This is a genomic window from Pseudomonas sp. Emmai (genome assembly GCF_055179735.1).
The window spans coordinates 2,615,679-2,727,973 of sequence record NZ_CM143685.1; the positions used below are offsets into that span (position 1 = coordinate 2,615,679).

A 112,295-nucleotide genomic window follows, 5' to 3' on the forward strand; every position below is an offset into this window, starting at 1 on the left:
TAACCATTCAATTGATCGTGGAGGGTGACCTTGAGCCCACTTGGTCGCTGACATCAGCACAAGCCGAGAGCCTTGGCACCAGCCGTCATTTATCCTGGAAGGATAGGGGGCTCGTCGCCCCCACAAGACTAGGAGGATACTCAAACTCCAATCTCTCCTGGACGCGAGGATCGGTGCTGAACAAGCTCACCGACGAGCGTGCAGAGGTGGGGGCTGCATTGATTGAGGCTGCGAGACTCGCGCGATCATCATTTGGAGATCACGCTCAAGATCAATTGGGTGACACACTGAAACTGGTTACCCAGACGGCGACAGGACTCGGCATACCAGTAGGCACTAGCGCGCGTGCACTGCTAGATACTCATGCGACCCCATTCAATGATGGGGCGATCTCGTTGCACAGCCAGCAGGGCATACCACTGCGCAGTCTCGGTACGGGATCATCTCGTCTTCTGGTTGCCGGACTCCAAAAAATGGCAGCCAAATCAGCATCGATTTTATTGGTCGACGAGGTCGAATTCGGATTGGAGCCGCATCGTCTCGTCAGACTGTTGGATTCGTTGGGAGCGAAGGACAAAAACTCCGTACTCCAGGTGTTCCTGACCACCCATTCACCGGTAATCTTGCGCGAGCTTTCTGGTGATCAGTTGTTCATCGTCAGGGGAGGGAACCCGATTCATCTGATATTGCCGGTCGGCAATGATGACGATGTACAGAGCACGATACGTTCAGAACCTGAGGCGTTCCTTTCCCGTTCAGTGATCGTCTGTGAAGGCGCGAGCGAAGTGGGATTGATTCGTGGGTTAGATCTTTACTACGTCGATCAGGGGAAACCCCCACTAGCCTCTGCTGGCGTTTCCTTTGTTGATAGTGGTGGTAGTGATCCAGACCGATGTTTTCACCGAGGCAACGCGCTTCTACGATTGGGATATCGTGTTCTGGTGGTGGTCGACAGTGACAAACCTCCCACCAAAGAGCTTGTGGCCTCGTTTCTCACAGCAGGAGGCACTCTGATCGCTTGGCAGCCCGGACGCGCACTGGAGGATGAGTTGTTCCTAAGTTTGCCGCCTGTGGCAATCGCTAGCTTGCTTGAGATGGCGAACGAGTTCATGGAGGAGGGAAGGGTGGACGAGCATATCAAAACCGCTTCAAGCGGGCGCTACACACTCTCGGGGATTGAAACCGAAGTATTGTTCTCCGGCTACTCACCGGAGGTTCTCGCTGTGCTTGGCCGTGCGTCTCGCACCAGAAAGGCTGGATGGTACAAGTCGATATCCAAGATGCAGAATGTCGGTCGGTATATCGTCGGGCCTCATTTGGGCGGCAGCGCGCAGGCTTTTCAGCTCGCTGTTTCCACTTTGTTCGTGTGGGCCCATGCCGAATCCTGAAATCGATTTGCTGGCTTTTGCTTGTGGCTCAATTACAGCGCCTGCCGGTTGCGGCAAGACACAACTGATTACCGATACACTCAAAATGCATAACTTTGGGAAGACTGTGTTGCTCTTGACCCACACCAATGCGGGAGTTGGGGCGCTGAGGGCACGACTGAAGGCTGCTGGCGTAAATCCGTCCACTTATCGCGTGTCAACGATAGATGGATGGGTGATGAGACTGATAGCAACCTTCCCAATTCGGAGTGGGCACAGTCCCGAGATTCTTAAGCTCAAAAGCAAAACAGATTACGCCAGCATTCGAGACGCCGCATGGGGATTGCTAGCGTCGGGTCATGTATTCGATGCCCTTCAATCCACTTATTCCCGCGTGTTTGTCGATGAGTATCAAGATTGCACGTTGCCGCAACATCAGATCATTGCCTGGTTAGCATCCGCATTACCAACCTGCGTCCTGGGTGATCCCCTGCAAGCCATTTTTGGGTTCAATGAGCCCTTGGTTGACTGGGAGAAGGACGTCCTTGGTTACTTTCCAAGTGCCGGGCAGCTTTCAACCCCTTGGCGCTGGCGTAATGTCCAGAATGAGCCTCTGGGCCAGTGGCTCCTGCAGATTCGTGCGTCCCTGCAAACTCGGCAAGCAATCGACCTTCGCTCCGCACCTGTGCAAGTGCAGTGGATTGCACTCGAAGCCGCAACTGCCCATGAGCAACGACTCGAAGCGGCTAGAGTTAAAACTGCTTCGATAGACCATCATGTGCTGGTCATCGGGGATAGCCAAAATCCGAGGGGGCAACGAAAAATTGCAAGTCAGACGCCAGGCGCAGTGACTGTAGAAGCGGCTGATCTGAAGGATTTGACTGCCTTCGGGCAAGCATTCAATCCAAGCTCGCCTGATGCTCTGAACGTGCTGCTCAACTTTGCCCAAGGGCTGATGACAAATCTTGACGTTGCGGTGTACATCAGGCGATTAGGAAGCATAAGCACGGGCAAAGCTCACAACCCAGCAACGGAAGCCGAGCAATTTGGTATGAGCTTTATGGCGATCCCGAACTTCGAGTCGGCTCTATTGTTGCTGGACGCTCTTCGGGATCAACTGGATGTGCGCGTCTATCGCCCGGAGATTTTGCGCCATTGCAAAAAAGCTCTCAGCCTCGCAGCCGAGGGGTCTACGACATTTGAGGACGCGACTGTCAGCATCCGTGAACAGAATCGGTACGTAGGTCGGCCAATGTCGCGCCGATCCGTTGGCAGTACGCTTTTGCTCAAAGGACTTGAGGCTGATATTGCTGTGATTTTGAATCCTGAGGAGATGGATGCGAACCACCTTTATGTAGCGCTCACGAGAGGGGCACGCCAGGTCGTCGTGTGTTCCAGTACGCCAATCTTGCGGCCCAAAATAAAATAAATAATCTATGAGAAGCCCTTAAGGCTTTGCGGGGTGTTCTTGAAATTGCGTTTAGATCAAGGCAGTCAGCTTGCTGTGTTTCGATCACCACGAATAGATGAGATGCAAACGTATGAGTATGAGACAAGGCTCGACATGGAGGAGATCATGGTCGGGCAAGCAAGACCGCTTGACGATTGAAACATCAGAACCACCAGTGCTTCACGTTCTGAACACGATGTGCCACAACGAAGCCATGCGATCCATGGGGTACAAGCATGAGGAGTTGGTAGTTATCGGGCGGGACAAGCCTTCAGGGACGGATTGAGCCGCTAGAGTGGCGCCGGCACGATCGGGATTGAGTGAGCAGAACGGCTTGCCAAGTCCGCTGAGTCGACGCAAGGCTTGCGCCTGCTCCTAGCTATGAACTCGACACTTGGAATTCTCCATAGATGGCTCACTCTGCACTGCCTAATGGATGTCACAAGTTTGCATCGTAAGCATCCATGGCCTCACTGGCCGTATCGAACCACTCAATCTCGCCAGACGTAATGGCACTTGCCACTCGCTGGCTGACCTTTGCAGCGAGCCCTTCGAAGAGTCTATCCAGAGGCTCCGAAAAAAGGTCAACAGTGGCGACCGCATATAGCCTTGTTGTCAAAGATTCGAGGCATACATAGCGCGCGGAAGCGCTTGAGTTCAGGCGGCGCCAGGTCACGACTTCGACAAAGTCATCCACTCTCGACGTGCATTGCGCCGCGTGTCTCTGGCGGGCGGTCAGAGGAGCGGTGGTGGATTGGTGCGCGTGCGTTGCACGGTTCGACGATGGCTGAACAAGGTGTTTTAGCTCTTTGCGATCAGTCACAACCTGCTCGCGAAGCTCCTCGGGATCCATGGACAATCCACCCCGATCACTGACTGAATAATTCTTGAGCTTGTTGAACGCATCGATGGTCAGGCGGTCTTGTTTCTGCTCTCAAGCCTACCTTTTGTCTTCAAAGAGCCAGGCCCAGAACTGCATGAATAATCCCATTTTTCTTTCACCCTGCCTTGATCCATGGGGAGCATCTTCAGTGAAGCGGGGGGAAATGTCCTGGATTTTTTTGCTGGGCGCAGGACAATGTCGTGGGAGTGGTTTGCCGCCAAAGGCATCCATCATGTACTGCCGAATACTCGGCTGCTAGTTCAAGCGCGATAACGGGTAGCCATAGGCGAGAGCGCTATATCGTACAGAACTTGTCTTTAAATCTCCCCAAGCCAGATGCGTCGAGTTGGCATTCGACTGTCCATCTGCAGCCGTCAAACACGAGCTGATAACTCCAGCAATTTCTCAACGGTTCCCGTACATCGACGACCCGAAATTCACGCATCAAATCTTGCGAGCTAGCGTGGTCTCCATGCTTGATCCGCCAAGCAGCAGCTCTGATGAATTGCCCATGGCTGAAAACTAGGATGTCCTGGGCATCGTGATCCGCAAGCTTGGCCAGCATCGCATCTGCCCGCCCGAGCAGATGATCGAACGACTCAGCGCCAGGCCCATCAATCATCGTCGCGTCACCGCTCTCCCAGTAGCTTTCCGTATGAGGCTTTCGGTCGGCCTGGGTGCTGCCGGTGAATCTGCTTGGGCTCAAATAAGTGAATTCCTCCACGGCCCATAACTCGAAAGGCACGTCGGGGTAGTGCAGGGCGGTGGGTAATGCCGTGGCCTTAGCGCGCGTGAACGGCGAAGATACGATCAGGTCTGGGATTAAGGTAATCGATTGAGGAAGTGCACCGGCTTGGCGCTGGCCTTTCTCCGTCAACGGTATGGAGTCGGGGGTAGCCGTGGCCAAGCCGACGTTCGCGACACTCTCGGCGTGCCTGATCAACCTGATCTGCTTCGGCATTTATTTTCTACCTTTAAATATGTATGTGTGGCCGTCTGGATTGTCTTGTGAATCTCATCGGCGACGGAGTAATGAAGGAGGTCACGGAGACCCATGTTGAGTAGGTAAGGGACTTTTCCCATGCTCCGTCTTCCTAGGGATGCTGAGAAGGGGGGCACGCAGTCGTAGGGAAAGAGCGCTGTCTGCTGAGACGAAGGCGGCGGACAACATCAGGCGCATCTTACTTAACCTGACTCAGCTGACCAGACACTTGCCCAGCTGCGGTTATGCCCCTCAAATGTGAACCGATCCGGACGCCGCGTTAACCCATGCCGCTTGCGCACGTCTGTAAATTTTTCAAGCTGTGTTGGCATCGCGATGCTTGCTACCGGCCCGTTTCACCGGTCTTTCAACCGCTCCTGAAAAAAAGTGTAAAAATAATTTCGTCGGCCCCTTGAAAAGAAAAAACAAAAACGGAGCTGTTATGTTTGTGTACAAAAAAAAGCCAAGATCTCCAATACCCTGCCATTTTTAGGGCTTCGCTGGCTTTAGGGTAATCGATCCGATTACCCGCTGTTGCATCTGAGGCAATCGATTCGATTGCTTCGCTGTTGCTTTCGCTTTTATGAGAAATTCAGGACAAATAAAAACGATACTCAGGGCAGCAGTCTCGCCTTGCACAGCTCTGCTGGGCTTGGGAGGTCGCTTCTTTGCGACGCAGTCGCGGCTATCTCGCTTTTTCGCGACGAATGTCGCGGCTATCTTTTGATTACAAAGCAACTCGGATTGGTTTAAAAATTTTCGTATGAATTAATCTCTTTGCGCCAAACCAAAAGGTGGGGCGTCAATCGAATTGGCGCCGACACATTCGGCGGCTCACAACCCAAGATCCTGCTCAAGCCTCATTCCGCTCATCAAGTTGGCATCTGCGAACATCTCAAGAGCTATTTTTTTTACTTTGTTTGCAATCGCGACTACCGGGGTTCCGTTTGCGATTGCTTCCTGCTGTGCAGTAGTGGCCCGCTCGACGACGCGAAGATAGATGTGTTCACCATGTTTTTCGATTGCCAGGTGAAAAGGGTTTACTGGTACGAGGTTTGATTCGAATTGCTCGGTCATTGTGAGCCTACCCCTGACTTAGAATATTTATGAACACAGGCCCAGTGAACTGCAGGGACAACGGCGTTTGAAAGTGCCTGGGCTTCCTGAAACGCGCAGTGTGCTTTCTTGATTGATAATCGATGAGCTGACCCTGAATGGCGGCGCTTTCAACAAAAACCTGGCACTCGAAATGGTCGCTCAAAAGCCAGGGTTCGCAGATTCAGCTGCAATCACATTAAGTGTGACGCGATAGTCTTAGTGTCCGAAGTCGGTGATGATTGTCCTGCTGTCAAACCTTGCGCTCATGACCATTCTTTGGACGAAGCTGATGTGGCTGTCCCGGCGAAGGTCGGCAAAGATATAACCGTCCGGGTTCAAGTCATCCATAGCGAATTGCAACTTGTTGAAATCCAAGACGCCAAGGTGCGCTTTGCCACAGTTTATGACCCCGGGTTGCGGTTTGCCAAAGCCGAGGTGGAACGCAGCTGCGTAGCTTGCTCTGCTGAGTGTGTAATCGCCCAGGCTGCCACCAAAATAGTTGCCGTACTTCTCAACGCCAACCTTGCTTACTTGGCAGAACGATTCGGCAAAGGCCATATCTCGGCCATCTCCATTGATCATTTCTGCGGGAATGCCGTAGCGCTTCAGCACTTCCAAGTCATCGCCCGTAAATTCCATTCTGATGCCATCCCCAGTGACTCCCGGTCGACGATCAAAAATATAGCCGTTGTCGACTACGTCAAGTTTCAATTTGGCTTTCAGGGGTGTGTTGTAGGTATGCCCATCCTTGTTGGTAACCAGGTAAACATTACCAGTGTAAGTGTCGGCGATAGGGTCTCTAACGAACCCTAAAATCCCTTCCGCACAAATCCAGTAGACAACCAGAAATTTTATCGCGTTTGAAAATTTGGTTTCTTTGATGGCGTTGGACTTGTCGCTATTGAATGGCGGCGCAATTTTTATGAACGCTATCACCGTCGCAATGATACCGATGCCCTGCCAAATCATTTCGCCAGCGAAAGGCAACACAGTGCTGGAAGCCGGAAAGATAGTCGCAAATATCGTGATCGGATACGATAGTAGATCTCCCAAGAATATAGGAAACCAAAACATTGAAAGGTTCCCGCGAACAGACTCAATAGACTGACTGAAACTTAACCCTTCTACGCTCGAAGCAAGAACAAAAGCAGGTGCAACAATTAGGGCCATAAAACCAGCCCAAATTATACGTGAAGTGCTCATCTAACATCCTTATCGGTTGCATTCGCTAAATGCTAAGTTGCGCCATAAAACTTCGTCAATGGTTATTTTCTATGTCGCTACATATCCAATTGTGGTTTTTTTGATTACTCCAAGTGCTTCTGCGGTTCTGAAGATTTCGCACGCCCGTAAGTTGCCGATCCTGCTGTTTTTAGCGAATTCCTTTAGCTTTATCGGCGTCCCAGGCGTTGTGGTTTTCGCCTGATCGACCAGGGTTTTTAGGATTTCTGCATTCGTGTCGAGCAGCGTTTCCAGCGTTTTCGGGGTTTCTGGCCCAGCAATTCCAGATAATGGCAAAGCGCGACTGCTCGAGTCTGCAACTGACGTGGTGGAGCGTCTAGAGCTACGAACTCCAGACAGAATCAATGCAGGAACGACCTCAAGGGACATCGCAAATCCCATGCACAAAAACTGAGCTAGCAGTGCTGGCAAGCTCGAAGCTTTGGACACCGATGACTTGATATGAGCGATTTCAAGGGAACCAGCGTTGATACGAGCAATTGCATCAGCTCGCTGAGACGCGGCACGAGCGGCGACAGACTCTTCTAGCTCCAGGGCCTTAGAAACCATGCCGCGAGCTCTCAAGCCGTTAGCTTGTGTCGTTGCATCAGATATTTCTTTATCCAGTTTGGAGATCAACAGCGAGTCATTCTTAGCCAGCGCGGTAATAGTCTGAACCCGATCCGTCGTCATAACGTCGTGAATGGCTTTACTAATAGTGATAGATGACATGAGGCGATCATACGTAGCCCATCCACTAACAACCGAAAGCATCAATGCGCAGACTATAGTAAGAACTGCTGTAGACCCGCGCAGAACACGAATTGCGACTGGCCAGGCCAGATACTTAAAGATATCTAAGAGCACCGCTGCTGAAGCAAATAGCAGAGCCAGGCGCTTATCATCAATCAGCGAATATATCGCAAGCGCAACGGAAATTGCAGTTACGCTGGACAATAGAAATGCGATTGCGACAAGTAATGCCGACAGCGACCTGCTCATATTAGACCCCGAAATCTCTCTATAAGCCCATTATATAAGGGGTTTCGGGTAGTGCAATAGGTTGGCCAGGCTATTTGACGTCAAACTACCTTTATGTAGATTGCATTTACCTATTGAGTGTGTGAGTCCAATTCAAAATTATGTTTGTATTGGACTGCCAACACGGAAAATAATACGAGCAGAAAGTTTCCATTTTGAATCAATCATGAGCAAGTTTCCAAAGCGCTCATGAAGAGCGACGACTTACATAAAGATGGACGTGCGTGTGGCCTGGAATATGAACATGACTAGGCTCAAGAACTTGAGGGGTTGATTGATCTGACCCTGGACGTGATCGAAGTTTTCGGCGAAGCCGGCTTACGCGCCCTCGTAAACCGTGCAGAGAGACGTGCAGATGAATTGGACATCCAATTTCGAGCAAAGCTGGCTAAAGAGGCCGAGGCGAAAATACTGGCCCAGGCGAGGCTCACAGAATTCGATCAGATCGCTCTGCTAAGCGTCGTGGGAAGGATTGGGGGAGACATGGACGCATATATGACCTGGCGTCCGGCCTGCTGCTCAGAGGCGCTTACACAGCGAGCGAGCTGTGCCGTCTTCCCAAAGCACAGCTGAGAGAGCTACTGATGTAAAAAAGCATCAGCTAAGAGAAAGGCCAGGACTGCGGAGTTTTGGCCTTTTTCGAATGATTTGACGAGGAACGTCTTACCGTCAGACGTCTGAAGCACCAGTCCTTCTTTAGCCAGGCGAGTCCGTACATGTCGCTCAGCGAATAGCCCCAAAGCTGTCTGGTCACCGTCCACTTGGCCAAAGATCCATCCTCCGTGGTCAGCTACGACGCCACTCAGCTCATGATCGCTCGGGCTCATAGATCTCTTGATCATTCTGCCAACGCGCTTTGCACCTTTTGTCATCATGACCGCTAGCCAGACTATCGGCAGCACGGGGATAGAGATGATGATTCCGCCCCAGACGTTTATCTGATGCACAATCCAGCCCAGAAGCGCAAAGAGCGCCCGCAAGGGCACCATCCAATTGACTCTCATACCGCACTTTCTGGACTGTGTAGGAATGCTAGGGCAAACAAGTGATACAAATCATTAATTATAGTTTCTGACTTTTCGTCAATGCTAAGAATCATGTGCTCACATCCTTGAGCGTCTACAATTCCAATGCCGGGTGTATCTAGCCATGCCTTGCAAATATGATTAGTAAGGCGCTTCTCGCCGTCAAATTCAACTCCGTCTATAGCTCCGTATGTGAGACCCTCAATCGAGAGTGTCCCTAGAGAATAAACTACATTCGCATCGTATATCAGGGCGCATCTTGCCATATTTATTCCTTTCTTAGTCCGTCGACGATTATACCTCTTGCAAGGTTTGCCAGCAAACACTAACATCAGAAGTTAGATATAAAGGAATTCCAGGCTATGAAAGGTTTCAGAAGCATCTTGTATGCACAGCAAGTAGCTCAACTATACCTTGAAGACAAGTCAATTGAGCCCATAAGCAAAAGATCAGGCGTGCATAGTGACTTGACAAGGTTTGCATTCGCTTTGGCTCTCCGGGGCGTACATCCCCATAGACTTAGCTTTATTACTGATTTCAGACTGGAAGATCACGTTCGTATCATGTTAGCTGATAAAGCTGTAACAGAAAGCATTAAGGATGATTTCGATAAGTTCAAGGAAGTTTGGCATAGGCTATATGCAAGGGAGCATGAACGACGAGATTCGATGTGGCGGCTGGAGCTAATCGAGCCGGGGTCTAAGTCCGCTGAACCATTTTTAGACTCTCTGTCAGAAATCAGGAAAGCGGACGAAATAGATCCCATCGGCGAAGCTTCTGGGATGAGCGTAGATGAGCTTTTTGAGTTAGTACCCATCACGTCTGTGCCGGGATCAATCGACTACGTTGGGTATGACGATATTCCAGAGCCGTGGTGCGAGCGGTTCTTACAAGCTAGCGCTGGCTCAACTGCTACTATCCGTGGGGGTTATGCAGGTGACTGGAAGAAGTTCATCCGGCTATGGAACGTCGAAATGGAAATGCTTAAAAGGCACCAGGAAGCAGCAAGCGTGTAAGACAGAAAAGCGTCTGAGCTTCCGCATCATGCGTTGCTCGATGCCAGTTTGTTAGTACAAGCGCTATTTCAAATACTCAACTCAATCTCCTCAGGTATCTGGAGTGTCTGACTAGGGATGTATTCTATGTAGCTGCGCTTGAGTCTGCACTCTCTTGGTTTGAACAGCGCATCAAATATAGCGTCGATCAGTTCCAGCAAGTCCTTGATCATCTTTTGAACTTGGTACTCTCGTGCTGTGAACTTAATGTAGATTGGCTTTCTCCTGCGACCATTAACTGGTTTGAACTCGTAGTAGTAGATTCGAGCTCTTTCTTGTTCTTCGCTATCTCGGCGTTCAATTTCGTCCTGAAGTTCTGAAATGGTTTCTGGGTCATACGAAATACCTTCCTGTGTGATTAGTTTGCGCCAAGTGAGCCTGGATCGCTTGAGTTGTCTGCCGCTGATGTGTTTGCCGTCAAATTCGTATGCAATGCCTTTAGGTTGTCCATCTTCGTCCAGGGTTAGGTGGATGTAGACCTTTTGCTGCCTGAGCAACCTCACGAGCGTGAAAATGTCGCCGTCGCAGTCGTTCGTGGCTTCGATAGCTCCGGCGATTTTTGCGACCAGGCGGTGTTTGTGCGGTAACTGGCCGTCACGGATTGATGCCTGGACTTGTGCGTGTGTGAGTGCAATTCCCCAGGTTTCCTTCGGGCGTGGTGCTTTGTACAGACTGAACATATCTTCGATTTCAGAGACGGAGTCCATGCTTTTGTCACGCTCGAAGCCGTCATCGACCATCAGGAAGCCTTCGTCCATGCAGATCCTGTTGGCAACGATATGGACGTGTTGGTGATCCTTGTCTTGGTGCATCACCGCTACAAATTTGTTCGTCTCATTGAAGCCTAAGTCAGACATGTACTTGCGCACGGCTACACGCCACTGTGAAGGCGTCAGAGACTCACCAGGGCGCAAAGACAGCATCGCGTGAAATACCGGCTTGATCTTCTGGTCGTCGTCGATAGACATGCGTCTGAGTTTCTCGACTTGGTCGAACTCTTTGATCATGTCCGTCAGGTCGGCTTCGCTGCCTTTCAAGAGCCGTGGCATCGGGTCATCTGACATGCAATTTAGATCGATGGTCTGCATGCCGTCGATCTCGTGGTCATGCTTTGTGCATCCATAGATGTAGCGCAGGCGCTTCTTGAATGACTTGGATGACTTTTGGAAAATCTTCCCGATCATTTAACACCCCCAGTATTGATTGCTGAGATGTGCTTCACCTTCTTCAAAAGCTCGGGGGCAGGGGCATTTGAGTTGATCATGAATGCGAGGCTCATGAGCTCTCGTGCGATCTGAACGACATCCCCACTAATCTTGGCCCTTGGCTTCGCGCTGGCAACGAAGTCGCGGATAAACGCCCCAGAGGTCTTGTAGCCTGCGTCAGCAATCTTTGCATCCATGGCGTCAAGCTCTGACTTAGTAAGCCTGATTGTTATCCGATGGTCTTTAGTTTCTTTCTCAATCTTTTTCATCTTGTCTCACCTTTTTGTTGTTTTTGATCTGAGTTACAACCGCGCAACACCTGAAGGGCTGTGAGCATCCTTATATGTCTGACAAGGACACAACTGGCTATAAACAAGCTCTAGATCTATTATGCAAAATGAGCTTTAATGGATCTAGTGGGTTTGACTTTTATTTTGATTTATTTGTTTGTATACCTAAACTTTCGCAAGGTGTGAATGCGAAATCGCAGTGTAGGAGTGCGAAATCACAAAGCACTAAAGCGCATTTGCACTTAGTTAGTGTGATTTTCGCAATAGTGAAGTGCGAAATCACAACATGCACTTGCGAATTCGCTGTAGGTGTTTGCGGAAGGTGTGTGGCCGGACAGCTGAGTGATCAGTCTCAGGAATTTAGGCCACTGCACACATCTGTCGAGATGGGAAAAATCGGTAGTGCCAGTCGGTAGTGCCAGGGTTGGCGGCATAGAACCTCAGCGTGGAGTCCAATCGGTCTGTCCAATAATTTCTCTCTCTGGGTACGAAAGCGGTATCGATAGCTGCACACGAAATGCACACGACTACGGTTATGGTAAATGAATACGGGCTTAGGCGATCCGATCCATCATCGGGGCGACGGAGAAGCGGCGGGAGAGTGGGGCGGGTGTGGCGGAGATTGGGGGCATTGGGAATCTGGTTTGGGTGAGGCTGGGAGGACAGGAGTTTATCAGGATTGGGGTTATTGGGCTTGGGCGCGTCTTGGGGGCTGGAGTGTATGTAAATAAATCAGTACTGGGTTTTCGACGCCACTGCTGTTGCCGGCAACGACTCAGTGCCAGCCGCCACCGCCTCCAGCTGCGTGGTTCATGGCGACACAAGAGCAAAAACTAACCCGGCGCATTCTCGACGAATTATCGGCATCACCGATGACGGCGACTGGGGGTTGATTGCGCTCGCGGCCTGTCAGGCCTACGTAAAGGAGGTTTCAAAGAAAAGGTAAGAGCCGACAACAGGCTTAGCGATAATGCCTTCAGCTCTCAAGCGCGGACTACTAGACCGCCGGAAGGAGCTTTTTACCAGTTAGGTCTAATCGAACACTAGAATTGCCGGCGACAGTCCCTGTGAGAGAAATTGTGCCTTTCTCGTAGTCAATCTCCCCAGTGGCTTCGAGAGTGTAGTTATCGATTCCTGTGACGCTAGTAGTTCCATCCTTCCACTTTGAGATCTGAAACGGTCCTGAGAATTTTCCTGAGGTGGCCGGTACGTGACCTTGATAGAGGAAATTATCATCCCCACCGTTAACAGATCCGTCCTTGATTACGACGACACCGGTTCCGTTATCTGGCAGGTTCGTTTTGAACTGTACTGCAAATATTCCGTTCGACATTTCTAAGCTCCTGTGTGATGGCCGCTTGATGCTAGGTCACCCATAGGAATTCGCAATGAAGACCGGAAACTCAATGAAATAACTCGTAAAAAAGAGCGGCCGGTCTGGATGCGTCAACATCCGGACCGACCGCCGTCCCTGCAGATTGGCCCTGCAAGTCCAGCCAAGGCTCTTACTCCGTGCACGAAGCGCGGCGAGCCTGGCACTTGTTTATCCATACAGTAAAGGTCTTGCTTACTATGTCTACACCTATCATCCCTTGGATGGGCGGCAAACGCCGCCTGGCCGACCGCCTCATTCCGCTTCTTCCGCCTCACGAATGCTACGTTGAAGTCTTTGCCGGCGGTGCCGCGCTGTACTTCATGCGACCCCAGGCTGCACCAGTTGAAGTCTTCAACGACATCAATGGCGACCTAGTCACGTTGTACCGCGTCGTGCAGAACCACCTGGAAGAATTCGTGCGTCAGTTCAAATGGGCGCTCAGTTCGCGTCAGGTGTTCGAGTGGCAGAAGGACCCGCCCCGAAACCCTCACCGACATCCAGCGCGCCGCGCGGTTCTTCTACCTGCAGCACCATGCCTTCGCCGGCAAGGTCAGCGGGCAGACGTTCGGTACCGCCACCACCGGCCCAGCGATCAACCTGCTGCGGATCGAGGAGAATCTGTCGGCCGCCTGGCAGCGTCTGTCTGGCACCTACGTCGAAAATCTCCCCTGGCTTGAATGCGCGGAACGGTATGACCGTGCTCATACCTTTCATTACATGGACCCGCCTTACTGGCAGACCGCCGGTTATGGGGTGGACTTTCCGTTTGAGAATTACGAGCGGATGGCCGACTTCATGCGCCGCTGCAAAGGCAAAGTGATGGTTAGCATCAACGACCATCCAGACATCCGCCGTGTGTTCGAGGGCTTCCACTTCGAGACACTGGACATCCGTTACTGCAATACCAATCAGCGCCAGGGCAAAGCCGAAGTTAGTGGCGAACTGGTGATCATGAACTGGGAGCCGGCGGCGCTGGGAGGGCTGTTTTAACGGGGCTCGTTTTGCGATGCGTTGGATCAGGGTGTCGCTTGGTGCGGGTCTAGAGGCATGGGGCTTTGTCGCGGGTGTTAATCGCTCAACAATATCCATCACGAACGTCGGCAATAAACCGCAACGTGTCAGCCTTGCGTTCGGCAGAGCAGTCAGCGCGTTTCACCAGCGTCACACACTTATCATAATCTTCAGCAACAAGAGTACGTAGCACGCTAGCGCAGAACAAAACTTCATCGTCGTAGTTGTCCTGCAGCGTTTGATACTGCGCCTTCAGTTCGGCAAAGCGCGCCTGCAGTTGTTGGTAGGTTTGTTCGGTCTGGCTCATGGCAGGGCCTATCGTTACTTGTGCTTGAGTCGCCCACTTAGCCTAGTCCAGCGGTCAGCGACGCGGGACTTTTTGTTCGATTCACTATGGGCATAGGTGACTATCTGGCTTTCCCCGCCCGTAAGCCATCCCTTGGTGCGTGGAGCTGCTCACCCGCCTTTGAAACCTGGTAAGCCCTGATCAGCACGCCACTCCTTCACAATCTGCGCCACGCCCTCGGGGGAGTTATCTGCTCCGGGCTCCGGATAGTAGATCAAGTCTGACCCCGCTGGGTGCTGGCTGATCTTCTGGAAATGCAGAAGAAGTAGGTCTGCACGATTATCGTTCTCGGCTTCTTCGTCTTCCTTGGCGAGTTCTTCCAGCAGCCCGATAAACTCCGCTTCGGTGTAATCATCAATTCTGCTTTTCACATTCACTCTCGCTCTTTGAATCCCGGCAAGCCATTTGCGGAGCGCCAAACTTTCAGAATCTGTACGATTTCTTCTGCCGTGTTCTCATCTTTATTTTCGGGATAGAAAATCAAGTCCGATCCTGCTGGATGGCCGATGATTTTTTTGAAATTAAAGATCAGTTTGTCTTCTGTGGCTTCGTCGTTAGAGCCGAATTTTATTTCATTAATGAATTCGATGAATTCAGCTTCTGTGTAGTCGGATAGCTTGCTCTTCAATTCCATTTATTTAGTGTAGCGCCACTGTGCCTAGCGCAGCGCCAGCAGCAACAACAACGCCTGATCCCTCCAGCAGACCCAGTGACAGCGATCCACCAAGACGTTTAGCAATTGAGCTACCAGAAGCAGACCCGCCCACCAGTTGCAGTAGGGTGCCTCGGGCGGTAATGGCGGCCCCTGTGGCGAGCACTGCCCACAGTCCATAGTCGGCCAGTTTCTCACCGGGCACGAACCCGGCTGGGTTGTTGTGATTGATTACACCGTCAGGAAGGTTGCAGCTCTTTGCAAACACACAGCCCATGGTTTCGGGGTTGTCTTCTGGCTGCGGTGCAAGGTCTTTGTATTCCGCCCAACGCTGGGCATTGATATCGACAGGCTCTACGCCGCTGTTGTTACTAGTCGAGTTGGGCAACGCTGATTTGGGCACATAACCGGACATGCAGCTTCCTTTCGTCCTTGGAGGTTCCCGGCCTGAGGCAGGGGCAGGGTGACGTTAACGGGAATTACAAGCGCTGGCTGTAGGGCAACTCCTGTTAGCGGTGCTGAATTCCCTGTTCCATGTCATTGCAGAGAGCGGATGGTAACCGCACTAGCATGAGGGTTTGAATGGTGGCCTTTTGCACACCCGCTGCCATCGTTACGAAAGTTGGCTTCTGGCTGATTGTGAGCGTACACACGCTGCTTTCGACCCAAAGCTATCGATCAGCAATGGCAGGATTCGGCCCAGAGTGTGTAAAAACGCCTCCGCGAACCTTTGCTATGATTTCTGAGGATTTCATCGCAAGGATCGCCCATGAAGCGCTTTATCCAAGGTGAACATCGAGGCCAAGGCACCTTACTTCCCGAGAGCCTCGACGACTACGTCAGCGATACCAATCCGGTGCGCGTAGTCGACGTCTTTGTCGACGAACTCGACCTGGTCAATCTGGGTTTTGAAGGTGTCATTCCAGCCGACACTGGCCGACCTGCTTACCATCCCTCGGTCTTGTTGAAGATCTACATCTACGGTTATCTCAACCGCATCCAGTCGAGCCGACGCCTGGAGCGAGAAGCCCAACGCAACGTCGAACTGATGTGGTTGACCGGACGTTTGATGCCGGATTTCAAGACCATCGCCAACTTCCGAAAGGACAACAGCAAGGCCATTCGAGGCGTCTGTCGCCAGTTCGTTGTGCTGTGTCAGCAGTTGGGATTATTCGGAGAAAATCTGGTCGCGATCGATGGCAGTAAGTTCAAAGCCGTCAACAACCGCGACCGCAATTTCACCAGCGCCAAACTGAAACGGCGCATGGAAGAAATTGAATCGAGTATCAATCGTTACCTGGCAGCACTCGATGCTGCCGATCGGCAAGAACCTCCATCTTCCGAGCCCAGTGCCGTGCGGCTGGAAGAGAAAATCGCCAAGCTCAAAACTCAAATGAAGGAGCTTCAGGCGATCGAAATCCAGCTCAATGAATCACCGGATAAACAGGTCTCACTGACCGATCCAGACAGCCGATCCATGATGACGCGCGGCACGGGAATTGTTGGCTATAACGTGCAGACAGCGGTCGACACGCAGCACCATTTGATCGTTGCGCATGAGGTGACCAACGTTGGTTCCGACCGCGATCAACTCAGCTCGATGGCTAAGCAAGCCCGCGAGGCGATGGCGTCAGAAACGTTGTCGGTAGTGGCGGACCGAGGTTACTTCAAAAGCGAACAAATCCTCGCTTGTCACGATGCCGGTATCACCGCCTATGTGCCCAAACCGATGACCTCTGGAGCCAAGGCTGACGGGCGTTTCAATAACGATGCCTTCATCTATGACGCGGCAAAAAACGAATACATTTGCCCGGCTGGCGAGGCGCTGGTCTGGCACTACTCCTACGTTGAAAAAGGCCTGAATTTGCATCGTTACTGGAGTTCGAAATGCCAGGGCTGCGCGTTGAAGTCGCAATGCACCCCGAGCACGGAACGACGAGTGCGACGCTGGGAGCATGAAGCTGTATTGGAGGAAATGCAGCTTCGGCTGAGCAAAGCACCGGAGATGATGCGCGTCCGAAAACGGACTGTTGAGCATCCCTTCGGGACGCTCAAACAATGGATGGGTGCAACGCACTTCCTGACACGAAAGCTGGCTGGGGTGAGCGCGGAGATGAGCTTGAATGTGCTCGCCTACAACTTGAAACGGGTCATGAAAATCATTGGTGCTAACGGTTTAATGAAGGCGCTGTCGGCATAAAAAGGCTGGCTTTGGCCCATCCCAGAGGCTGTAAAAACAGCGTTACGTGTTCTAGGTCGCGACCGATGCGACTCGAAGCATTGACCGTGCGATCGCTCAGCCAACGAACGTCAATGGCTCAAGACGATCAGGTTATGAGCGTTTTTACACACTCTGGGCCAATAGCTGCCGGTTCAGGACGCCGTGCCATCGTCTCTAACCGCAATCTCAAATTTTGCTGGAGCCGTTCACTTACGCGTCTGCTTAGAATGAATGGCGGACGGTCATGAGTATGCGCTTTTGGCTGTTCTCCGTTGGTTGTGACCGGCCACTTCTGGCCGATCGTTGCCTTTCGAAAAGGGCAGCTTTAGGTCGATATCAGCCCTCTGTGAACGTCTGCTTATCACTATTTTGCCTTGAGTGTTGCAACTGAAACTGTTGAGAAACCCCATACGGTTCTCATAGAGCACGAAGGTCAGTCACACCTCGTAATGGGCCTCATTTTAAGGCTTGGAGGTGTCTACGAAACCCGGGGGATTCAGTTTCACAAACTCACACCCGCTTCTTCCCTGTTTGTTCTGCCTGATAAACCTCTGCAAAAATTTCAGTGATTGAGCGCAGTGGTTTTTGCTTTTTTAGTTCTTTCACCCGTTTAGTCAGTCTGACCAAAACATCGCTTGGCTTTGCCCATTGCTCTTCAGGTAGTGGCTCGGACCAATCACGCATGGCTTGCGGCAATGCCTTGCGTCCGACTTTCGCAATGCGGCGAATTTCCCATTCGACGATTCGATTGGGTAACGTCCAGAATGTCATGAGGTGGTAGAGGTACCAGAAAAAGGCATAGACCCACCCAACTTCCTTTTCGCGAATCCGGCGGTGCAGGCGTGCCCGGGCATTGCGGAAAGTATGCATCCCTTCATGGGGTGGATCATCTGGACCTTGCAGGTCCATGGGGTCCTGAATGCTTTTTAGGTCGTGGACTTCGTATTCCATGTAGGCACGCACGGCCTCCCAATGGGCTATGGCAAGTGGCAGACCGCCACAAACGAATTCAACGCTGACCAACTGTCCCTCGTGATGGAACCCCATGCCCATGCCGTACTGTCGCCGAACACCATACTGGGTTGCGCCTTGCGCCTGAACCACCCAGGCGGAGAGCGATTCCCAAGGCACAAAAACCGGAGCTTCTGCGCCCGTGGGCATGAAGCAGACTTCACGGCGCTGACGGTTGAAGCGGGTCGGTGTGACTTGTGTGTACTTTTTATGATTGTAGAGCCACACGGCGAGGCCGATGCCCAGGCCGCCCAAATACATCCAGATAGCTGGTTCGCGAGTAGCTAAAAAGACGCCTTGCATCGCACCCCGAATGTCAGCCCGACCGTAGCCGAAGCTTGCACCAAAGAGTGCGATGATAATCGGGCCACCTAAGACCATTAAGAGCGCAGCGGTAAAAGGACCACCCAGTGTCATCTGCCATGAAAACACTTGTGGTTTGCCGCCGCCGAAATCCAGATACGTATCGTTGAGATCGCTTACATAAGGGCTGTGTGGGGATGCGTCGGTGGGCAGCGGCAATGGTGCCAAAAACGTCGTGTTGCCAGAGGGGAACCGCTCGATGTCTCCTGCACGGTGCAATTGCCTTGCCGCTGGATCTATCGGATCGATATCAAGGTTTTTGGACATGCGAAGCAAATTCCATCATCAGGGGTTCTACCTGGAGCAGAGGCGCTTGAGGGGGAGGTGGGACTCGATCAACTGAAGGGAAGGCGCCAATTCCTCTTGGATCAAGACGGATATAGTGTGTTTTCTGTTGAGGCTCTCCGCTGGAACTGGTGCTTTGAACAGCCACGAAGAAAATAAATCTTTCCCGTTTACCTTCGTTTATCTTGCGCCTGATTCATTTAACGCGATTTCCTGCCAAAGAATGCTAAGAAAACTAAACATGTCCTCTATAGTCTCACTTTAGTCTTCTGTTTACCATTTCATCTCGGCTTCTGAAAATATCGCGCCTGCTGGTAGTAGTGAGCGCAGGGTGTCTAGATATTTATCAAATAGTTCGTTGGGCAGTTTAGCCTCGAACCCAACCATAAATTCAGTCTCTCGCGCTAAGATGATTTTTCGTTTTCTGTCTACTGTTACAAATTTATATCTACTCCATTCGGCTGATGTCTCGATCTGCGGTGTGTTAGTCCACTGTATAAAAAATCTCGCCGCGACTACCGCCATGCCTGTTGGTCCGGCAAGCAATAAAATCAAAGATTGTTCAAATACAGCTAGGCCAATAATAAAAACAAGAAATAATATAGAGATGCTTTTAAATAATGTCCCAGCTGCTTTTGGGAAGTGGAGTTTCGACTCTACGACGCCAAATGAGTCTGAGATGGTGTAGCGGTAAATTGTTTTTTGTCGAACCACTAGTGTCCATAAGTAGATAGACATTAATGTCATTACGGTGCCGAAGCGAAGACTTAGAAATACAGACTGCTCATTTTCAAGCAAGTGTAAAAAATAGTTTTCATAAGCGCCATTGGCAATCGCAATTAATCCAGTCAGCGTCATTATGGATATGCCAATATCCATGCACAAAGTATCGCTAGGTAAGGCTTTTATTGTCCATTCCATTAGTGTTTTTTGATTTTTTTTATCAACGGACTCATGGAGGGTTACATTGTCATCAGTTTTCATTGTTTTTGCGGCTTACGTCATTCGTGAATAGGAAGTACGGCTGCATTTTCACGGCCACCAAGTTCTTGCACCACTAAACTACTTTTGTCCAATGCGCTAATTCGAGTATCTTTTTGATCTTTCACGCCTTCTTCTGAAAGCTCTAACTGATAGCGGTAACCTCTGTTGCCCTCGCCAGTCGCTAGGGTTTCGGTAGGGTACCAGATTTGCACTTCGATATTCTGAGCTTCCTTGGTAAGAGGAACCCAAGTCTGCCATATAAGAGGGCTCATCTTCGGTTGGTAAAGAAGGCGCAGCATTATGGCGAATGTTAGGTTTTTGACGTGTGCTCGGTGTTATTCCGAATGAGCCGGCTTGGACAATTTCTCCATTATTCAAGAGCAGTGACTCTAATTCGTCATTTAATTTTGCCACTGGGAGTATATAAAAAGGTCTATGGCTGGAAACTAAATTCATTCTAACAAGAGATCCTCTTTGTTTTGCGGGGAAGTATATCTGTACCCAGGCGCCGTCTTGAAGGTAATATTCCGTTTGCCCAATGGATGGACTATACCGATATGCTTTGATAAACGTAGGCTTTACAAATAAGGATGGGCTCATTTGAATTTCTAATAAAGACCTGTTTTCTTCATTTTTATCATTTATTTTTTCACTGGGTGTTTTGCTCCAGGTAGATTTGTACAGCCAATTTTCAATTGCATCTCGTTTTAGATAATTTAGTGTAACAGTTGCTAATAGGTACACAATCCCAGCGATTAACGCAGCCGCGGCAAACCACGGATTCATGGCGAGTGCTATTAATTTCGCGCTTCCCAGCAAGCCAGAGATACCTGCAATTAACTGGAATAGGCCGATCACAGCCATAGATGCAACTGCCACCTGTTTTACCACAAGCGTCGCTCGCTCATCGCTATTTGTCGTACCTTCCAGATCGTCTTGTATATCCCAATATTCAAAGCCTGTCGCTAGCAACGAAAATGCACCAAGTCCAATAAGACGTCCGCTGAAACCTCGAATTATTTTTCCCCAGTCTTGCCTCTGCGAAGTGGGGCTTTCCCAAAATAAGAAAGTAAATCTGTCCCGGTTACCTGAAAAAAAGAATTTCCCGGGCTGCAGTTAAGGCTGGTTATGTCCCAGCAAGTTTTACAGTTAGAGCCTCAATCGCAATGATAAATTCAATGTAAGCACCAATTGCACCACCGATGGTTCTCAACTCACCCTTCGCCCGTATGTTTTGCTCTTTACTTTGAAATTCCACATCCACGTTCCAAATCTCAATCAACTACACCCCCGACGGAAAAAATGGCGTGAATTTAGTTTGCTAAAACAATAGATCTGCCCATTTTTTAATCAACGTACTTCACATGATTTGCCATCAGGTTGGTGCGGCTGAAGGTGTCGATAGCATCAATTCGCTTTAGCATTTCCTTAACTTTAATCTTAAAAGTTTCGTCATCCATATCAATCCAATATCGGGGCGCACGACCGATTACCTGATCATGATTAGCTGTTGTTGGATCTAAATGGCGGTGAGACTCATAAAGGGGAAGGTCGGGAAGTGGACGATTAACATCCATGAAGTTTTGAAAGAAATCCCATAAGGCACAGGGGCGTTGTGTTGTGTTGTCGGGTGTAATCAAACTGTTGAAGTTTATGCGGATGTCTCGATAGCGATGTAATAAATAAAGTCCATTCATAGGTAGCCCCTGGCGGTCAGGGCTAGTGAAAATATAAGCATCAAATTCGTGGAACGGAGCAGTTTTTATTTTGGCTGTTTCGTTGTTTTTGAGCTTTTTGTATTCAAATACGGTCACTGTTCCAGTACGTCGATTTAGTTCCCAAAGTGGGCCTTTGGGTGGGCGAAACCAGAAGTGTGGAAAGTAACTGATCACAGTGTTTCCAATAACCCAGCAAAAAAGAGGTATACCTAGAGTCCAAGAAAAAAAACCACTCATGGCTTCTGTGAAAAGTTCCATCCAAGAGCGTTCTAGTGATAGTGCTCCAATAAAAAAAACGAGGACGGTGATAGGGAGCAGGACTATGAAACTCCACTTTCCTCCGGCTTGCATGAATAACCAGAACTGAGAGCGAAACGGTAGCTGAGCGAATCGGAAGCATTCGTGATCATATTTCTGGTGAAGCTCTACTCCTTCAAAGGGAGCGGGCACATAAGAACCTCTCCTTCGTTTTTCTTCTTGTTCTTTTTTTAGGTGTTCGTTGAAACGTAAATCGCTTGGCGTTGGATCTTCCATTATGCTTTCTGGGGCAACATCCTGAGACGCTCCCCAAGGTAAGCGAATTCCCGAAAAAGCATTCATTCCAATTCGCTTTACTGAATCAGCTTGGTTTGGAATCCGATTTGGGCGATAGGCGTCAGGTGCATAATAAGGTTTGATTTCGATAGAGTGGCTCATTATGAGGCACCTTGTGGGTCATGGTCCGCCCAAAAGGGCCGATTAGTTTTATTAAAATCCGCCTTGGAGTAAGTTGGATCATATTGGGTTGGATCTTTAATGGCCGGTGCAGGGAAATAACGGGTTTCACCTTTTCCCTGAAGACTAAATTGCGCTCGAACCGCCCAGCTATATCGACTCGTACTGTAACTCAAGGCAATAGAAGGTGAAAGGGGGGTTGAGAAGTATAACTCAAGAGCATCATTGTACAACCGTTGTGCTCTTGCCTCTGTAGAATTACTGGCTACCTTTGCAACAATACGAGAGGGGCTGCCTTTTATGCTAGTGTAGATTATAAGTTCCGCGAGGCGACACTCAGCTTTAATACTGATACTACCTGTGCTAGCGATCAACCCAGGTAGAAGGCTCTCAAGTCGGACCAATGTGTCAGAGCTACGTACCTCGTATGTTACTTCGTTGTTCACGTCTAAAGTTGCCCCTGGTTGGTAGGCAGGATTACGACAGACTGTGATGTTAATTCCTGCTAGCAGACCGATAAGGCGATAGAAGGCTTCTTTTGGATCTTTTAGATGTTGAGATGCGGTTCCTCCCCCAACACCAAATGGGCCGTTAGTCAGCCAGTCTTCTAGGGGTGTACTACTTAACCATAGCACCAAGCCTGCACCTATCCCAATTAAAAGCAGAGACAACCAACCTAATGGATGCAGATTTAATAACGGAGTCGCTGTCAGTAGGCCGGCGGTAACTCCCGCCAATGCGCCTCCCGCCATAAGTAAATATCCATACATAGCTTGATCATTCCATTGCCAAGCATACCAGGCGTCATAGATGTTTAGGACTGCGAAAACAAGACCTGCGACACTTTGAGTTAGTAGTCGCGTGAACGAGCCCCATGAAAGACAGGACACCGTTTCCCCCTTACGATAAGGGATAGGCAAACGGTTATGTTTATGACTAATAGCAACGACAAGAGTGGGGAGCTTTTGGGGCAGGAGCGGCGGCGCCGCTGGAGCCCAGAGCAAAAGCTGGCCATGGTTCGCGAGAGCCTTGAGCCAGGACAAAGTGTGTCGGTGGTCGCTCGACGCAACGGCATCAATGCCAACCAGTTATTCCTGTGGCGCAAGCTGTATCAGGACGGCAGCCTGTCGGCGGTCAGTGCAGGCGAAGCCGTGGTGCCGGCCTCCGAGCTGAGCGATGCGCTCAAGCAGATCCGTGAACTGCAACGGATGCTGGGCAAGAAAACGATGGAAGCAGAAATTCTCAAAGAGGCCGTGGAGATCGCCCGATCGCGAAAATGGATTGCGCACTCACCCTTGTTGCCGGGGGACGACCAGTGAAGCTGGTCAGCGAATGTCTCGGTGTGGCGCGCTCGCAATTAACGGTTCAAATCAAGCAATCGGTATCGCCCAAAGTACGGCGAAGCAGGCCTGTGGACGATACTGCGCTGGTGGTCGAAATCCAGCAACAGGTCAGCGAGCTGCCCAGCTATGGCTACCGTCGGGTCTGGGGATTGCTGCGTCGTGCACGTGAAAAGCGGTCGCTGCCCGCGATCAACGTGAAGCGGGTTTACCGGGTCATGCGTGATCACAATTTGCTGCTTGAACGCCGGATCAAACAGCCCGGCGTGCCGCGTCGGCACGAAGGCCGTATTGCCGTGGAAACCAGCGATACGCGTTGGTGCTCGGACGGCTTTGAGTTCCGTTGCGAGGACGGCGCCAAACTGAGCGTGACCTTCGCCCTAGACTGCTGTGATCGCGAAGTGATCGGCTGGGTCGCGAGCCCGACCGGGTACAGCGGCGATGACATCCGCGACTTGATGCTGGAAAGTGTGGAGAAGTGCTTCGGTGATCAACGGCCTGCAACGCCGGTGCAGTGGCTCAGCGATAACGGTTCGGCCTACACCGCCGAACAGACGCGCCTGTTTGCTCGACAGATCGGCTTGCAGCCGGTGACCACCCCGGTGCGTAGCCCACAGAGTAATGGCATGGCCGAGAGTTTCGTGAAGACGATCAAGCGTGATTACGTGGCGCACATGCCCAAGCCGGATCGAGAAACGGCGCTGCGTAACTTGGCAATTGCCTTCGAGCACTACAACGAGCAGCATCCACACAGCGCCTTGAACTATCGCTCTCCGAGGGAGTTCAGGCGCTTAGCGGCAGCATCAATTTAACGGGGAGTTGGTGTCCGGTTTTGTAGGGGCAAGTCCACCGACGCAAGACTGACCCAACTCCAATCGGCAGAAATACAGCACAGGAAATGGTTCGCGAGGAATCCGACTGGGTCAGTGGCATCTCGGTAACTGGGTCAATTCAGCATCGGCGCCAACAGATGTAGGCAATGTAGGTATTGATTTTCTCTTGCAGCAACAGCAGGTGTTCACCTTGTTGGACCTTGTCTCCCCATTGGAGGTGGTCACTGATAACCAGAATTACATTTTCGGGTTCCCACTTTGGTGCGGCAATAATATCCACTACTTTCGTTTATAAAATGGACATGTCTGCTTTCTCAGAGGGGTGAGTCAGGTCGAAGGATGAATCGTCCCCGTTTCGTAATCCACTCTTTGCGGTGGCTGCCGGTGGCGTGCTCATGCGTTGTCCTTGGTATGTCCTGCTACTCACCATCAAGCTAATTCTTGAACCGTCTGCGCGGCTAATTCGGCTTCACGTTTTGCGATGGCTTCTTCCAGTTCTGGAGATCTCTTGGCCCACTGCTCGGGCGGCAGTGGTTTGGACCATTCGATGATGTCGGGGTATAGCAGGTCAGGCGGGTAAGACAATTTAAAGTTCTGCAATTTTTCCGCGAAATAGGTCCCCAAAATCGTAATGCAGAATATCCCCCATACAACACCTATCAGGTCACCCTTACGCAGGTCGATGATGAGCGATCCGATTTGCGTTTTCTCGTATGGGGCGATGCCTACTCGGCTATCAGGTACGGCGTTCGGCCCTATTTCCATGTAACTACGTGTGCACTCCCACAACGCCATGGCCGTGGTGCCGCCGCCACAGTTGAAACCGAATGAAAAATGTTTGTTGTCTTCTTTGGCCTGCGGGTCTGGGTTTTCGAAGCCGATAATCAACAAGCCCATGGTGGCTTTACCGGCTTGGCTCACCGAGGATTGTTGCGTGGCTGCTGCCGTGACGCTTTCCCAAGGCACAATCCAGTATTCACCATTCTCTCGCGGCACGCACACTTCACGGCGCTGCCGATTGAAGCGCACGGGTAAGGGGACGTCGCGGAATAGGCCCTGAACAATAAAGAGTGCGGGCACACCAATAATGATTCCCCCTACAATCAAGATCATTGCAGGTTTTGGAGTGATGTACCCCATCAGCGCAAGTACCACTACCATCGGCCATAGCACCATCACAGCCGAACCGATGCTGTAATTACCAATGTCGAGAAAAACATTGTTTTTACGCCAGATGGTGTTAAGCACATCGCAGGGTTTTTCACCGGTGGGGATGGGCAGCGGCGCCAAATAATCGTTGTGCGAAAACAAGCGTTTTTTTGTGGTGCCTGCCGGTGGCGTGCTCATTTCTGTTCCTTGGGTTGCAGGTAAATCGACCCGGGTTGCTGATCGCCGAGCGGATAGCTTGACACACGATCCAGTTCAGGTGTCGGATCGTCCCGCAGGGCAATCACCCCTGCGTTATTGCTCAGTGTAAAGGCCACCCCACGTGTACCACCGACAAAACTATCGCCGCCCAGCATCGCAATCAATGGCGTGCGATACCGCAACCGCAGGGACAGCTTGCTCGGCGGTGTACTGAAGACGTTCGATAGGGACTTGAAGGGACCACTCAGGCGCAAGCCCTGACCCTCCTGGAACGGTATCCACGTGCAGGTGCTGGTTTTCAGCCAGAACGGCGACAGATCGCGCCATGGGCGCGGTGGTTTGTAGGCGGAGTACGGGCTGTTTTGGAGTTCAGACGAGTCTGGGCGCGAAGCGCACGGGTGTAATTAAATAAGTCGCGTTATTTCTATTAGATAAGCCGTTTCCATTGTGTATGCATATTGGCCCGCTCAATCACGATCAAACGCCCCGAATGTTCGGGGCGAGTATGGGAATTGCTAACCGCTATTTTGCGGCTTTCTTACCCGACAGATTAGGTCGCGGCGAAACCGCCTTCACCACATCATCAATGATCGCTTTACCCATCGCCGTCAAATAGTGCGCGGCCCAGGCGTGACGGTCGGTGTCTCTTTCGAAAGCGGCGTCCTGTGCGAGCGCCTTTGCGAGGAACAGCAGGTCAGACGCCTTTGACAATGCTTCATCTACGGGTACGTCAGCGCTGACGTGGAACATTGCTAGGTCTGAGCCAGAGCAGTAAATGCAGGGGGTAAAGCCGAGGGTTTTTGCTTCTGTTGGTTCGGTCATTTGTCACCTCCGGTGAAGGGGAGGCTGTGAGAAAGGTCGAGCGTTGGGTCATTGTGCAATTCGAAGTTGCGTCGAAGGGCAAAGCTGAAGTGATACGGAATTACGCTGTGCATTGGTCGAACTCCTTGACATGAGGAGCTGCCACTTTCGTTTCCAAGCGAATGGGTGGCAGCTGTGCGCAGGTTGGAAAACCGGGAGTCAAGGAGACCGGCACGCCCGAAGGCGTCCCACGCACAACCGCCATAACACAAGTTCGTAGGCGTAAAGCCGCCATGAAGTGTGAAGGGCGAGCTGTTGCGTGACTCGTCGGGTTTCCAAGCCCGGTCGCTGAATATGCAGCGACGTCAGGAGATTATCCCGTCGACGAGATGGCCAACAAGGAGGTCGCCAGCCCAAAAGCACAGCAAACGAACCCGCCTTACGCAACTCTAGGAGTTTGCCTACAACTTCTTCGAGAGTCACCCAGATATTCTGATCACCGTGCAACACAACATCTGAACACCAGGCACGCAAAGGCTACTCAGGTCGCTAGATTAATCCCCCCCAGGCGCCCGCCGGATATTTTGGATTTTCGGCTAGTCAGAGGACTCACCCTTGAGCGTAATGAATTACCAAGGCTACGCCGCTCGAATTGAATACAGCGACGAAGACGGCCTGTTCATTGGCCACATCGCGGGTATCAAAGATGTCGTCGGGTTTCATGGCGAGTCAGTTCGCGAGCTTCGAGAGGCCTTTGAAGAGGCTGTCATCGATTATCTGGACACGTGCGCCAAGCTCGGGCGGGAACCACAGAAGCCCTATTCGGGAAAGCTCAGCCTGCGTTTAGCCCCGGCTCTCCACGCTACGGTCGCCGTAAAAGCTCAGTTGGCCCATAAAAGTATCAACCAGTGGGTTGCTGATGTGCTTGATCGTGAGGCGCACGCCTGACGGCATCGGCACTTTTAATGGAAGCGGTTTCGACCCTGTAACGAAAATGGGCGACCATCAATCGTCGCCCATTTTTCGCATATAGAGAACCTGGCGCTGAGTCTTACTTCTTACTACACCCCTCAACATCCCCCTGCGTCTTCAACTCCGTCTCAATCCCCAACCGATATTTACAATAATCAATAATTAACCCCCGCTGCTCTTCCGTCAGCCGTTCCACTTTTCGAGTGTCACCGTCATTGGCATGAATGTTATGGAACTTGATTTGCAAAGTAGGGTGTTTCTTGATGAAGGGAATGGTTTCTACGTCGGCGTCTTCCAGGGCGTTGTAGTAGCCGATGTTCAGCACGCCCAGCAAAATCAGCAGGGCAACAGCGATCAGTTTTTTCATCCTTGAATCCTTGTGAACATGTTTTTTTGATGTGACATCCAGACCGATGCCGTCATTCGTAGTGATGCTCAACTTCCATTCCGATGCCGACGCCTTCCAGCACCTCTGTCACGCGGGCGATGAAGTATTCCGCTTGTTCTGGGAGTTCGTATTTGGCGATCAGGCGAATGGTGGGGGACTTGCCGAGGGCGCCGGGGATTTCGGTGTAGATTTCGCCGCTTTCGATGAAGGCGACGTACGTATTGATCTTCTCTTGCAGCAGCAACAGATGCTCGCCTTCCTCGGCTTTGTTGCCCCATTCCAGGTGGTCGGTGATGGCCAGCACAACCTGTGGCTTCTCTTTAGGTATTCCCCAGAAATCAATGACGTGGGCATCGGTGATAGACATGCCTGTTCCTTCAGGTGAGTCGTGGGATTTCAGTGGGGGCTTTTAACACAGCGTGAAAAAAGGTGCTCCGTGTGGGCACCTTTTCTTGGTTCGAAGACCGCGAGAATCGACTTGAAACGAGCAACCCAACTCAGCGAGTTGTTTTCGGCCCGGAGGCATCCGCCATCGTTCCACTCCCGCAATTCACAAACGAAGACGTCTTCAGCCAGCGCTGATCCGGGTAATAAGAAAACAACAACTGCCCGTTCTTCATCGAATCAATCAACCGATGGGCAATCGCCGGTCGCACTGCGGGGCATCCGAGGCTGCGACCGATCCGGCCGTTGGCCCGGGCGAGGACGGGGCTGACGTACGGCGCGCCGTGAATCACGATCGCCCGTTCGAAGGCGTTGTCGTTAAACCCGGGTTCCAAGCCTTCCATGCGCAGCGAATAGCCGTTTTGCCCGACATAACTGGCCTGGGTGCGGTATAAGCCAAGGCTGGTGGCGAAGCTTTCGTTCTGGTTGGAGAAGTTGACGGCCATGTTTTCGCCGCTGTTGCGGCCATGGGCGACGAGTTCATGGAACAGCAGTTTGCGCTTCTTTAAATCGAAGACCCACAGGCGTTGTTCGGTCGAAGGCAGCGAGTAATCGATGACGGCGAGCCTCTGGACCGGGGCCGCGCCGCGGGCAATGCTGCACTGGGAGGCGCGTACGGCCAGCCCGATGACTTTGGCGTTAGCGCCAGGGGCCGCTTTGGCGAGGGCGGCCGCGAGAGAATCGGCGTACGCTGCTGGTATGGACGTTAACGTCAGCAGCAGGGCCGAGCATAGAAAGCCAAAGCGGTTTAGCGCCATAGAGATGTCTCATCAAGTTATTTCGAGTTTAGCAGGGCAAACGACAAGTGCTGAACGCACGAGATTAAGGATTATCCATGAGGCAACTATCAAGGTTATTCGTCATAAGCCGCATCTTTTTTATGGGCTTTCTGATCAGCGGCACGGCCTTCGGTGAAACTTCGCCGATTGTGGAGCAAACTTCGCCGATCAGCATGATCGAGGCGATACCCGACGATAACGTCGCCCAAGTGATACACGCGACGCTGGAGCCGATGATATCGGCGTTCCCACCGCTGCAGACCCGGCCGCGTCACCAGCGCATCGACGTCAATCGGGTGGTCCTGGATTTTTATACCCATCGGCAATTCCGTGCGGCCTGGACAAATCCCGACGATGTCACGCAGCTGTTGAAAAACCTCAACGACACACAAGTCGATGGATTGGAACCGACGGATTTTCGCGGTGATGATTTGGCCATGGCTCAGGCATCGATGCAGAACACGACGCCCACACCGGAACAGCAAGCAGCCTTCGATCTCGCGGCCACCCGCACTTACCTCACGGCATTGCTGCAGTTGCGTCGGGGCAAGGTTGATCCGGCGCGTCTGGACATGCATTGGAACTTCGATATTTCCGGCGCTGATCCCCGGGACGACGTGAATAAGTTCTTCATCGCACTGGATACGCATGATGTGGCCAGTGCCTTCGCGCAAGCGCCACCGCAAGAGGCGGTATATGTCGGTTTGCGGCAAGCCTTGGCGCAGTTGCGCACGATTCGTGACAGAGGCGGTTGGCCTAAAGTTTCCGAAGGGCAATCGCTCAAGCCGGGGATGGACGGCCCCGCTGTTGCGCAGTTGCGCGCGCGGTTGGCGGCAGGGGGTTATCTGGACTCCCGACACAGTAAAAATAATGACTACGACGATGCCGTGATGGCCGCCGTGAAGAAGTACCAGATCGAGCAATACCTGGGCGCGGATGGCGTGGCCGGGGCGGCGACCCTTGCTGCGTTGAACGTGCCGGTGCAGGCGCGTATCGATCAGGTGCGGGTCAATATGGAGCGGGCGCGCTGGCTGCTTTATAAGCTGCAAGGCACGTTCGTTATTGTCGATATTGCCGGTTATAAAGTGGCGCTGTACCGCGACGGCCAGCCGATCTGGCGCTCCCGGGTGCAGGTCGGTAAACCGTTTCGCAGTACGCCGATCTTTCAGGCCGAGATTACTTACGTCACGTTCAACCCCACCTGGACCGTACCGCCGACGATTCTGAAAGAAGACATGTTGCCGAAAATTCTCAGTAACCCGAATTACCTCAGCGCCAACCGCATCCGTCCGCTGGATCGGGAAGGCAACATGCTCGATCCGGCGACGATCGACTGGAGTAATCCACGGGGTATCACCTTGCGCCAGGACGCGGGGCCGGAAAACTCCCTGGGCCAGGTGGTCATCCGTTTCCCCAATGACTATGCGATTTACCTGCACGACACGCCGCACCGCGAGCTGTTTGCGAAGAACGTCCGGGCCACCAGTTCGGGCTGTATTCGCGTGGAAAACCCGCTGCAGTTGGTGGAGTTGCTGTTCAACGACCCAGTGCGCTGGAACAGCGCCGGGATTCAAAAGCAACTGGCCAATGGCAAGACCGAAAACATCCGCTTGCCGGTAAAAGTGCCGGTGCTGCTGGCGTACTGGACGGTGGACATGGGCAGCAATGGCCGGGTGGCGTTTAAACCGGATGTGTATGGCTACGACAGTCCGGTGTTGAAGGCACTCAATTCGCCCGGGAAGTTGCCGGCGCTGGATTTGCAGGCGGCGGCGGGGCCGGGCCGGCCTTAATGATCATCCCTGTAGGCCGGGCTCATTGCGTCTTGCCTACAGGGGAGTGCGCGGGGTTTACGTTTGAATAAACGTTATCCGAATCAGCGCGGATAGGCATCTATGTAAGTAACAACATCGCCTACCGTCTCGATTTTTTCAGCTTTGTCATTTGGAATTTGAATACCGAATTCTTCTTCAAAAGCCATCAAAAGTTGTACGTTGTCCAATGAGTGACCGCCAAGATCGCTAATTGCTGTGTCGGGAGTTACATCAGATTCCTTTACCCCTAAAATTTGGATGAGGAGTGTTTTTACTGTTGTAAATGTGTTACTCATTTTGGTTGCCTCGAATTTGAAAAAAACGCGTGTTTTTACGTTTCTACTCTTTTTGGGGGCGGCGTTTTCGCGACTGCCCGGATCAAGTCAAGCGCGGTTGGAAGTGAGCGTTGCTTACTTCTCAATCTTGGATAAAAGCGTTTCACCCTTTGAAATGACGCCCAGCTCCTGAAGGACGTAGTTGACGGCATGCAGCATTTCAATGTCTTCAAAGGTTTGTCTTTTAGTTAAAACTCGTCGCAATGGCAGCAGGATTTTCAGTGCGCCAACGGCGGCATCATCATGAGCGGCATCTTCATTGATGATTATATTGGCCTTGGCGTTTATTTGTTTTTCGATGAGTTTGTTTAACTCGTCCCTGGTTATGGTGTTATTCCTCGAAAAGGGTATCTTGAGGTTTTACGTTAGTATGTTTGGTGTTTCTGATCTACTGTCATGTTTGACAGTTTTTTAGAGATAATCCGAATAGCGAAATTGAATTTTTGACATAACGATAAAAACCGGAAAAAAGAGTAAAGCCGTCTGCTACATGGGCGAGAATCGGGTCGTTAGCTCATGCCCCTTTTTTGAACAAATGAGCAAGTGCCTCCAGCTCTCCTTTCTCCACATCCGAAACCATCACAAACCGCATGTGATTCTCTTCCCACGACACCACGTTAAAACCTCGAATCGACCGCGTCTGCGGCGGTTTATCCGCCTCGGTCGTCGGCAGGATAAACACGTTAATGATGTGTTTAGCCCGCCCATAGCTCAGCGCCGCAGTGGTCTGGTGTTGCAGATAATCCAGCCGCCCACCCAACAACGGAAACCCCTGCGCCGCGTAATCGAATACCGGTGGCGAGAAGTCGAGTTTGCCGGTGAACCAGGGCTTCACGGTGTGCCGGTCGGACGAAACTACATCGTTTAAATGTTCGCCCATCAGCGAGCGGACATGGCTGGAAACTGCTTCGTCCATCAACGGTTGTTCGCTGCCAGGCGTCGCCACGAAAAGCGCCACCGCCAAGGCCAGCGCGGCTGCTGAAAACGCAGGCGCGAACCAGTTTCGCCAGCGTTCGATCATGCTGATCCTGGGCGCAACAGGGGCAAACACACTGGCCGTCAACGACGCCGGCGCCGAGTAATACGGTGCATGCCGCTTCACGCTGACCATCAGCAATCGCGCCTCATCCAGCAACCGCACACACTCGGCGCACGAGGCCAGATGCCCGGCCACTTTCGCCGTCATTGCCGAATCAAGTTCCTTGTCCAGATAACCCTGTATCAGCGTCTGGCAAGCCGTGCAGTCGAGTTCATTCATGATCGTGCAACTTTAATAGTTCGAGTTTGAGCATGGCGCGGGCGCGGGCCAGCCTCGACATGACAGTGCCGATGGGGATGTCGGCTACCAGGGCGATGTCCTTGTAGGGCATGTCTTCGAGTTCCTTCAGAATGATGACCTCGCGAAACGCCGGGGGCAGGGCACTCAGGGCTTGCTGGATCAGCGCCGAGTTTTCCGTGTGGATGGCCAGCAGTTCCGGGGTTTGGCCGTGACTCAACGCGGCGTCGTCTTCGGGGAGTTCATCGCCGATGGCGACCCAGTGGTGGCCAGCCGAAGCCTTGAGCCAGGTGTAGCTTTCGTTGCGCACGATGGTCAGGAACCAGGCCTTGGCGTTGCCATCGGCGAAGCGGTGCAGGAACCGAAAAGCCCGCAGCGCACTTTCCTGCACGACATCGCGCGCGGCGCTGTCGTTGCCGGTGAGCCAGCGCGCGAGGTTGTACGCCGCGTCCATGTGGGGCGCAAACAGTTCCTCAAATCGCTTCATAGTGGTTTCCGCACTTTCCCACCCTATAACTGTGAGGCGCCGGGTTTTATTCCCGGAAAAAAACATATTTTTCGACGTGGAATAAAGATCGGTCCCACAAGGTTGTACCTCGTGTCAGCTACATCACTGTAGTCCGCCAGCGAGGGCATACCGATGGACATTCAAGCAAAACATCAACGCCGCACCGACGGTCCACTGAGCGTCGACCGCCGAACGCTGCTCAAGTGCTCGGCGTGGGCCGGGGCCGGTGTGCTCTGGGCCTTGAGCGGCGGCATTCCGCGAGCCTTTGCACTGGACAGCTCCGGCAATGTCAGCGACCCCAAGGCGTTGGCCAGTACCTTCCACTTTGTGCAGATCAGCGACTCGCACATCGGCTTCAACAAGGAAGCCAACCCGGAACCGGTGAAGACCTTGCAAGTGGCCATCGACAAGGTCATCGCGCTGCCAAAACGGCCGTCGCTGATCCTGCACACCGGCGACATCACCCACCTGTCCAAGGCCGAAGAATTCGACACCGCCGCACAACTGCTCAAGGGCCTGCCGTCGACGATTCATTACGTACCGGGCGAGCACGACACCCTCGACGAGGGCGGCGGCAAGCTCTACCTGGAGCGCTATGGCAAGGGCACCAAAGGCAATGGCTGGTACAGCTTCGACGACCACGGCGTGCATTTCATCGCGTTGGTCAATGTCTTCAATTTCCAGGCCGGGCGAGAAGCGAACCTCGGCGCCGATCAACTGGCCTGGCTGGCCGATGACTTGCGCGCCGTGAGCACCAGCACGCCGATCGTGGTGTTTACCCATATTCCGTTGTGGACGATTTATCAGCCGTGGGGCTGGGGCACCGAAGATGGCGACCAGGCGATTGCGATGCTGCGCAAGTACGGCTCGGTGACGGTGCTGAATGGGCATATCCATCAGGTCATCCAGAAGGTCGAAGGCAACATCACCTTCCACACCGCTCGCGGTACGGCTTATCCACAACCCGCGCCGGGTGCGGCGCCATCACCGGGGCCGATGACGGTGGCGGCGGATCAACTGCGCAATTACCTGGGCCTTACCGATGTGCGTGCGACACAGGGCGAGCATCCGCTGGCGCTGATTGATTCAACTTTGGTTTAGGGGAGGGTGCTCAGATGAAAACGCGACTGTTGGCCGTGGTCTGCCTGCTGCTGTCGATGCCGGTGTGGGCACAGGACGTGAAAATCGATATCAAGGAATTCATGTTCGGCCCCAAGGATTTGACCGTGGCCGTCGGCACCAAAGTGACGTGGGTGAACGATGATCAGATCCCGCACACCGTGGCGGAAACCCACAAGGCGTTTCGCTCGGGCGCGCTGGATACCAATGACAGCTTTTCCTGGGTGTTCAACACGCCGGGGGAGTTCGAGTATTTCTGCGCGCTGCATCCGCAGATGATCGGCAAGATTGTGGTCAGCCAATAAAAAGCCAGGCGCTGAAACCGGTGTGAGCGAGCAAGCTCGCTCGCACCAAGGATTTATAGCTCCAGGCCTTCCTGCACCACCGACAGCAGATTGACCTCAGTCAGCGCCACGGCATCCGGCTGTTGCCCGGACTGCTCGATCGACTGCAGCCACCATTGCGTTTCGCCGTGTTCGCTGACGGTTCGCAGCAGCGGAATCTCTTTGCCCTTGAGGTGGATCTCGACCCGGCCTGCACCGTCAGCGGTGAAGCGCACGATCGGCACGAAGGTGATGTTGTGGTGGTTGCCGTCGATCAGCAATTGGTCGATGGCGTAGGCGTAAGTCGCACCCTCAGGGTGGCGTTCGAACACATGGGTCGGGTTGCGGCGGATGCTCAGGCCAGCCTCAAGCAATGGCTTCAGCCACGTTTCGATCTGGTGATACATTGCGTAAACCTCGCCCGGCCAACTGTCGATTGCCTGATCGGTGCCGGTGGTCGCATCAGCGGCGTGTCGGGTTTCTTTCAGTTTTGCGGCGAGCTCGTCTGCCTTACTCATTTCGATTCCCTGTCGTGATGTAAGTGTGATCGTAGCCCCTTCAAGGTAATGCACGTTTTGCCCTGCGTCATGCGCTTGCAACACAAGCGTGACAAAACCATCCCTTGGCCGATATCCGGCCAGGCACGATCCCCAAGGAGTGGGTATATGAAGAAGCTTTACGCAGTCATCGCTATCCTGGCGATAACGTTCGGCAACATCGGCCTGAGCAGCGCTCGGCAATCGCAGCAAGGCAAGGCCCCGGTCGAGTCAGTGGCGGGGGTGTTCGATTACTACTTGCTGACGCTGTCCTGGTCGCCAACGTTCTGCCTGACTCACAAAGACGACGCGCAATGTTCCGGCAAAGGCTATGGCTTCGTGCTCCACGGCCTCTGGCCGCAATATGCCAAGGGCGGCTGGCCGGAGTCGTGCCCGCCCATGGTGGCGCTGTCACCGGCCGAGCGGACGCAAGGACTGACGTTGTTCCCGACCCCCAAATTGCTCGAACACGAGTGGGCCAAGCACGGCACCTGCAGTGGCCTGGGCGTCACGGGGTATCTGAATGCGGCGGACAAGGCTGTCGGCGCCGTGAAAATCCCGGAGCAACTGCAACCCTTCAGCAGCACCCATTACTTCCAGGCCCAGGAGATCGCGAACCTGTTCCGCCAGAGCAATCCCGGGATTGCAGCGGATGGCATCGCGGTGATCTGCAATGGCCCCGAGTTGTCGGAAGTGCGGGTGTGCATGGGCAAGGACCTAGGGTTCGGCGCATGTGGGAAAGGCGTGAAGACCTCGTGTCGTGATGGGGATATTCGGGTGCCGCCGTCGCGCTGAATCGCTCGGTTAAAACGCTGAAACTGTGGGCGCGGGCAAGCCCGCTCCCACAGGGCTTGCAGCGGTTCGAGTTTTTGAGGGTTCCAGAACCCGGCATTTGATCAAATCCGCCACATCCCTCATCCTTGCGCGCTTCAATGGATTGCCAGAAAAGCCTGCAAGGAGCTTTAGCATGAGCGGAAAACCCGCCGCCCGCCTCACCGACCCCACCGCCTGCCCGCTGCCGGGACACGGCACGAACCCCATCGCCAGCGGTTCGCCCAACGTCAATTTCGATGGCCTCGCTGCGGCGCGCATGACCGACAAATCGGCCTGTGGCAGCCCGATCACCGGGGGCGTCTCAGCCACCGTATTCATCAACGGCTTGAACGCCGCAACCCTCGACAGCGTGGGGGCTCACGGCAATGTGGTCATTGGCGGATCGGGCACGGTGATCATTGGCGACACCGTCGTCACGGCGCCATTCACCGGGCTATTGCCGATGCCGGTCAACTTCACCGACAAATTGAAACTGGTGAACGCGACGACCGGCGAACCGATGCCGAACCACCCGTACATGATTTTGCGTGCGGATGGCCGGCAGGAACACGGGGTGTCTGATGCGGCGGGGTTCACCCACGCGATCAGCTCGCATCTGCCTGAAAGCATCAAGTTGTTTTTGGAGGAGTGAGGCATGAGTGGTGGAACGGTTACTTGTGCCAAAGGTGTTACTTATAAGCAGCAAGGCGAATTTACGCTGACGGATAAGAAGGACGTCAGTGAGAAGAGGGTGCCGATTGAGAGTACCAAGGTAATTGTCTTTTTTGTGGGTGGGGCGGGAGATAAGGAGAAATACTATTTTTCCGGAACGTTTGGAAACGCCCAAGATGCCCAGACTGCATTCGATCCACGAACGCTATGCTTGAAAGAACTAGGTCAGTATCGTTCCGAATGGTTAGGGTATAACGAAGTCAGGGGTAAAAAGGACATTCAGAAATTCGTACTGGATGTTATTCCTTATAAGTCGTGCCCTGTATATATCGTGGGGCATAGTTTGGGCGGGTGGAATGGTGCGCATTTATCCAAAATAATGTCTGATTGGGGGTACAAGATAAAAATGTTGATCACCCTCGACCCAGTGGGTGAAGGCGCATTGGTCTGGCTAGGTTCGGATATCTACCGGGAGACGCCCACCCCGGTAGCTGAGCAATGGATAAATGTAAAAGCAGTGCCTACGAAGAAGGATCAGTCTGACTCGGTTGCAGAATTTGGTGAGAAATGGCGGGTTTCGGGTGGTCCCGCTATTAACGTCACGATGGATACCAATCATTACAATGCAGTCGCAATGCTAACTAGATCCATTGCAGGTGCGAAGTCTGCAGGCGACATCATGTACGAATCCATCATGAAAGAGTTTCCATGATATGAAAAGGATAGTGCTGGTTCTTTTGATTTTGGCCTGCGCATCATGTGCCAAAGATCATAATAAGCCTTCAGCAGATTTGGCGTTTGTATCCGTTGAGCGGGAAGGAGACTTGCCTCTTTATGATGTCAGTTTCAGCGCCAGCGTTAATCTGCAGGACCTTTATGGGCAAGGCGAGGGATTGGGGCAGGCTTCAACTAAGCTTGTCTGCGCGTTGGAAAATGACAGTGATTTCTCTGTCGGCAACATTATCGAACGCTCCGCTTATGGTTTGATTGAAAAAAGTGCTATCGCTCATTCCCCAGGGGCGTTCAATTATGTCACTCGCGCCTTTTTGAGCGAGACACGTAATAAAGGAACTTCCCGAAGAAATCTTTCAGTCAGCGAACTGAACTCGATGTTGGCAAATAAGGCAGATATTCCATGCAAGGTCGTCATTACGGCCTACGGTTACAAGCCTTACTACACCAATACCCTGCACATCCCCACCACCGACCTTCTACGCGAAATCAACAAGCCCAAATCCAACTGACAAAACCCGGAGGCGTGATCTTCAACCCCGCGCCTCCTCACTCAACGCCCCCTTCAAAAACTCAACCAAGGCCCGCTGCATCCCGGTCAACGTGCCCTCGCGACTGACCAACGCCAACTCCGACGCCGGCAGTTCAGGCAAATCGGTACACACCGTGTGCTCCGGCAACACCGCCGACTCCGGCAACACAGAAATCCCCAACCCCGAAGCCACCGCCGCTTGAATCCCGGTCAAGCTATGGCTGCCAAAAGCCACACGCCAGGGCCGTTGGGCCACATCCAGCAATCGGGTCGCCCGCTGCCGGTAAATACAACCCTGGGGAAACAGCGCCAACGGCAACACTCCGTTAGCCGAGTCGACCCCCGCACCTTTGACCCACACCAGCACTTCCGGCCAGGCCGCCCAGCACGGCCCGCTGTCGGGTTCGCGTTTGATCAGGGCGATGTCGATGTCACCGGTGTCGAGTTTCTGCTTGAGGTCCAGGCTCATGCCGCTGATGGTTTCCAGCCGTGCGTGGGGTCGGGCCTGGCTGAAACCGGCGAGGAGTATGGCCATGCGCCGGGCGTCGAAGTCTTCCGGCACGCCGAGGCGCAGGATCTGCAGATCGACGTCGCTGGCCAGGGCCTGTACCGCTTCCGAAGACAGCGCCAGCAAGCGCCGGGCATAGCCGATCAGGCGTTCGCCATGTTCGGTGACTGTGACGTTTTGCCCGGTGCGGTCGCGAATCAGCAGCGGATGCCCGATCAGCTCTTCGAGTTTGCGCAACTGCTGGCTGACCGTGGACTGGGTCCGGTGCACGCGTTCGGCGGCGCGGGTGAAGCTGCCTTCGTCGACCACGCAGACGAAGCTTTTGAGCAATTCAAGATCGAGCATGGCGGCCTCTTGGTTATTCGATTATCAACTGAGATGGCGGTATAGATTTAATTTCACACTATCACCATGCGCTCATAAGCTGAAGCTCTCATCTCAGAGGAAACGCTCATGACGCTGCAGCACACCCCGCGCCCCAAATGGCTGACCTTCGATTGCTACGGCACGCTGATTCAGTGGGATGAAGGCCTGAAAGCCGTGGCCGCCGAGATCTTGCAGGACAAGGGCGAGCACTCGATCGACGTCGATCGCCTGATCGCGGTCTACGACCGGCATGAACATCAATTGGAGCAGACCCCGCCGCACCGTTCGTTTCGCCAATTGAGCACCCTCGGCTTGCAGCGGGCCCTGGAGGAGTTGGGGCTGGCGAGCCTGCCCGAAGACAGTCAGCGCCTGGCCGGGGCGATTCCACGGATGTCGCCGTTTCCCGAGGTGGTCCAGACCCTGGCACGGCTCAAGGCCATGGGCTTCAAGCTGTGCATCGTGTCCAACACCGATGACGACATCATCGCCGGTAACGTCGCGCAACTCGGCGGGCACATCGATCGGGTCATCACCGCGCAACAGGCCGGCGCCTACAAGCCCAATCCACGGTTGTTTGACTACGCTCATCAACAGTTGGGGGTGCGACGTGACCAAGTGGTGCATATCTGCGCCAGCCCGACGCTCGACCACACCGCCGCCCGGGACATGCAGTTTCGTTGCGTGTGGATCGATCGCGGCACCGGTCGGCAATTACTGCCGGACTATCGGCCGGACGCCATCCTCAACACCCTGGACCAGGTCGTTCCCTTGTTCACCTCCCTTGGCTGGTAACACATGGAGTCGTCGCTATGGCACACACCCTTGCAGGCAGTTCCCGCCCCGCGCGCTATGCCGATCTGAACCTGGATTCGGAGGCCGCCCTCATTGCCCGCACGGAATTGGCGGCGTGCTTTCAACTGGCGGCGCTGCACGGTTTGGAGGAGGGCATCTGCAATCACTTTTCGGCCATGGTGCCGGGGCGCGATGATCTGTTTTTCGTGAACCCTTACGGTTATGCGTTCGCCGAGGTCAACGCGGAAAACCTGCTGGTCTGTGACTTCCACGGCAATGTCGTGGCGGGTGACGGGCAGCCAGAGGCGACCGCGTTCTACATCCATGCCCGGCTGCATAAACAGCTGCCACGGGTCAAAGTGGCGTTCCACACGCACATGCCCAACGCCACCGCCTTGTGCTTGCTGCAAGGCCCGCCGCTGCTGTGGCTGGGGCAGACGGCATTGAAGTTTTACGGGCGCACGGCGGTGGATGAGGACTACAACGGCCTGGCCCTGGATGAGTCCGAAGGCGATCGGATTGCCAGTGTGCTGGGCGCTGCCGATGTCCTGTTTTTGAAGAATCACGGGGTAATCGTTTGCGGGCCGACCATCGCCGAGGCCTGGGACGATCTGTATTACCTGGAACGGGCCGCCCAGGTGCAGTTGCTGGCGATGGCGACCCAGCGCGAGTTAAAGCCTGTGCCCCATGACATTGCCCAACGGGCGTATGAGCAGATGCGTTTGGGGGATGCCGAAAGTGCCCGTGCGCATTTGCACAGTGCGATGCGGCGGTTGGCCGGGTGAGTTTTTTTGTGGCGTCGACAGGCCCTCATCGCGGGCGAACTCGCGATGAGGTTTCCGCCATTCAGCCTGCTCGAACCGGCAGCCCCAACGCCAGCAGATCCTCACGCAACTGCGCCGGGTTAACGAACTGAACCCCGTGAAGCCCCACCCGCTGTGCCCCTTCAATATTCGGCTGGTGATCATCAATGAACACCGCACGACTCATATCAACGTCATAGCGTGATGCGAGTAGCTGGAAGATTTCCGGTGACGGTTTGATCACGCCCTCGACGCCCGACACCAGAATTCCTTCGAAGCGCTGCAAGAATTCAAAACGCTCAAGGGCAATCGGGAAGGTTTCAGCGGACCAGTTGGTCAGCGCCAGCAGGCGGATGCCGTTGGCATTCAGTTCATCGAGGATGGCGACGGTGTCTTCGATGGCACCGTCGAGGGTTTCTTCCCAGCGTTCGTGGTAGGCGCGGATCAACGCTTCCTGGGTCGGATGCCGGGTGATGGCTTCCTCGATTGCTGCCTGCCAGGTCCGGCCCCGGTCCTGTTGTTCGTTCCAGGCGGTGTGGCAGACCTCGGCCAGGAAGGTTTCCATGGCCTCTACGTCGTCACCGAACAACTTTTTGTAAAGGTTTCTGGGGTTCCAGCGGATAAGTACATTGCCGAGATCGAACACGGCGGTATTGAAGGCGACCGGGTGAGACTGAGTGCTCATGTTTTCCTCCGTGGATAGACCTGCGGGGCAGGTGCTGAAGCCTTTCATCCTAGCAGAGAGGGTTTTCCCATTGGCCCCGGACAACCCCATCGACTAAGCTCACAAAAAATAAGGGTTTTGGGCCTTTGCCCACGCCGTGCCCTCCAGGAAGCCCCTTTGCCTATCCCCATTCACGACTCGCATCACGCTCCCGGCGCACTGAAACGTTTGCCTCTGCTCAAGGCTTCGGCGTTTTTCATCGCGGCGGTGTGCCTGTGCCTGTGTGGTTTGCTGTACCTGCAACTGGAGCAATCACGGCGCCACGACCTGGCACTGGCCGAAGTCGCGTCGTCGAACCTCACGCGGGCCATGGCGCAGCAGGCCGAAGATACGTTCATGAAGGCCGATCTGGTGTTGACCAGCCTGGCGGACTGGATACAGATGGACGGCTATGACGCCTCCCAGCTGCCGCACCTGCAGAAAACCTTCGCCAGTCGGGTTCAGGCGCTGCATCAATTGCACGGGATTTTCCTGTTCGACCAGCAGGGGCAGTGGGTAATTACCTCGTTCTCTGACCTGCCTCGCGGCTCCGGGGTGTCGGATCGCGAGTACTTCAAGTTCCACCAGCAGAACGTCTCGTCCCTGGCGCACATTGGCCCGGCGATCCGCAGTCGCGAGAACGGCGAGTGGATCATTCCGGTGTCCAAGCGGGTCAATGACAAGAGCGGTAACTTCCAGGGCGTGCTGCTGGCCGGCATCAAAATGGCGTACTTCGATCAGTTCTTCAAAAGCTTCAGCATCGATGACCAGGGCGCGATGTTTCTGGCGCTCACGGACGGCACGCTATTGGCGCGTCGGCCATTCATCGAATCGCAGATCGGCACGTCGGTGGCCCAGGGCGCGATTTTCCAGAAGCACTTGCCCAACGCCAACGCGGGCAACGCGATGATCAACTCGGTGGTCGACAACACGGTTCGCTTGTATGGCTACCGGCAGTTGGAGGCGTATCCGCTGGTGGTGTCGGCGGCGTCCTCGAAGGATGCGATTCTCAAGGACTGGTACGCCACGGCGTTTCAATCCAGCGTCATTGTGGCTTTGGTGGTGCTGGGCGTGGGGCTGTTCGGCTGGGTGTTCATTCATCAGGTGCGTGATGGGGGGCGGATCGAGGCCGATCTGCGCGCGGCCCAGGAAGCGCTGGAGCTGATCGCGACCCACGACAGCCTGACTGGCCTGGCCAATCGGCGCCTGTTCGAGCGGGCGCTGGACATCGAGTTCGGGCGCGGTACCCGGCAGGCGAGCCCGCTGAGTCTGGTGATGCTCGATATCGATTTCTTCAAGCGCTACAACGACACTTATGGCCATGTGGCGGGGGATCATTGCCTGGCCGAAGTGGCGCGAGCGCTGAAGACCTGTTGCCATCGCAAGGCCGATCTGGCGGTGCGCTACGGCGGCGAAGAGTTTGCGGTCTTACTGCCGGACACTGACATTCACGGCGCGATGGTGATTGCCGAGCAAATTCGCCGCAGCGTCATGGACAAAAACATCACCCACAGCGGTTCGCCCACCGGTTACGTGACGGTCAGCCTGGGCTGCTATTCGTTCGTGCCCACCGGACGGGACAGCATCGAAGTGTTTATCCAGCGGGCTGACGCGGCGTTGTACCAAGCCAAACACTCAGGGCGGAACCGTTCGGCAGTGCTGTCCATGGAGGGGGGCGTGGAAGCCTTGCTGCGTTCGGATCGTTGATGAGGTGAACAGGCAGGCCCTGACCCCAGACGTCGAAATCAGAAGCTGCCTTTACGCGTTCAGCTGCCCGTCCCACCACCGGCACCGCCCGTGCCGCCGCCAGCCGCACCGGTGCCACCGCCCGCGCCCGAACCACTGGTCCCGCCATTGCTGCCATTGACGCCCGAACCCGTGCTCGATGAACCGGAACCACTGCTGCCCGAACCGTTGGCACCTGATGGCGCACCGGGGGTGCTGTTGGGCGGCAGCGTCGAACCACTGACGCCGCCGGATTGGGTGCCCGTGCCATCAGCGGCATCGTTGGCGGCATAGGCCACAGAGGCGGTGCACAGCAAACCGGCCAGCAGCAGCGAGGTGATTTTTGTCGTGATCATGGTACGTCTCCAGAATTGAGTCGTTACCTGATATGGGTCCCAGGGCGGCACGGTTGGTGCCGGTTGGATGACGAATGGTTGGTTTTCAGTGGAGCAGAACTCGCGTTGGCGGTACCTCTTCAGCCCTGCACGAGTTGTTTCTGCAACAGCCGGTTTTCATAGGCATTGCCGCCGAATTCGTAGTGAGTGATGCCCACTTCTTCATAGCCTTGAGCCTGGTAAAACCCTCGGGCGCGATGGTTTTCAACCCAGGCAGACAACCACAGGAAGGGCTGTCCGGCCTCACGGGTCAGCGCTTCGGCGTGCTGGAGCAACGCTTGCCCGATCCCTTGTCGATGCGCATGGCGTTGCACGTACAAGCGAACCAGTTCCGTTCCCGCCGATAGCCCGGGCATCGGCCCCTTCGCGTGGGCGACGATCTCGGCGAAACCCTGGAGATGGCCATCGCGTTCGGCCAGTACGAATCGAGTCGCCGGATCATTCAGGCGCGTTTCGAAACGTGTCGGTGCGTAGACCGTGAGGGCTTCTTGCGCGAGGTCGGCGCGCATGCCGTCGGTGGCGTAGGTGTCGAGGAACACCTGGGTGGCGAGGCCGCTGATGCACAGGGCGTCAGCGGGTTGGCCGAGGCGGTAGTGGAGAGGCATGGGGACGACTTCCTTTTCGTTGTGAAGATCCAATGTGGCGTTAGCGAGAAAGTTGTTTTTCCAGGTTATGCCGAACCTGCGGCCACTCATCATCAATGATGCTGAACCGCACCGAGTTGCGCTTGCGTCCGTCCGGCATGATTCGCTCGTGGCGCACGATGCCTTCCTGCTGCGCGCCCAGCCTGAGGATCGCGTTGCGTGATGCCTGGTTGTTTTCGTCAGTGGTGAATTGCACCCGCACGCAATCGAGCGTTTCGAAGGCATGGCGCAGCATCAGGTATTTGGCTTCGGTGTTGACGAAGGTTTTCTGCCAACTGGCGCTGATCCAGCTGCTGCCGATTTCCAGCTTGCGGTTGAGCCGGTCGACTTTCCAGAACCGGGTCGAGCCAATGACGTTGCCCGTGTCTTTGAGCACGATGACGAACGGCAGGACGCTACCGGCATCGCGGCCATCGAGGGCTCTTTTCAGGTAGCTGTCGACGGTGGTCGAGGAGGGCACCACGGTGACGCTCAGGTTCCACAGTTCGCCGTCTTCGGCCGCGCGCACCAGCGCCTCGGCATCGGCGTATTGCAGGGGGCGCAGGATGATTCTGTTGCCTTCGAGGGGGGTGTCCATGACGTCGGTGTTCTCGGCAGATCAGGCGGGGCATTGGGCGCCTATTACGCCGCACATTGCTTTGCCGGCGCAACCACCAGAACCGACTGCTGTCACACCCTAGACACCTCTTCACCAGGAGCCGTGGCCGATGAAGCCTTTGCGAATCGCGACGTTCAATGTCAACGGCCTGCGGGCCCGTTTGCCGAATCTGCTGGCCTGGCTGGCACGAGAGCAACCGGACATCGTCTGCCTGCAAGAGCTCAAGTCCCTCGACAGCGCGTTCCCGGCCGCGGAGCTGGAGGCGGTCGGCTATGGCGCGATCTGGCAGGGTCAGTCCTCGTGGAACGGCGTCGCGATCCTGGCCCGGGATGCGCAGCCATTGGAGAGTCGTCGCGGCTTGCCCGGTGACGACGCCGACACCCAGAGCCGCTACCTGGAAGCGGCGGTTCACGGGGTTCTGGTGGGGTGTCTGTACTTGCCCAACGGCAACCCGCAACCGGGGCCGAAGTTCGATTACAAACTGGCCTGGTTCGAGCGGCTGATCAACTATGCACAAGCCCTTCAAGCCAGTGACCACCCGGTGGTGCTGGCCGGCGACTACAACGTGGTGCCCACCGACCTGGACATCTACAACCCGCGCTCCTGGCTCAAGGATGCGCTGCTGCAACCCGAGAGTCGCGAGTGTTATCAGCGGCTGCTGGACCAGGGCTGGACCGATTCCCTGCGACACCTTTACCCGGAAGATCGCCTGTACACGTTCTGGGATTATTTCCGACAGCACTGGCAGAAAAACTCCGGGTTGCGTATCGATCATCTGCTGCTGAATCCGGCGCTGAGTCCCTATCTGCAAGAGGCCGGCGTCGATGCCTGGGTGCGCAACGAGCCCCATGCCAGCGACCATGCGCCAACGTGGATTCGGCTGGGGACGCGCAAGCGGCGGTGATTCTGCGCGGGTGGCGATTGGCGAAATCTATTGTCGGTCAAACCGGGTTATCCCTTATAAATGGCGCCCATCGGCGCAGTGACCTGCGGCCCCGTGCATAAGGATTGAGCAATGAGCGAGCCCCGCCTGACGAATCTGGATCTGTATCTGCAACGCCTGGGTTACAGCGCTGCCCCGGCGCCCACCCTGGACACCCTGCGGCAACTTCAGCTGCGGCATACCGGCGCGTTCCCATTCGAAAACCTCACCACGTTATCGGGCGAACCGGTCCTGATCGACTTGCCGTCCGTGGAGCAGAAAATCCTCCATCAAGGGCGCGGTGGCTACTGTTATGAACTGAACAACAGCTTCCTGGCCCTGCTTCAGGCGCTGGGTTTTGAGGCTCGCGGCATCAGCGGTCGGGTGGTGATGGGTCAGCCGGAAGGCGCCTGGACCGCTCGCACTCACCGCTTGAGCCTGGTGACCCTGGACGGCGTGCGCTACATCAGTGATGTCGGCTTCGGCGGCATGGTGCCCACCGCACCGCTGATGCTCGATTCCTGCGCCGAACAGCCCACGCCTCACGAGGCTTATCGCATTGAACACCATGAAGATGGCTACACCCTTCGCGCGAAGGTCGCGGATGAGTGGCGGGCGATGTACATCTTCGATCTGCAGCGTCAGGAGGACATCGATTACGCCGTCGGCAACTGGTATGTCTCGACCTATCCGGACTCGTCGTTCGCCAAGCAATTGATGGTGGCGCGGACCGGGGAAGGCTGGCGGCGGACGCTGAACAACGGCAGTTTTGCAATCCATCGGATCGGCAGCGAGAGCGAACGGCGCCAGGTGACGGATGTCGATGAATTGCTGGGGCTGCTGGAAAGCGAATTCGGGCTTCGGGTGCCGGTGAATGCGCGGTTGAGGCAGGTGCTTGAGCGCTTGATTGAGCCCGCCGAACAGGGCTGATCGACGCTCGTCCTAACGAATATCGCGCCGCCATTGCCCGCGCTTGGCATTAAAGCGCCTGCACGCGAGCCCCAGTCGAGGATAGATCCAGGGCACGCCGTAGGGGCGAATGGTGAAATAAAACCGGTAATCGGGGTAGTCGTGGAAGGTCGCGTAGAAATGCGCATCATCCAGCCAGAAGACCTCGTTGAGTAAAAACGAGTTGTACATCTGGCCGACGGTGCGTTCGCTCAGCACTGTTTTAAGGTCTTTGCTGATCAGTACAAAACAAACAGCCTCTTCGAAGGGACAGTCGAAGTCGGTTACCAGCAGATAACCGGCTGCCGTTTCGTATTGGCGCAATAGATTGAAGCCCGAGATCGCCAACGACGAGACACTGCCATCGATGATGACGAGGGTTTTCTTTGGCCAGTCTTCATAGGGGCCGTGATGCTGCACCAGGGCGAATCGCTCAATCACATTCATGGCTATGGTTCTGCATGGGGTTCGACGCTAGCGCCGTGGTTCCGTTGCTCCGAAGAACGACAGCGTTGTTGCCTAGGGGCGGACATCCGGTTCCATCACCCGACGGATTTCGCTGAGCGCGTCTGCGAGTTTCTTCTCGAGGCTTTTCAGGTCGGTGGCGGTCACGCCTGTTTTGAGGTGGCCTGTCGTGGCGCTACCGTGTTGATCGGACTTCGCGACTTGCCCAATGTCGCTGAGCAACGCCTGACGCAACGTGTTGTTGATCACCGTCTGATAACCAAACCCTTCGTTTTCCGCGAGCGCGCGAGCCGCCTCGATCACGGCGTCGTCCAGCATGATGGTAATGCGGGTCTTGCCTTTGCTGGAGGCAACCGCCCCGCGCTTGGCCTTACTGAAGTCGTACTCGTCTTTCATGGTCATGCCTCCTTGTATTGGCGACGCTCGTTTTTGGTCGCGACACGCGCCGAAATGATTCGAACAAGATTCGGATCGCGCCAGGTGTAGGCCACCACCAGAACACGACCCTTGGCGTCCTGCCCCACGATAATCCAGCGCTGCTCGTCGTGATCGCGGTCTTGTAGGGTCAAGGCGCGTTCGTCGTCGAACACTGGCTCGGTTTCTGCAAGGCTGATGCCTCGGTGCTTGAGTTTGTTGGCTGCATTTTTTGCTTTGTCGTACTGAATTTCGAATGGCTTCATTATGCATACTTTATATGTATAAAAAAGAGGGCCTCCGTGCCGGCGGTCGCCATGAACGAAAAAGATTAGCGGGAGAAAGGAGGAGGGCCGGGATGGATGTATTGCAAGGTTTTAGAGGGATGGGATGCGCAGTGCGACGGTCTGGATGAACAGATGTCCATAATCTGACCGACCAGTTGTATACAACTCTATAGACATTTGTCCTGAGTCTTGCATACAGTGTGCGCATAACAAAAACCAGGGAACCCCCCAACCATGAAAACGCCCCATGTTTCACACCAACGGCCTGAAGACGAAAATCTCGGGATCGGCGCGAATATGGCTTACGGCCTGCAACACGTTCTGACCATGTACGGCGGCATCGTCGCGGTGCCCTTGATCATCGGCCAGGCGGCCGGGCTCTCGCCGGCGGACATCGGTTTGTTGATTGCTGCTTCATTGTTTGCGGGGGGCTTGGCGACATTGCTGCAGACCCTCGGGTTACCGTTTTTCGGTTGTCAGTTGCCGCTGGTGCAGGGCGTGTCGTTTTCCGGCGTCGCGACCATGGTGGCGATTGTCAGCAGCGGCGGGGAGGGTGGCTTCCAGTCGATCCTGGGGGCGGTGATTGCCGCGTCGTTGATCGGTTTGCTGATCACCCCGGTGTTTTCGCGAATCACCAAATTCTTCCCGCCGCTGGTCACCGGCATCGTCATCACCACCATCGGCCTGACGCTGATGCCAGTGGCTGCGCGCTGGGCCATGGGCGGCAACAGCCATGCCCCGGACTTCGGCAGCATGGCCAATATCGGTCTGGCGGCCGTGACCCTGGTGCTGGTGCTACTGCTGAGCAAGATTGGCAGCGCGACCATTTCCCGCCTGTCGATCCTGCTGGCCATGGTCATCGGCACAGTGATTGCGGTGTTCCTCGGCATGGCGGACTTCTCCTCCGTGACCCAAGGCCCGATGTTTGGCTTCCCGACCCCGTTCCACTTCGGCATGCCGACCTTCCACTTCGCTGCGATCCTGTCCATGTGCATCGTGATCATGGTGACCCTGGTGGAGACCTCGGCGGACATCCTGGCGGTGGGCGAAATCATTGGCACCAAGGTCGATTCCAAACGCCTGGGCAATGGCCTGCGGGCTGACATGCTGTCGAGCATGATCGCGCCGATCTTCGGTTCCTTCACCCAAAGCGCCTTTGCCCAGAACGTCGGGCTGGTGGCCGTGACGGGGATCAAGAGCCGCTTTGTGGTCGCCACCGGCGGCATCTTCCTGGTGATCCTCGGCCTGCTGCCGTTCATGGGCCGGGTGATTGCGGCGGTGCCGACGTCAGTCCTTGGCGGCGCCGGCATCGTGCTGTTCGGCACCGTGGCGGCCAGCGGCATTCGTACGCTGTCCAAGGTCGACTACCGCAACAACGTCAACCTGATCATCGTCGCCACCTCCATCGGCTTCGGCATGATCCCCATCGCCGCACCGAACTTCTACGACCACTTCCCGAGCTGGTTCGCGACGATCTTCCACTCCGGCATCAGCTCCTCGGCGATCATGGCCATCGTCCTGAACCTGACCTTCAACCACTTCACCACCGGCAACTCGGATCAACAGTCGGTGTTCGCGGCCGGCACCGAACGCGTCCTGCGCTACCAGGACCTGGCGGCATTGCGCGAAGGCGATTACTTCAGCGAAGGCAAACTGCATGACTGCGACGGCAAGGAGATCCCGGTGGTCGAGGCGGAGCATGGGCATGCAGAGCTGCGAGCGGCACATGCGAAAAGTGGGGAACATGTTTGACGTTAGTCGTTCGCTAAAAGGGCTGTAGATCAAAAGATCGCAGCCTTCGGCAGCTCGCGCCTGTGGGCGCTGCCGAAGGCTGCGATCTTTTGACTTTATGGCCACCCACAAAAAAGCCCCTGAACCTTTCGATTCAGGGGCTTTTCGGTACTTCTGTCTGGCTCCACGACCTGGACTCGAACCAGGGACCCAGTGATTAACAGTCACTTGCTCTACCAACTGAGCTATCGCGGAATGGCGTGTATGTTACTGATTCAAAAAGAGAAGTCAAGCATCCATTGCTAACTTGACGGATTCTATGGCGCCAACGGTGTTTTAACGCTCATTGGCGGTTACCAGAACCGTAGCAGAGGTCTACCATAGCCGCCCGGAAGTGGTGACACGCGCTACCGGCCATTCGCCGAAAAGGTAAGCGCCATGAATCATCCAGTACTCACATCGCCAAACAACGGGGTGTTCGCATGAGCATCGCCCAGATCAGCTTGCCCAAGGGTGTCGGCCCTCACGCCGAGAAACTGTTCGACGCGATCACTCAGGCCAGCACCGCTGACGAATTGAACCGTGCCGGTGGCAAGGCTGAAGGTTTCGTCCTGGGGCTGGAAAGCGCCAAGGCGATCAAGAGCCAGGTCGCCGAGTCGCTTTACGTCGCCTATGACGACGCCGCCAGCCAGCGCGCGACCGAACTGGCTTAACCGCCGAAGGTAAAGGTGCCGAGCATCAGCTTGGCATACAGCACTGTAGCGCCCAGTTGCACCAGCCACAGGGCCAGGCCGCCGAGAAACACACCGGCCGCCACTTGCAGCACCAGGTTGTTGCCGCGTTTGGCCGGGGTGCGGGGCACGAAATGGTCCAGCTCGTCCCGGTCAGCGCGTAGATCATCGTTTTTCATGTGGGTTCTCGTCAGAATTCCAGGGTGTGCCTAAACCCTGTAGGAGCGAGGCTTGCCCGCGAAGCTTTTAGCGCCAGTGATGACGCCTTCGCGGGCAAGCCTCGCTCCTACAAGTGCATAATTGTGTGCAGTTTAGAGGGCGCAGATAGCGCTTTGACACTTATCTGCGACAAATAAAAAACGGGAAGCCCATCGGCTTCCCGTTTTTCGTACCGCGCGAGACTCAGATCACCGCGACGATGGCCTTGGTCACCGCATCGATGTTGCTCTGGTTCAGCGCAGCCACGCAGATGCGGCCGGTGTCCAGGGCGTAGATACCGAACTCGCTGCGCAGACGGGTGACTTGCTCAACCGTCAGGCCGGAGTAGGAGAACATGCCGCGCTGGCGGCCGACAAAGCTGAAGTCGCGTTGTGGCGCTTGCTTGGCCAATGCTTCGACCATCTGCACGCGCATGCCGCGAATCCGCAGGCGCATTTCGGCCAATTCCTCTTCCCACTGGGCGCGCAGAACCGGACTGTTCAGCACGGCGGCGACGATGCTTGCACCGTGGGTCGGCGGGTTGGAGTAGTTGGTGCGGATCACGCGTTTGACTTGCGACAGCACGCGCGCGCTTTCTTCTTTCGATTCGCTGACGATCGACAGGGCGCCCACGCGCTCGCCGTACAGCGAGAACGATTTGGAGAACGAGCTGGAGACGAAGAAGGTCAGGCCCGACTCCGCGAACAGACGCACAGCCGCTGCGTCTTCGTCGATACCGTCGCCAAAGCCCTGGTAGGCCATGTCGAGGAACGGCACGTGACCCTTGGCTTTCACCACGTCCAGCACGTTGTTCCAGTCCGCCGGGCTCAGGTCGACGCCGGTCGGGTTGTGGCAGCAGGCGTGCAGCACAACGATCGAGCCGTTCGGCAGGGCGTTCAGGTCTTCGAGCAGGCCGGCGCGGTTAACGTCGTGGGTCGCGGCGTCGTAGTAGCGATAGTTCTGCACCGGGAAACCGGCGGTTTCGAACAATGCGCGGTGGTTTTCCCAGCTCGGGTCGCTGATCGCCACGACAGCGTTCGGCAGCAGTTGCTTGAGGAAGTCGGCACCGATTTTCAGTGCGCCAGTACCGCCAACGGCTTGAGTGGTGAGCACACGGCCGGAAGCGATCAGCGGCGAGTCATTGCCGAACAGCAGTTTTTGCACGGCCTGGTCGTAGGCGGCAATACCGTCGATGGGCAAGTAGCCACGGGAAGCGTGTTGAGCGACGCGAATCGTCTCGGCTTCGACAACGGCGCGCAGGAGTGGAATTCGCCCCTCCTCGTTGCAGTAAACACCGACCCCCAGGTTGACCTTGTTGGTACGGGTATCGGCGTTGAATGCTTCGTTGAGGCCCAGGATTGGATCGCGTGGTGCCATTTCGACAGCGGAGAACAGGCTCATTTTTGCGGCGGCTCTGAATGGAGTGTGGAGGGACGTGTCGCGCTCCAGCCGAATGCACTAGAGCGGTGCACAAACGGGGAGCTAGTATAGAGGCCATCTGCGATGGCTGGCGACAGACGATTCGGCTTTTACCGTAAGTTTTTCCGATTATTTTTCGACCGTTAGTCGATTGGCATCGTCAAAGACTTCGAGGGATGTAGGACGTTTGCCTTGAAAGCGCGGGCAATCGGCTCCACATTGAGCACAATCCAGTTTTTTCCTCGGGCGACGTACGTCGTTTGCGGTCTTTCTCGTTGCTGCGCGGTTTAACCGTACAGGCGCGAACCCAGAGGTTTTTTCATGTCTGAATTCCAGCTAGTCACCCGCTTCGAGCCCGCCGGCGATCAGCCGGAAGCCATCCGCCTGATGGTCGAGGGCATCGAAGCCGGGCTGGCGCACCAGACGTTGCTCGGTGTGACCGGCTCGGGCAAGACCTTCAGCATCGCCAACGTAATCGCCCAGGTGCAGCGCCCGACCCTGGTGCTGGCGCCGAACAAGACCCTGGCCGCGCAGTTGTACGGCGAGTTCAAGGCGTTCTTCCCCAACAACGCCGTCGAATACTTCGTTTCCTACTACGATTACTACCAGCCCGAAGCCTATGTGCCGTCGTCGGACACCTTCATCGAGAAGGATGCGTCGATCAACGACCACATCGAACAGATGCGACTCTCGGCGACCAAAGCGCTGTTGGAGCGCAAGGACGCCATCATCGTCACCACGGTGTCCTGCATCTACGGTCTGGGCAGCCCGGAAACCTACCTGAAAATGGTCTTGCACGTGGATCGCGGCGACAAGCTCGATCAACGTGCATTGCTGCGCCGACTCGCCGATCTGCAGTACACCCGCAACGACATGGATTTCGCCCGGGCGACCTTCCGGGTGCGCGGCGATGTGATCGATATCCACCCGGCGGAATCCGATTTCGAAGCGATCCGCATTGAGCTGTTCGACGATGAAGTGGAGAAGATTTCCGCCTTCGACCCGTTGACCGGCGAAGTCACCCGGCAATTGCCGCGCTTCACCTTCTATCCTAAAAGCCACTACGTGACGCCACGGGAAACCCTGCTCGGCGCCATCGAAGGGATCAAGGTCGAGCTTCAGGAGCGCCTGGACTACCTGCGCACCAACAACAAACTGGTGGAAGCCCAGCGTCTGGAGCAGCGCACCCGGTTTGACCTGGAGATGATCCTCGAGCTGGGTTACTGCAACGGCATCGAAAACTACTCGCGCTACCTGTCGGGTCGTGAATCCGGCCAGGCGCCACCGACCTTGTTCGACTACCTGCCGGCCGACGCCTTGCTGGTGATCGACGAATCCCACGTCAGCGTGCCGCAGGTCGGCGCGATGTATAAGGGCGACCGCTCGCGTAAAGAAACCCTGGTGGAATACGGTTTCCGCCTGCCGTCGGCGCTGGATAACCGGCCGATGCGTTTCGACGAGTTCGAAAACATCAGCCCGCAAACGATTTTTGTCTCGGCCACGCCGGGTAACTACGAGGCCGAACACGCCGGTCGCGTGGTCGAGCAACTGGTGCGCCCGACCGGTCTGGTGGACCCGCAAATCGAAATCCGTCCGGCGCTGACCCAGGTCGACGATCTGCTCTCGGAAATCGGCAAGCGCGTGGCGCTGGAAGAGCGGGTGCTGGTGACCACGCTGACCAAGCGCATGTCCGAAGACTTGACCGATTACCTGGCCGACCACGGCGTGCGCGTGCGTTATCTGCACTCGGACATCGACACCGTGGAACGAGTCGAAATCATCCGCGACCTGCGCCTCGGCACCTTCGATGTGCTGGTGGGGATCAACCTGCTGCGTGAAGGCCTGGACATGCCGGAAGTGTCGCTGGTGGCGATTCTCGATGCGGACAAGGAAGGCTTCCTGCGTTCGGAGCGCTCGCTGATCCAGACCATTGGCCGCGCGGCGCGCAACCTCAATGGTCGGGCGATTTTGTACGCCGACCGCATCACCGGTTCCATGGAGCGGGCGATCGGCGAGACCGAGCGTCGTCGCGACAAGCAAATCGCTTTCAACCTGGCCAATGGCATCACGCCCAAAGGTGTGTTCAAGGATGTCGCCGACATCATGGAAGGTGCCACCGTGCCGGGCTCGCGCAGCAAGAAGCGCAAAGGCATGGCCAAGGCCGCCGAGGAAAGCGCCAAGTACGAAGCCGAATTGCGCTCGCCGGGTGAAATCGCCAAACGCATCAAAGCGCTGGAAGAGAAGATGTATGCGTTGGCTCGCGACCTGGAGTTTGAAGCCGCGGCGCAGATGCGCGATGAGATTGGCAAATTGCGGGATCGGTTGATCACCGTTTGAGTTCAGGATCGTTCCCACGCTGAGCATGGGAACGATCTGTGGCAGCTAGTGCGCCTCCCCAGCCTTCAACCCCGCCGGCAACGCCTTGGTCAACAACACCGCCAACATGCTGATCCCCAGCGCAATCCCGACAAAGTGAAACGCATCGTTGTAGGCCATGATCGAGGCCTGCTGATGCACGATTTCACTCATCTTGCCCAGCGCCGCCGTATCGCTGCCAAACCTATCCGTCATCGACGCCATGCGCTCGGCCACCTGCGGATTGCTCGGCACAATCGACTCACGCAAGTAATCAAAGTAAGTCTTGGTCCGCGCATCCAGTAACGTGGCGAGGAGGGCGATGCCAATCGCGCCGCCGAGGTTGCGCAGGATGTTGAACAGGCTCGATGCTGACCCCGCGTCCTGGGGCAGGATGTACGCGGTGGCGATCAGCGAGATGGTCACCATGATCAGCGGTTGGCCCAGGGCGCGGATAATCTGGATCTGATTGAATTGCGGTCCGGCGAAGTCCGGGTTCAGCACTCCCGAGGAAAAACTCGCCAGGCCAAACAGCCCGAAACCAATGGTGCACAGCCATTTCGGCGGGATGAACTTCATCAGCTTCGGCACCAGCGGAATCAGGAACAGCTGTGGCACGCCCATCCACATGATCACTTCGCCGATCTGCAGGGCGTTGTAGTTCTGGATTTGTGCAAGGTACAGCGGCAACAGATAGATCGAGCCGTACAACCCGACGCCCATGCCCAGGCTGGAAATACTCGACAGCCCAAAGTTGCGGTTGCCGAGGATGCGCAGGTTGATCAGCGGGTTGGGCTTGGAGAATTGCACGATCACAAAGGTGATCAGGCTCAACAGCGCGATGCTGCCCAGGCTTACGATCAGGTTCGATTCCAGCCAGTCCTTGCGATGGCCTTCTTCAAGAAACACCTGCAAGCAACCGAGGCCGACACCGAGGGTGAGGATGCCGGTGTAGTCGGTGCTTTTAAGCAGCTCCCAATGGGCTTCTTTCTTCTCCAGGCCATACATCAGGCCGGCGATCATGATCAGGCCGGGCGGAATGTTGATGTAGAAAATGTACTCCCAGCCCCAGTTCTCCGTGAGCCAGCCGCCGATGGTCGGGCCGATCGAGGGCGCAAACGTTGCGGTCATGGCGAACATGGCCATGCCTTTGGCGCGGTGGTGTTCCGGGAGTTTGATCAGCGTGAGGGTGAACGCCAGCGGGATCAGCGCGCCGCCGGTGAAGCCCTGCAGGGCGCGGAAGATGATCATGCTCTCCAGGCTCCAGGCCATCGAGCACAGCAGCGAGGCACCGAGAAAACCCAGCGACACCCACACCGCCAGGCGTCGCGCCGACAGCAACTGCACCAGCCACGCGGTCAGCGGGATCATGATGATTTCCGCCACCAGGTACGAGGTGGAAATCCACGAGCCTTCTTCCAGGGTCGCCGACAGTGCGCCCTGAATGTCCTTGAGCGAAGAGTTGGTGATCTGGATGTCCAGCACTGCCATGAAGGCGCCGAGCATCACACTCATCACCGCAATCCAGTCCCGCCGGGTCGGCTCGCCGGCCGGGCGGAGCAGTTGATCACCGGCCATCGTCAGGGGTGTCTTTGATGTTCACTTTGACGGTGACCGACATCCCCGGGCGGATCTTGCCGTGCAGCGGATTGTCCGCGGCGAAGGTCAGTTTGACCGGAATCCGTTGTACGACTTTGGTGAAGTTGCCCGTGGCATTGTCCGGCGGCAGCAGGCTGAACTGCGCCCCGGAGGCGGCGAACAGGCTGTCGACCCGCGCCTCAATCGGCGTGTCGCTGTAGGCGTCAAACGTCAGTTCGGCTTTCTGCCCGGGCTGCATGTGGCCGATCTGGGTTTCCTTGAAATTGGCCTGAATCCAGATGTCCTGGTCCGGGACGATCGACAGCAGGTAGGCGCCGGCCTGCACGTACTGGCCGTTGCGCGCGGCGCGCTGGCCGATCAAGCCGCTGATGGGCGCGTGGATTTCGCTGCGGGTCAGGTTCAGTTGCGCCTGGGCCAGATCGGTCTTGGCGTTGGCGATCATCGCGTCGAGGCGCTTGATCTCGGCGCTCAGGGCATTGACTTGCTGGCGCTGACTTTGCGCATCGGCCTGGGCCTTGGTCACTTGCGAGCGGGCGATGTGGTTGTCGGCAGAGAGGGTGGTCACCCGTTCCTCCGAGACGTAACCGGGTTTGCGCAGGGCTTCAGCCCGGGACAGGTCAATTTGCGAGCGGCCGAGGCTGGCCTGGCTGGCCACCACTTGCGCATCGCTGGCGGCGATCAGGCTGGCTTGCTGGGTCAGTTTGCTCTGGGCTTGCAGGCGCTCGGCTTCGCGGGTGGCGAGGGCGGCGTTGGCGCGGTCGACGGCGAGGTGGAAGTCATCGCCTTCGAGCTTGACCAGCAACTGGCCTTTTTCGACGTGCTGGTTGTCCTGCACCAGGACTTCGTCGATGCGCGCGCCCAATTGGCTGGAGACGCGAGTGATCTCGCCCTGGACATACGCGTTGTCGGTGCTTTCATAAAAACGTCCCTTGAAAAACCAGTGGGCAAAGAAGCCCCCGGCAATCAGCAGGACGATCAGCAGGAAAATGAACAGGCGACGCTTGAGTTGGGCAGGCATGGGGCAGACTGTAGTCGAGAATTGTAAGGAAAGTTATCAGCAGGCGAATCTGGCATACAGCCGATAAACGGTAAATGCCATCCGCTGATATTCGGCCATTCACCACGGAATACGGGCGTTGTAGACGCAACCTTGGCTTAAATGCCCTGCTGACTGGAGCCGGGCGGGTGTCGCCTGTTACCATTCGCCCTTTGTTTTATCTTCATTCGAGACTTGCCATGACCACCGTCCGCACGCGCATCGCGCCATCGCCTACCGGGGACCCCCACGTAGGTACCGCTTACATCGCATTGTTCAACTACTGCTTTGCCAAGCAGCACGGCGGTGAGTTCATCCTGCGGATCGAAGACACCGATCAATTGCGTTCGACCCGCGAGTCCGAACAGCAGATTTTCGACGCCCTGCGCTGGTTGGGCATCGACTGGAGCGAAGGCCCGGACGTCGGCGGCCCGCACGGTCCTTACCGTCAGAGCGAGCGCGGCGACATCTATCAGAAGTACTGCCAGCAACTGGTTGAAATGGGCCATGCCTTCCCGTGCTTCTGCACCGCCGAAGAGCTGGACCAGATGCGCGCCGAGCAAATGGCTCGCGGCGAAACCCCACGCTACGACGGCCGTGCGCTGTTGCTGTCCAAGGAAGAAGTGGCCCGTCGCCTGGCCGCTGGCGAACCCCACGTGATCCGCATGAAAGTGCCGAGCGAAGGCGTGTGCGTGGTGCCGGACATGCTGCGTGGCGATGTCGAGATCCCGTGGGATCGCATGGACATGCAAGTGTTGATGAAGACCGACGGCCTGCCGACGTACTTCCTGGCCAACGTGGTCGACGACCATTTGATGGGCATCACCCACGTCCTGCGCGGTGAAGAATGGCTGCCATCGGCGCCGAAACTGATCCTGCTGTACGAGTACTTCGGCTGGGAACAACCGCAGCTGTGCTACATGCCGCTGCTGCGTAACCCGGACAAGAGCAAGCTGTCCAAGCGCAAGAACCCGACCTCGGTGACGTTCTACGAGCGCATGGGCTTTATGCCGGAAGCGATGCTCAACTACCTGGGCCGCATGGGCTGGTCGATGCCGGACGAGCGCGAGAAGTTCTCGTTGCAGGAAATGGTCGACAACTTCGACCTGAGCCGCGTCTCCCTCGGTGGGCCGATTTTCGATATCGAGAAACTGTCGTGGCTCAACGGCCAGTGGCTGCGTGACTTGCCGGTGGAAGAGTTCGCTTCGCGCTTGCAGACCTGGGCGCTGAACCCTGAATACATGATGAAAATCGCCCCGCACGTGCAGGGCCGGGTTGAAACCTTCAGCCAGGTTGCGCCGCTGGCCGGGTTCTTCTTCGCCGGTGGCGTGAACCCGGACGCGAAACTGTTCGAATCCAAGAAGCTCTCGGGCGATCAGGTTCGTCAGTTGATGCAGTTGATCCTGTGGAAGCTGGAAAGCCTGCGTCAGTGGGAGAAGGACAGCATCACCGCAACGATTCAAGCGGTGGTCGAATCCCTGGAGTTGAAGCTGCGTGATGCCATGCCGCTGATGTTTGCCGCGATCACTGGCCAGGCCAGTTCGGTGTCGGTGCTCGATGCGATGGAAATCCTCGGCCCGGACCTGACCCGTTTCCGTCTGCGCCAGGCCCTCGACCTGCTCGGTGGCGTGTCGAAGAAGGAAAACAAGGAGTGGGAAAAACTGTTGGGCAATATCGCCTGAACAGCGTTTGATGCCGTGTAGGAGCTGCCGAAGGCTGCGATCTTTTGATCTCGCACTTCGGCGTTCCCCAAAAGATCGCAGGCTTCGCCAGCTCCTACGGGCCTGCGTTCTTTCCCAAGCCCCCGGTTTTTCGGGGGGAGGGCGGTAAGTGATTGTTATGTCGGCAAAAAACTTTGAAATATTTTAAAAATAAGTTTGACAGCCTTCCGATGCGCCATTAAGATTCGCCCCGTCCTCAGCGATGAGGGGCTATAGCTCAGCTGGGAGAGCGCTTGCATGGCATGCAAGAGGTCGACGGTTCGATCCCGTCTAGCTCCACCAATTTACACTTCAAGGTCTGGCCACACCGGCCTTGAAGCGATCAACACTCAGCGTTGATCAGTTGTATAGAAGGGTTTGCGTCCCCTTCGTCTAGTGGCCTAGGACACCGCCCTTTCACGGCGGTAACAGGGGTTCGAGTCCCCTAGGGGACGCCAGTTTTACAGAAGCAGTGTCGCAAGATGCTGCTCCGCCGCCAGGCGATAAATCGGGGCTATAGCTCAGCTGGGAGAGCGCTTGCATGGCATGCAAGAGGTCAACGGTTCGATCCCGTTTAGCTCCACCAATTTTACAGTTCAAGGTCTGGCCACACCGGCCTTGAATCGATCAGCGCTCAGCGCTGGCCAGTGTATAGAAGGGTTTGTGTCCCCTTCGTCTAGTGGCCTAGGACACCGCCCTTTCACGGCGGTAACAGGGGTTCGAGTCCCCTAGGGGACGCCACGATTACCCGCTCTGCGGGATTTATAAGGGTCATTCAATTATTGAATGGCCCTTTTGTTTGTCTGGCGTTTGGCCAATTCTCCTTTTTCTTCAAAACTGTTCTTCAGACCAGCGGTCACAGCCATGACTTGCGCAAATTTATTATGCGAATAATATTCTAGTCGTAATATTCGGAGGCAACGATGAACGATAAAAAAGCTCAAACCCGCGAACGCATCCTCAAGGCTGCCAGTGCAGCGCTGATCCAGCGTGGCCCGGCCGAGCCGAGTGTGGGCGAAGTGATGGGCGCGGCCGGTCTGACGGTCGGCGGCTTCTACGCACACTTCGAAAGCAAGGACGCGATGATGCTGGAAGCGTTCAAGCAGCTGCTCGGCCACCGCCGTGAGCTGATTGCCGACATGGATGCCGAGTTGACCGGTGAAGAGCGCCGCGCCTTGGTGGCGGCGTTTTACCTGTCGCGCAAACACCGTGATTCCTCAGGCTCGGCGTGCCCGATCCCGGCTTCGATCGGTGAGCTGGGGCGTCTGCCGGAAGAATTCCGTGTGGCGTTGAATGAGCATGTGGAACTGATGGTCGCGCAGTTGGCGGCCAGCCCGGAAGACACCGACAAAGCCTTGGCCGACATGGCCTTGATGGTCGGTGGTTTGGCCCTGGCCCGGGCGTTGGGGCCAGGCGAGTTGTCCGATCGATTGCTGCGCGCCGCCAAATCAGCGGTGCTATGACCTGAAGGCAAAATGGCCTGAGGAGTGGAGCGATGAGCACGTTAAAGTGGGTTCGTGGCGTTAATGGCACCTTGGGTTGGGTCGCACCGCACATGGTCGCGAGCAAAATGCGCCTGGCATTCATGACGCCGCGCACGTTCGCACCCCGTGACTGGGAGTTGCCGCTGCTGGCAAAATCCGAGCGCATCACCTTGCGCTTCGGCCTCTCGGCGTTGCGCTGGGGGCAGGGCCCGACGGTCTTGCTGATGCACGGTTGGGAAGGTCGGCCGACCCAGTTCGCCAGCCTGATCACCGCGCTGGTGGACGCCGGTTACACCGTCGTGGCGCTGGATGGCCCGGCCCACGGTCGCTCACCGGGTCGCGAGGCCAATGTGGTGCTGTTCGCCCGGGCCATGCTCGAAGCGGCAGCCGAATTGCCGCCACTGCAAGCGGTCATTGGCCACTCCATGGGCGGCGCCAGTGCCATGCTCGCCGTACAGTTGGGATTGCGCACTGAAACCCTGGTCACGATTGCTGCGCCGGCGCGGATTCTCGGCGTGCTGCGTGGGTTCGCCCGTTATGTGCGACTGCCGCCCAAAGCCCGTTCGGCGTTCATCCGTCAGGTCGAGAAAGACGTCGGCATGCGCGCGGCCACCCTGGATGTTGCGCACTATCAACTCGATATGCCGGGGCTGATCGTCCACGCCGAAAACGATTGCTATGTGCAAGCCAAAGAGTCCCAGCTGATCCACGAAGCCTGGTTCGACAGCCGTCTGCTGCGCCTGGAAGAGGGCGGCCATCAGCGTGTGCTCGCAGACCCTCGGGTGATTGATGGGGTGCTATCACTGCTGTCAGGGCGCAGCCTTCAAGCACGGCAATCGGCCTGAGCATCCGTTACACTGCGCCGGTCGAATTTATCTGACCGGGAGTGGGGCATGGGCTGGGATCGGGCAACGCCATTTATCATTGATCTGGAAGTCGGCGCCGAGGACATCGACGGGCTGGGCCACGCGAACAACGCGGTGTACGTGACCTGGCTCGAACGCTGCGCCTGGCGCCACTCGCAACGGCTCGGCCTGGACCTGGTCGAGTACCGTCGGCTGGATCGGGCGATGGCCGTGGTGCGCCACGAGATCGATTACCTCGCCGCTGCCTATGAAGGCGATGAGTTGCAATTGGCGACCTGGATCGTCGATTGGGACCAGCGCCTGAAAATGACCCGCCACTTCCAGCTCAAGCGCCCCAGTGACAACACCACGCTGCTGCGCGCCCAGACCACCTTCGTCTGCATCGAACTGTCCACCGGCAAGCCCAAACGCATGCCGGCGGAATTTATCGAAGGTTATGGCCCGGCGTTGCCAATCCCTTCGTAGGTTGTCTGGGCGGGCCTCTTCGCGGGCAAGCCTCGCTCCTACAGATGTGTGTCGTACGCCCAATTTGCATACGCCGCAAAACCTGTAGGAGCAAGGCTTGCCCGCGAAGGCGTCATCACAATCGCCACCGCCCCGTCTGACGAAATACCTTCTGCGCGCCGAAACCAGTAAACTGCCGCACGTTTTTCGTTGAGTGTGTTTTCCATGCAAATTGCTTTGGCGCCCATGGAGGGGTTGGTCGACAACATCCTGCGGGACGTGCTGACCCGCGTCGGCGGTATCGATTGGTGCGTGACCGAATTCATTCGGATCAACGATCAACTGCTCACGCCGGCCTATTACCACAAGTTTGGCCCTGAGCTTCTGACCGGTGCCCGCACCGCGTCCGGCGTACCGCTGCGCGTGCAGTTGCTCGGTTCCGATCCGGTGTGCCTGGCGGAAAACGCTGCGCTGGCCTGCGAGTTGGGTTCCGAAGTCATCGACCTGAACTTCGGCTGCCCGGCCAAGACCGTCAACAAGTCCCGTGGCGGCGCGGTGTTGCTCAAAGAACCTGAGCTGCTCAACCAAATCGTCGAAACCGTGCGTCGCGCGGTGCCTGCGCATATCCCGGTCACCGCCAAGATGCGCCTCGGTTTCGACAGCCCGGACGGCGCGCTGGTCTGCGCCACGGCCCTGGCCGAAGGCGGCGCGGCGCACATCGTGGTGCACGCGCGGACCAAGACCGACGGCTACAAACCGCCCGCCCACTGGGAATGGATTCCGCGGGTGCAGGACGTGGTCAAGGTGCCGGTATTCGCCAACGGCGACATCTGGAGTGTCGAAGACTGGCGCCGCTGCCGCGAGATCAGCGGTGTCGAAGACATCATGCTTGGTCGTGGCCTGGTGTCGCGCCCGGACCTGGCCCGGCAAATCGCCGCCGCGCGCGCCGGTGAAGAAGTGGTCGAGATGACCTGGGCCGAGCTGCTGCCGTTGATTCAGGACTTCTGGCTGCAGGCCAAGGCGCAGATGACGCCGCGCCAATCGCCGGGTCGCCTGAAGCAATGGCTGGCAATGCTGACTCGCAATTATCCGGAAGCGGTCGAGCTGTTTACCGTGCTGCGGCGTGAAACTGAGCTGGATCAGGTCTCCCGTTTATTGGGTCTGCAAGTCGCCGAAGCTGCCTGAAAAAAATCTGCAAAAAGTCTCTTGAAATGCAATCAGCGGTCCCTATCTAAGGGTTACGCGATGCCGAATCCGGGTCGCGGAGACAAAAAAACTTGCTGATATGTTTTCAGGAGATTTGAATCATGACGACTGCATTTTCCATGGCACCACTGTTCCGTTCCTCGGTAGGTTTCGATCGTTTCAACGACCTGTTCGAAACCGCCTTGCGCAACGAGCCAGGCAGCACCTATCCACCTTACAACGTGGAAAAACACGGCGATGACCAATACCGCATTGTTGTAGCGGCCGCCGGGTTCCAGGAAGAAGACCTGGAACTGCAAGTGGAAAAAGGTGTGCTGACCATCAGTGGCGGTAAACGTGACGCGACCGAAGACGTCACCTATCTGTACCAAGGCATCGCACAGCGTGCCTTCAAACTGTCTTTCCGTCTGGCGGACCATATCGAAATCAAGGCTGCCGGCCTGAGCAACGGTTTGTTGAGCATCGACCTGTTGCGGGTTATTCCGGAAGAGGCGAAAGCCAAACGCATCCCGATCAACGGGACGCAAAAACCAGCGCTGCAGCACTGAGTCATTCGAAGACACACATTCGTCTGAATCGGCTGTAACCCGCTGAATGAAGGCCCCGACCTGTCGGGGCCTTTTTGTATCCGGGAAAAAAACAGCCCTGTAGGCTTTGCCGCCTTGCGACGGTTTCTCTACAATCCGCGCCAGTTTGCCGACTCCCATTCTGCCTGGTCGGCCCGGAGCTTTTTTTCATGGACGAGCTACAACAGCGCTGGCTGTGCGGTCTTTCCGCGCCAATGGTCGCCCTCAATCCGCGTGCCGGATACGACGAGCCCGCGTTCTATTCCGGCCCGGAATATATCGACCTGCAATGCAGCTGGGGCATTGATGACCGGCCGCAATTGTTGGGCATGCTCGAAAGAATGACCGATGACGGTCACGCCACACGCCTCAAAGCGGCGTATCGCTCATGGCAACGCTGTTTGCCCGGCGAGTGGCAGGCGTTGCTCCAGACGCTGGAACCCCGCGAGCGCATCTTGCATGAGTTTGCCAGCCGTACCTTCGAGGGCTGCGGCTCGGGGGGTATCCAGGCGTGGGATCTGGGGCGCATGGGGTTTCTGTTGCGGTGTGGCGTGCGCAACCAGTGGATCGATCTCGCCGAAAGTCTCTGGCTGCATTGGCGCCTGGCCGTGAGGGCGCAATATCACTACGACGACTGGTATTCCTATTTCAACGGATTTCTCACCGGTCGCGCCTTCTGGGGCTGCCTGAGCAGCAGCGACGATACCCTGGCTTACGAACTGGACCGACAAGGTGAGTTTTCGAGCAGTCTGCGTATCGCTCGCGGCCTGGGCCGGAACATGCCCGCTTTCCTGGCCGACTTGCCTTGGCATCTGGAGCTTGATCCGCCGCAGCGCCCGGCATCCTTAGGGGAGTTCGACTGGTCATGAGTTGCTGGATTCGTCTGGGCATAGAGCCCACCAAAGACCAGGCACTGATTCGGGAAGCCTACCGCGCGCGTCTGCCGCAGCATCACCCGGAAAGTGATCCCGAAGGCTTCCAGGCATTGCGTGAAGCCTATGAAAGCGCCAACCGTTTCGCCCGGCAGGAAGAGGACGAAACGGAAGAGGAGGCTGGCGCCCCTGAGATGCCGCAAACCATCGTGGATTTCTACGCGCTGCTCGAAGACCCGGCGCGGCGTTTCAATCCGCAGGCCTGGCAAGCCTTCGTCAAAGCTTTGGATCAATTGCCGCTGGACGCCCTCGATGACCTCAGTTGGGGTCTGTTCCACCCATTGGTCAACGCCGGTCCGCTGTCCTACCGCTGCGCGAATCTGTTGGCACAACGGCTGGCCTGGGAACAGCAGTTGATGGAACTGGAGTTCGACCAGGCGAAAGAAGTCGAAGCGTTCCTGCAACGCATCAAGGGCCCGGACCCGTTCGACACGACGCTGATGGACGATTGGCCCGAGCCTGCGCAGCTGGAAACCCTCTGGTATGCCCGCAGCCTCGACTACATCTTCCAGCATCGTCCTCTGCGTGAGTTCGTAGACTTTGCCAGCCACCACACCTGTTTGCCGCTGCCGGCCGATGACGCATTTATCCAGCGCCTGCTGGTGCAGTTCACTCAGGCGGGTATCGGCGGTCCCGGTCTGCGGCAATGGTGCGTCGAACAGCAGGCACAAGCCCCGGACGATGCCGACTGGCTGTATTTATTGGCGTGCCAGAACAGCTTGGCGGGCCTGGAAGATCAGGCGTTGCCTGGCTGGATCCGGCTCTGGCAGGAACATCGCCACCCCAAGGCCGAAAGCCGTTTGCTGGAGCTGTGCGCCAAGCGTCAGCCGGACTTTGTGGCACTGCTGATCCAGGCTTTTGACCGTCTGGAGCATTTCCGCGACTGGCCTGTTGACCTCGCCGATGTCAGCCAAACCTATGGCAGCCCTTCACAACGTCCCGAGACGCTGGCGCGCTGGCTTGGGGTCGGGCAACTCGACCTGCAAGGCTTTACGGCCGCTTTTGTCGATTGGCGGATGACCGGGGATGAACTGCCGCTGCTGGCCTTGCTGCTGGGCGATGCTGCGGATTCCCGTCTGCAACAGCTGTACCGGCATGCCTGGGCGTTGCACCGTGGCGATGTGGGGTTGCTGCAACAGATACTCGATGAACCGCAGCCGCTCGATGCCCTCGAAAGCCTGGTGTTGAGCGGGTTCAAGTATCAGGCCGAACAGCAACTGTGCTGGCTGAATCAGGCGCCCATCCCGTTGGCGATGAAGGCCTTCCTCGGCAGCCGTTCGGTTCAGCCGCAATTGGCCGAAGAATTGAAAAAGGACGAACCGCACGACATTTGCCGCCTCTGGCTGCGCAGGCTGCGGCCTTACGATACGTCCGCTCTGGTGCGGATCGATCAGGCATTTGATCTGCAAGACGCGCAAGCGGACGTGGACCTGCGCGGTGTGAGCCTGCTGGCCCAGTTGGAGCAGCGCGAAATGCTATTGCCGCCGATTGGCCAAGGCGAGGCGGTGTGGCAATGGCACGCGCAAACCATGTTCCTGCTGGCGTTGCTCGATCAGCCGGAACGTTGGCTGGCGTTGATCGATTCAAGCTGCCTGGAGCGGCTCGACGTCAACCCGGCGCATCCCCTGAGTCGGCTCCAACCGCTGCTGCGGCGTTTGCAACGCGAGCAAGGCAGTTGCAGCGGTTTGCTGGGCTGGTTGCAAGCCAGCGATCCGGTGCATGGCTTGCTCGTGCAGAAGCTGTTCAATGTGCAACAGGCCCTCGACAGCGCGACGCTGCCGGGTAATGCGCAACTCTACACCTGCATCGAAAGTGATCCTGATGCCTGCGGCGAAGAGGTGTTGGGCCTGATGCTGCTCTGGGGCGTGCTGTACCAGGATCCGAGCCTGAACGCCGAGCAGCACCGCGCGCTGTTGCAATCCATCGCTGCCGTCAGTTGCGAAGATGACTGGTTCGAAGGGTTCCGCAATGGCTTGATCAAGGGCGAGCCGGTGTGGCCGCCTGAGAAAGTGTTGGAGGATTTCGGTGTCGAGAAACTGGTGGTTTATTCACTCCTCGATACGCTGAAAAGCCTGGTCCGTTATGGCGCGGCGGGCGTGCCGCGGACCAAGGTGCTGACAATCCTGCAGTACGGCAAGGACAACACCGAGAACAGCGTGGGCCTGCGCCTGGCGCTCACGGCCCTGTTGTCCTGGACCGAACGCGTGCTGCTGGCCCACAGCGACACTCGCCCGGTGCCGGCCACGGCGTTCTGGCGCCTCGGTTCCCGACTGGGGCGCAAGGCGTTTATCTGGCAAGTGCTGGGGTGTGTGCTGATCACCCCGTACCTGGCGTTGATGAGCGGCACGGCGCTCTCTGGTTTTGGCGTGTTGCTGCTGGGCACCGCGTTGTTGCTCGGCGCGATCCTGCGTCGACTGCATGACATGGGGCGCGGGATCCCCACACTGCTGATTTTTGGCTGCCTGTCGCCGGTGCTGCCGTTTATGCCGTTGCTGTTGTTCGGCTTTCCCGGCGACAAACTGCCCAACCGCTACGGCGTGCCGCCGGACAGCGGCGGTGCAGACACCTTGTCCGGCGGTTTGCAGATGGCTTTGCGGCGGCTTAACAACTAAAGGCGCAGTTCATCCAGGGCTTTATTGAGCTGTGAACGATGGCTGGCAATCTGCACCGATTGCTGGCCACCGAGCACGGCGGTAAAGGTATCCAGCCAATCGGCAATTTGCTCGCGCTCGTCCCCCAGGCTTTGCGCCCAGGCCCGCTCCAGGCGTGCCAGCAAGGTGCGGTTGGGCAGGGCGTCGCGCGGGTGGATTTTCAGGGCGCTGAGCCGTTCATGGCTGTTTTGCCGCGACTGCGGGTCGAGGCCGGTGGGGCTGCGGTCGATGCTGTGGCTGTGGCGTTCGCCGCTGGCCAGCAGCGTGACGTCGACTTCGAGCAAGCCGTTGATGTCGTAGCTGAAGCGCACATCCAGGGCCTGGGTCTGCTCACTGGGTGTCAGCGCGACGTCGAAGGCATCGATGTAAATATTGTCCCGCACCCACGGCCGCTCGCCCTGATAGACCTCAATGCGGATCTGGGTTTGCTGGGGATGAGTCGTGTAGAAACGCTTGACCCTGGACGTCGGGATCACCGTATTGCGCTCGATGATCGGCGAGAAAGCGCCGCTGACGTCTTCACCGCGATTGGTCGAGATGCCCAGGGTGTAGGGGCAGACGTCGGTCAGGATCAGTTCTTCGATGGCGCTGTCGCGAGCCTTGCACGCGGCCTGGGTGGCGGCGCCCAGCGCGACAATCGTGTCCGGGTCGAGATGACGATAGGGCAGGCGCCCGAACAGCGTGGCGACCATTTGCTGCACGGCCGGCATCCGCGTGGCGCCGCCGACCATCACCAGGCTGTCGAGGTCCCGGGGCTTGAGCCGCGCATCGCGCAGCGCTTGCTCGATGGGCGCGCGTAACCGGGCCAGCAGTGGCTCCCAGATTTTCAACGCCCCGGCTTCATCCAGCGACCATTCGCGCAATGCGCCAGCGCCGTTCCAGCTCAGGTGCTGAGTGCCTTCGTTGAGCTTGCATTTGAGTTGTTCCAGGGCATCGCCGAGGCTGGCCAGGCCTTGGCCATCGAGCATGGACGGGGTGAGTTGCCAGTCTTTCAGGCAGGCCTGCAACAACGCCGCCGTGAAGTCTTCGCCACCGAGGAAGTTGTCGCCGGTGGAGGCATGTACCTCGATCAACGGCAGGGCGTATTCCAGCACCGTGACGTCGAAGGTGCCTCCGCCCAGGTCGAAAATCAGCGTGCGCTCGAACTTCTGCTCATGCAGCCCGTACGCCATGGCGGCGGCAGTCGGTTCGTTGATCAGCCGCGACACTGTCAGGCCGGCCAATTCGGCGGCAAACAGCGTGCGCTTGCGTTGCTCGTCGCTGAAATACGCCGGTACCGAAATCACCGCCTCGTGCACCGGGTGGCCGAGCCAGGCTTCGGCGTCTTGCTTGAGCGAACCGATCACCAGTGCCGAGAGTTCTTCCGGGCTGAACGGGCGCCCGCCCAGTTCAAATTGCTTGTCGCTGCCCATGAAACGCTTGAACGCCGCCACCGTACGTTCCGGGTGGGTGGTCAGGCGCGCGCGGGCAGCCTTGCCCACCAGAATGCTGTCGTCTTCATCGAGGCTGACCACGGACGGGGTGAGGACATCGCCGAGGGCGTTGGGAATCAACTGCGCCCGACCGTCCTGCCAGACGGCGATCAGGCTGTTGGTGGTCCCAAGGTCGATACCCAGCAAGGCCGGGCGGGGGAGGGTTGCATCCTGCATGGTTGATCTCTTTGAGGCGGCGCAAAAAACGCGACCCTACAGGCTGAGAGAAAAACTGGCAATTCCCGGGATTTATTTGAGCAACGTCTGAAACGCCTCCACCGGTAATGGCCGGCTGTGCAGGTAGCCTTGATACAAATGGCAACCCAATCCCTGCAGAAATTCCAGTTGATCCGGCGTCTCCACCCCTTCGGCAATCACTTCCAGTGCCAGGCTGCGGGCCATGGCGACGATGGCGCGGATGATTTCCGCGTCGTTGGGGTCGGTGGTCGCGTCGCGGATGAAGGACTGGTCGATTTTCAGCGTGTCCACCGGCAGGCGCTTGAGGTAGGTCAGCGATGAATAACCGGTGCCGAAGTCGTCCATGGCAAAGCTCACACCGAGTTTTTTCAGGCGGCGCATTTTATTGATGGTGTCTTCCAGGTTCTGGATGACGATGCCTTCGGTGATTTCCAGTTTCAACAGCGAGCAGGGCAGGCCATGGCTGCTGAGGCTGCGCTCGATGCGTTCGACAAAGTCGTTCTGCCGGAATTGTCGCGGGCTGATGTTCACGCACAAGCTGAAGTTGAGCGGGTCGATCAGTTGTTTGGCGATCAGGTGCTTGAAGGCCGCGCAGGCTTCGTCGAGGATCCAGGTCCCGACCTCCAGAATCAGCCCGCTGTCTTCCAGCACCTTGATGAACTCGGTGGGCGATTGCGCACCGAGTTCCGGGTGGTTCCAGCGCACCAGGGCTTCGGCGCCGATGATGCGGTTGTCCTGGGCATCGACTTGCGGTTGGTAATGCACACTGAATTCGCCCCGGGACAGGGCCAGGCGCAGGTCGGTTTCCATGCGCAACCGTTCGCTGGCGGCCTTCTGCATGGTGTTGTGGTACATCTGCGTGGTGTTGCGCCCCGAATCCTTGGCGCGGTACAGGGCGATGTCTGCACGCTTGAGCAAATCGGTCGGGGTCGAGCCGTGATCGGGAATCAGCGCGATGCCAATGCTCGGCGTGACTTGCAGGCGCTGGCCGTCGAGGAACATCGGTTCCGAGAGCAATTCGCGCAGGGTGTCTGCCAGGTCCCGCACCTGCTCGCTGACCTCGCTGCGCGAACCTTCCAGGCCGCTGAGCAGCACCACGAATTCATCACCGCCGAGCCGCGCCACGGTGTCTTCCATGCGCACACTGGCTTCGAGTCGCGCAGTGATGATCTTCAGCACCGTGTCGCCCACCGGGTGCCCGAGGGAGTCGTTGATGTGCTTGAAGTGGTCGAGGTCGAGGAACATCAAGGCGCCACGCAGGTTGTGGCGTTTGAGCAGGGCGATCTGCTGGCTCAGGCGATCCATCAGCAGTGCGCGGTTGGGCAGGTTGGTCAGCGGGTCGTGGTAGGCCAGATGCCGGATTTGCGCCTCGGCGTTCTTCAACAGGCTGACATCCCGGGCAGTCAGCAGCAGGCATGCGGTCTCGTTGAGGGTGATCGGTTCCACCGAGACTTCGACGGTGAGCAGATCCCCGCGTTTGTTGCGCCCGAGCATTTCCTGGTGGTGCACACGGCCCTTGATTTGCAGCTCCGCCAGCAGCGATGAGCGCTGTTTCTCTTCAGCCCAGATGCCGACCTGATACACGGTCTTGCCCACCACTTCATCGGCGCGGTAACCGGTCAGGCGGCAGAAACCGTCGTTGACCTCCAGATAACGCCCGGTGTCGCGCTCGGTGATGGTGATGGCATCGGGGCTGGAGTGGAACGCCTTGGCGAATTTCTCTTCGCTGGCCTTGAGCGCCGCTTCCGAGCGTTGTTGCTGGGTGATGTCGCGCAGGGTGGTGACGATGCAGGGCTGCTCGCCGACGCTGATCTGGCGGCTGGAAATCACGCAGGTCAGGGATTGCCCGTCCTTGTGCTGGACGATGATCGCCACGTTGTTCAGGCCCTGTTCGCGGATCACCTGTTCAATGCGTTGCAAGCTCTTTGCCGACGCGTCCCACAGGCCGATTTCATCGGCGCTGCGGCCAATCACGTCGGCGGCGGTCCAGCCGAAAATCTGGGTGAAGCTGGAGTTGATCTCGATGAACTGGCCGCTATCCTGGCGCGTGACGCAGATCGGGTCCGGGCTGACCTGGAACAGCGTGGCGAATTTCTCCTCTGAGGCCACCAATAGCTGCTCGCGCTCGACCTGATCGGTGATGTCCAGCAAGGTGCCGGCCATCCGCAGCGGCACGCCGTTTTCATCGCGATAGAGCCGGGCGCGGCTTTCCAGGAAGCGCGAACTGCCGTCGGGCAATTGCACGCGATACGTCAACTGATAATTGCCGGCCGGGCCTTCGCGCAGGCTGCGGTAGGCATTGCGCATGCTGTCCCGTTCTTCGCCGGGCACGCCTTCGAAAAATTCATCGAAGGCTTCGTGAAACGGCTTGGGCTCCATGCCGTGCAACTGGGCCGCCCGCGCCGAGCCGTAGAGCATGCCGCTGGGAATGTGCCAGTCCCAGGTGCCGAGTTGCGCCGAATCCAGGGCCAGGTCGAGGCGTTCCTGGCTGTCCTTGAGCGCATGTTCGGCGGCCTTGCGTTCGGTGGTGTCGAGGAAGGTGCTCAGCAAGTACGGTTGGCCTTCGAGCTCGACCTTTTGCGCGCTGAGGATGCCATCGTGAACCTGGCCATTACTGGCGCGGAACTGCACTTCCATGCTGATCAGTTCGCCCTTGGCCTTGGTCGCCTTGACCAGCACCGCCCGTTGCTCGGGATGCACCCACAGGCCCAGTTCCAGGGTGGTACGGCCAATCACGCTTTGCACCGGCCAGCCGAACAGGCTTTCGAAATATTGATTGGCCTCGCTGATCAGGCCATCTTCCTGGCGGGTCAGCAACACCATGTTCGGGCACAGGTGGAACAGCGTGGCGAAACGCTTTTCGGAGCTGCTCAGGGCTTGTTCGCGTTGGCGCTGGTGGGTGATTTCCCGGATCACCCCGATCATCCGCGGCCGACCGTGTTTGTCCGGCAACAGGCTGCCGTTGATCTCCAGCCAGTGCAGGCTGCCGTCGGGCCAGCGGATGCGGTGGTGCATCGCCTGTTCCAGCGGCGCGCCGGCAATCACCTGATGAAATGCGCGGATGGTTTTCGCCCGGTCTTCCGGGGGCAGCAGGTCGAGGTATTCCAGATCCGCCGGCAAAGGTTGCTTGGGATCGAAGCCGAACAGCGCCTGGGTGCCCCGGGACCAACTGATCTGCCCGCGTTCGATGTCCCAATACCAGGCGCCCAAGCGCGCACCGTTGAGCGCGGCCAGTAACTGCGGCGCGCTTTCCCAGCTCTGCTCGGACCGCTGCGGGTCAATGGCCTGAATACGCGGCATCGGCGGAATACGGTCAACAGATTTGGGCATTGGCAGCAGGCCTTGGGCTGAATGGGGCGTTAGGCACGGGGTTTTGCAGCTCTATAGGAGTAGCACAAGTTAGCCGTGGGTCCCTGGCAGATCAATTTGTGCATCCAGCAGGGCCATAAAGGCGCGTGCCGCATTCGAAAGCGTCCTTTCCGTGTGCAGGATATAGCCTAGCTCGCGAGTGAGTTGTATGCCCGGCAAAGGTATGCGCGCCACCTGTTCATCAAGCATGGTGCGTGGCAAAACGCTCCAGGCCAGGCCGATCGAGACCATCATCTTGATCGTTTCCAGATAATTTGTGCTCATGGCGATGTTCGGCGTCAGGCCCTGGGCCTCGAACAGGCGCTGCACGATGTGATGAGTAAACGTGTTGCCGCCGGGGAACACCGCCGGGTGCAGGGCGATGTCCGCGAGGGTGACCGGGCCGTTGCTGATCAACGAATGCTCCGGGGCCACCACGAAATCCAGCGGGTCGTCCCACACCGGCGTGGCCTTGACCAGCGCGTGGGGCTCGGGGGCAAGCGTGATGACTGCCAGTTCCGCACGGCCATGGAGGATTTCTTCGTAGGCCACTTCCGAATCGAGGAACTGAATATCCAGCGCCACTTGTGGGTAACGCCGGGTGAATTCCCTTAATAAGGGCGGCAAGCGGTGCAGGCCGATGTGGTGACTGGTGGCCAGGGTCAGGCGGCCGCTGACTTCGCCGGTGAGGTTGGTCAGGGCGCGACGGGTGTCGTCCAGCACGTTGAGAATCTGATAGGCCCGGGGCAGCAGGGCGCGACCGGCCTCGGTCAGGCCGACTTCACGACCCAGGCGATCAAACAATCGCACCTTCAGTTGCTGTTCCAGCCCGGCAATTCGCTTGCTGATCGCCGGTTGGGTCAGGTGCAGCCGCTCGCCAGCGCCGGAGAAGCTGCCGGTCTCGGCAATCGCGATAAAAGCGTTGAGGTTGGCCAGATCCATTGTGGTATTCCAGTTGGTTATCCAAAGCATAAAAAATATGAATTTGAGTTATTTAATGTAACCCCCTAGGATCGACCTCACAAGCCAAGGGGTTATTGAACCGCTGCACAACCCAAGGCATAGAAAATAGAAGCACGCTGATGAGGACCGTCTGATGGCCGGCAAAACGCTTTACGACAAGCTCTGGGATTCCCATGAAGTGAAACGGCGCGACGATGGGTCGTCGCTGATCTACATCGATCGCCACATCATCCATGAAGTGACCTCGCCCCAAGCTTTCGAAGGCCTGCGCCTGGCCGGGCGCAAGCCTTGGCGTGTCGACTCGATCATCGCCACCCCGGACCACAACGTGCCGACCACCCCGGATCGCAAGGGCGGGATCGAAGCGATCACCGACCAGGTCTCGCGTTTGCAGGTTCAGACCCTCGATGACTATTGCGACGAATACGGCATCACCGAGTTCAAAATGAACGACGTGCGCCAGGGCATCGTTCACGTGATCGGCCCGGAGCAGGGCGCGACCTTGCCGGGCATGACCGTGGTCTGCGGCGACTCGCACACTTCGACCCACGGCGCGTTTGGCGCCTTGGCTCACGGCATCGGCACTTCCGAGGTGGAGCATGTGTTTGCCACCCAGTGCCTGGTCGCCAAGAAAATGAAAAACATGCTCGTCTCGGTCGAAGGCAAGTTGCCGTTCGGCGTGACTGCCAAGGACATCGTCCTCGCGGTGATCGGCAAGATCGGCACCGCCGGCGGTAACGGCCACGCCATCGAGTTCGCTGGCAGCGCGATTCGCGACTTGTCCATCGAAGGCCGCATGACCATTTGCAACATGTCCATCGAAGCCGGTGCGCGTGTTGGCTTGGTAGCCGCCGACGAAAAAACCGTGGAATACGTCAAGGGCCGTCCATTCGCCCCGAAAGGCGCGGAATGGGACATGGCGGTTGAGGCGTGGAAAGACCTGGTTTCCGACGCTGATGCGGTGTTCGACACCGTGGTTGAACTTGACGCGACCCAGATCAAGCCGCAAGTCAGCTGGGGCACTTCGCCCGAGATGGTGTTGGCGGTTGATCAGAACGTGCCGGACCCGGCGAAGGAAATGGACCTGGTCAAACGCGGCTCCATCGAACGCGCCCTGAAATACATGGGTTTGAGCGCCAATCAGGCGATCACCGATATTCAGCTGGATCGCGTGTTCATCGGCTCCTGCACCAACTCGCGGATCGAAGACCTGCGCGCGGCGGCGGTGATTGCCAAGGGCCGCAAAGTCGCTTCGACCATCAAGCAAGCCATCGTGGTGCCGGGCTCGGGCCTGGTGAAGGCGCAAGCCGAGGCCGAAGGCCTGGACAAGATTTTCCTCGAAGCCGGTTTCGAGTGGCGTGAACCGGGCTGCTCGATGTGCCTGGCGATGAACCCGGACCGCCTGGAGTCGGGCGAGCACTGCGCCTCGACCTCCAACCGCAACTTCGAAGGGCGTCAGGGCGCCGGTGGCCGTACGCACCTGGTCAGCCCGGCGATGGCCGCTGCCGCTGCCGTCAACGGTCGTTTCATCGACGTTCGCGAACTGATCTGAGGAACCGCACATGAGAGCTTTTACCCAACACACCGGTTTGGTCGCGCCATTGGACCGGGCCAACGTCGACACCGACCAGATCATTCCGAAGCAGTTCCTGAAGTCGATCAAGCGCACCGGTTTTGGTCCGAACCTGTTTGACGAGTGGCGTTACCTGGACGTGGGCTATGCCTACCAGGACAACTCCAAGCGGCCGCTGAACAAGGATTTCGTGCTCAACGCCGAACGTTACCAAGGCGCGAGCGTGTTGCTGGCCCGCGAGAACTTCGGCTGCGGTTCCAGCCGCGAACACGCGCCGTGGGCCCTGGAAGAGTACGGTTTCCGCAGCATCATCGCGCCGAGCTACGCCGACATTTTCTACAACAACAGCTTCAAGAACGGCTTGCTGCCGATCATCTTGAGCGACGCGGAAGTGGATGAGCTGTTCCAGCAGGTTGAAGCGAATCCTGGCTACCAGTTGACGGTCGACCTGCAAGCCCAGACCGTGACCCGGCCGGATGGCAAGGTCTATCACTTTGAGCTGGATGAATTCCGCAAGCATTGCCTGGTGAATGGTCTGGACGATATCGGCCTGACCTTGATGGATCACGAGGCGATTGCGTCGTTTGAGAGCAAGCACCGGGCGAGTCAGCCGTGGTTGTTTCGCGATGTTTGATTTTGTGTAAGGCCGGATGACGCCTTCGCGGGCAAGCCTCGCTCCTACAGTTGAAATGCATTCCCCTGTAGGAGCGAGGCTTGCCCGCGAAGAGGCCCGCCCAGACACCACAAGACTAAACCCCAAAAAGGAAGTCCCCATGACCCAGCACAGCCAAGTCGTACAAAAGCAATTCGGTGAACAGGCCTCGGCCTACTTGAGCAGCGCCGTTCACGCTCAAGGCACCGAATTCGCACTGCTACAGGCTGAACTGGCCGGGCAGGGTGACGCCCGCGTGCTGGACCTGGGTTGCGGCGCCGGTCACGTGAGTTTTCACGTGGCTTCGCTGGTCAAGGAAGTGGTGGCTTACGACCTGTCCCAGCAGATGCTCGACGTGGTGGCCGCCGCGGCGACTGATCGTGGTTTCAGTAATATCACCACGGTCAACGGTGCCGCCGAGCGCCTGCCGTTCGCCGATGGCGAGTTCGACTTCGTGTTCAGCCGTTATTCGGCGCACCATTGGAGCGATCTTGGTTTGGCCCTGCGGGAAGTGCGCCGGGTGCTGAAGCCGGGCGGGGTAGCGGCGTTTGTCGATGTGTTGTCGCCGGGCAGTCCGTTGTTCGACACCTACCTGCAAAGCGTCGAAGTGCTGCGCGACACCAGCCATGTGCGTGATTATTCCGCCGGCGAGTGGTTGCGTCAGGTCAGCGAAGCGGGGTTGCATACCCGCAGCACCACCCGTCAGCGACTGCGTCTGGAGTACACCTCGTGGGTGGAACGCATGCGCACGCCCGACGTGATGCGCGGGGCGATCCGCGTGTTGCAGCAGTCGATGGGCAATGAAGTGCGCGAATATTTTGAGATTGAAGCCGATGGTTCGTTTAGTACCGATGTACTGGTGCTGATGGCAGAACGATAGAATTTTTCCGGGCGCGCCCAAGGCGCACCGACTGATGACATGAGGAAAGCATGAGCAAGCAGATTCTGATTCTCCCAGGTGACGGTATTGGCCCGGAAATCATGGCCGAAGCAGTCAAGGTGCTGGAACTGGCCAATACCCAGTACAACCTGGGCTTCGAGCTGAGCCACGACGTGATCGGCGGCGCTGCCATCGACAAGCACGGCGTGCCACTGGCCGACGAAACCCTGGATCGCGCCCGCGCGGCCGACGCCGTATTGTTGGGCGCCGTGGGCGGCCCGAAATGGGACACCATCGAGCGTGACATCCGCCCTGAGCGCGGTCTGCTGAAGATTCGCGCGCAACTGGGCCTGTTCGGCAACCTGCGCCCGGCGATCCTGTATCCGCAACTGGCCGAGGCTTCCAGCCTGAAGCCGGAAATCGTCGCGGGCCTGGACATCCTGATCGTCCGTGAACTGACCGGCGGCATCTACTTCGGCGCGCCACGTGGCACCCGCGTCCTGGAAAACGGCGAGCGTCAGGCCTACGACACCCTGCCTTACAGCGAAAGCGAGATTCGCCGTATTGCCCGGGTCGGTTTCGACATGGCCATGGTGCGCAGCAAAAAGCTCTGCTCCGTGGACAAGGCCAACGTGCTGGCGTCGAGCCAACTGTGGCGTGAAATCGTCGAGCAAGTGGCCAAGGATTACCCGGAAGTCGAACTGAGCCACATGTACGTCGACAACGCCGCCATGCAACTGGTGCGGGCACCGAAGCAGTTCGACGTGATCGTCACCGACAACCTGTTCGGCGACATTCTGTCCGACCAGGCGTCGATGCTCACCGGTTCCATCGGCATGCTGCCGTCGGCGTCGCTGGATACCAACAACAAGGGCATGTACGAGCCGTGCCACGGTTCGGCGCCGGACATCGCCGGCAAAGGCATAGCCAACCCGTTGGCGACTATCCTGTCCGTGTCGATGATGCTGCGTTACAGCTTCAACCAGCAGGAGGCGGCCAATGCCATCGAGAAGGCCGTGAGCCTGGTATTGGATCAAGGCCTGCGCACCGGCGACATCTGGTCGAACGGTTGCACCAAGGTCGGTACGCAGGAAATGGGCGACGCAGTAGTCGCCGCGCTGCGGAATCTGTAATCTCTCGGGCCCGCTGCCACTTTCAACTTCGAAAGCAGCGGCCCACTTTTTAAAGAAGGTGTAGTTGCGATGAAACGTGTAGGTCTGATCGGTTGGCGCGGTATGGTCGGTTCCGTGCTCATGCAGCGGATGCTGGAAGAGCAGGATTTCGATCTTATCGAGCCGGTGTTTTTCACCACTTCCAATGTCGGTGGCCAAGGCCCGTCCGTGGGCAAGGACATTGCTCCGCTCAAGGACGCTTACAGCATTGAAGAGCTGAAAACCCTCGACGTGATTCTGACCTGCCAGGGTGGCGACTACACCAGTGAAGTCTTCCCGAAACTGCGCGAAGCCGGCTGGCAGGGTTACTGGATCGACGCCGCTTCGAGCCTGCGCATGCAGGACGACGCGGTGATCGTGCTGGACCCGGTGAACCGCAAGGTCATCGACCAGCAGCTCGACGCGGGCACCAAGAACTACATCGGCGGTAACTGCACCGTCAGCCTGATGCTGATGGGCCTGGGCGGCTTGTTCGAAGCCGGTCTGGTGGAGTGGATGAGCGCCATGACCTATCAGGCGGCCTCCGGTGCCGGCGCGCAGAACATGCGTGAACTGATCAAGCAAATGGGCGCGACCCACGCCGCTGTCGCCGATCAACTGGCCGACCCGGCCAGCGCGATCCTCGACATCGACCGCCGTGTGGCCGAAGCCATGCGCAGCGACGCGTACCCGACCGAAAACTTCGGCGTACCGCTGGCCGGCAGCCTGATCCCGTGGATCGACAAGGAGCTGCCGAACGGTCAGAGCCGCGAAGAGTGGAAGGCCCAGGCCGAGACCAACAAGATCCTCGGTCGCTTCAAGAGCCCGATTCCAGTCGACGGCATCTGCGTGCGCATCGGCGCCATGCGCTGCCACAGCCAGGCGCTGACCATCAAGCTGAACAAAGACGTGCCGATCGCCGACATCGAAGGGCTGATCAGCCAGCACAACCCTTGGGTCAAACTGGTGCCGAACAGCCGCGAAGCCAGCATTCAGGAACTGAGCCCGACGAAAGTCACCGGCACCCTGAACGTACCGGTGGGCCGTCTGCGCAAGCTGAACATGGGCACGCAGTATCTGGGCGCGTTCACCGTTGGCGACCAACTGCTGTGGGGCGCGGCTGAACCGCTGCGTCGCATGCTGCGGATCCTGCTTGAGCGTTGATCGTTTGAAGTTGTGAAAGCACCCGCGCCTTGAAAGAGGTGCGGGTTTTTTATGCCCACCGATCATTCCCACGCTCCGCGTGGGAATGATCGGGGTGGGCCGAATTGCCTGTGAGCCACCCACCCGGTAAAGTGCCGCTCCCCCCGTTTCGCCAGAGGTAGAACCATGAGCCAGTCCTTTGATATTGCCGTGATCGGCGCCACCGGAACTGTCGGCGAAACGCTGGTGCAGATTCTCGAAGAACGGGATTTCCCGGTCGGCAACCTGCACCTGCTGGCCAGCAGCGAGTCCGCCGGGCATTCGGTGCCGTTCCGCGGCAAGAACGTGCGGGTGCGGGAAGTCGATGAGTTTGATTTCAACAAGGTGCAACTGGTGTTCTTCGCCGCCGGCCCGGCCGTGACCCTGAGTTTTGCATCCCGCGCCCGCGCCGCCGGTTGCTCGCTGATCGACCTTTCCGGTGCCTTGCCAGCGGATGAAGCGCCGCAAGTGGTGCCGGAAGCCAACGCCCAGGTGCTGGCCGGTCTGAAAAAGCCGTTCCAGGTCAGCAGCCCGAGCCCGTCGGCCACCACGTTGGCCGTGGTCCTTGCGCCGTTGCTCGACGTGATCGACCTGCAACGCATCAACGTCACCGCCAGCCTTGCCGTGTCCGCCCAGGGCCGCGAAGCCGTCACCGAGCTGGCGCGCCAGACGGCCGAATTGCTCAACGTGCGTCCGCTGGAACCGACTTTCTTTGATCGGCAGATGGCTTTTAACCTGCTGGCCCAGGTCGGCAAGCCGGATGAGCAAGGCCATACGCTGCTGGAAAAACGCCTGGTGCGCGAGCTGCGCCAGGTCATGTCGCTGCCTTTATTAAAGATTTCCGCAACTTGCATTCAAGCCCCGGTGTTTTTTGGCGATAGCTTTAGCGTGACCTTGCAGTCATCAAGCGCTGTCGACCTGGCCAAAGTGAACGCTGCCCTGGAAGACGCGCCGGGCATCGAGCTGGTGGAAGCCGGCGATTACCCGACGGCAGTAGGTGACGCGGTAGGGCAGGATGTGGTCTACGTTGGTCGGGTTCGCAGCGGTGTCGACGACCTGTCGGAACTAAATCTGTGGCTGACGTCAGATAACGTACGCAAAGGCGCCGCGCTCAATGCTGTGCAGGTGGCTGAATTGTTGATAAAAGACCTGCTGTAAAAGATACTTGGCAACAATTTGTCGAATGATTCTAACCGAGCGCTATGCTTGGCCGGAGTGCTTGCCGGCGAGTCACCCTGTGGGGCTTCCCGGGCAGCAAAGAAATGATCGCGCGCGACGACCCTTCGCCGCCGCGCGCAATGCCTTACGGCAGCGACTTTCAACACCTTCTCGCTGGCCGAGGAATGTTCAAACAAAGGATGAGGCTATGGTTCAAGTTCGCAAACTGGTGTTAGCAATAGCGGCCGCCTCGGCGCTGTCCTCCGGTATGGCGCATGCCCTCGGGCTCGGGGAACTGACCCTGAAGTCCACGCTGAACCAGCCACTGGTGGCCGAAATCGAGCTGCTCGACGTCAAGGACCTCACCGCTGCCGAAGTGGTGCCGAGCCTGGCCTCGCCGGACGATTTCGCTAAGGCCGGGGTTGATCGCCAGGCATTCCTCAATGACCTGACCTTTACCCCGGTGCTCAACGCCAGCGGCAAAAGCATCCTGCGCGTGACGTCCAGCAAACCGCTCTCCGAGCCGATGGTGAAATTCCTCGTGCAGGTGATGTGGCCTAACGGTCGCTTGCTGCGCGACTACAGCGTGCTGCTCGATCCGTCCAAATTCTCGCCGCAAACCGCCGATGCGGCCGCGCAATCTGCGCCGTCCCAAGCGGTCTCCGCACCCGCGACCGGCGCCACCAAGCCGTCGACCTACACCACTACGCCGCGCGATACCCTGTGGGAAATCGCGGCCAAGGCGCGCAATGGCGGTTCAGTGCAGCAAACCATGCTGGCCATCCAGGCGTTGAACCCGGATGCCTTCATCAATGGCAACATCAACTTGCTGAAAACCGGCCAGGTCCTGCGCATGCCGGATCAGGTGCAAAGCACCAGCTTGCCGCAGCCTAAAGCCATCGCTGAAGTCGCCGCGCAGAACACCGCGTGGCGTCAGGGTCGCCGTTATGTGGCCAAGCCTGGCACTGGCCAGCAGCAACTCGATGCGACCAAGCGTGGCAGTGCTGATGCCGGTTCCGCCCAGGCCGCGAAAGACAAGCTGAGCCTGGTGTCTGCTGAATCTGGCAAGGGCCGTAAAGGTGCCGCTGGCGACGCGAAGAATCTGAGCAACAAACTGGCGGTGACCCAGGAAAGCCTCGACACGACCCGTCGTGACAACGCCGAACTGAAAAGCCGCATGACCGACCTGCAAAGTCAGCTGGACAAGCTGCAACGCCTGATCGAGCTGAAAAACAATCAACTGGCCAAGCTGCAAGCTGAGGGCGCTGCTCCGGCTGCGCCAGCAGTGGCGGCTGCTCCGGCAATATCGGCCGAGCTGACGCCGGCACCGGTGCCGGCGGCAACCCCGACGGAAGCGGCACCGGCAACCCCTGCGCCGGTGGTGACGGCGCCTGAGGTCACACCGGCCCCGGCCGAAACGCCTGTCGAGCCGACTCCTGCGGCTGCCGACGACCAGAAATTCAACGACCTGCTGACCAACCCGGTCCTGTTGGGTCTGGTGGGTGGCGGCGCCATCGTCCTGCTGCTGTTGCTGTTGCTGCTGGCCCGTCGCCGCAAAGCCCAGCAAGAAGCCGAAAAGCACCTGCGCATGGCGCGTGCCCTGGCTGAAGAGCAGGAGTTTTCCCCCGAGCAAGACTTGCCGGAAAGCAGCTTCGAAGGCCTTGAAGTGCCGCCGCCAGCCGTGAAGCTGGCCAAGACGCCTGCACCTGCGCCGACGCCTGCACCTGCGCCGACGCCTGCACCCGCGCCGGCTCCGATCATTGAGCCCGTCGTGGTCGCCCCCGTGATTGCCGCGCCGCTGGTTTCCCCGGCCGCCGAACGCAATGACGACGTCCTGACTCACGCTCAGTCGCACATCACTGCCGGTCGCCTGAATCAGGCGGCAGCCTTGCTCGAAGACGGTATCAAGCAAGAGCCGCAACGCAGCGACCTGCGCCTGAAGCTGATGGAAGTCTACGGTCAGCAAGGCGATCGTGATGCGTTCGTGGCCCAGGAGCGTCAGTTGGTGGCCAATGGCGAAAACTTCGCCCAGGTCGAACAACTGAAAAGCCGTTTCCCGGCCATGGCGCTTGCCGCAGCCGGCGGTATCGCTGCCGCGGCCATTGCCGCCGAGCTGGACGCGCAATACGTCAAGGACCTGTTGCTGGATGAGCCTGAAGTTCCGGCAGCGGATCCGGCCGCCGATGATCTCGACAGCGCATTCGACTTGAGCCTGGATGACCTGGAAAACGTTTCTCCGGCAGATGTTGCTCCGGCAGCGGAGCCGGAAGCCTTGGCGGAACTGGACGAATTCCCGCTGGACGACGATCTGAGCTTTGAATCGGTGCTGCAGCAGCAGACCGACATCAAGGAAAACCTCGACGACCTGTCGGACTTCGATCTGGACCTGGACCTCGGTGGCGACGCTTCGCCTGCGACCCTGGCCGAAGACGATTTCCTGCTGGACCTGGACGAAGGCGTCAAGGACTTGCCGCCTGTCGAACCGCCGGCCGTGACCGAAGCGGCGCTGGACGACCTGGAACTGCCGGCGGATTTCGACCTGTCCCTGGCGGACGAAATGGACGTGCCTGAGCCGAAGGATGCATTTGCGGCTGAACTGGATGACGTCAACGCCGAGCTGGATCGTTTGTCCCAGAGCATGGGTGAGCCAACCTTCACCGCCGAAGACGCGGCCGCTTCCGTGGCCGACGAGCCGGATTTCGACTTCCTCTCCGGCACTGACGAAGTCGCCACCAAACTCGACCTGGCCCAGGCCTACATCGACATGGGCGACAACGATGGCGCCCGGGACATCCTCAATGAAGTCGTGACCGAGGGTGATGCAGGGCAGAAGAGCGAAGCCAAGGAAATGCTTTCGCGTCTGGCTTGATCCGGAATCGGTAGTAAACAAAGCGGCAGCCCATTGAGGCTGCCGTTTTTTGTTTGGTAAAGCAAAAGATCGCAGCCTTCGCTCTTAACTCAACAAATCCTCATAAAACGCCCCGAACGGCCGGGTAGGGTGGGCAATCTGGATTTCCAGAATCCACAGCCCTACATTCGGGCAGTCCTCGAAATTGCCCAGGTCTCCGGCGCGATAGATCGCATGCGGGAAATCACTGACCCGGTGCCCCTTGATCTCCAGGTTCAACTTCCAGCCCATCGCTGTCGCCTGTTCGTCGGCGTAGCGATACAGCTGCGGACCGGCCACCTGCTGGGTGCGCCAGTAATCGTGGACCAGATCGAACAGGGTTTTCGCCGCCACGGCGCACGCCTGCATCTCGGGATCGTTGCCGACGGTGAACGTCGCGCCCGAGTCGCCTTCATGGCGATCCCAGACCACGCCGAGGTCGATAAAGAAAATATCGTTTTCAGCCAGCACCGGATCGCCGTCGGAACGCTGCTTGAAGGTCTTCAGGGTGTTTTCGCCGAAGCGAATTTTCGACGGATGCCAGATGCGGTCCATGCCCAGTTCGTTCAGCACTTCGAGGCTCATTGTCTGGGCTTCTGACTCGAGCATGCCGGGTTTGATGCGGCGGGCCATTGCGTCGATGGCTTCCCAGGTTTTGCGTTTGGCGTGCAGCATGCCTTCCAGGCTATACGCCTGGCCGACAGCTTCCTTGTTCAATGTGGCGGTCATCATCAGGTCTCGGTTTTTGTGTTTTCGTTGTGTAGTTGTCTATATAGCGAAGTCGGCGGGCGTGATGCAATGGCACACAGCTCTGGCGTCCCGGACCTGCGGCCTTATAATGCCCGCCTTTGCGTACATCAGCAGGCTGTCACCCCTTGGCAAATATAGATAATCCGGCCGCTGAAATGGCGGCCGACGGCTTTTTCCGCATCGCGCTGGGCGTGGAATACAAAGGCTCGCGCTATCGCGGCTGGCAGCGCCAGGCCTCTGGCGTGCTGACCGTGCAGGAAACCCTGGAAAACGCCTTGTCCAAAGTCGCCGATTCACCGGTGTCGCTGCATTGCGCCGGGCGTACCGATGCGGGCGTGCATGCCTGCGGCCAGGTGGTGCATTTCGATACCCAGGTTGAGCGTTCGCTCAAGGCCTGGGTCATGGGCGCCAACATCAATTTGCCCCACGATGTCAGCGTCAGTTGGGCCCAGGTCATGCCGCCGGATTTTCATGCGCGGTTCAAGGCCATCGCCCGGCGCTATCGCTATGTGATCTACAACGATCAGATCCGCCCGGCGCACCTGAACGAAGAAATCACCTGGAACCACCGCCCGCTGGACGTCGAGCGCATGGCCGAGGCTGCCCAGTATCTGGTCGGCACCCATGACTTCAGCGCGTTTCGGGCCGGGCAATGCCAGGCCAAGTCGCCGGTCAAGAAACTGCATCATCTGCGGGTCACCCGTCACGGCAAGATGATCGTGATCGATATTCGTGCCGGCTCCTTCCTGCATCACATGGTGCGCAACATCGCCGGGGTGCTGATGACCATCGGTACGGGCGAGCGTCCGGTGGAGTGGATGAAGGAAGTGCTGGAGAGCCGCGTTCGCCGTTCCGGCGGTGTCACGGCGCACCCCTTCGGCCTGTATCTGGTGCAGGTGGAGTACCACGACGAGTTCCAGTTGCCTGAGCGTTACATCGGGCCGCACTTCCTCACCGGTTTCACCGAACTTGACGGCTGACGCCCTCGAACGCATTTGTTACCATCCGGGACTTTCTCGGATTTGCCTTGGGGTTCTATCGACATGTCAGCCGTTCGCAGCAAGATTTGCGGGATTACCCGCATAGAAGATGCGTTGGCGGCAGTCGAGGCCGGGGCCGATGCCATCGGCTTTGTGTTTTACGCCAAAAGCCCACGGGCGGTGACGTTTGCGCAGGCGAGGGCGATTATCAAGGCCTTGCCGCCGTTCGTGACCACCGTGGGTTTGTTCGTCAACGCCAGTCGCTGCGAGTTGGGAGAAATCCTCGACGCCGTGCCGCTGGATCTGTTGCAGTTTCACGGCGACGAAGACGCTGGCGAATGCGAAAGCTGGAATCGTCCTTACATCAAGGCCCTGCGGGTCAAGGCCGGGGATGACATTGGTGCGGCATGCGATGCGTTTGCAGGTGCCAGCGGTATCCTGCTTGACGCTTACGTCGAAGGCGTACCCGGCGGAACCGGCGAAGCGTTCGACTGGTCACTGATACCGCAAGGCTTGAGCAAACCGATTATCCTTGCCGGCGGTTTGACCCCGGACAACGTCGCCGAGGCGATTGCGCGGGTCCGGCCTTACGCGGTGGACGTCAGCGGCGGGGTAGAGGCGAGCAAGGGCATCAAGGATCACGCGAAGATCCAGGCATTCATCAAAGCGGTACGTGATGTGACGGCTGGCTAACTGCCGCCGTCCACAGCTCTGTAGAAAAGAGGCTGAGGGTTTTCGGGTTGTACGCAGGTCAGTTTTTCTGACCCGGCCATCCGGCGATCATCGCCACACACATGAATTTAGCTCAAGGGCATACGCGGGGCTGCGAACCAAAGCGTTCGGGCCGCCGGTACTGGAGAAAGAAAGCATGAGCAACTGGTTAGTAGACAAACTGATCCCTTCGATCATGCGTTCCGAGGTCAAGAAGAGCTCGGTGCCGGAAGGTCTGTGGCACAAATGCCCGTCTTGCGAGGCTGTGCTGTATCGTCCGGAGCTGGAAAAGACCCTGGACGTTTGCCCCAAGTGCAACCACCACATGCGTATCGGCGCCCGCGCCCGCATCGACATTTTCCTCGACGCCGAAGGCCGTGCCGAACTGGGCGCGGACCTGGAGCCGGTTGACCGTCTGAAATTCCGCGACGGCAAGAAGTACAAGGATCGCCTGACCGCCGCGCAAAAAGCCACCGGCGAGAAAGATGCCCTGATCTCCATGAGCGGCACCCTGCTGGGCATGCCGGTGGTGGTGTCGGCGTTCGAGTTCTCCTTCATGGGCGGTTCGATGGGCGCCATCGTCGGTGAGCGCTTCGTGCGCGCCGCCAACTACGCACTGGAAAACAAGTGCCCGATGATCTGCTTCGCCGCCTCCGGTGGTGCGCGGATGCAGGAAGCCCTGATCTCCCTGATGCAAATGGCCAAGACCTCGGCGGTCCTGGCGCGTCTGCGTGAAGAAGGCATCCCGTTCATCTCGGTGCTGACCGATCCGGTCTACGGCGGTGTTTCCGCCAGTCTGGCCATGCTGGGCGACGTGATCGTCGGCGAGCCAAAAGCCCTGATCGGCTTCGCCGGTCCGCGCGTAATCGAGCAAACCGTGCGTGAAAAACTGCCGGAAGGTTTCCAGCGCAGCGAGTTCCTGCTGGAACACGGCGCGATCGACATGATCATCCACCGCCAGGAACTGCGTCCGCGTCTGGGCAACCTGCTGGCACAAATGATGGGCCTGCCGACGCCGAAATTCGTCGCCGCCCCTATCGAGCCGATCGTGGTTCCACCGGTACCTGCGAACATATGACCCAACGTACCCTTGGCGAATGGCTCGCCTACCTTGAGCAGTTGCACCCTTCGGCCATCGACATGGGCCTGGAGCGCTCGCAACAGGTAGCGTCCCGCATGGGACTGGGCAAGCCGGCGCCTCGGGTGATCACGGTCACCGGCACCAACGGCAAGGGTTCTACCTGTGCGTTCGTGGCTTCATTGCTGCGGGCTCAGGGCCTGAATGTGGGTGTCTACAATTCTCCACACCTGCTGCGTTACAACGAGCGGGTGCAGGTCAATGGCGTCGAAGCCACTGACGCCGAGCTGTGCGAAGCGTTTGCGGCGGTCGAAGCCGGGCGTGGCGAGACGTCCCTGACGTACTTCGAAATGGGCACCCTGGCTGCGTTCTGGCTGTTTCAACAGGCCAGTCTTGATGCGGTGGTGCTGGAAGTCGGCCTCGGCGGGCGTCTGGACACGGTCAACGTGGTCGATGCAGACATCGCACTCGTCACCAGTATTGGCGTGGATCACGCCGATTACCTGGGCGATACCCGCGAGTCCGTGGCCTTCGAGAAGGCCGGCATCTTCCGTCAGGGCGCGCCTGCGCTCTGTGGCGATCTGAATCCTCCCCAACCCCTGCTGGACAAGGCGCGCGAGCTGGCTTGCCCGTTTTTCCTGCGTGGGCGCGATTTCGATCTGGGCATTACCGATCACAACTGGCAATGGCGCGGCCTCGATGCTCAAGGGCATGTGGTTGAACTGCATGACCTGCCGTTGCTCGATCTGCCGATGGAAAACGCGGCTTTGGCGTTGCAGGCTTATTTGCTGACCGGTTTGCCGTGGGTCGATGCACAGATTGTTGAAGCGTTGAAAGCCACGCGGATCGTTGGTCGACTTGATCGTCGGCAGTTCAACTGGCAAGGCAAGCGCCTGAATTTGTTACTGGATGTGGGGCACAATCCCCATGCAGCGGAGTATCTGGCCCGGCGCCTGGCCAGTCGTCCGCCGGTCGGCAAGCGCCTGGCGGTGTTCGGTTTGCTGGCGGACAAGGATCTGGATGGTGTCGTTGGCGAATTGAATGCTAGTGTCCAGTCATGGGCTGTGGCGCCGCTGGATTCGCCGCGGTCGCGTCCGGTCGAGGAATTACACGCGGCGTTGCAGAACCTTGGCGCGTCGGTAACGTCCTATGGCAGTGTGACGGCCGCCCTGGAAGGGCAGTGCGCACTGGCGACGAGCGACGACGAGATTCTGTTGTTCGGATCATTTTATTGTGTTGCCGAGGCCCTTGAATGGCTGGCCCGGCGCTCCACGGAGGAAGCGGCAAATGGCTTTGCTGGATAAGGCGTACAAACAGCGCATGGTCGGTGCCCTGGTATTGGTGGCGCTGGCGGTGATTTTCTTGCCGATGCTGTTTTCCCGTCAGGACGAACAGCGTCAGGTCACGGTGCAGGCGCCGTCTGCGCCGCAGGCCCCTGCGGTACCGCAAGTGCAGGTCGAACCGGTGGTGGTGCCTGAGCCGCAAGCCTTGCCTCAGGAACCAGTACCGAGCGACGACGAAATCGCCGATCAGCAAGCACCGACGATGTCGATTGCACCGGCTGCTCCAGTCGCTTCGGCTCCGGCTCCTGCTGCCAAACCGGTGACGCCGCCGCCTGCTCCGGTCGCCAAGCCGGCACCGTCCCAGCCAATTGCCGCCGCACCGGCGAAACCGGACACCACCCAGAGCCGCGTCGATGCCAATGGCCTGTCGGTCAGTTGGTCGGTGCAACTGGCCAGCCTGTCGAGCCGCGCCAGTGCCGAAAGCCTGCAGAAATCCCTGCGCAGCCAGGGCTACAACGCTTACATCCGTACCGCCGATGGCAAGAACCGGGTGTTTGTCGGGCCTCTGATCGAGCGCGCAGAAGCCGATCGCCTGCGTGACTTGTTGGGCCGCCAGCAGAACCTGAAAGGTTTTGTCGTACGTTTCCAGCCTGAGCGTGGCTAACACTATCGCCCCGATTTGAAATGCACTGACAATCGCAGCTTACCGATAAGCATGGGCTCTGCTAAAATGCGCCGCCTTATCCGTCTGTAGGCTGCACTGTGCCATTTACCTGGGTTGACTGGGCGATCGTTGCAATCGTCGCCATCTCCGCATTGATCAGTCTGAGCCGCGGCTTCGTCAAAGAAGCGTTATCGCTGGTGACCTGGATCATCGCAGGAGCTGTTGCCTGGATGTTCGGTGGTTCATTGTCCGAGTACCTCGCCGGATACATCGAAACGCCATCGGCCCGTGTGATCACGGGCTGCGCCATCATGTTTATCGCCACGTTAATCGTCGGCGCAATGATCAATTATCTTATCGGCGAATTGGTTCGTGTGACCGGGTTGTCCGGAACCGATCGATTCCTCGGCATGGCCTTCGGCGCCGCGCGTGGCGTGTTGCTGGTGGTCGTGGCGGTCGGGCTGTTGAGCCTGGGGCCGGTACAGCAGGACAGCTGGTGGAAAGAATCACAGCTCGTGCCAAAATTTTTATTGGTCGCAGATTGGTCCAAAAACCTGATTCTCGGGTGGAGCAGTCAGTGGCTTGCCAGCGGTATCAGCGTACCCGCTGAATTACCGTTCAAGGAACACCTCTTGCCGACGGCCAAAACGCCTCAGTGAGTGGTGCTCAGTTCAGATCCATTAAGTAGGGGTTGCGTCGCATGTGTGGCATCGTCGGTATCGTCGGTAAGTCGAACGTCAATCAGGCGCTGTATGACGCGCTAACCGTGCTCCAGCACCGCGGCCAGGACGCTGCCGGTATCGTGACCAGCCATGATGGCCGGTTATTCCTGCGCAAGGACAATGGCCTGGTGCGTGACGTGTTCCATCAGCGTCACATGCAGCGCCTGGTCGGTCACATGGGCATTGGCCATGTGCGTTACCCGACCGCAGGCAGCTCGACCTCGGCTGAAGCTCAACCGTTTTACGTCAACTCGCCTTACGGCATCACCCTGGCGCACAACGGTAACCTGACCAACGTTGAACAGCTGGCCAAGGAGATTTACGAATCTGACTTGCGCCACGTCAACACCAACTCCGATTCGGAAGTGCTGCTCAACGTGTTCGCACACGAACTGGCCCAGCGCGGCAAGTTGCAGCCAACCGAAGAAGACGTATTCGCCGCCGTGACTGACGTGCACAACCGTTGCGTCGGTGGCTACGCGGTCGTGGCGATGGTCACCGGTTACGGTATCGTCGGTTTCCGCGACCCGCACGGCATCCGCCCGATCGTCTTCGGCCAGCGTCACACCGACGAAGGCGTCGAGTACATGATCGCCTCCGAAAGCGTGTCCCTGGACGTGCTCGGCTTCACCCTGATTCGCGACCTGGCACCGGGCGAAGCGGTCTACATCACTGAAGACGGCAAGCTGCACACCCGTCAGTGCGCGACCAACCCGTCCCTGACCCCGTGCATCTTCGAACACGTCTACCTGGCGCGTCCGGACTCGATCATCGACGGCGTCTCGGTCTACAAGGCCCGCCTGCGCATGGGCGAGAAGCTCGCCGACAAGATCCTGCGCGAGCGTCCTGAGCACGACATCGACGTGGTCATCCCGATCCCGGACACCAGTCGTACCGCGGCCCTGGAGCTGGCGAACCACTTGGGCGTCAAGTTCCGCGAAGGCTTCGTGAAGAACCGCTACATCGGCCGGACCTTCATCATGCCGGGCCAGGCTGCACGGAAAAAATCCGTACGCCAGAAGCTCAATGCCATCGAACTGGAATTCCGCGGCAAGAACGTGATGCTGGTGGACGATTCCATCGTTCGCGGCACCACCTGCAAGCAGATCATCCAGATGGCCCGTGAAGCCGGCGCGAAAAACGTCTACTTCTGCTCCGCCGCGCCAGCCGTTCGCTACCCGAACGTCTATGGCATCGACATGCCGAGCGCCCACGAGCTGATCGCCCACAACCGTTCGACCCAGGACGTGGCTGACCTGATCGGCGCCGACTGGCTGATCTATCAGGACTTGCCTGACTTGATCGAAGCGGTCGGCGGCGGCAAGATCAAGATCGAGAAGTTCGATTGCGCGGTGTTCGACGGCCAGTACGTGACCGGCGACGTCGACGAGGCTTACCTGAACAAGATCGAGCAGGCACGTAACGATGCCTCCAAGGTCAAGACCCAGGCAGTCAGTGCGATCATTGATCTGTATAACAACTGAGTAACTACCGGCCTGTATCTGTAGGAGCGAGGCTTGCCCGCGAAGGCGGTGTCACAGGCAACAGTGATGTTGAATGTGGCGGCCCCTTCGCGGGCAAGCCTCGCTCCTACAATAACGGGTGTCCCCCTCCAGGCCGGTTTTGTATCTACTACCGAGCAAGGCAAGGAGTGACAGCATGAGTCAGGATTGGGATGCCGGTCGGCTGGACAGCGACCTCGATGGCGTAGCGTTCGATACCCTGGCCGTACGCGCCGGTCAGCACCGTACGCCGGAAGGCGAACACGGTGATCCGATGTTCTTCACTTCCAGCTATGTATTCCGTACCGCTGCCGACGCGGCGGCGCGTTTTTCCGGTGAAGTGCCGGGCAACGTTTACTCGCGCTATACCAACCCGACCGTGCGTGCGTTCGAAGAGCGTATCGCCGCGCTGGAAAGCGCTGAGCAAGCGGTGGCCACGGCCACCGGCATGGCCGCGATCATGGCGGTGGTGATGAGCCTGTGCAGCGCCGGTGACCACGTGCTCGTTTCGCGCAGTGTGTTCGGTTCGACCATCAGCCTGTTCGAGAAGTACTTCAAGCGCTTTGGCATTGAAGTCGATTACGTGCCTCTGGCGGACTTGTCCGGCTGGGATGCGGCGATCAAGGCCAACACTAAATTGCTGTTCGTCGAATCGCCATCCAACCCGCTGGCCGAGTTGGTGGACATCGCCGAACTGTCGAACATCGCTCACGCCAAGGGCGCGATGCTGGTGGTCGACAACTGCTTCTGCACCCCGGCCCTGCAACAACCGTTGAAGTTGGGCGCGGACATCGTCGTGCACTCGGCGACCAAGTTCATCGACGGCCAGGGCCGTTGCATGGGCGGCGTGGTCGCGGGTCGTAGCGAACAGATGAAAGAAATCGTCGGTTTCCTGCGCACCGCCGGGCCGACCCTCAGCCCGTTCAATGCCTGGATCTTCCTCAAGGGCCTCGAAACCCTGAACCTGCGGATGAAGGCGCACTGCGCCAACGCCCAGCAACTGGCCGAGTGGCTGGAGCAGCAGGACGGCATCGAGAAAGTCCATTACGCCGGTCTCAAGAGCCATCCGCAGCACGAACTGGCCTTGCGTCAGCAGAAAGGCTTCGGCGCGGTCGTGAGTTTTGAAGTCAAGGGTGGCAAAGAGGGCGCCTGGCGCTTTATCGATGCGACCCGTTTGATTTCCATCACCGCCAACCTCGGTGACACCAAGACCACCATCACCCACCCGAGCACCACCTCCCACGGCCGTCTGGCGCCGCAAGAGCGTGAAGCCGCGGGGATCCGTGACAGCCTGATCCGCATTGCGGTCGGCCTGGAAGACGTGGCCGACCTGCAAGCCGATCTGGCGCGCGGTTTGGCTGCCTTGTGATCGAGTTGTCGACGCCGAGTACAGGCACCCATGGCCGCGTTGCGCTGGTCACCGGTGCCGCGCGGGGCATTGGCCTGGGCATCGCGGCCTGGCTGATCAGCGAAGGCTGGCAGGTGGTGCTGACGGACCTGGATCGCGTGCGCGGTTCGAAAGTGGCGAAGGTGCTGGGCGACAACGCCTGGTTCATCGCCATGGACGTGTCGAACGAAGGGCAGGTGGCATTGGGCGTCGCAGAGGTCTTGGGGCAGTTCGGGCGCCTGGATGCGCTGGTGTGCAATGCGGCGGTCGCCGACCCGCACAACATCACTCTTGAAAGCCTCGACCTGGCGTACTGGAACCGTGTATTGGCGGTCAACCTCAGTGGGCCGATGTTGCTGGCCAAGCACTGTGCGCCGTACCTGCGCGCCCACAACGGTGCGATCGTCAACCTGGCCTCGACCCGCGCCGGGCAGTCGGAACCGGACACCGAGGCTTACGCGGCGAGCAAGGGCGGACTGTTGGCCCTGACTCACGCGTTGGCGATCAGCCTGGGGCCGGAGATCCGCGTCAATGCGGTCAGCCCAGGCTGGATCGATGCCCGGGACCCGGCTGCACGGCGTGCAGATCCCCTGACCGATGCCGACCATGCCCAGCATCCGGCGGGCAGGGTAGGGACGGTCGAGGACGTGGCGGCGATGGTGGCGTGGCTGTTATCGCGCAACGCCGGTTTCGTCACGGGCCAGGAGTTCGTGGTCGATGGCGGCATGACCAAGAAGATGGTCTACGCGTAGAGAGCTATAAGTTTCTAGCGGCAAGCTGCAAGTAAAGGCGACCACGTGCAGGCTTGAATACGCAATCCTGCTTTTACTTATCGCTTGTAGCTTGCGACTTGAAGCTGCCTTCTTGCAGCTATTTTGAAAAAACTTCAATCCTGCTATTGACTTAGGTTCGCTACCTGCGTAAATTTCGCGGCCTCGGAGATGCAAACCGGGTGATTAGCTCAGCTGGGAGAGCGTCTGCCTTACAAGCAGAATGTCGGCGGTTCGATCCCGTCATCACCCACCACTTCCGAGAGTCTTGCGAAAGCAAGATGGAAGCTTTTAAAAGCCTCCACCGACGCGCAGCGGTAGTTCAGTCGGTTAGAATACCGGCCTGTCACGCCGGGGGTCGCGGGTTCGAGTCCCGTCCGCTGCGCCATATTTGCGAAGCAGGTTTTACCTGGTTCGAGATTGAAAGCCTCGAAGCTTTCAGTCAGACGAGTTACTTGAGCGAAAGCTCAAAGCGATACGCAGCGGTAGTTCAGTCGGTTAGAATACCGGCCTGTCACGCCGGGGGTCGCGGGTTCGAGTCCCGTCCGCTGCGCCATATCTGCCTCAAGGCCCACTGAACGCCTTGGAGCTACGAAGAAAAGCCGCTGGCTGACTTCGAGTCGATAGCAAAGACCCTGGTCGAAAGACCGGGGTTTTTTGTGTCTGCGATTTGGCTTTTCCTTCCTTTGCCCTGGCCTTCAGGGATTCGCATCCGCCGACCCAGCGCGGATCAGCAATGAATTCTGACGTTTCGTGATAATTCCCCTCAATGGCCCGCAGCCCTGACCAACCGGTGCTTACGCGCCGTAATCCCCCTCTGTCAGTCACTTATTCAAGTATTTACTGGGTGCAAACCGCACAAAGCGCTTTATTTGAAGTCCCATCACTAATTAGAATGAGTCGCATTTAAAATATTTCTTCGCGCAGGGTTCCTTTAGATGAGTGATGCAGCGATGCCGACGGGGCAAACCTTCCACGACCTGTACCGCGACCACCGTGGCTGGCTGGAAAGCTGGTTGAGTCGACGCATGGGCAATGGCTGTGATGCGGCAGACCTCAGTCAGGATACGTTCGTGCGCTTGCTCGCCAGCTCCCAGCGCATCGCAGACCTGCAAGAACCCCGCGCCTACCTGGCCACAGTCGGCAAGCGACTGCTGACCAACTTCTACAAGCGCCGCAGCCTCGAACAAGCCTACCTCAATACCTTGGCGTTGCTGCCGGAGGACTGCGTGCCGTCCCCGGAACAGCGCTGGATCCTCCTAGAAACCCTGCAAGCCCTGGACGAATTGCTCGATGGCTTGCCGAGCCCGGTGCGACGGGCGTTTCTCTGGAGCCAGCTGGAAGGCCTGGGCTACTCGGAAATCGCCGAACGCCTGCAAGTCTCCGAGCGCACGATCAAGCGCTACATGGCTCAGGCCTACGAACATTGCCTGCTGGTGGAGCTGTGATCGGTTCGCCACCGTCAGCCGAAGCCCGCCAGGTTGTGCGGGCCGCCGCGCAGTGGCTGGCGCTGATGGAGTCCGGTAGCGCCAACGAACGGGATCGCGCCAACCTGCAGAGCTGGCGCGATAGCCATTCCAGCCACGAGCAGGCCTGGCAGAAAGCGCAAATGCTGCGCCAACGCTTTGCCGATTTGCCGCCGGCACTGGCCATGGCCAGTCTGGATCGCCCACAAGCCAGTCGGCGCACGGTGCTCAAGCGCGCCGTCGGCGCCGTGGCGCTGGTGCCGACCGCCTGGCTGATCAGTCGGCAGTTGCCCCTGGACGTCTGGCGCGCCGACCTGCGCACCGCGACCGGGGAGGGCAAGAAAGTCCAATTGGCCGATGGCAGCTCGTTGCAGCTGAATACGGCCACCGCCGTCGACATCGACCTGAAAAACCGCCTGCTGAAACTCGTAGAGGGTGAAATCGCGCTGAAGGTGCCTGGGACCTCGCCGCTGAGGATCCAGACGCGCTTCGGGCAAGTGCTCGTCAGTCAGAGCGAAGTGTGCGTGCATCAGGGCCAGACGGGCTGCAAGGTGTCGGTACTCAAAGGTTCTGTGCAGTTGCAGCCGTTGCGCGGGCCGGTGTTCTCGTTGCGCGGTGGCCAGCAAGTCAGTCTTCAAGCGACGGGCGCCGGCAATGTGGAGCCATTCGATGTGCTCGCCCCAGGCTGGCGCGACGGCGTGCTGATGGCGCAGAACCAGCCGCTGGGGGATTTTTTGCGCGAACTCAGCACCTATCGCCCAGGCGTGTTGCGCTGGGAACCTGAGCTGGAATCCCTGCGCGTCACCGGCAGTTTCCGCTTGGCAGACACTGATCGCATCCTTGCATTGTTAGCGGCCAGCCTGCCGCTGGAGGTGCATTCGCGTACGCGTTATTGGGTAACGCTGCTGCCGCGCAAAAATATTGTTTAAGGCGTGTCCCCTTTTTTTGCGTCGCTTGTCATTCAAGGCAAGTGAAACGAAATCAGAGAGATTCTCAATGCCCGCAGTGATGCCTTGCAGTACGCGTCTGACTCCCTCCAGGCTGCGCCCGTTGTTGCACTTGAGTCTGTTGTTGAGCCTGAGTGCCTGTCCGTTGTTCATCACTGCCGGTTGGGCCGCAGATGCGTCCAAACGCAGCTACCAGGTGCCAGCCGGCAGCCTCAGCGCCGCACTGACCCGCTTCGCCGGGTTGGCCGGGGTCAATCTGTCGGTGGACCCGGCGCTGGTCAGCGGGCGCAACAGCCCGGGGCTGTCCGGTGACTTCGCGGTCGAGGAGGGCTTTGCCCGGTTGTTGCAGGGTTCCGGTCTGCAATTGCAGCCGGTGGGGGATCAGGCCTACATCCTGACCCCGGCACCAGACGCCGGCAGCCTGCAACTGGCGCCGACTTCGATTCTGGGTGCCACAGGCGGGTCGGAAGCCGAGGTCTATGCCGGTGGCCAGGTCGCGCGTAAAGGCTCACAAGGCTTGCTCGGCTCCAAAGACTTCATGGAAACGCCGTTCAGCATGACCACCTACACCGCCGAAGCGGTGAAGAACCAGCAGGCGAGGACCTTGGGCGACCTGGTGGCCAGCGATCCATCGGTTCGCGCGACCAACCCGGCGGGTGGGCGTTATGAGCAGTTCACCATTCGCGGGCTCAGCCTGTTCAACAGCGATGTTTCCTACAACGGCCTCTACGGCGTGCTGCCGACCTACACGATCGACATGGAAATGGCTGATCGCGTCGACATTCTCAAAGGCCCGAGCCAACTCATCAACGGCATTTCTCCACGGGGCAGCGTCGGTGGCGGGATCAACGTGGTGCCCAAGCGCGCCACCGACAAGCCGATCACCTCGTTCACCGGCAGCTACGCCTCCAATAACCAACTCGGTGGCGCGGTGGATATCGGCCGGCGCTTTGGTGAAGACGACAAGTTCGGCATTCGTTTCAACGGCGTGAAGCAGTCCGGCGACACCGAATGGGATCACCAGAGTGTCGACCGCGACATGGCCGTGCTGGGCCTGGATTTTCGCGGCGAACGCTTGCGCCTCTCGACGGACGTCGGCCACACCGAGCGTGATACCGATGCGCCGCAGGAACGTGTCATCGTCGGTGCCAACGCCCAGGTTCCCCATGCCAGCGAAGTGCGCAACAACTATGCGCAGCCCTGGAGCAAGGCGCGGACCAAGGACACCTTCGGCACGTTCAGTGGTGAGTTCGATGTCAGCGACTCGGTCATGCTGTACGGCGGCGTGGGCGCACGTAAAAGTAATCATGACTTTCTGCGTCACGCCGTTTCCGTCACCAACGACGCGGGCGATTTCAGCGTCCAGCCCCGTGACTTCACCCGTGACGAGAATGTCCGCACAGGCAATTTTGGCGTACGCAACTGGTTCCATACCGGTCCGGTAAGCCATGAAATCAACCTGGCGGCCAGCTACTACTACATGGACTTCGAAAACGGCGGCGCCCGTTATGCCTCCGCCCCCAGCAACCTCTACAACCCGGTAGAAACCCCGACGCCCAACAGACCTACGCGACAGGATCCGAAGGTCTACACCGAGAACCGCTCCACCGGCGTGGCGCTGTCCGACACCCTGGGCTTCTTCGATGACCGCGTGTTGCTGACCCTCGGCGCCCGCTGGCAGCGCGTGAAGGTTGACGACTGGACCGATAACGTCAGAGGCGACACCGCCTACGATGAAGAAAAGGTTTCGCCGTCGGGCGGCATTCTGTTCAAGGCCACCGACAAGCTGTCGCTGTATGCCAACTACATGGAAGGCTTGAGCCAGGGCAAGATCGCACCGTCGACCTCGGTCAACGAAGACGAAATCTTCCCGCCGTTCATCAGCCGCTCGGTCGAGGTTGGCGCCAAGTACGATGCGGGTCCGTTCGCCGTGACCGCCGCCGTGTTCCGCATCAAGCAACCGGCCTACGAGACCAACGCCAACACGCGGGTGTTCGGCCCGAACGGCAAACGCGAAAACACCGGTGTGGAAGTGAGCATGTTCGGCGAACCGCTCGATGGCTTCCGCCTGCTCGGTGGCGTCATGTACATCGACAGTGAGTTGAAAAAGACCACCGATGGCCTCTTCGACGGCAACCGCGCCCCAGCCACGCCGAAATACAACGTCAACCTCGGCGCCGAATATGACGTGCGCAGTGTGCAAGGCCTGACCCTGACCAGCCGCGCCATCTATTCCAGCTCGCAGTACCTGGACCAGTCCAACGTCAAGGAAATCGACGCCTGGACGCGCATGGACGTCGGCGCTCGCTATGCGTTCAAGGTCGACGACAAGAACATCACCCTGCGCGGCAATATCGAGAACGTGGCGAACAAGCGCTACTGGAGTTCCGCCGGGGCTTCGGATGACAGCGAGCCAGGCTTGACGCTGTCGACACCACGAACCTATCTGCTGTCGGCGACTGTCGACTTCTAAATCGATGCAACCGTGCGCTGCGCCACAAGGAAGGGCGCCGTCGGTTGTTTCATCCGTTTATTCCTGCAGAGGAAACATCCTATGTCCATCTTCACTTGATGATCTATCGCGATACTTTTCTATAAGTTAGTGCCTGTTCGAAGGTAATAACAAAGTTGTCAGATTTATAACAAGAACATGGCCGGATAATGGCACTGATGATCGCTTGAACAAGTTACCATAACTTGTGGTTTTGTGTGCGTGAACGGTTTTAATAACCGATTATCGAGTTGTGTAAATATTCCCAGAAAGAGCGATCAAACAGTTGCGTCATTTTGTAAATGGGAATAGTTTTCATATCGAAACTTATCGAGGATAAACCGATGTTGAATGATGGCGTATTGCACTCTAATCCATTGCAAAAAACCAATGCCGACTATCTGGCTCGACAAAGCAAGTTCGAATCCAATGTACGCAGTTATCCACGCAAGTTACCACTGGCAATCGCCAAGGCCCACGGAGTATGGGTCACCGACGTCGAAGGCAATAGTTACCTCGACTGCCTCGCCGGCGCTGGCACCTTAGCCTTGGGCCACAATCACCCGGCCATCATGGCCAGCCTCGACAGTTTCCTCGCCTCGGGCCTGCCGATGCACACGCTGGACCTGACCACCGTGGTCAAGGACGCCTTCAGCGAAACCCTGCTCAGCCTGTTGCCGAACCGGGGCCGCGATTACTGCCTGCAATTCTGCGGGCCGTCCGGGGCGGATGCGGTGGAGGCGGCGCTGAAACTGGCCAAGACCTATACCGGGCGCAACAACATCATCAGTTTCTCCGGCGCCTACCATGGCATGACCCACGGCGCCCTGGCCCTGACCGGCAATACTGCGCCGAAAAATGCCATCGCCAGCCTGATGCCCGGGGTGCAGTTCATGCCATTCCCCCACGAATACCGTTGCCCGCTGGGGATTGGCGGTGAGGCCGGGGTCGAGGCGCTGACCCACTATTTCACCCAGTTCATTGAAGACGTCGAAAGCGGCGTGTCACTGCCGGCAGCGGTCATTCTTGAGGCCGTGCAAGGCGAGGGCGGCGTCAACTGTGCCCCGGCGAGCTGGCTGCGGGCGATTCGCGAGGTAACGCACAAGCACGGCATCCTGCTGATTCTCGACGAAGTGCAGACCGGTTTCGGTCGCACCGGCAAGATGTTTGCCTTCGAACACGCTGAAATCGAACCCGACCTGATCGTCATGTCCAAAGCCGTCGGTGGCGGTTTGCCGATGGCAGTGCTGGGCATCCGTCGCGAGTTCGACGCCTGGGAGCCCGGCAACCACGCCGGCACTTTCCGCGGCAACCAGATGGCCATGGCCGCCGGGCTCGCGACATTGCAGGTGCTGCAACAGCAAAACCTCGCTGGCCAGGCCGAACGCCGTGGCCAGTGGCTCAAGGACCGACTGGTGGAGTTGCAAGCGCATTACCCGGCGCTTGGCCAGGTGCGCGGTCGCGGCCTGATGCTGGGCATCGAGATCGTCGATGAACGTGAGCCGGCGGATCGCCACGGGCATTTCCCGATGGACCCGGCACTGGCCGTGGCCATTCAGCAACAGTGCTTTAAACAAGGTCTGCTGCTGGAACGCGGCGGACGCAAGGGCAATATCATCCGCTTGTTGCCGCCCTTGATTATCGATGATGAACAATGCCAGCAAGTGATCCAGCGTTTTGATAACGCCATGGCCGCCGCTTTATTGCAATTGCGTCCTTGAGTATTTAATCGAAGTGTTTAACACATCGCCAAGTTGCAGTTTGATGACGCTGGCGCGCATCACTTTGGTCATCGTCTGATTGTTTAAAAGGTTCAGTGAAGTGAAGTCGTTACGTGGGGTTTCGTCGGCCGTTGAAACGGCCGATCAGCAACTAATTTTTTCGCCATATAACGTGTCCAGTGGCCTCGCGGGCTACGGTGGAGCACCCATGAATCATCCAAATCGCAGTGTTTTACCGAATATGGTCAGCGAGCTGGCGACAACGTGCGCGTTGCTTAATTGTTTAATTAAAGAGTTCGCCTTGCCGGAAAACTGCCTCAGTTACAGTTGGCCGACACAGATGCAAGGCATCGCCCCGGGCAGTTACCTCGAAGGCCTGGAATGGAAGGGCATTCCCCTGACCATCAACCTGCCCAACCAGCAGCAGTTCTTTGTGATGGTGGACCGTCGTGATGGGCTGGGCAGTCACCGTTACCTGTCGGACGTCTACGCCCGGCGCGGTGAAGGCGACTGGTCGAGCCTGCGGTTTGCCGAGTTCGTCGAGCAGTTGCTCGCCGCGTGCGAACACATGACCCGCGCCAGCAACGACGAGTTGCTGGATCAGGTGTTGCAGAGCCAGTTGCTGACCGCCGCTATCGTCGGCCACAACACGCCGATGGACGCCGACCCGCTCAGCGGTTACCTGGCCAGCGAGCAGGGCTTGTGGTTTGGTCATCCGAACCACCCGGCGCCCAAGGCGCGGCTGTGGCCGGCGCATCTGGCCCAGGAAACCTACGCCCCGGAATTCCAGGCGCGCACCGCGATGCACTTGTTCGAGGTGCCGATGGAAGGGTTGAACGTGGGTGCCAATGGCTTGAGCAAAGCCCAGGTGCTGGCCGGTTTTGCCGATCAGTCCCAGGCCCGGCCGGGGCACGCGGTGATCTGCATGCACCCGGTGCAGGCGCAACTGTTTATGCAGGACGGTCGGGTGCAACGTCTGTTGAAAGACAAAGACATCGTCGACCTGGGCGCCACGGGTCTGATGGCCAATCCCACGGCGTCGATCCGCACCTGGTACATCGAAGGTCATGAGTTCTTTATCAAGGGCTCGCTGAACGTGCGCATCACCAATTGCGTCAGGAAAAACGCCTGGTACGAGTTGGAAAGCGCGCTGATGATCGACCGTATTTTCCGCAACCTGCAACTGACCCAGCCCGAGACCCTCGGCGGGTTGTCGGTAGTGGCCGAACCGGGCCTGCTGAGCTGGGCGCCGCACAGCGCCAGCGAAGCCGATAACCATTGGTTCCGCGAACAGACCGGGGCGATCCTGCGCGAGAACTTCTGCCTCGACACCGGCACCGACTGCAGCATCATGGCCGGTACGCTGTTCGCCCGGGGCCTGCATTTGCGGCCGTTGGTCCACGAATTCCTCACCCGCTTCAACGGCAACGACATCGACGATCAGCAGTTGTTGAGCTGGTTCGACGACTATCAAGCGCTGTTGCTGCGCCCGGTGCTGGCGCTGTTCTTCAACCATGGCATCGTCATGGAACCGCACCTGCAAAACAGCGTGCTGGTGCACGACAACGGTCGCCCGCAACGCTTGCTGCTGCGGGATTTCGAAGGGGTGAAACTGACCGAGGAACTGGGTGCGTCGAAGGTCGACACCGACGTTCATCCACGGGTCCGCGAGTCGCTGCTCTATTCCCGCCAGCAGGGCTGGAACCGCATCGTCTATTGCCTGTTCGTCAACAACCTGTCCGAGGCCGTGCTGGCCCTGAGCTGGGAGCGCCCGCACCTGGCGCCGCTGATGTGGCAACGGGTGGAACAGCAGTTGATCAGCATCCGCGCCGAATTGAGCCGCGCGGCACCGGAGCTGGATGCGCTGATCGCCGGCCAGCCGATTGCCTGCAAAACCAACCTCAAAGTGCGGCTGGCGGCCAAAGCGGATCGTCAGGCCGGCTACGTCACGCTGGTGTCCCCATGGGGCAAGGAGGCTCAGCATGGATAAGCTGCCCGCCACGGTATTGGCCGCCATCGACGAAGCCCGCACACAACAGGAAGATCCGTTGGCGCTGTTCATCTATGACCTGGACGCGTTGAAGCAACACGTGACCCGGGTGATGGCGGCGCTGCCCAAAGGCGTCGAGCTGTACTACGCGATCAAGGCCAACAGCGAACCGCAGATCCTCGCCACCGTCGCGCCGTTGGTGCACGGGCTTGAGATCTCCTCTGGCGGCGAGATCGATCGCGTCCAGGCCTGCCCAACGCCCAAGCCCTTCATCTTCTCCGGCCCCGGCAAACTGGATTCCGATCTGCGCTCGGCCTTGCAGCATCAGGTCGAAGCGATCCACATCGAAAGCCTGAATGAAATCGTCCGCCTGCAACGACTGGCGCTGGAAGCGGGGCGGGTGCAGGACGTGTTGCTGCGGATTAACCCGGAACTGCCAGCGCCGCTGTCGAGCAAACTGGCGATGGCCGGCACTGCGACGCCGTTCGGCATTGATGAGTCAGAACTGGCCCAGGCCGTTAGCTGGGTGGATAACGCCAGTCATCTGCGGCTCAAGGGCTTTCATGTGCATGCGATGTCCCATCAGTCGCTGGTGGAACGCCACGAACAACTGCTCGACCTGTACCTGGAACGCTGGCCGCAATGGAAGGCGTTGTCGGCCAGTCCGGCGACGATTACCCACCTCAATGTCGGCGGCGGCATCGGCGTGAACTACCTCGGCGCGGAGCAGTTTGATTGGCAGCGCTTGTGCGCGCACCTGGGCGAGTCCCTGGCGGCATGTGCCGATGCGCCGATTGTGCGTTTCGAGCCCGGTCGATTCATCAGTGCGTATTGCGGCTACTACGCCATTGAAGTGCTGGATAGTAAAACCAGTCACGGCAAGCACTTCCTGGTCTGTCGTGGCGGCACTCACCACTTCCGTTTGCCGGTGGCTCAGGGGCACGATCACCCGGTCATTCATCTGCCCCAAAACCCTGTAACGCCGGGCGCGGTGGCGCAGAAGTGGACCGTGGTCGGGCAACTCTGCACGCCCAAGGATGTGCTGAGTCGCGATTGCCTGCTGACCGGCGTCGAGGTCGGCGACATGCTGGTGCTGCCGCTGGCCGGTGCCTACGGCTACAACATCTCCCACGCCGATTTCCTCTGCCATCCACGACCGCCGCAGCTGTTTGCAGGAGGCGCCTCTTGGGTTTGACGGTGGCCGCTCCGCGCTGGCTGGTGGTGGTCAATGTGCTGTTGGGCACCTTGACCGTCAGCCTCAACAACAGCTCGCTCAACCCGGCGTTGCCGGCGTTCATGACCGCTTTCGATATCGGCCCGGTGCTGGCGACGTGGATCGTCGCGGCGTTCATGGTGAGCATGGGCATGACCATGCCGCTCACCAGTTTTCTCAGCCAGCGGGTAGGGCGCAGGCGCCTGTACCTGTGGGGCGTGGCGTTGTTTGTCTGCGGCTCACTGATGGGCGCTTTCGCCAACTCGATCGCGTTGGTGATCACCGCTCGCGTGGTGCAAGGGATTGCCAGCGGACTGATGATTCCGTTGTCGCTGGCGATCATCTTTTCGGTGTATGCCAAGGGCGAGCGCGGCCGGGTCACCGGTTTGTGGGGTGCAGCGGTGATGCTGGCGCCGGCATTGGGGCCGTTGTGCGGCAGCCTGATGCTGGAGTGGTTCAGCTGGCGTTCGTTGTTCCTGATGAATGTGCCGATCGGCATTGTCGCGCTGATGCTTGGCGTGGCGGTGCTGCCGGTGTCGGAAGCGTCCGAGCGCAAACCGTTCGACCTGGCGGGTTACCTGCTGATTGCGGCGGGCATTGGCCTGTTGATGATTGCGGTCGGTCGTTTGCGCCACGCTGATGCTCTGACGGATCCGCTCAACCTCGGCATGTTGCTGGCGGCCATCGTCTGTCTGGTCGCTTTCGTGAAGCTGGAACTGAACCGCACCTCGCCGCTGCTCAATCTGCGCATCTTCGCCCTGCGGGGTTATCGCCTGAGCGTGATCATCGCCGTGGTGCAGTCGGTGGGCATGTTCGAGTGTCTGGTGTTGTTGCCGCTGCTGGTGCAAGTGGTGATGGGCTACAGCGCGATCTGGACCGGTTTGTCGCTGCTGTGCACGGCGGCGTTTGCCAGCCTGTTCGGCAACCTTGGCGGTCGCTGGCTGGATCGATACGGGCCACGGGGCGTGGTGCTTTGGGGCTTGCTGATGACCGGCGCCGCGACGCTCGGCCTGGGCCTGCTCGGCGCTGGGTCCTCCATCGCCACGGTGTTCTTCCTGATGATGGTGCGCGGCGCCGGACTCGGGCTGTCGTACATCCCGATCACCACCGCCGGGCTCAACGCCTTGCCCGAACCGATGGTCACCCAGGGCGCGGCGATGAACAACATTTCCCGGCGCCTTGTGTCATCGCTGGCCATCGTCATCGCTTCGCTGTGGCTCGAGTTTCGCCTGGGGGAGGGGCTTGATTCCGCCGCCACGCCGGGAGCGATCAGCGAAGTGTTCATGGCCACCGGCCTCCTGGTTTTGCTGGCGCTGCCCTGCGCCTGGCGTTTTCCCGAACATGAACCCGACGAGCCGGCCGAGGCATTGCCCTCGGCCCTCGAACACCGTTAATTCTTTAATCGATAGGTATGATCATGGCGACCTCTTCTCAGGCAACACCTCAGGCTCCAGGCGTCTGGCTGGCGACCACCGACACCCAGCGCTACCAACAAGTGGAGCAGCGGGTGGTCGGGCAACTGCTGCAAACCCTGTTGTATGAAAACGTGCTGCCGTACCGCCATTCACCGCTGAGTGGCAGCCAATACCGGTTTGTCGTCAGCGGCATCGATGCCCAGCAACAGCCCGTGGAGTACCACTGCACCGGTTTGCTCAGAGCCAGTTTCGAATTGATCCGCCTCGATTACTCAAGTCTTGAGCGCGTGGATGCCAACGGCAAACACAGCCCACCGCATCTGCATCAGGCGCTGGCCGAACTGCTGAGCGAGCTTCAGGACAGTCCGCACCTGCCGCGCTTCACCCATGAACTGGAACAGACCCTGCTCAAGGACCTGCAATCGCGCAGCCAGGGTTATCAAGCGGCCATGCCAAGCCATCAACTGGACGTCGATGCGCTGGAACAGCACTTCATGGACGCCCACAGCTATCACCCTTGCTACAAGTCGCGCATCGGTTTTTCGCTGAAAGACAACGCCAATTACGGGCCAGAGTTCGCCACACCGGTGGCCATCGTCTGGCTCGCCGTGGCGAAAACCTGCGGGGCGATGAACATCTCCCAGCACCTCAATTACAACGACTTCATCCAGCAGGAATTCGGCCTTCAACGCTGGCAGGCACTGGCTGAAAGCCTCACCGACCAAGGCAAGTCCATGGGCGATTACTGGCTGATGCCGGTGCATCCATGGCAGTGGGAAAACGTCGTCGTCCCGGTGTTCTACCCGGAACTGGTCAGCGGTGAAATCATCCACCTGGGCACCACGGATGATCGCTACAAAGCGCAGCAATCGATCCGCACCCTGGCTAACGTCACGGACAAACAGCGGCCCTACGTCAAGCTCGCGCTGAGCATGACCAACACCTCCAGCACGCGCATCCTGGCGCGGCACACGGTGATGAACGGCCCGATCATCACCGACTGGCTGCACCAGTTGATCCGCAGCGACAGCACCGCCCGCGACCTCGGTTTTGTGATTCTCGGCGAAGTGGTCGGCGTCAGTTTCGATTACGACCATTTGCCCGCCACGCGCATGTCCCAAGCCTACGGCACCCTGGGCACCCTGTGGCGCGAAAGCATTCATCAATACCTGGAAGCCGACGAGCAAGCGGTACCGTTCAACGGTTTGAGCTCGGTGGACAATCGCTACGGCGACGGTGAACAGACGCCGTTTATCGATGCCTGGATCCAGCAATACGGCCTGCACGCCTGGACCCGTCAACTGGTACAGGTCGCGGCATCGCCGATCATTCACATGCTCTACGCCGAAGGCATCGGCATGGAATCCCACGGCCAGAACATCGTCCTCATCGTCAAGCAGGGGTGGCCGCAACGCATCGCCCTGAAAGACTTCCACGACGGCGTGCGTTATTCGCCGCAGCACCTCGGCCGTCCCGACCTGGCCCCGAGCCTGGTGCCGCTGCCCGCCAGCCACGCCAAGCTCAACCGCAACTCGTTCATCCTTACCGACGACGTGGATGCGGTGCGCGACTTCTCCTGTGATTCGTTCTTCTTCATCGCCATGGCCGAGATGGCGATCTTCCTGCACCAACACTATCAACTGGCGGAAAGCGAGTTCTGGCAGATGACGGCCGAGGTCGTCACCGGTTACCAGGAAGCACACCCGCAACACCGCGCGCGTTATGAAGCATTTGATGTGTTCGCGCCGTTCTATGAGGTCGAGGAACTGACCAAGCGTCGTCTGTTGGGCGATGGCGAACGTCGGTTCAAAAAGGTGCCGAACCCGCTGCACGCCTTCCGGCCGCAATCATGCTGAGGACCAATCTGCTCAAGCAGAAACTCCAGAACGGTGAGTCGGCCTACGGGCTGATCAGCTCGATTCCGTCGCCGGCATCCATCGAGTTGATTGCCGAAGCCGGGTTCGATTTCGTGATCATCGACATGGAGCACGTGCTGATCAACCCGGAAACCGTGGAGCACATGATCCGCACCGCCGAGAGCTACGCGCTCACGCCGCTGGTGCGGGTCGCGGACCTCAACCCGAAGACCCTGCTGCGCCTGCTCGATGGCGGCGCCCAGGGCATCGTGTTGCCGATGATCGAAAGTCCCGAGCCTTTGGCCGAAAGCATCCGCGCCTGCAAATACCACCCGCTGGGCGGCCGCAGTCTGAATGCCGGGCGTCCCGGTGCGTTTGGCAAGCACAGCCTCGCGGAATACATCGGCCTGGCCAATGAGCAAATCATGATCGTGGCGATGATCGAGAGCGCCGAAGGTGTGCGGCGCGCGGCGGAAATTGCCGCCGTGCCGGGGCTGGACATGATCCTCGAAGGGGCGGCGGATTTGTCGCAATCGATGGGCCTGCCGTGGCAGATCGACCGCCCCGAAGTGCAAGCGGCGTTGCTCAGTGCCTGGCAAGCCGCTAACGCGGCGGGCGTGCCGTACTGCGCGATTCCACGCCAGCCGGGTGACCACGAACGCTGGTTGACTCGCGGCGTTAACAGTTTTGTTTTGGGTGACGAGCGTGGCATCGCTTTTCGTGCCCTCCAGGCCAAGTTGGCCGCCACTTCAGCAGAAGGGAAATAACCCGATGAACTTCACCACAATGGCCGCCGACAGGGTGATGCAGGATCTGGTCGATTGTTTGCTGGCCGAACACTTTTTCGGGACCGAACCGCTGAACCTGACGGCGCCCGCTGCCGATCAGCCGTTTACCGGGTTGAGTGCCGAACAGCGCATCTGGGAATGGCGCGGTTCAATCCTCGTCGCCCTGCGCCCCGGCATCACTCAGGTCTGGGAGAAAGTACCGGGCACGCCGGTGTTGGGTCGTGAAAATGGTCAACTGACCGAACTGTCGCCCGAAGCCTTCATGACCCAAGTGCTGGCCGGGATGACCGACCGCTATCAGGACAATGAAAAGGGCTTTGCGCTGTTCCTCGATGTGCTACGCACCAGCGTGCGCCAGACCGAGTTATCCCTGGCCCATCGGGTCAACAGCGAGCACTTGCTGGAAAAGAGCAACGCCGACTTTTTCCTGACCATGGAGCAATGGGCGTCGCTGCGTGATCGTCCTTACCATCCGCTGGCCAAAGCCAAACAGGGGTTGAACGACGCGGAATATCAGCACTACCAAGCCGAATTTGCCCGGCCAGTGGCGCTGAATTGGGTCGCCATCGACCGCACCTTGCTGCAATGCGGCGACGGCGTGACCGACCTGGCGCAACAAAGTCCCGCCGACTACTTGTTGCCATTCGCGCTGCACGCCGGCCTGCAACACGAGATGCAGCAACGGGGCATTTACGAGAGCCATATCGCGCTGCCGGTGCATCCGTGGCAGTTCGATCATGTGCTGGAAGCGCAACTCGGCGACGCCTTCGCCAAAGGTGACTGCCAGCGTCTGGACTTCACCGACGGTGACTTCTTCGCCACCTCGTCGTTGCGTTCGATGACCCCGTGCTTCAACAGCGCCGACTACCTCAAATTGCCGATGGCGATCTATTCCCTGGGTGCTTCGCGTTACCTGCCGGCAGTAAAAATGATCAACGGCGGCTTGAGTGAAAAGCTGCTGCGTCAAGGCTTGGACAAAGACGAAACCCTGCAACAGAAACTGCACCTGTGCGATGAAACCAAGTGGTGGGCGTTCATGCCGCCGGACGCGACCCTGTTCGACGAAGCGCCGCGTCATCTGGCGGCGATGGTCCGTGGCTATCCGCCGGCGCTGTTGGAAGATAAAGACACCCGACTGATCCCCATGGCCGCCCTTGGTACGCCGCTGCCGGGCAGCAACCAGCACTTCTTCGATGACTGGATGAGCTACCGCCAACTGCCGGACAATGCCGCGTCGGTGATGACCCTGTTCCGCGAGCTGGCTCACAGCTTCTTCGACATCAACCTGCGGATGTTCCGCATCGGCATGCTCGGCGAGATCCACGGGCAAAACGCGGTGCTGGTGTGGAAGGCCGGTCATGCCCAAGGCTTGCTGCTGCGCGATCACGATTCGCTGCGTATCTTCGTGCCATGGCTGGAACGCAACGGCCTCGCCGACCCGGCGTACCGACTGAAGAAGGGCCACGCCAACACGCTGTATCACGAGCGCCCTGAAGACCTGTTGTTCTGGTTGCAGACCCTGGGCATCCAGGTCAACTTCCGCTCCATCATCGAAACCCTGGCGCTGGTATACGCCTTGCCGGAACGCGGTTTGTGGACCGCGATGGGCGAAGTGTTGAACGAGTTGATTGACACCATCGACTTCGACCCCGAAGCTCGCGCGATGATTAAACAGCAATTGTTCGAAGCACCCCACTGGCCGCAAAAACTGCTGCTCACCCCAATGATCGAGCGTGCGGGCGGCCCCGGCAGCATGCCGTTCGGCAAAGGCCATGTGGTGAACCCCTTCCACCGGTTGAATAATGAAGCCTGAACCACGATGTCAGCCCACCAGGCGCACGCTGTTGCGCCTGTCCTTGGGCGTGCTTGCACTCCGGTATTCGCTACCGGCATGGGCGCAAACCGACGCCGCGCCGCTGCGGGTGATCACCTTGTTTCAAGGGGCCACCGACAGCGCCGTGGCGTTGGGCGTTACGCCGTGCGGCATTGTTGATTCCTGGAGCGAAAAACCGACCTACCACTATTTGCGTTGGGCGTTGGAGCAGGTGCCCCATGTCGGGCTGGAAACCCAGCCGAGCCTTGAAGACATCGTGCTGCTGAAGCCGGACGTGATCGTCGCCTCGCGCTTTCGCCATGAACGCATCGCCCCGTTGCTCAAGCAGATCGCCCCGGTGGTGATGCTGGACGAGGTCTTCGAGTTCAAGAAGACCTTGGCGCTGATGGGCATCGCCCTGTACCGCCAGCAGCAAGCCAATGAGTTGCTCGGCCAATGGCAACAGCGTGTGGCGCAACTGCGCCTGCAATTGCAGCAGACGTTCGCCGGGCGCTGGCCGCCGACGGTGTCGATTCTGGATGTGCGCGAAGACCACATCCGCAGCTATTTGCCGGCGAGTTTTCCGGGCTCGGTCATCACCGAGTTGGGCTTTGACTGGAGCGAAGCGAGCAGGGCGGCGAGCGGGGTGTCGATCAAACTCACCAGCAAGGAAAGCCTGGCGGTGGTGAATGCCGATATTTTCTTCATCTTCTTGCGCGCGGAGAAAGCGGCAGTGCAGCGAAACTACGAAAGCCTGGTGCAGCACCCGCTGTGGCAGCAAATGCGCGCGCCGCAGCAAGGGCAGGTGTGGCGGGTCGACGGCGTGGCCTGGAGCCTGTCCGGCGGCATGCTCGGCGCGAACCTGATGCTCGATGACGTGGCGCGTCTGGTCGCGGCCTTATGAGCAACGGGTTAAAGATGTGGAGCGCGGGCGTGGTGTTGCTGTTGAGTTGCGTACTGAGCTTGGCGGTCGGCGCGACGTGGATTCCGTTGTCGCAGATTTTCGCCGCGTTTGTGCATCCCGATCCATTGAGCGTCAGCCATGTACTGGTGACCACCACGCGCCTGTCGCGAACCTTGATGGCCATGGCGGTGGGCGCGAGTCTGGCGGTGGCCGGCGCCTTGATGCAGGCCTTGACGCGCAATCCCCTGGCGTCCCCCGGCCTGTTCGGGATCAACGCCGGGGCGACGTTTTTTATCATCCTCGGTTCCTCGCTGTTCGCCCTGGCGTCCCCGGATGCGTGGCTGTGGTGCGCGTTTCTCGGTGCGGCGGTGGCGGGCACTCTGGTGTGGCTGATCGGCAACATGGGGCAGGGCAGCCTCAGCCCATTGCGCATCGTGCTCGCGGGCGCGGCGATGGCGGCGCTGTTTTCCGCGTTCAGCCAGGCGTTGCTGGTGGTGAATCAGGATGGGCTGGACACGGTACTGTTTTGGCTCGCGGGGTCGCTGACCGAACGCAGCTTGTCGGTCGCTGCACCGTTGCTGCTGTGCGGCGTGCTCGGCTTGTTCGGGTCGATGTTGCTCGCGGGGCAGGTCAATGTGCTGAACGCGGGCGAAGAGATTGCCACTGGCCTCGGACAGCGCACGGGTTTGATCCGCTTGATGATGGCGGTGCTGGTGGTGTGTCTGGCGGGCAGTGCGGTGGCGTTGGCCGGCAGTATCGGGTTTATCGGTTTGCTGGTGCCGCACATGGTGCGCAAGGGCTTTTCCATCGACCATCGCTGGATGTTGCCGGGATGTGCGCTGCTCGGCGCGATTGTTTTGCTGCTGGCGGACACCTTGTCGCGGGTATTGATCCTGCCGCAAGAGGTGCCGGTGGGCGTCATGACCGCGCTGTTCGGCGCGCCGTTTTTCATTCTGTTGGCGCGGCGTGGAGGTCGTTATGGATAAGGTCCTGACCTGGCGTCGTAGCGGGTTTTCCCGGCGCATCAATGTCGCGACGTTGTGGCGTTTACTTGCGGCGCTGGTGGTGACGGCGCTGATCATGCTCGGCTCGCTGTCCCTGGGCAAAGTCATGCTCTCGCCCCTGGAAGTGCTGCGGATCTTGCTGTCGAGCCAGGACGCGAGCCTGACGTTTATCGTCGAGCAACTGCGCTTTCCGCGCCTGCTGCTGGCGGCGCTGGTGGGGGCGGCGTTGTCGGTGTCCGGGCTGATCCTGCAAAGCATTATTCGCAACCCGTTGGCCTCGCCGGACTTGCTCGGTATCACCAGCGGCGCCAGTGCGGCGGCGGTGTTGTACCTGTCGTTCTTCTCGGTGGCGCTGGGTCAGCAGTATCTGCCGCTGGCGGCGATGCTCGGCGCCGGGCTGGCGGCATTGGCGATCTATCTGTTGGCCTGGAAACAAGGGACTTCACCGCTGCGGCTGGTGTTGATCGGCGTCGGCATCTCCGCGATGTTGACCGCCGCCACCACCTTCATTCTGGTGTTCAGTCCCTTGACCACGACCCTGTCCGCCTATGTCTGGCTGACCGGCAGCGTGTACGGGGCCAGTTGGCCGGAACCGTTGGCATTGGGTTCGTGGTTGCTGGGCATTTGTCCGCTGCTGGTGTTCCTCGCCCGGCAGGTGATGGTGCAACAACTGGATGACAGCCTCGCCCAGGGCATCGGTGTACGCGTGCAATGGCTGCGCGCCGGTTTGTTGCTGGTCAGCGTGGCGTTGGCCGGGGCGGCGATTGCCTGGGGCGGGGCGATTGCGTTTGTCGGGCTGATAGCGCCGCACATTGCCAAGCGCCTGGTGGCGCCAGGTTTTGGTGGTCAAGCGGTGATGGCCGCGTTGGTCGGGGCGAATCTGGTGGTGCTGGCGGATCTGGCCGGGCGCACGCTGTTTTTGCCGCTGGATTTGCCTGCCGGGATCTTTGTCGCCGTGCTCGGCACACCCTTTTTTCTCTATCTGTTGATTAAACAACGTCATTAAGGAATTTCACGTATGACGTCGATTGCAAGTCGCGGCCTGACCCTGAGTTATCAGCGCCAGGTGATTATTGACGCGCTGGACATGCAACTGCCCCAGGGCAAGATTTCGGTATTGATCGGCAGCAATGGCTGCGGCAAAAGCACACTGCTCAAATCCTTCGCCCGACTGCTGAAACCGCAGCAGGGTTCGGTGATTCTCAACGGGGTGGATATCCAGCAGAAATCCACGGCGGCGGTGGCCCGGGAACTGGCGATCCTGCCCCAGACCCCGAGTGCGCCGGAGGGCATCACTGTTCGCCAGTTAGTGGCGCTGGGTCGATATCCGTATCAGAGCTGGATGCAACAGTGGTCGGCGGAAGACGAAGCCATGGTCAACCGCGCCCTGGCGCAGACCAGTTTGCTGACCCTGGCGGATCGCCCGGTGGACGCATTGTCCGGTGGCCAGCGCCAACGGGCGTGGATCGCCATGACCCTGGCCCAGGACACCGGCATCGTGCTGCTCGATGAGCCGACCACGTTCCTCGATCTGGCGCACCAGATCGAAGTGCTAGACCTGCTGCGCGACCTCAACCGCCTCGAAAACAAAACCATCATCATGGTGCTCCACGACCTCAATCTGGCCTGCCGTTACGCCGACCACATGGTCGCCGTGCACAACCAGACCGCGTTCGCCCAGGGCCGGCCCGATGAGGTGTTGACCGAAGCGTTGGTCAAAACCGTGTTCGACCTCAATTGCCGGATCATCCCCGATCCGTTTTTCGGCACGCCGTTGTGCATTCCATTTGGCCGGGAACTGCCGCAATGAATCTGGCGGGGCATTTCACCGAGACGGAATGGGCGGTGCTGTCCGGCGGGTTGCGGCTCAAGGACAGCAACGAGCGCGACCCGTTGCGGGCGCTGATGGCTCGGGAGTTGTTGCAAGAGGACGTCTGCGTGCAATTGCTGGATGCGTTAGGCCCGGTGATCGGCTCGCCAACCCGGGCGATTACTGCCTCGCTGTTGGGCAAGCGTTTGTCGTTCCTGGCGACCGGCGCGTGTTTGTATGCGATGTCGGTGTATGACAAAGGGCTGCTGCTGACCCTCGACAACACGGTGGTCGAATACGGCCACGATGATGGGTTGTGGACGTCGTCGTTTCCTTTGCTTCACGGTCAGCCGCTAACCTATGGCGCCAACGAGCGCGAGGCCTGGCGGGAAGCTTTGGTGCAAGGACTGTTCGCCGGATTGCTGAAACCGTTGTGGCAGACCTTCAACAAAGTCACGGGTGTGTCCCGGCGCATCCTCTGGGAAAACACGGCAGTGCGCGTGTATTCGCTGTATGAAAAACGCATGGCGAAAATCGACGATCCGGTGATTCGCGAACGTTGTGAAGCGGACTTTCAGTGGCTGCTGACCCAGGCCGAGCCGGCGTTGTTTGGTCTCGATTACAACCCGTTGAGCCATTTCCGCCGACCGCCGACGTTGGTGGACGATGGGCAACGCAGCATTCGTTTTCGTCGCACCTGTTGTTTTTATTACCTGGCCACCGAGCCTGCGGAATATTGCTCGACTTGCCCACTGCTGCGCCCGGGGAAAAAGTGCCGATGAGTTATCAGATCAACCCTCGCCAGCAACATTTCGATGCGCTGTTGCTCGAAAAATACCGATCGATTCCGGCCTCCACCCTCGGTCACTTTTCCGACCAAGGCTTCCTGCGCGGGATCAAACCGTTGTTCAACAACATCCGCATGGTCGGCAACGTGGTCACGGTCAAAGTCTTCCCGCCAGATGGCAGCGTTTTGCGTGAGGCGTTGTTGCTGAGTGAGCCGGGAGATGTGCTGGTGATTGAATGTGTGGGCGATCAAGAGTGCGGTTGTTGGGGCGAGTTGCGGACGTTGGCCGGGTTGATCAAGGGGTTGGCCGGGGTGGTGGTGTCCGGGGCGGTCACGGATGTCAGTGCCTTGCGCCTGCATGGATTGCCGGTGTTTTGTCGCGATGTCAGTGCGTTCACCACCCGGGGCATTG

At 58.1% G+C, this 112,295-nt stretch carries 106 protein-coding genes, 8 tRNA genes and 4 pseudogenes (2 of these 118 cut by a window edge); 71 read left to right on the forward strand and 47 right to left on the reverse strand.

What is annotated here, in order from left to right:
• Positions 1–1,388, forward strand: the 3' portion of a protein-coding gene (locus ACY4LX_RS11875) for an ATP-dependent nuclease (protein ID WP_463259995.1). The gene continues 343 nt to the left of window position 1, outside the view; 1,388 of the gene's 1,731 nt are visible here — the last part of the coding sequence; the start codon falls outside the window, past its left edge; it ends in the stop codon at positions 1,386–1,388.
• Positions 1,375–2,796 carry a UvrD-helicase domain-containing protein gene (locus ACY4LX_RS11880; protein ID WP_463259996.1) on the forward strand — a complete coding sequence of 474 codons (1,422 nt, stop codon included), beginning with the start codon at positions 1,375–1,377 and terminating at the stop codon, positions 2,794–2,796. The genes ACY4LX_RS11875 and ACY4LX_RS11880 overlap by 14 nt, the downstream gene beginning before the upstream one ends.
• Before the next feature lie 460 nt (positions 2,797–3,256).
• On the opposite strand, the gene ACY4LX_RS11885 is transcribed toward ACY4LX_RS11880, so the two are convergent.
• The 5 genes from ACY4LX_RS11885 to ACY4LX_RS11905 form a co-directional block, all read right to left on the reverse strand.
• Positions 3,257–3,670, reverse strand: coding sequence for a hypothetical protein (locus ACY4LX_RS11885; protein WP_463259997.1), 414 nt, complete (start codon positions 3,668–3,670; stop codon positions 3,257–3,259).
• Between the two features lie 325 nt (positions 3,671–3,995).
• On the reverse strand, positions 3,996–4,661 hold the full coding sequence (locus ACY4LX_RS11890) for a histidine phosphatase family protein (protein WP_463259998.1): 666 nt from the start codon (positions 4,659–4,661) through the stop codon (positions 3,996–3,998).
• An 855-nt stretch (positions 4,662–5,516) separates the two neighbouring features.
• Complete coding sequence (locus ACY4LX_RS11895; protein ID WP_463259999.1) at positions 5,517–5,759, reverse strand: hypothetical protein; 243 nt, start codon at positions 5,757–5,759, stop codon at positions 5,517–5,519.
• 237 nt (positions 5,760–5,996) lie between these two features.
• Complete coding sequence (locus ACY4LX_RS11900; RefSeq protein WP_463260000.1) at positions 5,997–6,983, reverse strand: hypothetical protein; 987 nt, start codon at positions 6,981–6,983, stop codon at positions 5,997–5,999.
• A gap of 69 nt (positions 6,984–7,052) precedes the next feature.
• A complete protein-coding gene (locus tag ACY4LX_RS11905) occupies positions 7,053–8,003 on the reverse strand; it encodes a hypothetical protein (protein WP_463260001.1) in 951 nt (316 codons plus the stop codon).
• A gap of 309 nt (positions 8,004–8,312) precedes the next feature.
• Between ACY4LX_RS11905 and ACY4LX_RS11910 the strand changes: the two genes are divergently transcribed.
• Positions 8,313–8,615, forward strand: coding sequence for a hypothetical protein (locus ACY4LX_RS11910; protein WP_463260002.1), 303 nt, complete (start codon positions 8,313–8,315; stop codon positions 8,613–8,615).
• A 5-nt stretch (positions 8,616–8,620) separates the two neighbouring features.
• Here ACY4LX_RS11910 and ACY4LX_RS11915 read toward each other — a convergent pair whose 3' ends face one another.
• Positions 8,621–9,046 carry a hypothetical protein gene (locus ACY4LX_RS11915; RefSeq protein WP_463260003.1) on the reverse strand — a complete coding sequence of 142 codons (426 nt, stop codon included), beginning with the start codon at positions 9,044–9,046 and terminating at the stop codon, positions 8,621–8,623.
• A gap of 383 nt (positions 9,047–9,429) precedes the next feature.
• Here ACY4LX_RS11915 and ACY4LX_RS11920 point away from each other — a divergent pair, with 383 nt between their 5' ends.
• Positions 9,430–10,083, forward strand: coding sequence for a hypothetical protein (locus ACY4LX_RS11920; RefSeq protein WP_463260004.1), 654 nt, complete (start codon positions 9,430–9,432; stop codon positions 10,081–10,083).
• Positions 10,084–10,151: 68 nt separating this feature from the next.
• Here ACY4LX_RS11920 and ACY4LX_RS11925 read toward each other — a convergent pair whose 3' ends face one another.
• Positions 10,152–11,306, reverse strand: coding sequence for a relaxase/mobilization nuclease domain-containing protein (locus ACY4LX_RS11925; RefSeq protein ID WP_463260005.1), 1,155 nt, complete (start codon positions 11,304–11,306; stop codon positions 10,152–10,154).
• On the reverse strand, positions 11,303–11,596 hold the full coding sequence (locus tag ACY4LX_RS11930; RefSeq protein WP_463260006.1) for a plasmid mobilization protein: 294 nt from the start codon (positions 11,594–11,596) through the stop codon (positions 11,303–11,305). The genes ACY4LX_RS11925 and ACY4LX_RS11930 overlap by 4 nt, the downstream gene beginning before the upstream one ends.
• A gap of 763 nt (positions 11,597–12,359) precedes the next feature.
• On the opposite strand from ACY4LX_RS11930, the pseudogene ACY4LX_RS11935 reads away from it, so the two are divergent.
• Positions 12,360–12,563 (forward strand): annotated as a pseudogene (locus ACY4LX_RS11935) (lysis protein); the annotation flags it as partial.
• Between the two features lie 51 nt (positions 12,564–12,614).
• On the opposite strand, the gene ACY4LX_RS11940 reads toward ACY4LX_RS11935, so the two are convergent.
• Positions 12,615–12,950, reverse strand: a complete 336-nt coding sequence (locus ACY4LX_RS11940) for a GrlR family regulatory protein (protein ID WP_463260007.1) — start codon at positions 12,948–12,950, stop codon at positions 12,615–12,617.
• Positions 12,951–13,189: 239 nt separating this feature from the next.
• Between ACY4LX_RS11940 and ACY4LX_RS11945 the strand changes: the two are divergent.
• Positions 13,190–13,982, forward strand: a pseudogene (locus ACY4LX_RS11945) (DNA adenine methylase).
• Between the two features lie 85 nt (positions 13,983–14,067).
• Here the strand turns inward: ACY4LX_RS11945 and ACY4LX_RS11950 are convergent.
• From ACY4LX_RS11950 to ACY4LX_RS11965, 4 genes and pseudogenes are all read right to left on the reverse strand, one after another.
• A complete protein-coding gene (locus ACY4LX_RS11950; RefSeq protein ID WP_463260008.1) occupies positions 14,068–14,310 on the reverse strand; it encodes a hypothetical protein in 243 nt (80 codons plus the stop codon).
• Positions 14,311–14,459: 149 nt separating this feature from the next.
• Complete coding sequence (locus ACY4LX_RS11955) at positions 14,460–14,720, reverse strand: bacteriocin immunity protein (protein WP_463260584.1); 261 nt, start codon at positions 14,718–14,720, stop codon at positions 14,460–14,462.
• 2 nt (positions 14,721–14,722) lie between these two features.
• Positions 14,723–14,983: a bacteriocin immunity protein gene (locus ACY4LX_RS11960; RefSeq protein WP_463260009.1), complete on the reverse strand. Its 261-nt coding sequence runs from the start codon at positions 14,981–14,983 to the stop codon at positions 14,723–14,725.
• Positions 14,984–14,993: 10 nt separating this feature from the next.
• Positions 14,994–15,416 (reverse strand): annotated as a pseudogene (locus ACY4LX_RS11965) (S-type pyocin domain-containing protein); the annotation flags it as partial.
• A 354-nt stretch (positions 15,417–15,770) separates the two neighbouring features.
• Between ACY4LX_RS11965 and ACY4LX_RS11970 the strand changes: the two are divergent.
• Positions 15,771–17,201, forward strand: a complete 1,431-nt coding sequence (locus ACY4LX_RS11970; RefSeq protein ID WP_463260010.1) for an IS1182 family transposase — start codon at positions 15,771–15,773, stop codon at positions 17,199–17,201.
• Between the two features lie 531 nt (positions 17,202–17,732).
• Here the strand turns inward: ACY4LX_RS11970 and ACY4LX_RS11975 are convergent.
• From ACY4LX_RS11975 to ACY4LX_RS12000, 6 genes are all read right to left on the reverse strand, one after another.
• Complete coding sequence (locus ACY4LX_RS11975; protein WP_463260011.1) at positions 17,733–18,863, reverse strand: hypothetical protein; 1,131 nt, start codon at positions 18,861–18,863, stop codon at positions 17,733–17,735.
• 291 nt (positions 18,864–19,154) lie between these two features.
• Positions 19,155–19,865, reverse strand: a complete 711-nt coding sequence (locus ACY4LX_RS11980) for a hypothetical protein (protein ID WP_463260012.1) — start codon at positions 19,863–19,865, stop codon at positions 19,155–19,157.
• Between the two features lie 96 nt (positions 19,866–19,961).
• Positions 19,962–20,837: a hypothetical protein gene (locus ACY4LX_RS11985; RefSeq protein ID WP_463260013.1), complete on the reverse strand. Its 876-nt coding sequence runs from the start codon at positions 20,835–20,837 to the stop codon at positions 19,962–19,964.
• 154 nt (positions 20,838–20,991) lie between these two features.
• Positions 20,992–21,123: a hypothetical protein gene (locus tag ACY4LX_RS11990; protein WP_256672256.1), complete on the reverse strand. Its 132-nt coding sequence runs from the start codon at positions 21,121–21,123 to the stop codon at positions 20,992–20,994.
• Between the two features lie 88 nt (positions 21,124–21,211).
• Entirely contained in the window at positions 21,212–22,117 is a 906-nt protein-coding gene (locus ACY4LX_RS11995) for a hypothetical protein (RefSeq protein ID WP_463260585.1), read from the reverse strand.
• Between the two features lie 161 nt (positions 22,118–22,278).
• Entirely contained in the window at positions 22,279–23,067 is a 789-nt protein-coding gene (locus tag ACY4LX_RS12000) for a hypothetical protein (RefSeq protein WP_463260014.1), read from the reverse strand.
• A gap of 162 nt (positions 23,068–23,229) precedes the next feature.
• Here ACY4LX_RS12000 and ACY4LX_RS12005 point away from each other — a divergent pair.
• Positions 23,230–24,449 (forward strand): IS3 family transposase gene (locus ACY4LX_RS12005; RefSeq protein ID WP_463260015.1). Its coding sequence is split into 2 segments (ribosomal slippage): positions 23,230–23,575 and positions 23,575–24,449, totalling 1,221 coding nucleotides; the frame shifts between segments, so codons are not numbered across the junction.
• 157 nt (positions 24,450–24,606) lie between these two features.
• Here the strand turns inward: ACY4LX_RS12005 and ACY4LX_RS12010 are convergent.
• The 4 genes and pseudogenes from ACY4LX_RS12010 to ACY4LX_RS12025 all read right to left on the reverse strand — a co-directional run.
• A pseudogene (locus ACY4LX_RS12010) lies at positions 24,607–24,750 on the reverse strand (DUF6572 domain-containing protein); the annotation flags it as partial.
• A gap of 149 nt (positions 24,751–24,899) precedes the next feature.
• The gene (locus tag ACY4LX_RS12015) at positions 24,900–25,817 is read right to left on the reverse strand and encodes a hypothetical protein (protein WP_463260016.1); all 918 of its coding nucleotides are present in this window, start codon (positions 25,815–25,817) and stop codon (positions 24,900–24,902) included.
• Positions 25,814–26,092, reverse strand: coding sequence for a hypothetical protein (locus ACY4LX_RS12020; protein ID WP_463260017.1), 279 nt, complete (start codon positions 26,090–26,092; stop codon positions 25,814–25,816). Before ACY4LX_RS12020 ends, ACY4LX_RS12015 begins: the two co-directional genes overlap by 4 nt.
• Positions 26,093–26,360: 268 nt before the next feature.
• Positions 26,361–26,660: a DUF3077 domain-containing protein gene (locus tag ACY4LX_RS12025; RefSeq protein WP_463260018.1), complete on the reverse strand. Its 300-nt coding sequence runs from the start codon at positions 26,658–26,660 to the stop codon at positions 26,361–26,363.
• 594 nt (positions 26,661–27,254) lie between these two features.
• Between ACY4LX_RS12025 and ACY4LX_RS12030 the strand changes: the two genes are divergently transcribed.
• The gene (locus ACY4LX_RS12030) at positions 27,255–27,587 is read left to right on the forward strand and encodes a type II toxin-antitoxin system HicB family antitoxin (RefSeq protein ID WP_463260019.1); all 333 of its coding nucleotides are present in this window, start codon (positions 27,255–27,257) and stop codon (positions 27,585–27,587) included.
• Positions 27,588–27,690: 103 nt separating this feature from the next.
• Here the strand turns inward: ACY4LX_RS12030 and ACY4LX_RS12035 are convergent, their stop codons facing one another.
• From ACY4LX_RS12035 to ACY4LX_RS12045, 3 genes are all read right to left on the reverse strand, one after another.
• The gene (locus ACY4LX_RS12035; protein ID WP_463260020.1) at positions 27,691–27,978 is read right to left on the reverse strand and encodes a hypothetical protein; all 288 of its coding nucleotides are present in this window, start codon (positions 27,976–27,978) and stop codon (positions 27,691–27,693) included.
• A gap of 52 nt (positions 27,979–28,030) precedes the next feature.
• The gene (locus ACY4LX_RS12040; protein ID WP_463260021.1) at positions 28,031–28,366 is read right to left on the reverse strand and encodes a DUF6572 domain-containing protein; all 336 of its coding nucleotides are present in this window, start codon (positions 28,364–28,366) and stop codon (positions 28,031–28,033) included.
• A gap of 130 nt (positions 28,367–28,496) precedes the next feature.
• Positions 28,497–29,201, reverse strand: coding sequence for a murein L,D-transpeptidase catalytic domain family protein (locus ACY4LX_RS12045; RefSeq protein WP_463260022.1), 705 nt, complete (start codon positions 29,199–29,201; stop codon positions 28,497–28,499).
• A gap of 77 nt (positions 29,202–29,278) precedes the next feature.
• On the opposite strand from ACY4LX_RS12045, the gene ACY4LX_RS12050 reads away from it, so the two are divergent.
• Positions 29,279–31,012: a L,D-transpeptidase family protein gene (locus ACY4LX_RS12050; protein WP_463260023.1), complete on the forward strand. Its 1,734-nt coding sequence runs from the start codon at positions 29,279–29,281 to the stop codon at positions 31,010–31,012.
• An 83-nt stretch (positions 31,013–31,095) separates the two neighbouring features.
• Here ACY4LX_RS12050 and acpP read toward each other — a convergent pair whose 3' ends face one another.
• The 3 genes from acpP to ACY4LX_RS12065 all read right to left on the reverse strand — a co-directional run bounded on the left by acpP (position 31,096) and on the right by ACY4LX_RS12065 (position 33,131).
• Positions 31,096–31,329, reverse strand: a complete 234-nt coding sequence (gene acpP / locus ACY4LX_RS12055; protein WP_463260024.1) for an acyl carrier protein — start codon at positions 31,327–31,329, stop codon at positions 31,096–31,098.
• 553 nt (positions 31,330–31,882) lie between these two features.
• On the reverse strand, positions 31,883–32,626 hold the full coding sequence (locus ACY4LX_RS12060) for an anti-sigma factor family protein (RefSeq protein ID WP_463260025.1): 744 nt from the start codon (positions 32,624–32,626) through the stop codon (positions 31,883–31,885).
• Positions 32,619–33,131, reverse strand: a complete 513-nt coding sequence (locus ACY4LX_RS12065) for a sigma-70 family RNA polymerase sigma factor (RefSeq protein WP_149658935.1) — start codon at positions 33,129–33,131, stop codon at positions 32,619–32,621. The genes ACY4LX_RS12060 and ACY4LX_RS12065 overlap by 8 nt, the downstream gene beginning before the upstream one ends.
• A 153-nt stretch (positions 33,132–33,284) precedes the next feature.
• Here ACY4LX_RS12065 and ACY4LX_RS12070 point away from each other — a divergent pair, with 153 nt between their 5' ends.
• On the forward strand, positions 33,285–34,253 hold the full coding sequence (locus ACY4LX_RS12070) for a metallophosphoesterase family protein (RefSeq protein WP_463260026.1): 969 nt from the start codon (positions 33,285–33,287) through the stop codon (positions 34,251–34,253).
• Between the two features lie 14 nt (positions 34,254–34,267).
• The gene (locus tag ACY4LX_RS12075; protein WP_149658933.1) at positions 34,268–34,576 is read left to right on the forward strand and encodes a cupredoxin domain-containing protein; all 309 of its coding nucleotides are present in this window, start codon (positions 34,268–34,270) and stop codon (positions 34,574–34,576) included.
• Positions 34,577–34,629: 53 nt separating this feature from the next.
• Here ACY4LX_RS12075 and ACY4LX_RS12080 read toward each other — a convergent pair whose 3' ends face one another.
• Positions 34,630–35,112 (reverse strand): hypothetical protein, encoded by a 483-nt coding sequence (locus ACY4LX_RS12080; protein ID WP_149658932.1) that lies wholly within the window; start codon positions 35,110–35,112, stop codon positions 34,630–34,632.
• A 147-nt stretch (positions 35,113–35,259) separates the two neighbouring features.
• On the opposite strand from ACY4LX_RS12080, the gene ACY4LX_RS12085 reads away from it, so the two are divergent.
• From ACY4LX_RS12085 to ACY4LX_RS12100, 4 genes are all read left to right on the forward strand, one after another.
• On the forward strand, positions 35,260–35,925 hold the full coding sequence (locus ACY4LX_RS12085; RefSeq protein ID WP_463260027.1) for a ribonuclease T2 family protein: 666 nt from the start codon (positions 35,260–35,262) through the stop codon (positions 35,923–35,925).
• A gap of 172 nt (positions 35,926–36,097) precedes the next feature.
• Positions 36,098–36,595, forward strand: coding sequence for a PAAR domain-containing protein (locus ACY4LX_RS12090; RefSeq protein WP_169370699.1), 498 nt, complete (start codon positions 36,098–36,100; stop codon positions 36,593–36,595).
• Between the two features lie 3 nt (positions 36,596–36,598).
• Positions 36,599–37,327 carry an alpha/beta fold hydrolase gene (locus ACY4LX_RS12095; protein ID WP_463260028.1) on the forward strand — a complete coding sequence of 243 codons (729 nt, stop codon included), beginning with the start codon at positions 36,599–36,601 and terminating at the stop codon, positions 37,325–37,327.
• 1 nt (position 37,328) lies between these two features.
• Positions 37,329–37,859: a hypothetical protein gene (locus tag ACY4LX_RS12100; RefSeq protein ID WP_463260029.1), complete on the forward strand. Its 531-nt coding sequence runs from the start codon at positions 37,329–37,331 to the stop codon at positions 37,857–37,859.
• A gap of 21 nt (positions 37,860–37,880) precedes the next feature.
• On the opposite strand, the gene ACY4LX_RS12105 is transcribed toward ACY4LX_RS12100, so the two are convergent.
• A complete protein-coding gene (locus ACY4LX_RS12105) occupies positions 37,881–38,732 on the reverse strand; it encodes a LysR substrate-binding domain-containing protein (protein ID WP_463260030.1) in 852 nt (283 codons plus the stop codon).
• Between the two features lie 108 nt (positions 38,733–38,840).
• Here ACY4LX_RS12105 and ACY4LX_RS12110 point away from each other — a divergent pair, with 108 nt between their 5' ends.
• Positions 38,841–39,545: a haloacid dehalogenase type II gene (locus ACY4LX_RS12110; RefSeq protein ID WP_463260031.1), complete on the forward strand. Its 705-nt coding sequence runs from the start codon at positions 38,841–38,843 to the stop codon at positions 39,543–39,545.
• Between the two features lie 17 nt (positions 39,546–39,562).
• Positions 39,563–40,330, forward strand: coding sequence for an aldolase (locus ACY4LX_RS12115; RefSeq protein WP_463260032.1), 768 nt, complete (start codon positions 39,563–39,565; stop codon positions 40,328–40,330).
• Positions 40,331–40,391: 61 nt separating this feature from the next.
• Here the strand turns inward: ACY4LX_RS12115 and ACY4LX_RS12120 are convergent, their stop codons facing one another.
• Positions 40,392–41,033: an HAD family hydrolase gene (locus ACY4LX_RS12120; RefSeq protein ID WP_463260033.1), complete on the reverse strand. Its 642-nt coding sequence runs from the start codon at positions 41,031–41,033 to the stop codon at positions 40,392–40,394.
• 156 nt (positions 41,034–41,189) lie between these two features.
• Between ACY4LX_RS12120 and ACY4LX_RS12125 the strand changes: the two genes are divergently transcribed.
• Positions 41,190–42,758 carry a sensor domain-containing diguanylate cyclase gene (locus ACY4LX_RS12125; protein ID WP_463260034.1) on the forward strand — a complete coding sequence of 523 codons (1,569 nt, stop codon included), beginning with the start codon at positions 41,190–41,192 and terminating at the stop codon, positions 42,756–42,758.
• A gap of 59 nt (positions 42,759–42,817) precedes the next feature.
• Here the strand turns inward: ACY4LX_RS12125 and ACY4LX_RS12130 are convergent, their stop codons facing one another.
• From ACY4LX_RS12130 to ACY4LX_RS12140, 3 genes are all read right to left on the reverse strand, one after another.
• Entirely contained in the window at positions 42,818–43,132 is a 315-nt protein-coding gene (locus ACY4LX_RS12130; RefSeq protein ID WP_463260035.1) for a hypothetical protein, read from the reverse strand.
• 119 nt (positions 43,133–43,251) lie between these two features.
• Positions 43,252–43,776, reverse strand: coding sequence for an N-acetyltransferase family protein (locus ACY4LX_RS12135; RefSeq protein ID WP_463260036.1), 525 nt, complete (start codon positions 43,774–43,776; stop codon positions 43,252–43,254).
• A 40-nt stretch (positions 43,777–43,816) separates the two neighbouring features.
• Positions 43,817–44,392, reverse strand: coding sequence for a GNAT family N-acetyltransferase (locus ACY4LX_RS12140; protein WP_463260037.1), 576 nt, complete (start codon positions 44,390–44,392; stop codon positions 43,817–43,819).
• Between the two features lie 130 nt (positions 44,393–44,522).
• On the opposite strand from ACY4LX_RS12140, the gene xth reads away from it, so the two are divergent.
• Complete coding sequence (xth, locus tag ACY4LX_RS12145; RefSeq protein ID WP_463260038.1) at positions 44,523–45,317, forward strand: exodeoxyribonuclease III; 795 nt, start codon at positions 44,523–44,525, stop codon at positions 45,315–45,317.
• 111 nt (positions 45,318–45,428) lie between these two features.
• Positions 45,429–46,265, forward strand: coding sequence for an arylamine N-acetyltransferase family protein (locus tag ACY4LX_RS12150; protein ID WP_463260039.1), 837 nt, complete (start codon positions 45,429–45,431; stop codon positions 46,263–46,265).
• Positions 46,266–46,277: 12 nt separating this feature from the next.
• On the opposite strand, the gene ACY4LX_RS12155 is transcribed toward ACY4LX_RS12150, so the two are convergent.
• From ACY4LX_RS12155 to ACY4LX_RS12165, 3 genes are all read right to left on the reverse strand, one after another.
• Positions 46,278–46,730: a hypothetical protein gene (locus ACY4LX_RS12155; protein WP_463260040.1), complete on the reverse strand. Its 453-nt coding sequence runs from the start codon at positions 46,728–46,730 to the stop codon at positions 46,278–46,280.
• A 72-nt stretch (positions 46,731–46,802) separates the two neighbouring features.
• A complete protein-coding gene (locus tag ACY4LX_RS12160; protein ID WP_463260041.1) occupies positions 46,803–47,144 on the reverse strand; it encodes a BrnA antitoxin family protein in 342 nt (113 codons plus the stop codon).
• 2 nt (positions 47,145–47,146) lie between these two features.
• Positions 47,147–47,428, reverse strand: a complete 282-nt coding sequence (locus tag ACY4LX_RS12165; RefSeq protein WP_463260042.1) for a BrnT family toxin — start codon at positions 47,426–47,428, stop codon at positions 47,147–47,149.
• A gap of 255 nt (positions 47,429–47,683) precedes the next feature.
• On the opposite strand from ACY4LX_RS12165, the gene ACY4LX_RS12170 reads away from it, so the two are divergent.
• Positions 47,684–49,201 (forward strand): nucleobase:cation symporter-2 family protein, encoded by a 1,518-nt coding sequence (locus ACY4LX_RS12170; RefSeq protein ID WP_463260043.1) that lies wholly within the window; start codon positions 47,684–47,686, stop codon positions 49,199–49,201.
• 158 nt (positions 49,202–49,359) lie between these two features.
• Here the strand turns inward: ACY4LX_RS12170 and ACY4LX_RS12175 are convergent.
• A tRNA-Asn gene (locus tag ACY4LX_RS12175) sits at positions 49,360–49,435 on the reverse strand.
• A gap of 227 nt (positions 49,436–49,662) precedes the next feature.
• Between ACY4LX_RS12175 and ACY4LX_RS12180 the strand changes: the two genes are divergently transcribed.
• Positions 49,663–49,893, forward strand: a complete 231-nt coding sequence (locus tag ACY4LX_RS12180) for a hypothetical protein (RefSeq protein WP_033061947.1) — start codon at positions 49,663–49,665, stop codon at positions 49,891–49,893.
• Here the strand turns inward: ACY4LX_RS12180 and ACY4LX_RS12185 are convergent.
• Positions 49,890–50,090, reverse strand: a complete 201-nt coding sequence (locus ACY4LX_RS12185; RefSeq protein ID WP_149658914.1) for a hypothetical protein — start codon at positions 50,088–50,090, stop codon at positions 49,890–49,892. The two genes, ACY4LX_RS12180 and ACY4LX_RS12185, sit on opposite strands and share 4 nt — an antisense overlap.
• Before the next feature lie 223 nt (positions 50,091–50,313).
• Positions 50,314–51,510 (reverse strand): amino acid aminotransferase, encoded by a 1,197-nt coding sequence (locus ACY4LX_RS12190; protein WP_463260044.1) that lies wholly within the window; start codon positions 51,508–51,510, stop codon positions 50,314–50,316.
• 339 nt (positions 51,511–51,849) lie between these two features.
• On the opposite strand from ACY4LX_RS12190, the gene uvrB reads away from it, so the two are divergent.
• Positions 51,850–53,865, forward strand: a complete 2,016-nt coding sequence (uvrB, locus tag ACY4LX_RS12195; protein ID WP_123403549.1) for an excinuclease ABC subunit UvrB — start codon at positions 51,850–51,852, stop codon at positions 53,863–53,865.
• Between the two features lie 45 nt (positions 53,866–53,910).
• Here uvrB and ACY4LX_RS12200 read toward each other — a convergent pair whose 3' ends face one another.
• Positions 53,911–55,461: an MDR family MFS transporter gene (locus ACY4LX_RS12200; RefSeq protein WP_463260045.1), complete on the reverse strand. Its 1,551-nt coding sequence runs from the start codon at positions 55,459–55,461 to the stop codon at positions 53,911–53,913.
• Positions 55,451–56,500, reverse strand: coding sequence for an HlyD family secretion protein (locus ACY4LX_RS12205; protein WP_463260046.1), 1,050 nt, complete (start codon positions 56,498–56,500; stop codon positions 55,451–55,453). The genes ACY4LX_RS12200 and ACY4LX_RS12205 overlap by 11 nt, the downstream gene beginning before the upstream one ends.
• A 218-nt stretch (positions 56,501–56,718) precedes the next feature.
• Between ACY4LX_RS12205 and gltX the strand changes: the two genes are divergently transcribed.
• The 12 genes from gltX to ACY4LX_RS12265 all read left to right on the forward strand — a co-directional run bounded on the left by gltX (position 56,719) and on the right by ACY4LX_RS12265 (position 66,328).
• On the forward strand, positions 56,719–58,200 hold the full coding sequence (gene gltX / locus ACY4LX_RS12210; protein ID WP_149658909.1) for a glutamate--tRNA ligase: 1,482 nt from the start codon (positions 56,719–56,721) through the stop codon (positions 58,198–58,200).
• A gap of 245 nt (positions 58,201–58,445) precedes the next feature.
• Positions 58,446–58,521: transfer RNA gene (locus ACY4LX_RS12215), tRNA-Ala, on the forward strand.
• 79 nt (positions 58,522–58,600) lie between these two features.
• Positions 58,601–58,676 (forward strand) — tRNA-Glu (locus tag ACY4LX_RS12220).
• Between the two features lie 52 nt (positions 58,677–58,728).
• Positions 58,729–58,804: transfer RNA gene (locus ACY4LX_RS12225), tRNA-Ala, on the forward strand.
• A gap of 79 nt (positions 58,805–58,883) precedes the next feature.
• Positions 58,884–58,959 (forward strand) — tRNA-Glu (locus tag ACY4LX_RS12230).
• 182 nt (positions 58,960–59,141) lie between these two features.
• Positions 59,142–59,681, forward strand: a complete 540-nt coding sequence (locus ACY4LX_RS12235; RefSeq protein ID WP_463260047.1) for a TetR/AcrR family transcriptional regulator — start codon at positions 59,142–59,144, stop codon at positions 59,679–59,681.
• Positions 59,682–59,713: 32 nt separating this feature from the next.
• Complete coding sequence (locus ACY4LX_RS12240) at positions 59,714–60,547, forward strand: alpha/beta fold hydrolase (protein ID WP_463260048.1); 834 nt, start codon at positions 59,714–59,716, stop codon at positions 60,545–60,547.
• Positions 60,548–60,595: 48 nt separating this feature from the next.
• Positions 60,596–61,033 carry an acyl-CoA thioesterase gene (locus ACY4LX_RS12245; protein WP_149658906.1) on the forward strand — a complete coding sequence of 146 codons (438 nt, stop codon included), beginning with the start codon at positions 60,596–60,598 and terminating at the stop codon, positions 61,031–61,033.
• A 204-nt stretch (positions 61,034–61,237) separates the two neighbouring features.
• Positions 61,238–62,197 carry a tRNA dihydrouridine synthase gene (locus ACY4LX_RS12250; protein WP_149658905.1) on the forward strand — a complete coding sequence of 320 codons (960 nt, stop codon included), beginning with the start codon at positions 61,238–61,240 and terminating at the stop codon, positions 62,195–62,197.
• Positions 62,198–62,319: 122 nt separating this feature from the next.
• Positions 62,320–62,766, forward strand: coding sequence for an Hsp20 family protein (locus ACY4LX_RS12255; protein ID WP_123403565.1), 447 nt, complete (start codon positions 62,320–62,322; stop codon positions 62,764–62,766).
• A gap of 188 nt (positions 62,767–62,954) precedes the next feature.
• Positions 62,955–63,653: a DUF1266 domain-containing protein gene (locus ACY4LX_RS12260; protein ID WP_463260049.1), complete on the forward strand. Its 699-nt coding sequence runs from the start codon at positions 62,955–62,957 to the stop codon at positions 63,651–63,653.
• Entirely contained in the window at positions 63,650–66,328 is a 2,679-nt protein-coding gene (locus ACY4LX_RS12265; protein WP_463260050.1) for a DUF805 domain-containing protein, read from the forward strand. The genes ACY4LX_RS12260 and ACY4LX_RS12265 overlap by 4 nt, the downstream gene beginning before the upstream one ends.
• Here the strand turns inward: ACY4LX_RS12265 and ACY4LX_RS12270 are convergent.
• From ACY4LX_RS12270 to ACY4LX_RS12280, 3 genes are all read right to left on the reverse strand, one after another.
• Entirely contained in the window at positions 66,325–68,016 is a 1,692-nt protein-coding gene (locus ACY4LX_RS12270) for an Hsp70 family protein (RefSeq protein ID WP_463260051.1), read from the reverse strand. The two genes, ACY4LX_RS12265 and ACY4LX_RS12270, sit on opposite strands and share 4 nt — an antisense overlap.
• A gap of 72 nt (positions 68,017–68,088) precedes the next feature.
• Positions 68,089–71,367: a sensor domain-containing protein gene (locus tag ACY4LX_RS12275; protein WP_149658901.1), complete on the reverse strand. Its 3,279-nt coding sequence runs from the start codon at positions 71,365–71,367 to the stop codon at positions 68,089–68,091.
• A 69-nt stretch (positions 71,368–71,436) separates the two neighbouring features.
• A complete protein-coding gene (locus ACY4LX_RS12280) occupies positions 71,437–72,327 on the reverse strand; it encodes a LysR family transcriptional regulator (protein ID WP_149658900.1) in 891 nt (296 codons plus the stop codon).
• A gap of 154 nt (positions 72,328–72,481) precedes the next feature.
• Here ACY4LX_RS12280 and leuC point away from each other — a divergent pair, with 154 nt between their 5' ends.
• The 7 genes from leuC (at position 72,482) to ACY4LX_RS12315 (ending at position 81,813) form a co-directional block, all read left to right on the forward strand.
• Positions 72,482–73,900: a 3-isopropylmalate dehydratase large subunit gene (leuC, locus tag ACY4LX_RS12285; RefSeq protein WP_149658899.1), complete on the forward strand. Its 1,419-nt coding sequence runs from the start codon at positions 72,482–72,484 to the stop codon at positions 73,898–73,900.
• Positions 73,901–73,910: 10 nt separating this feature from the next.
• Entirely contained in the window at positions 73,911–74,555 is a 645-nt protein-coding gene (gene leuD / locus ACY4LX_RS12290; protein ID WP_149658898.1) for a 3-isopropylmalate dehydratase small subunit, read from the forward strand.
• Positions 74,556–74,694: 139 nt separating this feature from the next.
• Positions 74,695–75,453 (forward strand): class I SAM-dependent methyltransferase, encoded by a 759-nt coding sequence (locus ACY4LX_RS12295; protein WP_463260052.1) that lies wholly within the window; start codon positions 74,695–74,697, stop codon positions 75,451–75,453.
• 50 nt (positions 75,454–75,503) lie between these two features.
• Positions 75,504–76,586: a 3-isopropylmalate dehydrogenase gene (gene leuB / locus ACY4LX_RS12300; protein ID WP_463260053.1), complete on the forward strand. Its 1,083-nt coding sequence runs from the start codon at positions 75,504–75,506 to the stop codon at positions 76,584–76,586.
• Between the two features lie 69 nt (positions 76,587–76,655).
• Positions 76,656–77,768, forward strand: coding sequence for an aspartate-semialdehyde dehydrogenase (gene asd / locus ACY4LX_RS12305; protein ID WP_149658895.1), 1,113 nt, complete (start codon positions 76,656–76,658; stop codon positions 77,766–77,768).
• A 165-nt stretch (positions 77,769–77,933) separates the two neighbouring features.
• On the forward strand, positions 77,934–78,944 hold the full coding sequence (locus tag ACY4LX_RS12310; protein WP_463260054.1) for an aspartate-semialdehyde dehydrogenase: 1,011 nt from the start codon (positions 77,934–77,936) through the stop codon (positions 78,942–78,944).
• Positions 78,945–79,152: 208 nt separating this feature from the next.
• The gene (locus ACY4LX_RS12315) at positions 79,153–81,813 is read left to right on the forward strand and encodes a FimV/HubP family polar landmark protein (RefSeq protein WP_463260055.1); all 2,661 of its coding nucleotides are present in this window, start codon (positions 79,153–79,155) and stop codon (positions 81,811–81,813) included.
• A gap of 84 nt (positions 81,814–81,897) precedes the next feature.
• Here the strand turns inward: ACY4LX_RS12315 and ACY4LX_RS12320 are convergent, their stop codons facing one another.
• Complete coding sequence (locus ACY4LX_RS12320; RefSeq protein ID WP_463260586.1) at positions 81,898–82,560, reverse strand: M24 family metallopeptidase; 663 nt, start codon at positions 82,558–82,560, stop codon at positions 81,898–81,900.
• Between the two features lie 176 nt (positions 82,561–82,736).
• Here ACY4LX_RS12320 and truA point away from each other — a divergent pair, with 176 nt between their 5' ends.
• From truA to ACY4LX_RS12460, 28 genes are all read left to right on the forward strand, one after another.
• Entirely contained in the window at positions 82,737–83,561 is an 825-nt protein-coding gene (gene truA / locus ACY4LX_RS12325; RefSeq protein ID WP_149658974.1) for a tRNA pseudouridine(38-40) synthase TruA, read from the forward strand.
• A 63-nt stretch (positions 83,562–83,624) separates the two neighbouring features.
• Positions 83,625–84,254: a phosphoribosylanthranilate isomerase gene (locus ACY4LX_RS12330; protein ID WP_149658891.1), complete on the forward strand. Its 630-nt coding sequence runs from the start codon at positions 83,625–83,627 to the stop codon at positions 84,252–84,254.
• A gap of 175 nt (positions 84,255–84,429) precedes the next feature.
• On the forward strand, positions 84,430–85,350 hold the full coding sequence (accD, locus tag ACY4LX_RS12335; RefSeq protein ID WP_054052935.1) for an acetyl-CoA carboxylase, carboxyltransferase subunit beta: 921 nt from the start codon (positions 84,430–84,432) through the stop codon (positions 85,348–85,350).
• The gene (gene folC / locus ACY4LX_RS12340; RefSeq protein WP_463260056.1) at positions 85,347–86,654 is read left to right on the forward strand and encodes a bifunctional tetrahydrofolate synthase/dihydrofolate synthase; all 1,308 of its coding nucleotides are present in this window, start codon (positions 85,347–85,349) and stop codon (positions 86,652–86,654) included. Before accD ends, folC begins: the two co-directional genes overlap by 4 nt.
• Positions 86,638–87,297, forward strand: a complete 660-nt coding sequence (locus ACY4LX_RS12345) for an SPOR domain-containing protein (protein ID WP_463260057.1) — start codon at positions 86,638–86,640, stop codon at positions 87,295–87,297. Before folC ends, ACY4LX_RS12345 begins: the two co-directional genes overlap by 17 nt.
• Before the next feature lie 98 nt (positions 87,298–87,395).
• Entirely contained in the window at positions 87,396–87,956 is a 561-nt protein-coding gene (locus ACY4LX_RS12350; protein WP_149658888.1) for a CvpA family protein, read from the forward strand.
• Positions 87,957–87,997: 41 nt separating this feature from the next.
• Entirely contained in the window at positions 87,998–89,503 is a 1,506-nt protein-coding gene (gene purF / locus ACY4LX_RS12355) for an amidophosphoribosyltransferase (protein WP_123512535.1), read from the forward strand.
• 175 nt (positions 89,504–89,678) lie between these two features.
• Complete coding sequence (locus ACY4LX_RS12360) at positions 89,679–90,890, forward strand: O-succinylhomoserine sulfhydrylase (protein ID WP_149658887.1); 1,212 nt, start codon at positions 89,679–89,681, stop codon at positions 90,888–90,890.
• The gene (locus ACY4LX_RS12365) at positions 90,887–91,660 is read left to right on the forward strand and encodes an SDR family oxidoreductase (RefSeq protein ID WP_463260058.1); all 774 of its coding nucleotides are present in this window, start codon (positions 90,887–90,889) and stop codon (positions 91,658–91,660) included. The genes ACY4LX_RS12360 and ACY4LX_RS12365 overlap by 4 nt, the downstream gene beginning before the upstream one ends.
• 198 nt (positions 91,661–91,858) lie before the next feature.
• A tRNA-Val gene (locus ACY4LX_RS12370) sits at positions 91,859–91,934 on the forward strand.
• 55 nt (positions 91,935–91,989) lie between these two features.
• Positions 91,990–92,066 (forward strand) — tRNA-Asp (locus ACY4LX_RS12375).
• A gap of 91 nt (positions 92,067–92,157) precedes the next feature.
• A tRNA-Asp gene (locus ACY4LX_RS12380) sits at positions 92,158–92,234 on the forward strand.
• A gap of 382 nt (positions 92,235–92,616) precedes the next feature.
• Positions 92,617–93,126: a sigma-70 family RNA polymerase sigma factor gene (locus ACY4LX_RS12385; protein WP_463260059.1), complete on the forward strand. Its 510-nt coding sequence runs from the start codon at positions 92,617–92,619 to the stop codon at positions 93,124–93,126.
• Positions 93,123–94,073, forward strand: coding sequence for a FecR domain-containing protein (locus ACY4LX_RS12390; RefSeq protein WP_463260060.1), 951 nt, complete (start codon positions 93,123–93,125; stop codon positions 94,071–94,073). The genes ACY4LX_RS12385 and ACY4LX_RS12390 overlap by 4 nt, the downstream gene beginning before the upstream one ends.
• A 67-nt stretch (positions 94,074–94,140) precedes the next feature.
• Entirely contained in the window at positions 94,141–96,564 is a 2,424-nt protein-coding gene (locus ACY4LX_RS12395; RefSeq protein WP_463260061.1) for a TonB-dependent siderophore receptor, read from the forward strand.
• Between the two features lie 362 nt (positions 96,565–96,926).
• Positions 96,927–98,303, forward strand: coding sequence for a diaminobutyrate--2-oxoglutarate transaminase (locus tag ACY4LX_RS12400; protein ID WP_463260062.1), 1,377 nt, complete (start codon positions 96,927–96,929; stop codon positions 98,301–98,303).
• 208 nt (positions 98,304–98,511) lie between these two features.
• Positions 98,512–100,293 (forward strand): IucA/IucC family protein, encoded by a 1,782-nt coding sequence (locus tag ACY4LX_RS12405; protein WP_463260063.1) that lies wholly within the window; start codon positions 98,512–98,514, stop codon positions 100,291–100,293.
• Positions 100,286–101,488, forward strand: a complete 1,203-nt coding sequence (locus ACY4LX_RS12410) for a type III PLP-dependent enzyme (RefSeq protein ID WP_463260064.1) — start codon at positions 100,286–100,288, stop codon at positions 101,486–101,488. The genes ACY4LX_RS12405 and ACY4LX_RS12410 overlap by 8 nt, the downstream gene beginning before the upstream one ends.
• Complete coding sequence (locus ACY4LX_RS12415; protein WP_463260587.1) at positions 101,485–102,900, forward strand: DHA2 family efflux MFS transporter permease subunit; 1,416 nt, start codon at positions 101,485–101,487, stop codon at positions 102,898–102,900. Before ACY4LX_RS12410 ends, ACY4LX_RS12415 begins: the two co-directional genes overlap by 4 nt.
• A 17-nt stretch (positions 102,901–102,917) precedes the next feature.
• Positions 102,918–104,777, forward strand: a complete 1,860-nt coding sequence (locus ACY4LX_RS12420; protein WP_463260065.1) for an IucA/IucC family protein — start codon at positions 102,918–102,920, stop codon at positions 104,775–104,777.
• Entirely contained in the window at positions 104,771–105,544 is a 774-nt protein-coding gene (locus tag ACY4LX_RS12425; RefSeq protein ID WP_463260066.1) for an HpcH/HpaI aldolase family protein, read from the forward strand. Before ACY4LX_RS12420 ends, ACY4LX_RS12425 begins: the two co-directional genes overlap by 7 nt.
• Before the next feature lie 4 nt (positions 105,545–105,548).
• Positions 105,549–107,378, forward strand: a complete 1,830-nt coding sequence (locus tag ACY4LX_RS12430) for an IucA/IucC family protein (protein ID WP_463260067.1) — start codon at positions 105,549–105,551, stop codon at positions 107,376–107,378.
• Positions 107,368–108,282 carry an ABC transporter substrate-binding protein gene (locus ACY4LX_RS12435; RefSeq protein WP_463260068.1) on the forward strand — a complete coding sequence of 305 codons (915 nt, stop codon included), beginning with the start codon at positions 107,368–107,370 and terminating at the stop codon, positions 108,280–108,282. Before ACY4LX_RS12430 ends, ACY4LX_RS12435 begins: the two co-directional genes overlap by 11 nt.
• Positions 108,279–109,268, forward strand: a complete 990-nt coding sequence (locus ACY4LX_RS12440) for a FecCD family ABC transporter permease (RefSeq protein ID WP_149658876.1) — start codon at positions 108,279–108,281, stop codon at positions 109,266–109,268. Before ACY4LX_RS12435 ends, ACY4LX_RS12440 begins: the two co-directional genes overlap by 4 nt.
• Positions 109,261–110,292, forward strand: coding sequence for a FecCD family ABC transporter permease (locus ACY4LX_RS12445; protein WP_463260069.1), 1,032 nt, complete (start codon positions 109,261–109,263; stop codon positions 110,290–110,292). Before ACY4LX_RS12440 ends, ACY4LX_RS12445 begins: the two co-directional genes overlap by 8 nt.
• A gap of 12 nt (positions 110,293–110,304) precedes the next feature.
• Entirely contained in the window at positions 110,305–111,096 is a 792-nt protein-coding gene (locus ACY4LX_RS12450) for an ABC transporter ATP-binding protein (RefSeq protein WP_133836944.1), read from the forward strand.
• Complete coding sequence (locus tag ACY4LX_RS12455) at positions 111,093–111,878, forward strand: IucA/IucC family C-terminal-domain containing protein (protein ID WP_149658874.1); 786 nt, start codon at positions 111,093–111,095, stop codon at positions 111,876–111,878. The genes ACY4LX_RS12450 and ACY4LX_RS12455 overlap by 4 nt, the downstream gene beginning before the upstream one ends.
• Positions 111,875–112,295: the 5' portion of an RraA family protein gene (locus ACY4LX_RS12460; protein ID WP_463260070.1), read on the forward strand. Its footprint extends 215 nt past the window's final position; the window shows 421 of its 636 coding nt (coding positions 1–421); the start codon lies at positions 111,875–111,877; its stop codon lies off the right edge, out of view. The genes ACY4LX_RS12455 and ACY4LX_RS12460 overlap by 4 nt, the downstream gene beginning before the upstream one ends.

Excerpts from the sequence above, each read along its gene's own strand:
- ACY4LX_RS11880 (WP_463259996.1), top strand. The coding sequence starts at position 1,375 with ATGCCGAATCCTGAAATCGATTTGCTGGCTTTTGCTTGTGGCTCAATT.
- ACY4LX_RS11885 (WP_463259997.1), bottom strand. The coding sequence starts at position 3,670 with ATGGATCCCGAGGAGCTTCGCGAGCAGGTTGTGACTGATCGCAAAGAG.
- ACY4LX_RS11890 (WP_463259998.1), bottom strand. The coding sequence starts at position 4,661 with ATGCCGAAGCAGATCAGGTTGATCAGGCACGCCGAGAGTGTCGCGAAC.
- ACY4LX_RS11895 (WP_463259999.1), bottom strand. The coding sequence starts at position 5,759 with ATGACCGAGCAATTCGAATCAAACCTCGTACCAGTAAACCCTTTTCAC.
- ACY4LX_RS11900 (WP_463260000.1), bottom strand. The coding sequence starts at position 6,983 with ATGAGCACTTCACGTATAATTTGGGCTGGTTTTATGGCCCTAATTGTT.
- ACY4LX_RS11905 (WP_463260001.1), bottom strand. The coding sequence starts at position 8,003 with ATGAGCAGGTCGCTGTCGGCATTACTTGTCGCAATCGCATTTCTATTG.
- ACY4LX_RS11915 (WP_463260003.1), bottom strand. The coding sequence starts at position 9,046 with ATGAGAGTCAATTGGATGGTGCCCTTGCGGGCGCTCTTTGCGCTTCTG.
- ACY4LX_RS11920 (WP_463260004.1), top strand. The coding sequence starts at position 9,430 with ATGAAAGGTTTCAGAAGCATCTTGTATGCACAGCAAGTAGCTCAACTA.
- ACY4LX_RS11925 (WP_463260005.1), bottom strand. The coding sequence starts at position 11,306 with ATGATCGGGAAGATTTTCCAAAAGTCATCCAAGTCATTCAAGAAGCGC.
- ACY4LX_RS11930 (WP_463260006.1), bottom strand. The coding sequence starts at position 11,596 with ATGAAAAAGATTGAGAAAGAAACTAAAGACCATCGGATAACAATCAGG.
- ACY4LX_RS11940 (WP_463260007.1), bottom strand. The coding sequence starts at position 12,950 with ATGTCGAACGGAATATTTGCAGTACAGTTCAAAACGAACCTGCCAGAT.
- ACY4LX_RS11950 (WP_463260008.1), bottom strand. The coding sequence starts at position 14,310 with ATGAGCCAGACCGAACAAACCTACCAACAACTGCAGGCGCGCTTTGCC.
- ACY4LX_RS11960 (WP_463260009.1), bottom strand. The coding sequence starts at position 14,983 with ATGGAATTGAAGAGCAAGCTATCCGACTACACAGAAGCTGAATTCATC.
- ACY4LX_RS11970 (WP_463260010.1), top strand. The coding sequence starts at position 15,771 with ATGAAGCGCTTTATCCAAGGTGAACATCGAGGCCAAGGCACCTTACTT.
- ACY4LX_RS11975 (WP_463260011.1), bottom strand. The coding sequence starts at position 18,863 with ATGTCCAAAAACCTTGATATCGATCCGATAGATCCAGCGGCAAGGCAA.
- ACY4LX_RS11980 (WP_463260012.1), bottom strand. The coding sequence starts at position 19,865 with ATGAAAACTGATGACAATGTAACCCTCCATGAGTCCGTTGATAAAAAA.
- ACY4LX_RS11995 (WP_463260585.1), bottom strand. The coding sequence starts at position 22,117 with ATGGAAGATCCAACGCCAAGCGATTTACGTTTCAACGAACACCTAAAA.
- ACY4LX_RS12000 (WP_463260014.1), bottom strand. The coding sequence starts at position 23,067 with ATGTATGGATATTTACTTATGGCGGGAGGCGCATTGGCGGGAGTTACC.
- ACY4LX_RS12015 (WP_463260016.1), bottom strand. The coding sequence starts at position 25,817 with ATGAGCACGCCACCGGCAGGCACCACAAAAAAACGCTTGTTTTCGCAC.
- ACY4LX_RS12025 (WP_463260018.1), bottom strand. The coding sequence starts at position 26,660 with ATGACCGAACCAACAGAAGCAAAAACCCTCGGCTTTACCCCCTGCATT.
- ACY4LX_RS12035 (WP_463260020.1), bottom strand. The coding sequence starts at position 27,978 with ATGAAAAAACTGATCGCTGTTGCCCTGCTGATTTTGCTGGGCGTGCTG.
- ACY4LX_RS12040 (WP_463260021.1), bottom strand. The coding sequence starts at position 28,366 with ATGTCTATCACCGATGCCCACGTCATTGATTTCTGGGGAATACCTAAA.
- ACY4LX_RS12045 (WP_463260022.1), bottom strand. The coding sequence starts at position 29,201 with ATGGCGCTAAACCGCTTTGGCTTTCTATGCTCGGCCCTGCTGCTGACG.
- ACY4LX_RS12050 (WP_463260023.1), top strand. The coding sequence starts at position 29,279 with ATGAGGCAACTATCAAGGTTATTCGTCATAAGCCGCATCTTTTTTATG.
- acpP (WP_463260024.1), bottom strand. The coding sequence starts at position 31,329 with ATGAGTAACACATTTACAACAGTAAAAACACTCCTCATCCAAATTTTA.
- ACY4LX_RS12060 (WP_463260025.1), bottom strand. The coding sequence starts at position 32,626 with ATGAATGAACTCGACTGCACGGCTTGCCAGACGCTGATACAGGGTTAT.
- ACY4LX_RS12065 (WP_149658935.1), bottom strand. The coding sequence starts at position 33,131 with ATGAAGCGATTTGAGGAACTGTTTGCGCCCCACATGGACGCGGCGTAC.
- ACY4LX_RS12070 (WP_463260026.1), top strand. The coding sequence starts at position 33,285 with ATGGACATTCAAGCAAAACATCAACGCCGCACCGACGGTCCACTGAGC.
- ACY4LX_RS12075 (WP_149658933.1), top strand. The coding sequence starts at position 34,268 with ATGAAAACGCGACTGTTGGCCGTGGTCTGCCTGCTGCTGTCGATGCCG.
- ACY4LX_RS12080 (WP_149658932.1), bottom strand. The coding sequence starts at position 35,112 with ATGAGTAAGGCAGACGAGCTCGCCGCAAAACTGAAAGAAACCCGACAC.
- ACY4LX_RS12085 (WP_463260027.1), top strand. The coding sequence starts at position 35,260 with ATGAAGAAGCTTTACGCAGTCATCGCTATCCTGGCGATAACGTTCGGC.
- ACY4LX_RS12090 (WP_169370699.1), top strand. The coding sequence starts at position 36,098 with ATGAGCGGAAAACCCGCCGCCCGCCTCACCGACCCCACCGCCTGCCCG.
- ACY4LX_RS12095 (WP_463260028.1), top strand. The coding sequence starts at position 36,599 with ATGAGTGGTGGAACGGTTACTTGTGCCAAAGGTGTTACTTATAAGCAG.
- ACY4LX_RS12100 (WP_463260029.1), top strand. The coding sequence starts at position 37,329 with ATGAAAAGGATAGTGCTGGTTCTTTTGATTTTGGCCTGCGCATCATGT.
- ACY4LX_RS12105 (WP_463260030.1), bottom strand. The coding sequence starts at position 38,732 with ATGCTCGATCTTGAATTGCTCAAAAGCTTCGTCTGCGTGGTCGACGAA.
- ACY4LX_RS12110 (WP_463260031.1), top strand. The coding sequence starts at position 38,841 with ATGACGCTGCAGCACACCCCGCGCCCCAAATGGCTGACCTTCGATTGC.
- ACY4LX_RS12115 (WP_463260032.1), top strand. The coding sequence starts at position 39,563 with ATGGCACACACCCTTGCAGGCAGTTCCCGCCCCGCGCGCTATGCCGAT.
- ACY4LX_RS12120 (WP_463260033.1), bottom strand. The coding sequence starts at position 41,033 with ATGAGCACTCAGTCTCACCCGGTCGCCTTCAATACCGCCGTGTTCGAT.
- ACY4LX_RS12130 (WP_463260035.1), bottom strand. The coding sequence starts at position 43,132 with ATGATCACGACAAAAATCACCTCGCTGCTGCTGGCCGGTTTGCTGTGC.
- ACY4LX_RS12135 (WP_463260036.1), bottom strand. The coding sequence starts at position 43,776 with ATGCCTCTCCACTACCGCCTCGGCCAACCCGCTGACGCCCTGTGCATC.
- ACY4LX_RS12140 (WP_463260037.1), bottom strand. The coding sequence starts at position 44,392 with ATGGACACCCCCCTCGAAGGCAACAGAATCATCCTGCGCCCCCTGCAA.
- xth (WP_463260038.1), top strand. The coding sequence starts at position 44,523 with ATGAAGCCTTTGCGAATCGCGACGTTCAATGTCAACGGCCTGCGGGCC.
- ACY4LX_RS12150 (WP_463260039.1), top strand. The coding sequence starts at position 45,429 with ATGAGCGAGCCCCGCCTGACGAATCTGGATCTGTATCTGCAACGCCTG.
- ACY4LX_RS12155 (WP_463260040.1), bottom strand. The coding sequence starts at position 46,730 with ATGAATGTGATTGAGCGATTCGCCCTGGTGCAGCATCACGGCCCCTAT.
- ACY4LX_RS12160 (WP_463260041.1), bottom strand. The coding sequence starts at position 47,144 with ATGAAAGACGAGTACGACTTCAGTAAGGCCAAGCGCGGGGCGGTTGCC.
- ACY4LX_RS12165 (WP_463260042.1), bottom strand. The coding sequence starts at position 47,428 with ATGAAGCCATTCGAAATTCAGTACGACAAAGCAAAAAATGCAGCCAAC.
- ACY4LX_RS12170 (WP_463260043.1), top strand. The coding sequence starts at position 47,684 with ATGAAAACGCCCCATGTTTCACACCAACGGCCTGAAGACGAAAATCTC.
- ACY4LX_RS12180 (WP_033061947.1), top strand. The coding sequence starts at position 49,663 with ATGAGCATCGCCCAGATCAGCTTGCCCAAGGGTGTCGGCCCTCACGCC.
- ACY4LX_RS12185 (WP_149658914.1), bottom strand. The coding sequence starts at position 50,090 with ATGAAAAACGATGATCTACGCGCTGACCGGGACGAGCTGGACCATTTC.
- ACY4LX_RS12190 (WP_463260044.1), bottom strand. The coding sequence starts at position 51,510 with ATGAGCCTGTTCTCCGCTGTCGAAATGGCACCACGCGATCCAATCCTG.
- uvrB (WP_123403549.1), top strand. The coding sequence starts at position 51,850 with ATGTCTGAATTCCAGCTAGTCACCCGCTTCGAGCCCGCCGGCGATCAG.
- ACY4LX_RS12200 (WP_463260045.1), bottom strand. The coding sequence starts at position 55,461 with ATGGCCGGTGATCAACTGCTCCGCCCGGCCGGCGAGCCGACCCGGCGG.
- ACY4LX_RS12205 (WP_463260046.1), bottom strand. The coding sequence starts at position 56,500 with ATGCCTGCCCAACTCAAGCGTCGCCTGTTCATTTTCCTGCTGATCGTC.
- gltX (WP_149658909.1), top strand. The coding sequence starts at position 56,719 with ATGACCACCGTCCGCACGCGCATCGCGCCATCGCCTACCGGGGACCCC.
- ACY4LX_RS12235 (WP_463260047.1), top strand. The coding sequence starts at position 59,142 with ATGAACGATAAAAAAGCTCAAACCCGCGAACGCATCCTCAAGGCTGCC.
- ACY4LX_RS12240 (WP_463260048.1), top strand. The coding sequence starts at position 59,714 with ATGAGCACGTTAAAGTGGGTTCGTGGCGTTAATGGCACCTTGGGTTGG.
- ACY4LX_RS12245 (WP_149658906.1), top strand. The coding sequence starts at position 60,596 with ATGGGCTGGGATCGGGCAACGCCATTTATCATTGATCTGGAAGTCGGC.
- ACY4LX_RS12250 (WP_149658905.1), top strand. The coding sequence starts at position 61,238 with ATGCAAATTGCTTTGGCGCCCATGGAGGGGTTGGTCGACAACATCCTG.
- ACY4LX_RS12255 (WP_123403565.1), top strand. The coding sequence starts at position 62,320 with ATGACGACTGCATTTTCCATGGCACCACTGTTCCGTTCCTCGGTAGGT.
- ACY4LX_RS12260 (WP_463260049.1), top strand. The coding sequence starts at position 62,955 with ATGGACGAGCTACAACAGCGCTGGCTGTGCGGTCTTTCCGCGCCAATG.
- ACY4LX_RS12265 (WP_463260050.1), top strand. The coding sequence starts at position 63,650 with ATGAGTTGCTGGATTCGTCTGGGCATAGAGCCCACCAAAGACCAGGCA.
- ACY4LX_RS12270 (WP_463260051.1), bottom strand. The coding sequence starts at position 68,016 with ATGCAGGATGCAACCCTCCCCCGCCCGGCCTTGCTGGGTATCGACCTT.
- ACY4LX_RS12275 (WP_149658901.1), bottom strand. The coding sequence starts at position 71,367 with ATGCCCAAATCTGTTGACCGTATTCCGCCGATGCCGCGTATTCAGGCC.
- ACY4LX_RS12280 (WP_149658900.1), bottom strand. The coding sequence starts at position 72,327 with ATGGATCTGGCCAACCTCAACGCTTTTATCGCGATTGCCGAGACCGGC.
- leuC (WP_149658899.1), top strand. The coding sequence starts at position 72,482 with ATGGCCGGCAAAACGCTTTACGACAAGCTCTGGGATTCCCATGAAGTG.
- leuD (WP_149658898.1), top strand. The coding sequence starts at position 73,911 with ATGAGAGCTTTTACCCAACACACCGGTTTGGTCGCGCCATTGGACCGG.
- ACY4LX_RS12295 (WP_463260052.1), top strand. The coding sequence starts at position 74,695 with ATGACCCAGCACAGCCAAGTCGTACAAAAGCAATTCGGTGAACAGGCC.
- leuB (WP_463260053.1), top strand. The coding sequence starts at position 75,504 with ATGAGCAAGCAGATTCTGATTCTCCCAGGTGACGGTATTGGCCCGGAA.
- asd (WP_149658895.1), top strand. The coding sequence starts at position 76,656 with ATGAAACGTGTAGGTCTGATCGGTTGGCGCGGTATGGTCGGTTCCGTG.
- ACY4LX_RS12310 (WP_463260054.1), top strand. The coding sequence starts at position 77,934 with ATGAGCCAGTCCTTTGATATTGCCGTGATCGGCGCCACCGGAACTGTC.
- ACY4LX_RS12315 (WP_463260055.1), top strand. The coding sequence starts at position 79,153 with ATGGTTCAAGTTCGCAAACTGGTGTTAGCAATAGCGGCCGCCTCGGCG.
- ACY4LX_RS12320 (WP_463260586.1), bottom strand. The coding sequence starts at position 82,560 with ATGACCGCCACATTGAACAAGGAAGCTGTCGGCCAGGCGTATAGCCTG.
- truA (WP_149658974.1), top strand. The coding sequence starts at position 82,737 with ATGGCGGCCGACGGCTTTTTCCGCATCGCGCTGGGCGTGGAATACAAA.
- ACY4LX_RS12330 (WP_149658891.1), top strand. The coding sequence starts at position 83,625 with ATGTCAGCCGTTCGCAGCAAGATTTGCGGGATTACCCGCATAGAAGAT.
- accD (WP_054052935.1), top strand. The coding sequence starts at position 84,430 with ATGAGCAACTGGTTAGTAGACAAACTGATCCCTTCGATCATGCGTTCC.
- folC (WP_463260056.1), top strand. The coding sequence starts at position 85,347 with ATGACCCAACGTACCCTTGGCGAATGGCTCGCCTACCTTGAGCAGTTG.
- ACY4LX_RS12345 (WP_463260057.1), top strand. The coding sequence starts at position 86,638 with ATGGCTTTGCTGGATAAGGCGTACAAACAGCGCATGGTCGGTGCCCTG.
- purF (WP_123512535.1), top strand. The coding sequence starts at position 87,998 with ATGTGTGGCATCGTCGGTATCGTCGGTAAGTCGAACGTCAATCAGGCG.
- ACY4LX_RS12360 (WP_149658887.1), top strand. The coding sequence starts at position 89,679 with ATGAGTCAGGATTGGGATGCCGGTCGGCTGGACAGCGACCTCGATGGC.
- ACY4LX_RS12385 (WP_463260059.1), top strand. The coding sequence starts at position 92,617 with ATGAGTGATGCAGCGATGCCGACGGGGCAAACCTTCCACGACCTGTAC.
- ACY4LX_RS12395 (WP_463260061.1), top strand. The coding sequence starts at position 94,141 with ATGCCCGCAGTGATGCCTTGCAGTACGCGTCTGACTCCCTCCAGGCTG.
- ACY4LX_RS12400 (WP_463260062.1), top strand. The coding sequence starts at position 96,927 with ATGTTGAATGATGGCGTATTGCACTCTAATCCATTGCAAAAAACCAAT.
- ACY4LX_RS12405 (WP_463260063.1), top strand. The coding sequence starts at position 98,512 with ATGAATCATCCAAATCGCAGTGTTTTACCGAATATGGTCAGCGAGCTG.
- ACY4LX_RS12410 (WP_463260064.1), top strand. The coding sequence starts at position 100,286 with ATGGATAAGCTGCCCGCCACGGTATTGGCCGCCATCGACGAAGCCCGC.
- ACY4LX_RS12420 (WP_463260065.1), top strand. The coding sequence starts at position 102,918 with ATGATCATGGCGACCTCTTCTCAGGCAACACCTCAGGCTCCAGGCGTC.
- ACY4LX_RS12425 (WP_463260066.1), top strand. The coding sequence starts at position 104,771 with ATGCTGAGGACCAATCTGCTCAAGCAGAAACTCCAGAACGGTGAGTCG.
- ACY4LX_RS12430 (WP_463260067.1), top strand. The coding sequence starts at position 105,549 with ATGAACTTCACCACAATGGCCGCCGACAGGGTGATGCAGGATCTGGTC.
- ACY4LX_RS12435 (WP_463260068.1), top strand. The coding sequence starts at position 107,368 with ATGAAGCCTGAACCACGATGTCAGCCCACCAGGCGCACGCTGTTGCGC.
- ACY4LX_RS12440 (WP_149658876.1), top strand. The coding sequence starts at position 108,279 with ATGAGCAACGGGTTAAAGATGTGGAGCGCGGGCGTGGTGTTGCTGTTG.
- ACY4LX_RS12445 (WP_463260069.1), top strand. The coding sequence starts at position 109,261 with ATGGATAAGGTCCTGACCTGGCGTCGTAGCGGGTTTTCCCGGCGCATC.
- ACY4LX_RS12450 (WP_133836944.1), top strand. The coding sequence starts at position 110,305 with ATGACGTCGATTGCAAGTCGCGGCCTGACCCTGAGTTATCAGCGCCAG.
- ACY4LX_RS12455 (WP_149658874.1), top strand. The coding sequence starts at position 111,093 with ATGAATCTGGCGGGGCATTTCACCGAGACGGAATGGGCGGTGCTGTCC.